Source organism: Azospirillaceae bacterium (assembly GCA_028283825.1).
Taxonomy (GTDB): domain Bacteria; phylum Pseudomonadota; class Alphaproteobacteria; order Azospirillales; family Azospirillaceae; genus Nitrospirillum.
This window is the reverse complement of record JAPWJW010000005.1, coordinates 57,672-173,014: the sequence shown is the minus strand read 5'-3', so window position 1 is coordinate 173,014 and position 115,343 is coordinate 57,672. Positions and strand designations below refer to the sequence as shown.

The 115,343-nt window shown below is 65.2% G+C and carries 79 protein-coding genes, 2 tRNA genes and 2 pseudogenes (1 of these 83 only partly in view); 37 read left to right on the top strand and 46 right to left on the bottom strand.

The window, feature by feature from the left end; genetic code table 11:
• Positions 1 to 26: 26 nt before the first annotated feature.
• The 5 genes from PW843_27540 to PW843_27520 form a co-directional block, all read right to left on the bottom strand.
• Entirely contained in the window at positions 27 to 764 is a 738-nt protein-coding gene (locus tag PW843_27540) for a hypothetical protein (GenBank protein ID MDE1150318.1), read from the bottom strand.
• Positions 761 to 1,291 (bottom strand): RNA polymerase sigma factor, encoded by a 531-nt coding sequence (locus PW843_27535; GenBank protein ID MDE1150317.1) that lies wholly within the window; start codon positions 1,289 to 1,291, stop codon positions 761 to 763. The genes PW843_27540 and PW843_27535 overlap by 4 nt, the downstream gene beginning before the upstream one ends.
• A gap of 207 nt (positions 1,292 to 1,498) precedes the next feature.
• Entirely contained in the window at positions 1,499 to 2,179 is a 681-nt protein-coding gene (locus PW843_27530; protein ID MDE1150316.1) for an exopolysaccharide biosynthesis polyprenyl glycosylphosphotransferase, read from the bottom strand.
• A complete protein-coding gene (locus PW843_27525) occupies positions 2,176 to 2,817 on the bottom strand; it encodes a TetR/AcrR family transcriptional regulator (GenBank protein MDE1150315.1) in 642 nt (213 codons plus the stop codon). The genes PW843_27530 and PW843_27525 overlap by 4 nt, the downstream gene beginning before the upstream one ends.
• A gap of 115 nt (positions 2,818 to 2,932) precedes the next feature.
• On the bottom strand, positions 2,933 to 4,345 hold the full coding sequence (locus PW843_27520) for a capsule assembly Wzi family protein (protein ID MDE1150314.1): 1,413 nt from the start codon (positions 4,343 to 4,345) through the stop codon (positions 2,933 to 2,935).
• Between the two features lie 651 nt (positions 4,346 to 4,996).
• On the opposite strand from PW843_27520, the gene PW843_27515 reads away from it, so the two are divergent.
• Genes PW843_27515 through PW843_27505 form a run of 3 tightly spaced genes read left to right on the top strand, consistent with a single transcriptional unit; the run spans position 4,997 to position 12,615 of the window.
• A complete protein-coding gene (locus PW843_27515) occupies positions 4,997 to 9,265 on the top strand; it encodes a molybdopterin-dependent oxidoreductase (GenBank protein ID MDE1150313.1) in 4,269 nt (1,422 codons plus the stop codon).
• A 47-nt stretch (positions 9,266 to 9,312) separates the two neighbouring features.
• Positions 9,313 to 10,692, top strand: coding sequence for a hypothetical protein (locus PW843_27510; protein ID MDE1150312.1), 1,380 nt, complete (start codon positions 9,313 to 9,315; stop codon positions 10,690 to 10,692).
• A 45-nt stretch (positions 10,693 to 10,737) separates the two neighbouring features.
• Positions 10,738 to 12,615: a hypothetical protein gene (locus tag PW843_27505; protein MDE1150311.1), complete on the top strand. Its 1,878-nt coding sequence runs from the start codon at positions 10,738 to 10,740 to the stop codon at positions 12,613 to 12,615.
• A gap of 732 nt (positions 12,616 to 13,347) precedes the next feature.
• Here PW843_27505 and PW843_27500 read toward each other — a convergent pair.
• Entirely contained in the window at positions 13,348 to 13,746 is a 399-nt protein-coding gene (locus tag PW843_27500; protein ID MDE1150310.1) for a response regulator, read from the bottom strand.
• 475 nt (positions 13,747 to 14,221) lie between these two features.
• Here PW843_27500 and PW843_27495 point away from each other — a divergent pair.
• The 3 genes and pseudogenes from PW843_27495 to PW843_27485 all read left to right on the top strand — a co-directional run bounded on the left by PW843_27495 (position 14,222) and on the right by PW843_27485 (position 19,007).
• Positions 14,222 to 16,570 (top strand): annotated as a pseudogene (locus PW843_27495) (chemotaxis protein CheB).
• A 463-nt stretch (positions 16,571 to 17,033) separates the two neighbouring features.
• Entirely contained in the window at positions 17,034 to 18,440 is a 1,407-nt protein-coding gene (locus tag PW843_27490; GenBank protein MDE1150309.1) for a response regulator, read from the top strand.
• A 165-nt stretch (positions 18,441 to 18,605) separates the two neighbouring features.
• A complete protein-coding gene (locus tag PW843_27485; protein MDE1150308.1) occupies positions 18,606 to 19,007 on the top strand; it encodes a hypothetical protein in 402 nt (133 codons plus the stop codon).
• On the opposite strand, the gene PW843_27480 is transcribed toward PW843_27485, so the two are convergent.
• Positions 19,002 to 27,620, bottom strand: a complete 8,619-nt coding sequence (locus PW843_27480; protein ID MDE1150307.1) for a glucoamylase family protein — start codon at positions 27,618 to 27,620, stop codon at positions 19,002 to 19,004. The two genes, PW843_27485 and PW843_27480, sit on opposite strands and share 6 nt — an antisense overlap.
• A gap of 782 nt (positions 27,621 to 28,402) precedes the next feature.
• Here PW843_27480 and PW843_27475 point away from each other — a divergent pair.
• The gene (locus PW843_27475; GenBank protein MDE1150306.1) at positions 28,403 to 29,482 is read left to right on the top strand and encodes a fatty acid desaturase; all 1,080 of its coding nucleotides are present in this window, start codon (positions 28,403 to 28,405) and stop codon (positions 29,480 to 29,482) included.
• 70 nt (positions 29,483 to 29,552) lie between these two features.
• On the top strand, positions 29,553 to 30,428 hold the full coding sequence (locus tag PW843_27470; GenBank protein MDE1150305.1) for a transglutaminase family protein: 876 nt from the start codon (positions 29,553 to 29,555) through the stop codon (positions 30,426 to 30,428).
• Between the two features lie 80 nt (positions 30,429 to 30,508).
• Here PW843_27470 and PW843_27465 read toward each other — a convergent pair whose 3' ends face one another.
• On the bottom strand, positions 30,509 to 30,895 hold the full coding sequence (locus PW843_27465; protein ID MDE1150304.1) for a hypothetical protein: 387 nt from the start codon (positions 30,893 to 30,895) through the stop codon (positions 30,509 to 30,511).
• 105 nt (positions 30,896 to 31,000) lie between these two features.
• Positions 31,001 to 31,071 (bottom strand) — tRNA-Glu (locus tag PW843_27460).
• Positions 31,072 to 31,839: 768 nt separating this feature from the next.
• On the opposite strand from PW843_27460, the gene PW843_27455 reads away from it, so the two are divergent.
• The gene (locus PW843_27455) at positions 31,840 to 35,904 is read left to right on the top strand and encodes a helix-turn-helix domain-containing protein (GenBank protein MDE1150303.1); all 4,065 of its coding nucleotides are present in this window, start codon (positions 31,840 to 31,842) and stop codon (positions 35,902 to 35,904) included.
• A 288-nt stretch (positions 35,905 to 36,192) separates the two neighbouring features.
• Positions 36,193 to 37,110, top strand: a complete 918-nt coding sequence (locus PW843_27450) for a restriction endonuclease (protein MDE1150302.1) — start codon at positions 36,193 to 36,195, stop codon at positions 37,108 to 37,110.
• 208 nt (positions 37,111 to 37,318) lie between these two features.
• Here PW843_27450 and PW843_27445 read toward each other — a convergent pair whose 3' ends face one another.
• Complete coding sequence (locus tag PW843_27445; GenBank protein ID MDE1150301.1) at positions 37,319 to 38,332, bottom strand: hypothetical protein; 1,014 nt, start codon at positions 38,330 to 38,332, stop codon at positions 37,319 to 37,321.
• Positions 38,333 to 39,537: 1,205 nt separating this feature from the next.
• Here PW843_27445 and PW843_27440 point away from each other — a divergent pair.
• Together PW843_27440 and PW843_27435 are read left to right on the top strand one after the other, a co-directional pair.
• On the top strand, positions 39,538 to 40,245 hold the full coding sequence (locus PW843_27440; protein ID MDE1150300.1) for a hypothetical protein: 708 nt from the start codon (positions 39,538 to 39,540) through the stop codon (positions 40,243 to 40,245).
• On the top strand, positions 40,242 to 40,511 hold the full coding sequence (locus PW843_27435) for a hypothetical protein (protein MDE1150299.1): 270 nt from the start codon (positions 40,242 to 40,244) through the stop codon (positions 40,509 to 40,511). The genes PW843_27440 and PW843_27435 overlap by 4 nt, the downstream gene beginning before the upstream one ends.
• A gap of 403 nt (positions 40,512 to 40,914) precedes the next feature.
• On the opposite strand, the gene PW843_27430 is transcribed toward PW843_27435, so the two are convergent.
• Together PW843_27430 and PW843_27425 are read right to left on the bottom strand one after the other, a co-directional pair.
• Positions 40,915 to 41,844 (bottom strand): thioredoxin fold domain-containing protein, encoded by a 930-nt coding sequence (locus tag PW843_27430; protein MDE1150298.1) that lies wholly within the window; start codon positions 41,842 to 41,844, stop codon positions 40,915 to 40,917.
• Between the two features lie 156 nt (positions 41,845 to 42,000).
• The gene (locus tag PW843_27425) at positions 42,001 to 42,405 is read right to left on the bottom strand and encodes a hypothetical protein (protein ID MDE1150297.1); all 405 of its coding nucleotides are present in this window, start codon (positions 42,403 to 42,405) and stop codon (positions 42,001 to 42,003) included.
• 463 nt (positions 42,406 to 42,868) lie between these two features.
• Between PW843_27425 and PW843_27420 the strand changes: the two genes are divergently transcribed.
• The gene (locus tag PW843_27420; GenBank protein ID MDE1150296.1) at positions 42,869 to 43,255 is read left to right on the top strand and encodes a helix-turn-helix transcriptional regulator; all 387 of its coding nucleotides are present in this window, start codon (positions 42,869 to 42,871) and stop codon (positions 43,253 to 43,255) included.
• On the opposite strand, the gene PW843_27415 is transcribed toward PW843_27420, so the two are convergent.
• Together PW843_27415 and PW843_27410 are read right to left on the bottom strand one after the other, a co-directional pair.
• Entirely contained in the window at positions 43,242 to 44,042 is an 801-nt protein-coding gene (locus PW843_27415; protein MDE1150295.1) for a hypothetical protein, read from the bottom strand. The two genes, PW843_27420 and PW843_27415, sit on opposite strands and share 14 nt — an antisense overlap.
• A 91-nt stretch (positions 44,043 to 44,133) precedes the next feature.
• Positions 44,134 to 46,218 carry an AAA family ATPase gene (locus PW843_27410; protein MDE1150294.1) on the bottom strand — a complete coding sequence of 695 codons (2,085 nt, stop codon included), beginning with the start codon at positions 46,216 to 46,218 and terminating at the stop codon, positions 44,134 to 44,136.
• Between the two features lie 161 nt (positions 46,219 to 46,379).
• Between PW843_27410 and PW843_27405 the strand changes: the two genes are divergently transcribed.
• A complete protein-coding gene (locus tag PW843_27405; protein ID MDE1150293.1) occupies positions 46,380 to 46,700 on the top strand; it encodes a hypothetical protein in 321 nt (106 codons plus the stop codon).
• Positions 46,701 to 46,936: 236 nt separating this feature from the next.
• Here PW843_27405 and PW843_27400 read toward each other — a convergent pair whose 3' ends face one another.
• From PW843_27400 to PW843_27375, 6 genes are all read right to left on the bottom strand, one after another.
• Positions 46,937 to 47,551, bottom strand: coding sequence for a helix-turn-helix domain containing protein (locus tag PW843_27400; GenBank protein ID MDE1150292.1), 615 nt, complete (start codon positions 47,549 to 47,551; stop codon positions 46,937 to 46,939).
• Between the two features lie 830 nt (positions 47,552 to 48,381).
• Entirely contained in the window at positions 48,382 to 49,953 is a 1,572-nt protein-coding gene (locus PW843_27395; GenBank protein ID MDE1150291.1) for an IS66 family transposase, read from the bottom strand.
• Between the two features lie 108 nt (positions 49,954 to 50,061).
• Positions 50,062 to 50,409 carry an IS66 family insertion sequence element accessory protein TnpB gene (gene tnpB / locus PW843_27390; protein ID MDE1150290.1) on the bottom strand — a complete coding sequence of 116 codons (348 nt, stop codon included), beginning with the start codon at positions 50,407 to 50,409 and terminating at the stop codon, positions 50,062 to 50,064.
• A complete protein-coding gene (locus PW843_27385) occupies positions 50,406 to 50,819 on the bottom strand; it encodes a transposase (protein MDE1150289.1) in 414 nt (137 codons plus the stop codon). Before PW843_27385 ends, tnpB begins: the two co-directional genes overlap by 4 nt.
• 333 nt (positions 50,820 to 51,152) lie before the next feature.
• Positions 51,153 to 53,609: an AAA family ATPase gene (locus tag PW843_27380; GenBank protein ID MDE1150288.1), complete on the bottom strand. Its 2,457-nt coding sequence runs from the start codon at positions 53,607 to 53,609 to the stop codon at positions 51,153 to 51,155.
• A complete protein-coding gene (locus PW843_27375; GenBank protein ID MDE1150287.1) occupies positions 53,606 to 53,815 on the bottom strand; it encodes a hypothetical protein in 210 nt (69 codons plus the stop codon). The genes PW843_27380 and PW843_27375 overlap by 4 nt, the downstream gene beginning before the upstream one ends.
• Positions 53,816 to 53,943: 128 nt before the next feature.
• On the opposite strand from PW843_27375, the pseudogene PW843_27370 reads away from it, so the two are divergent.
• Positions 53,944 to 54,144 (top strand): annotated as a pseudogene (locus PW843_27370) (helix-turn-helix domain-containing protein).
• Between the two features lie 306 nt (positions 54,145 to 54,450).
• Here PW843_27370 and PW843_27365 read toward each other — a convergent pair.
• On the bottom strand, positions 54,451 to 55,557 hold the full coding sequence (locus PW843_27365; GenBank protein MDE1150286.1) for a site-specific integrase: 1,107 nt from the start codon (positions 55,555 to 55,557) through the stop codon (positions 54,451 to 54,453).
• An 82-nt stretch (positions 55,558 to 55,639) separates the two neighbouring features.
• Positions 55,640 to 55,715, bottom strand: a tRNA-Glu gene (locus PW843_27360).
• Positions 55,716 to 56,262: 547 nt separating this feature from the next.
• Between PW843_27360 and PW843_27355 the strand changes: the two genes are divergently transcribed.
• From PW843_27355 to malQ, 6 genes are all read left to right on the top strand, one after another.
• Positions 56,263 to 58,677, top strand: coding sequence for a glycogen/starch/alpha-glucan phosphorylase (locus PW843_27355; protein MDE1150285.1), 2,415 nt, complete (start codon positions 56,263 to 56,265; stop codon positions 58,675 to 58,677).
• A gap of 5 nt (positions 58,678 to 58,682) precedes the next feature.
• Positions 58,683 to 60,899: a 1,4-alpha-glucan branching protein GlgB gene (gene glgB / locus PW843_27350; protein MDE1150284.1), complete on the top strand. Its 2,217-nt coding sequence runs from the start codon at positions 58,683 to 58,685 to the stop codon at positions 60,897 to 60,899.
• Between the two features lie 123 nt (positions 60,900 to 61,022).
• Positions 61,023 to 62,261 (top strand): glucose-1-phosphate adenylyltransferase, encoded by a 1,239-nt coding sequence (glgC, locus tag PW843_27345; GenBank protein ID MDE1150283.1) that lies wholly within the window; start codon positions 61,023 to 61,025, stop codon positions 62,259 to 62,261.
• 12 nt (positions 62,262 to 62,273) lie between these two features.
• Positions 62,274 to 63,710 carry a glycogen synthase GlgA gene (gene glgA, locus PW843_27340; protein ID MDE1150282.1) on the top strand — a complete coding sequence of 479 codons (1,437 nt, stop codon included), beginning with the start codon at positions 62,274 to 62,276 and terminating at the stop codon, positions 63,708 to 63,710.
• Complete coding sequence (gene glgX, locus PW843_27335; GenBank protein ID MDE1150281.1) at positions 63,707 to 66,082, top strand: glycogen debranching protein GlgX; 2,376 nt, start codon at positions 63,707 to 63,709, stop codon at positions 66,080 to 66,082. The genes glgA and glgX overlap by 4 nt, the downstream gene beginning before the upstream one ends.
• Complete coding sequence (malQ, locus tag PW843_27330) at positions 66,060 to 67,886, top strand: 4-alpha-glucanotransferase (GenBank protein MDE1150280.1); 1,827 nt, start codon at positions 66,060 to 66,062, stop codon at positions 67,884 to 67,886. Before glgX ends, malQ begins: the two co-directional genes overlap by 23 nt.
• 6 nt (positions 67,887 to 67,892) lie before the next feature.
• Here malQ and PW843_27325 read toward each other — a convergent pair whose 3' ends face one another.
• Both PW843_27325 and PW843_27320 read right to left on the bottom strand, forming a co-directional pair.
• The gene (locus PW843_27325; GenBank protein MDE1150279.1) at positions 67,893 to 68,594 is read right to left on the bottom strand and encodes a class I SAM-dependent methyltransferase; all 702 of its coding nucleotides are present in this window, start codon (positions 68,592 to 68,594) and stop codon (positions 67,893 to 67,895) included.
• A 24-nt stretch (positions 68,595 to 68,618) separates the two neighbouring features.
• The gene (locus tag PW843_27320; GenBank protein MDE1150278.1) at positions 68,619 to 69,536 is read right to left on the bottom strand and encodes a helix-turn-helix transcriptional regulator; all 918 of its coding nucleotides are present in this window, start codon (positions 69,534 to 69,536) and stop codon (positions 68,619 to 68,621) included.
• 518 nt (positions 69,537 to 70,054) lie between these two features.
• On the opposite strand from PW843_27320, the gene cysE reads away from it, so the two are divergent.
• The 5 genes from cysE to PW843_27295 all read left to right on the top strand — a co-directional run bounded on the left by cysE (position 70,055) and on the right by PW843_27295 (position 73,866).
• Positions 70,055 to 70,744, top strand: coding sequence for a serine O-acetyltransferase (gene cysE, locus PW843_27315; protein MDE1150277.1), 690 nt, complete (start codon positions 70,055 to 70,057; stop codon positions 70,742 to 70,744).
• A 102-nt stretch (positions 70,745 to 70,846) separates the two neighbouring features.
• Positions 70,847 to 71,167, top strand: a complete 321-nt coding sequence (locus PW843_27310; protein MDE1150276.1) for a BrnT family toxin — start codon at positions 70,847 to 70,849, stop codon at positions 71,165 to 71,167.
• Positions 71,127 to 71,450 carry a BrnA antitoxin family protein gene (locus PW843_27305; GenBank protein ID MDE1150275.1) on the top strand — a complete coding sequence of 108 codons (324 nt, stop codon included), beginning with the start codon at positions 71,127 to 71,129 and terminating at the stop codon, positions 71,448 to 71,450. Before PW843_27310 ends, PW843_27305 begins: the two co-directional genes overlap by 41 nt.
• A 295-nt stretch (positions 71,451 to 71,745) precedes the next feature.
• Positions 71,746 to 72,195, top strand: coding sequence for an Rrf2 family transcriptional regulator (locus PW843_27300; GenBank protein MDE1150274.1), 450 nt, complete (start codon positions 71,746 to 71,748; stop codon positions 72,193 to 72,195).
• A 399-nt stretch (positions 72,196 to 72,594) separates the two neighbouring features.
• Positions 72,595 to 73,866, top strand: a complete 1,272-nt coding sequence (locus PW843_27295; GenBank protein ID MDE1150273.1) for a rhodanese-like domain-containing protein — start codon at positions 72,595 to 72,597, stop codon at positions 73,864 to 73,866.
• Between the two features lie 44 nt (positions 73,867 to 73,910).
• Here the strand turns inward: PW843_27295 and PW843_27290 are convergent, their stop codons facing one another.
• The 4 genes from PW843_27290 to PW843_27275 form a co-directional block, all read right to left on the bottom strand.
• Positions 73,911 to 76,091 carry a TonB-dependent receptor gene (locus PW843_27290; protein ID MDE1150272.1) on the bottom strand — a complete coding sequence of 727 codons (2,181 nt, stop codon included), beginning with the start codon at positions 76,089 to 76,091 and terminating at the stop codon, positions 73,911 to 73,913.
• A 98-nt stretch (positions 76,092 to 76,189) separates the two neighbouring features.
• Entirely contained in the window at positions 76,190 to 76,735 is a 546-nt protein-coding gene (locus tag PW843_27285) for a flavin reductase family protein (GenBank protein MDE1150271.1), read from the bottom strand.
• 3 nt (positions 76,736 to 76,738) lie between these two features.
• Positions 76,739 to 77,824 (bottom strand): ABC transporter substrate-binding protein, encoded by a 1,086-nt coding sequence (locus PW843_27280; protein MDE1150270.1) that lies wholly within the window; start codon positions 77,822 to 77,824, stop codon positions 76,739 to 76,741.
• Positions 77,825 to 77,863: 39 nt separating this feature from the next.
• Positions 77,864 to 80,281 carry a TonB-dependent receptor gene (locus PW843_27275; GenBank protein ID MDE1150269.1) on the bottom strand — a complete coding sequence of 806 codons (2,418 nt, stop codon included), beginning with the start codon at positions 80,279 to 80,281 and terminating at the stop codon, positions 77,864 to 77,866.
• A gap of 463 nt (positions 80,282 to 80,744) precedes the next feature.
• Between PW843_27275 and PW843_27270 the strand changes: the two genes are divergently transcribed.
• Positions 80,745 to 81,902 (top strand): LLM class flavin-dependent oxidoreductase, encoded by a 1,158-nt coding sequence (locus PW843_27270; GenBank protein ID MDE1150268.1) that lies wholly within the window; start codon positions 80,745 to 80,747, stop codon positions 81,900 to 81,902.
• A 167-nt stretch (positions 81,903 to 82,069) separates the two neighbouring features.
• Positions 82,070 to 83,233 (top strand): LLM class flavin-dependent oxidoreductase, encoded by a 1,164-nt coding sequence (locus tag PW843_27265; protein ID MDE1150267.1) that lies wholly within the window; start codon positions 82,070 to 82,072, stop codon positions 83,231 to 83,233.
• A 201-nt stretch (positions 83,234 to 83,434) separates the two neighbouring features.
• On the opposite strand, the gene PW843_27260 is transcribed toward PW843_27265, so the two are convergent.
• The 9 genes from PW843_27260 to PW843_27220 form a co-directional block, all read right to left on the bottom strand.
• Positions 83,435 to 83,791, bottom strand: coding sequence for a hypothetical protein (locus PW843_27260; protein MDE1150266.1), 357 nt, complete (start codon positions 83,789 to 83,791; stop codon positions 83,435 to 83,437).
• A gap of 39 nt (positions 83,792 to 83,830) precedes the next feature.
• On the bottom strand, positions 83,831 to 84,196 hold the full coding sequence (locus tag PW843_27255) for a hypothetical protein (protein ID MDE1150265.1): 366 nt from the start codon (positions 84,194 to 84,196) through the stop codon (positions 83,831 to 83,833).
• A gap of 558 nt (positions 84,197 to 84,754) precedes the next feature.
• Positions 84,755 to 85,237 carry a hypothetical protein gene (locus tag PW843_27250; GenBank protein ID MDE1150264.1) on the bottom strand — a complete coding sequence of 161 codons (483 nt, stop codon included), beginning with the start codon at positions 85,235 to 85,237 and terminating at the stop codon, positions 84,755 to 84,757.
• Between the two features lie 118 nt (positions 85,238 to 85,355).
• Positions 85,356 to 85,958 carry a TetR/AcrR family transcriptional regulator gene (locus PW843_27245; GenBank protein MDE1150263.1) on the bottom strand — a complete coding sequence of 201 codons (603 nt, stop codon included), beginning with the start codon at positions 85,956 to 85,958 and terminating at the stop codon, positions 85,356 to 85,358.
• A gap of 132 nt (positions 85,959 to 86,090) precedes the next feature.
• Complete coding sequence (locus tag PW843_27240; protein MDE1150262.1) at positions 86,091 to 86,537, bottom strand: hypothetical protein; 447 nt, start codon at positions 86,535 to 86,537, stop codon at positions 86,091 to 86,093.
• Between the two features lie 395 nt (positions 86,538 to 86,932).
• Positions 86,933 to 88,138 (bottom strand): hypothetical protein, encoded by a 1,206-nt coding sequence (locus tag PW843_27235; GenBank protein ID MDE1150261.1) that lies wholly within the window; start codon positions 88,136 to 88,138, stop codon positions 86,933 to 86,935.
• Positions 88,139 to 88,289: 151 nt separating this feature from the next.
• The gene (locus PW843_27230; GenBank protein MDE1150260.1) at positions 88,290 to 89,123 is read right to left on the bottom strand and encodes an ABC transporter ATP-binding protein; all 834 of its coding nucleotides are present in this window, start codon (positions 89,121 to 89,123) and stop codon (positions 88,290 to 88,292) included.
• A gap of 27 nt (positions 89,124 to 89,150) precedes the next feature.
• The gene (locus PW843_27225; protein MDE1150259.1) at positions 89,151 to 89,909 is read right to left on the bottom strand and encodes an ABC transporter permease subunit; all 759 of its coding nucleotides are present in this window, start codon (positions 89,907 to 89,909) and stop codon (positions 89,151 to 89,153) included.
• Positions 89,910 to 89,919: 10 nt separating this feature from the next.
• Positions 89,920 to 90,714, bottom strand: a complete 795-nt coding sequence (locus PW843_27220) for an ABC transporter permease (protein MDE1150258.1) — start codon at positions 90,712 to 90,714, stop codon at positions 89,920 to 89,922.
• Between the two features lie 165 nt (positions 90,715 to 90,879).
• Here PW843_27220 and PW843_27215 point away from each other — a divergent pair, with 165 nt between their 5' ends.
• From PW843_27215 to PW843_27205, 3 genes are read left to right on the top strand one after another with little or no spacing between them, the layout of a single operon-like run.
• The gene (locus PW843_27215; GenBank protein MDE1150257.1) at positions 90,880 to 91,944 is read left to right on the top strand and encodes an ABC transporter substrate-binding protein; all 1,065 of its coding nucleotides are present in this window, start codon (positions 90,880 to 90,882) and stop codon (positions 91,942 to 91,944) included.
• A gap of 11 nt (positions 91,945 to 91,955) precedes the next feature.
• A complete protein-coding gene (locus tag PW843_27210) occupies positions 91,956 to 92,555 on the top strand; it encodes a nitroreductase family protein (GenBank protein MDE1150256.1) in 600 nt (199 codons plus the stop codon).
• Between the two features lie 14 nt (positions 92,556 to 92,569).
• Positions 92,570 to 93,646: an ABC transporter substrate-binding protein gene (locus PW843_27205; protein ID MDE1150255.1), complete on the top strand. Its 1,077-nt coding sequence runs from the start codon at positions 92,570 to 92,572 to the stop codon at positions 93,644 to 93,646.
• Between the two features lie 267 nt (positions 93,647 to 93,913).
• Here the strand turns inward: PW843_27205 and PW843_27200 are convergent, their stop codons facing one another.
• Positions 93,914 to 94,648 (bottom strand): class II aldolase/adducin family protein, encoded by a 735-nt coding sequence (locus tag PW843_27200; protein MDE1150254.1) that lies wholly within the window; start codon positions 94,646 to 94,648, stop codon positions 93,914 to 93,916.
• 147 nt (positions 94,649 to 94,795) lie between these two features.
• Positions 94,796 to 95,284: a hypothetical protein gene (locus PW843_27195; GenBank protein MDE1150253.1), complete on the bottom strand. Its 489-nt coding sequence runs from the start codon at positions 95,282 to 95,284 to the stop codon at positions 94,796 to 94,798.
• Between PW843_27195 and PW843_27190 the strand changes: the two genes are divergently transcribed.
• Positions 95,229 to 95,447, top strand: a complete 219-nt coding sequence (locus tag PW843_27190) for a hypothetical protein (protein ID MDE1150252.1) — start codon at positions 95,229 to 95,231, stop codon at positions 95,445 to 95,447. The genes PW843_27195 and PW843_27190 overlap by 56 nt on opposite strands.
• Positions 95,448 to 95,476: 29 nt before the next feature.
• Positions 95,477 to 96,271, top strand: coding sequence for an ABC transporter ATP-binding protein (locus tag PW843_27185; GenBank protein MDE1150251.1), 795 nt, complete (start codon positions 95,477 to 95,479; stop codon positions 96,269 to 96,271).
• A 51-nt stretch (positions 96,272 to 96,322) separates the two neighbouring features.
• Here the strand turns inward: PW843_27185 and PW843_27180 are convergent, their stop codons facing one another.
• From PW843_27180 to PW843_27170, 3 genes are all read right to left on the bottom strand, one after another.
• Positions 96,323 to 97,993 (bottom strand): hypothetical protein, encoded by a 1,671-nt coding sequence (locus tag PW843_27180; GenBank protein MDE1150250.1) that lies wholly within the window; start codon positions 97,991 to 97,993, stop codon positions 96,323 to 96,325.
• Positions 97,994 to 98,240: 247 nt separating this feature from the next.
• A complete protein-coding gene (locus PW843_27175) occupies positions 98,241 to 98,849 on the bottom strand; it encodes an XRE family transcriptional regulator (protein ID MDE1150249.1) in 609 nt (202 codons plus the stop codon).
• A 253-nt stretch (positions 98,850 to 99,102) separates the two neighbouring features.
• Entirely contained in the window at positions 99,103 to 100,425 is a 1,323-nt protein-coding gene (locus PW843_27170) for an amidohydrolase (GenBank protein MDE1150248.1), read from the bottom strand.
• Between the two features lie 143 nt (positions 100,426 to 100,568).
• Here PW843_27170 and PW843_27165 point away from each other — a divergent pair, with 143 nt between their 5' ends.
• Positions 100,569 to 102,647 (top strand): ATP-dependent helicase, encoded by a 2,079-nt coding sequence (locus tag PW843_27165; GenBank protein ID MDE1150247.1) that lies wholly within the window; start codon positions 100,569 to 100,571, stop codon positions 102,645 to 102,647.
• A gap of 10 nt (positions 102,648 to 102,657) precedes the next feature.
• Here PW843_27165 and PW843_27160 read toward each other — a convergent pair whose 3' ends face one another.
• Genes PW843_27160 through PW843_27150 form a run of 3 tightly spaced genes read right to left on the bottom strand, consistent with a single transcriptional unit; the run spans position 102,658 to position 106,894 of the window.
• Entirely contained in the window at positions 102,658 to 104,409 is a 1,752-nt protein-coding gene (locus tag PW843_27160) for a dynamin family protein (protein MDE1150246.1), read from the bottom strand.
• The gene (locus PW843_27155; protein MDE1150245.1) at positions 104,396 to 106,057 is read right to left on the bottom strand and encodes a hypothetical protein; all 1,662 of its coding nucleotides are present in this window, start codon (positions 106,055 to 106,057) and stop codon (positions 104,396 to 104,398) included. The genes PW843_27160 and PW843_27155 overlap by 14 nt, the downstream gene beginning before the upstream one ends.
• Positions 106,058 to 106,066: 9 nt before the next feature.
• Positions 106,067 to 106,894: a hypothetical protein gene (locus tag PW843_27150; protein MDE1150244.1), complete on the bottom strand. Its 828-nt coding sequence runs from the start codon at positions 106,892 to 106,894 to the stop codon at positions 106,067 to 106,069.
• Between the two features lie 216 nt (positions 106,895 to 107,110).
• On the opposite strand from PW843_27150, the gene PW843_27145 reads away from it, so the two are divergent.
• The 3 genes from PW843_27145 (at position 107,111) to PW843_27135 (ending at position 110,754) form a co-directional block, all read left to right on the top strand.
• The gene (locus PW843_27145; GenBank protein MDE1150243.1) at positions 107,111 to 107,992 is read left to right on the top strand and encodes an AraC family transcriptional regulator; all 882 of its coding nucleotides are present in this window, start codon (positions 107,111 to 107,113) and stop codon (positions 107,990 to 107,992) included.
• Between the two features lie 126 nt (positions 107,993 to 108,118).
• Positions 108,119 to 110,224 (top strand): TonB-dependent siderophore receptor, encoded by a 2,106-nt coding sequence (locus PW843_27140; protein MDE1150242.1) that lies wholly within the window; start codon positions 108,119 to 108,121, stop codon positions 110,222 to 110,224.
• Entirely contained in the window at positions 110,221 to 110,754 is a 534-nt protein-coding gene (locus PW843_27135; GenBank protein ID MDE1150241.1) for a hypothetical protein, read from the top strand. The genes PW843_27140 and PW843_27135 overlap by 4 nt, the downstream gene beginning before the upstream one ends.
• A 76-nt stretch (positions 110,755 to 110,830) precedes the next feature.
• On the opposite strand, the gene PW843_27130 is transcribed toward PW843_27135, so the two are convergent.
• Positions 110,831 to 115,343, bottom strand: the 3' portion of a protein-coding gene (locus PW843_27130) for a hypothetical protein (GenBank protein ID MDE1150240.1). Its footprint extends 1,670 nt past the window's final position; the window shows 4,513 of its 6,183 coding nt (coding positions 1,671–6,183); its start codon lies beyond the right edge, outside the window; the stop codon is at positions 110,831 to 110,833.

The following is a 115,343-nucleotide window of genomic DNA, read 5'->3' as shown; positions in this document are numbered from 1 at the left end:
GGCCGTTAGTCAGATCTGGACGCCCGTCAGGCCGGGGCGGTCAGGCCCAGATAGGCCATGCTGGCCAGCTTCTGCATCACGGCCGCCGACATCTCACCGGCCATCACCATGCTCAACTGGTCGTCCTGCCAGATGCAGACGCGCAGGTTCTGCCGCTTGAACTGGTCGAAGCGCACGGTGCCGTCCGACCGGCGGAGGTAAAGCGTGAACAGCCGGTCGTCGGCATCGCGATAGGCGACGGTGGCGGCGTCACCCTCCAGCTTCACCCCGGCCAGGCGATAACCGGCGCGGGCCAGGTCCGGCACCCGGATGTTCAGGGCGACGATGCGGCTGAGCGCCGCGTTGTAGGGCGCCAGGTCGGGGGGCACGGCAGCCGGCACCTCGCGCGCCGCCAGCGCCAGCTGCACCACATCGCCGGCCGGCCGCAGGGCCAGGTAACCGCCCCCGCCGACCAGCAGCAGCACGACGGCGGCCACCGCACCCAAGCGGCGCCAATCTGCCCAAGGCCGCGTGGCGGGCCGGCGGGCCGCCGATTGCGCCAGATCGATCAGGTGCTGCGGCACCGGCCGGTCGATCAGCGGGCCGTACAGCCGGTTCATCATGGCCTTGTCGGCCTCGTACCCCGCCAGACGTTCCGCCAGGGCGGGATCCGCCAGGAGGGCCGCCTCGACCAGGCGGGCGCGGTCTTCCGACAGTTCGCCATCCAGGAAGGCGTGCAGGTCGACCTCCGTGATGGAGGGATGGTTGGAGGTGTCGTCGCTCACTTTCGGTCTTTCGATCCCAGGGGCAGCTGGATCACCTCCGCGCCCCCGCCTTGCATCACGTTACGCAACCGCTCGCGTGCCCGCGCCAGGCGCGACATCACGGTACCCACCGGAATATCCAACTCTTCCGCGATTTCGCGGTAGTTCAATTCCTCGACACTGGACAACAGCAGGATTTCCCGGTGCTCAGGCGTCAACCGGCTGATGGCCTTGATGAAATCCCGGGCGGCCTCGACATCGACCGGCGGCGTGCTCAGTTCCACATGGTCAGCCAGTTCGGTGATGTCCTGCTCCTCCCCCCGGCTGTGGTTGCGGCGGATCTCATCGGTGTACAGGTTCCGCAGGATGCGCCTCAACCAGCCGGAGATGCGCGGCAGCTCCCGCAATTGCGCTGATTGGCTCAGCGCGCGTTCCACACAATCCTGGACCAGGTCATCCGCCAGCGCGGCATTGCCCACCAGCGCCAGGGCGTATCGCCTCAGTGCCGGCAGTTGCATCACCAGGGCGTTCGCGAACTGTTGGGTCACGGCCTAGGGTTCTCCGACACGGGGCATTCCAGACCACTGCGGAACCTCGCGCCGCGCCTTTGTCGCATCAGCTTACGTCCATCTTCCCCGGCGTCCCAGGGGCCAATTCCCCGGGGGAACATCGCCCTCTCATGCTTAAGACGTATCGCCTGGCCCGTTTATTCCCCCGGGTCCCCACCCGGGCCCTGGAAACGGTCTTGCGTCCCCTCAACAGGCCTTGCGCCGGGTGAAGGCCACCAGGGGCGTGCGCGCCAGGATTTTCAGATCCAGCGCCAGGCTGGCGTTGTCGACATACCAGGCGTCCAGGTCCACCCGCGCCTGCATGTCGGCCACCCGCGGCGTGGCCCCGCGGGCACCCTTCACCTGTGCCCAGCCGGTGATGCCCGGCCGGACGTTCTGGCGGTAGAGATAGTTGGGGATGCGGGCGCGGTAGTAATCATCGTGGGCGGCGGCGTGGGGGCGCGGGCCGACCAGCGACATCTCACCCGACAGCACGTTCAGCAGTTGCGGCAGTTCATCCAGGCTGGTCACCCGCAGGATGCCCCCCACCCGGGTGACACGGGGGTCGCCCTCCATGGCCTGCACCACGTCGGCGCCATCCTCCAGCACGTGCATGGTGCGGAACTTCACGATGTGGAATGGCTGGCCCGCCAAGCCGATGCGGCGCTGGCGGAACAGCACTGGTCCCCGGCTGTCCAGGCGGATCAGCAGGGCGACCAGGGCCAGCAGCGGCAGGCAGGCCAGCAGCAGCGCCAGGCTGAACGCCATGTCGAACGCGCGCTTTCGGGTCAGGCGGCGGCGGACGCGGGATGGCGGGAGTGCCTGGGCCGCCTCCGCCCGCGGGGCCGGCTCGGGCAGGTGCCGCGGCTCCGGCGCCGCCATGGTCATGCCGTGGCCCCCAGGGCGGCACCGGCCATGGCCAGCGCCCGCGCGGCCCGGCACAGGGCAACCGTCAGGTCGGCCTGCGGCAACTGGCCACCCAGATGCAGGATGGCCACGCCGTGCAGGGTGGACCACAGCAGGCGGCCCAAACCGGCGGGATCGGCACAGGGCAAGCCCGCCGCCGCCAAGCCGGCGGCATGGGCGGCGAAGGCGTCGTCCACCCGGCGTTCCTGGCGCCGCACCTCGGCCACGCCCGGCGCCCCACCCGCCCCCCCGCTCGACGCCCCATTGGGCGTCTGGGCCGGCGCCAGCGTGAACATCAGGCGATAGCGCGCGGGCTGCGCCATCGCGAAGGCGCCGTAGGCCGTCGCCAGGTCAAGCACCCTTTGCTCCAACGGGCCCGCCGCCCGCCCCCGGTCCAAGGCATCGGCCAGGCAGGCGAAACCATGGGCGCGGACGCAGGCCAGGATGGCCTCCTTATTCTCGAAATAGCGATAGGGCGTCATGACGCTGACGCCCAGCCGCTCCGCCAGGTCGCGCATCTTGAAGCCATCCAGCCCCCGGTCGGCGAACAGGCCGGCGGCGACGTCACGCACACGGTCGCGCGGGGGCGTGGTCTTGGCGCAGGGGACGATGGACGGCATGGAACCTCCGGCAGGCGACGGGGGAGGTGCCTCCCCTCATTCCCATGACGGATATGGGCGGCGGGTTTATTCCCATGTGACCGCCATTTTATGCCCCCCGATCACAGCGCCCCCATCACAGCGCGATGCGCAGCGCCGCCTCCACCGCCGGCAGGAAACCATGGTCCGGCCGGGCCTGGTCGTCCTGGACGCTGCCGCGCAGGTCCAGGGTGAAATGGCGGAACGGCAGGCTGAACCGTCCTTCCAGGATGTTCACCTTGATGGGCACGGGGCTGACGATGTTGGCGCCGGCCGATTGCGCCGTTCCGATGGCGGCATGGTGCAGGGTCACCTCATAGGTCCAGCCATCGGCGTCGCTCCAACTGCCTTGCAGGGACAGCAGGCGGGAATCGTCGTCCAGGCTGAAACCGATGGTGCGGCCGCGATAGCGCATGCCGTCGGGGTAACCGCCATTGGTGTAGGAAAAGCCGTAGATACGGCTGGCGAAACTGAAGATATCGGTGGTCGAGATGCTGTCGGCGTATTCCACCGTCAGCCGCAGAGGCCGGCCGGCCAGGGGCACGAAGGCGGCGGCACCGAACAGGTGGCTGGTGCCGGAATGGGTGATGGGGGAGCTGTCCTCGTTCATCAACTGCGCATAGGCCTGCGCCGGCACGCCCCACAAATCGTGGCTGTACTTGATGTCCACCACCCCCTCGTCATTGGTCTTGTTGACGTCGGTGGGGGAGTTGTTCAGCTGGAAATATTCCGCCGGGTCGCAATCATGCCCCTGGCCGCAGATCTCCCCGGTGCGGGCCAGGCCGATCTCCAGCCCCGGTGCCGGATTGACCGTGACCCGCAGGGCGTCGAACACCGTGTTCTTCTGCAGGCGCGGGCCGTCCATCAGCCCCAGGAAGGCTTCCACCTGCCAGGGGCCCAGCCATTCCAGCACCGGCCAGGTGGAGGGGGAGGTGTCCAGGCGCTGGATGCCCACCTGCGGCATGGGCCTGGCGTTGTTGGACAGGGACAGGGCGGAGATCCAGCCGGGTCCCCACCAATGGGTCAGCCAGCCGCCATAAACCAGGGCGTCGCCGGCCTTCACCGCCAAATAGCTGTCATCCAGCGCCAGCTTGGTGGCGCCGGTCTTGAGGTCCTGGGTGTAGCCCCCCACGGCCAGGCGGGCGGAGACGGTGCTGGAACTGTAGGACAGCGCCACCTGGGTCTGCCCCTCCCCCCGGCCCAGGCTGTCGAAGCCATGGACCAGGGCGGGCGCGTTGGTCAGGTCCAGGCTGGCGCTGGTGCTGAAGCCCGGCCGGTTCTCCCGCGTGGCCCGGCCCAGCACCCGCAGGGCCGCCGCCTGCACCGCCTCCGGCTGGGCATCCAGGTCGGCCGCTTTCAAGGCCGGCACGACGGCCGTCCACGGCAGGGGCCATTGGGTGGTGACGCCGTCGATCAGGCCAGCCGCGGCCAGAGTTTCAATATCGCCGCGCAGTTGGCCGTCCCCCACCTCGCCCCAAGGCGAGGCGCCGGCCATGCCAGTCGATCCCATCAGGAAAATCAGCGCGCCAGCCAACCGCCGGCCCCTCGCCCCGATTCGCATCCAGGGGTCCCTCATGGCCAAACCCGGCCCCGTCCTCGGGGCCGGCGCCACCTTAGAACCAAGGGAAATCGGCCGGATAGGACGTAACTTCGTATACGGGGTCAGGCGCGTGCGCCTCTCATCCTCGGCTGGAAGGTTCCAAGCCTTTACGTGCGCAACCCGAAGTGAGGCTTCGCGCCCGTGAGCCAGGCATCCGAGGTCAGGGCCGAAAGGTGCTGAGGGGGGGATCACCTAGTCTGAACATAACGGTACCGGTTCGGAACCCTATTGTCGGCGGGCCACAGCCGCCATGGACGGTTGCCGAATGACCCCGGTACACGCCGGCAAGGCTCCTGGCTGAATATCAATAACAATTATTGGGTGAATTTTATGATTTTCACACCTCGTTATTCCCACAAAAATATAACGGCGCGTCTTATTAATTGTATTAATTTTAATATTAATTTTTAAGGTTGAATCAGATTCCGATTTCCCCTTAAAGTTGCTTATTCTGGCAAATGATTTCGCGAAAGCGGCATTCCGTCGCTCACGGTGGGTTCAGTACGCCTCCAGCAGGTTCGGCACCAGGCGCTTCACGCGTCGCAAACCCGGGAGATTCCAATGGCTGCCTTGGGAACGTCGGCGACGGCCGCCTGCCCCGTGCCCCAGCCGGGCACGGTGATCCGCTTCTTCCTCAACGGCCAGGAATGGCTGCTGGAGAATCCCGATCCGACCTTGCTGCTGCTGGACTGGCTACGCTCCCCCGCCGTGGGTCTTACCGGATCCAAGAAGGGTTGCGGCCAGGGCGGCTGTGGCCTGTGCACCGTCATGCTGTCCCGATGGGACATTCAGGGGGTGGGGGTCCGTCACGAAGCCATCAACGCCTGCCTGCGGCCGGTCTGCTCGCTGGACGGCACGGCCATCACCACCATCGAGGGTGCCGGCAGCGTCGAGACGGCGCTGAATCCCGTCCAGTACGGCATCGCCAAGGAAAACGGATCGCAGTGCGGCTACTGCACGCCCGGTTGGACCATGGCGATGACAGCCTTCCTCGCCGCCCATGGCGACACCAAGCCGACCCAACTGGCGATCGAACGGATGTTCGATGGTAACCTCTGCCGCTGCACCGGCTATCGGCCCATCCTGTATGCGATGCGCCAGTTCGCCAGCGACTGGACGCCGGCCGACGAGATGGGTTGCATGACCTGCCTGGCCGATCCGAACGTCGCCCATACCAATGTCATCGACGCCCCGGTCCCACCGGAAGACCCCTATCAGCTGCCGTTGCGGATCATCAAGGATGGCCACACCTGGTATCGGCCCATCGACCTGAGCGATCTGTTCATCTTGTTGGAAACCCTGCCGGCCGACGACCTGAAGCTGGTCAACGGCAACACCTCCATCGGCATCTACGATCGCCACCAGGAAGATCCGCGCCACCTGGTCGATATCTCAAAGATACCCGAACTGAAGAATCAGGCCGTCGATTCGGACGGTTATACTCTGGGAGGTGGAGTCAGTTACGGGGAATTGCTGGATTTCCTGGATCGCGGCATCGCTCAGGGCATCAACGACGAAAGAACCCTGGCGATACGCTATATGGCCCAACGCACGGCCGGCACCATCGTCCGCAACGCCGCCAGCCTGGCCGGAAACACCATGCTGGTGGTACGCCACATCCGGCAGGGGGTGCCTTTCCCATCCGACATGTTCACGATCCTGGTGGCGCTGGACGCCGTGGTGGTGGTGGGCGATCGGCTTCCTGATAGCAAATGGCGCTTCATGCCCATCCTGGATTTCGCCCGGGACTGGCAGACCGACGACGCCCTGAAGCGCATGGTCATCGTCGCTTATCTCGTACCCCCGGCCGTGGCGCGGGAATACGTGCGGCCCTACAAGGTGGCCCTGCGGGAGGTGAACGCCCATTCCATCGTCAACGCCGGCTGCCGGGTCCGCTTCGACGATCAGGGGATGGTGACGGACGCCGCCATCGTTCTGGGTGGCATCGGGCCCGTCGCCTTCCATGCCACCGCGGCGGAGGCGGCCCTGAAGGGGCGGCGGTGGGAAGCGGCCACCTTGCAGGCGGCCCTGTCCGGCCTGCGCGACGATGTCGATGCCACGCTGGAGCAGTGGCAGGACCGGCGCGCCAGCTTGCCCGACGAAGGCTTCAGTGACGTCTATCGCCGCCATCTGGCGGAAAGTTTTCTCTACAAATTCTTCATCGAGGTGGCGACGGCGACCGGATCCGCGATCATTCCGCCGGCCGTCGCCTCGGCCGGAATCCCCTATCAACGACCGCTCAGCCGGGGAACCCAGACCATCCCGTTCAACCCGGACAAGGCGCCGGTGGGCCTGCCTTTCATCAAGCTGGACGCCTTCCTCCAGGCCACGGGCGAGGCCCGCTACATCCATGACCTTCCCCTGCCGCCGCGGGGGCTGAACGGCGCCTTCGTGCTGTCCAGCCGGGCCCTGGCGCGCTTCGTCTTCCGCATTCCGGACGCGCCGTTGACGCCGGTGGACCCACCCACGCTGACCGCCTGGCTGCGTGGCCGCTTTCCGGCGCTGGTGGCGCTGCTGACCGCCCAGGACGTGCCGACGGGCCAGAACAACCGCACCGGCGTCCTGGCCGGGCAGATCGGTGGGACGGATCCCTTGTTGGCCCAGGACCAAGTCGAGTGGTACGGGCAACCGATGGCGCTGGTGTTGGCGGAGGATGAGACCGACGCCATCGACATCGCGCACTACATCCGCCAGTCCTGCATCCTCTACAACGATGCCACCGGCGACCCCAACGCGCCCGCCCCCATCCTGACCATCCAGGATGCGAAGGACCGGAACTCGTTGCTGATCGACACCGTCCATCCGCCCTACAACCACATCCTGTACGTGATGCGACCCAACTCCCAACTTGGGTGGGTCGGGCAGACAGGTGCCGTGACCCTGGACGGCAGCACCTGCCTGATCGTGAACGGAACCCAGACCGTCGGTTCCCAGGCCCATTTCTATATGGAGACGCAGTCGGCATTGGTGGTGCCCGGGGAACGGGGCCAAATGACGGTCAACCCATCGTCGCAAAGCCCGGACAGCGTCCAGAGCACCATCGCCGGCGTGTTGGGACTGGCCATCAGCAGCGTCGCCCTGGTGATCAAGCGCATTGGCGGCGGCTATGGCGGCAAGACTACCCGTTCGCCCTTCGTCGCCGCGCCGGCAGCCATCGCGGCGGCCAAGTTGAGGCGGCCCGTCCGCATCGCCCTGCGCCGGGAAGAAGACATGGAGATGATCGGCCGGCGGCATCCGTATGAGGGCGGCTACAGCCTGGCAATCGCGACCGGTGAGGGAACGGCGCCCCGGGGGCGGATCCTGGGCCTTTTCCTGGATCTCTACTCCAATGGCGGCGCCACCTACGACTGTTCGTTCACGGTCATGGACTGTGTCCAGATGCGGATCGACAGCGCCTACATGGTGCCGAACTGGAAGACCCAGGGCCACGTGGCCCGCACCAATCTGGCCAGCAATACCGCCTTCCGGTCCATGGGACTGATCCAGGGCATCCTGATCCTGGAGGATGCCATCGCCCGGGCGGCCCATGAACTGGGCATGCCGGCGGAGGCGGTGCGCGAGGTGAACCTGTACCAGCCCGGCCAGCAGAGCGTCGTCGGCACCGTGCTCAAGGGCTGCTACATCGCCCAGGTCTGGCAATACCTGAAACAGCAGGCGGATTTCGACCGCCGTGTCGCCGCGGTCGAGGATTTCAATCGGCAGAACCGCTGGCGCAAGCGGGGCATCGCGATGATGCCGGTGCAGTACGGCGCCGGCTACAACGCCGCCTTCCTGGAACAGGCCGGCGCCCTGGTCGACATCGCGGATGAGGACGGGTCGGTGCTGGTGCACCAGGGCGGGGTGGAAATCGGCCAGGGCCTGGCCACCAAGATCACCCAGGTGGCGGCGGAAATCCTGAACCTGCCGATGGCTTTCATCACCATGGCGCCGACCGACCTGCAGGTGGTGCCCAACCCCGTATCGACCGGCGCGTCCACCGGCACCGGCTTCAACGCCGAGGCGGTGCGCGTCGCCTGCCTGGACCTGCGGACCCGGCTGGAGGCCTACTGCCAAAAGCTGCGCACCGATTTCGGCGACGCCTGGTGCACCCAGCAGCACATCGACTACTGGAACTATCCCGACGGCTGGCAGGCCGTGATCCCGAACAGCGGCGGCCGCCTGATCTGGCAGGCCATCATTGGTTCGGCCCATTTCGACCGGATCAACCTGTCAGCGCAGTCGCGGGTCGCCATCCCCGGCGGCGACAAGCCGGCCGAGAATCTCCACTACACCCCCAACGCCCCGGAACAAGGGGTCGATCAATTCACCGGCTACACCTATTCCGCCGCCTGCAGCGAGGTTGAAATCGACGTGCTGACGGGCGAGACCACGGTGCTGCGCACCGACCTGGTCTACGACATCGGCGACACCCTGAACGCCGCCATCGACATCGGCCAGGTGGAGGGCGCTTTCGTGCAGGGCGCCGGGTACGTGCTGACGGAAGACATCGTCATCCAGCCCGATGGTCCGGATGCGGGCCGGCTGAACTCCAACAACACCTGGGGCTACAAGCTGCCGGCCACCACGACCATCCCACTGCAATTCAATGTGGGATTCTATCCCCGCACCGGCCCGCTCGAAACCGCGAACCGCGACATGGTCCTGGGTTCCAAGGAGGTGGGTGAACCGCCCCTGGTGCTGGCGGCCTCGGTCTACCTGGCGCTCAAGAACGCGGTCCTCGCCGCCCGGCAGGACCGGGGCCACGCCGACTGGTTTGAATTGGCGGTGCCGGCCACGGTGCAGCGTGTGCGCGAGGCCTGCCTGGTCGATGCCGGGGACCTGCGGATCTGAGACGCGTCGGCACGTGCCGGAAACGCCTGGAACAAAGGGAGCGGGAAATGCGCAGCCTGATGCATGTCGCCTGCGGAATGTTGGGGCTGCTGCTGCTGGCCGGCGCCGCGCATGCGCGGGAACCGGCGGCCGGCAAATCGGCCGATCCGGCGCAGTTGGCGTTTCGCGACGCGGTGAACCGCCCGCCGGGGGACTGGGACGGGCATCGGTTCGCGCTCAGCCATCAGTACCCCGCCACCAAACCGACCTGCGACGCCCCTTGGCTGCGGCAGGAGGTGTCCTTCACCGACCCCAACCCGTCGTGGGACCAGTGGAAAGCCTATATCCAGGCCATCGTCGATTATGTCTGGGAGGATCAGGATCCCAACCTGCCCGACCGGCTGGGCTGGAAGGTCGCCGTCAAGGGCAAGGTGCGCTGGTTCCATGTGCCCTGGATGGCCTACGACGGCCAGCGCGGCCGGGAATACGTCCACGGCCTGACCAATGAGCTGTCGACCGCGGAGTCCACGTTCCGGGGCGGCGGCCGGGGCAGCGGCAGGCATCATCTGCCGGGTGCCGTCGCCGTCGATGGCGTGGATCCCCTGTTCGAGACCTGGTCGGTGGGGATGTACAACCCCTGCGGCGCCTGGTCCCTGGGACAGGCCGTCCCGCATACCGGCGTGCCGGCCACCACCGACGGCGGCGCCCTGGCCCGGGGGTTGCCGTTCCCCGAAGGCACGGTGGTCATAAAGATCCTGAACACCACCGCCGATGAGAAGGCGGTGCCCTACCTGAAAGGCTCCACCAACTGGAGCGCCGATGGCCACGTCCAGACCTCGCCCACCCAGTATGAGACCTGCCGGCGGGCGGTGACCAAGGTGCACATGGTGCAGATGGACATCGCCGTGGTCGATCCCCGCTCCCCCACCCGCTGGGTCTACAGCACCCTGGCTTACGACGGCCGCCTGCCGGGCCCCACCGTCCGGTCGCGTCTGGTGCCCCTGGGCGTGCAATGGGGCAGCGACGGGCTGACCTTCCCGGCGGTGCCCCAGGGGCAAAGCCGGCCGTTGCGGGAAACCATCCACGCGCCCATCGACCTGCCGCAGCACTATGGCTGCCAGGGGCGCCTGGCGGGGGTGGTCGACCAGGCCAACTCCAGTTGCGTGTCCTGCCACATGGGGGCGTACGCGGCCCCGGTGGGCGTCGTCGGCGTCCAGGGCAAGGATGTGCCGGCCATCTTCACCTTCGACGATATCTGCACCCGGAACACGCCGGACAACCAGGCCTATTTCTCCGACTACAAATACCCGGCGGGCTACCCGTCCGGGGCGTTCAAGACGGCCATTCCGCTGGACAGTTCATTGCAGCTGGCGGTCGCCTTCCAGCAATACGCCGTCGCCACCACCCGGCCCACCAACCCGCCGATATGCCCACCGGCCGGCCGCTAGGGCGCCTGGGGCCGGCCGAACCTTTCTGACCAGGGGAGTTTCAAGATGACAAGTGCGCATGGAGGACGATACCGCGCGGCGCCCTGGCTATGGGCGGCGCTGGCACTGGAACTGGCCGTGGGGACAGTCCCCGCCGCCGCCGTGGCCGACGAGGTGGACACCGCGGCAATCATCAAGCAGATCACCTCCCGCAAGGATGTGGTATCACCGCTGCCGCCGACCGACATTCCCGGCGGCGCGGCGAACACCGACCTGCAGGGTGCCGCCATTTTCGCCTGGCAGGAGTTCATCGCCCTGAACTGGCCGGCGGCGCAGTCGAACGGCACGGTGCAGCGCGACGTCCCCGACGAGAAGGCCGTGTTCGGCCAACCCGGCGCGGGGCCGCTGGTGTGGCAGACATACCGGCAAAAGGTGGAGATATTCCCCGGTGCCAACGCCCTGACCGCCCCGCCCCACGGTTACCAGGCCCGGGGCGTCGACTACGGCTACAACGATCCACCGCAGTACCAGTACAAGGGAACCATCGCCGCCTGTCCGGGGCAACCGCCGGTGGCGCAGGCCCCATGGATCAACCTGGACGAAACCAGCCAGATCGAACTGGCCACCATGTACGCCGGCATCCTGCGGGACGAGGCGCCGTCCATGAAGAACAACGCACCGCAACTGATCCGCTTCCTGGCCAAGGCCAACAAGACGGAATACGACTACGTGGCCGCGAACAAGTTTTGGTATTCCGGCACCGGCACACCCTTGCAGGCACAGATCGACACCTGGAAGACGGCCTTGGCGAATAAGAAGGTGCCGGCCCCGGGCACCGTCCCGGCCCTGCCGACCGGCACGTTCGAGGTCAAGTCCGCCTGGCGGCGCCTGGCCAAGGGCGAGGATCGCAGCCGTTTCCACATGGCCACCGTCCGTTATTACGAAAACATCCCCTATGCCGGAAAGGTTAGCTTCGACAAGGCTGCGGCTCAGGTGCCGTGCTATTGGCAGGACGAATGGGCCCTGGTGGCGCTGCACATCATCCAGAAAACCCCCTCCGCCCCCTACTTCGTCTTCGCCACCTTCGAGCAGGCCGACAACATCCTGACGGCCGACGGCAAGCCTCTGGAAAATGACGACGGCGCCATCGTCAGCCAGCCGATCCAGCCCCCGCAGCCGACCCAGCCCGCCTTGACCTACGCCGACAATCCCCTGACCCCGAAAGTCACGGCGGTGCCTGCGGAGTTCTGTGACGACACCGGCAGCCGGCTGTATTTCCGCGAACTGCCGCCGGCGCCGTCCCCCGGCGTCAACCCGCCGCCGTCCGTGCCCGCCCCCGGCACGCCCGTCGGCGGCAACATCTGTGTCAACCGCCGCTATGAGCGTATTCCGCCCATCATCTCGACCATCAACAACGCGGTGCACGCCAGCATAAAGTTTTACAACGATGAACATCAGCTGAAGGATTCACCCTGGCTGCACTATAAGCTGGTCAACGTGCAGGCCGTGCCTTTCAACAAGAAGGACATCGTGCCGACGTTTTCCTCCACACGGCAGGCGGGAAACTTCTTCCAGGCCAACATCGTGGTCGAAACCGACTACACGCTGCAGCAATTCGTGGCCCGGATCGCGGATAACCAGGCACCCACGGCCTATCCTCCCATCAATAGCGCCGCGCAACCCAGTAACGTCACGCAACTCAATGGCACCCCGCAACCCGATTTCCAGAACGTGTACGTGGCCGGTCCGCATGGTTTCACCACCTATCAGATGGGCGGGTGCATGGGCTGCCATGGTAACGCCCAGGTTGGCGGCACGGACTTCAGCTTCATCCTGGGGGGCAACCGCTTCAATTCCGAACCCGACACCCCGGATCCGGCGAATGCCGCGCTGAAACGGTCGTATTTCCACGAGCTGTTCGACCACGCGGCGCTAACCAAATAAAGCGGCGCCCCTGGCTGGACGGATGCGACAAAGCCCCGCTGGATCATTTCCAGCGGGGCTTCAAATTGCAGTCAGTCCCCATGCGGCTCGCTCCGCTTCCTCGATTGGGGCTCTTGTGGTCACCCCTGCTGTGGCGACCAAACTTCACCGGAGAGCTGCGATGACCGCTCAAGCCCACGAACCAGCGGAACAGCAGGTCGTATTCCAGCCGCATGGTGAGCCCGATAGGCCCGACTCATAAACGTTGGTGACCGTTTCTTAAATTGTCCTGAGCTTCGTCACCCCGTTGCGTGGACTTCATCGGTATTTTTCCGGCCGTGAACCGTTGTTCGCGGCTTGTTTATACCTCATGTGAAATATGAGATTTACTCGCAAGAATTGTGCAAAAAAAATCCATCCCATTGCAGATTTGCCCGCGTCCAATTTCCCTGTTACGGGGGGCGGAAGATTTTGGGGCGAGGGAATGGGCCGATTGGCCTAATCAGGATTAAAATCCAAAACACAACCAGGGATAAGTACGCCGCCGCTTGTCCGCTCACGCGACATAACGGCGGAAAGCCTGCCGTGAAAATAACCACCGCCGCCAGGAAATCTCCACCACGCCGTCCATTACCCGCGTTCTCCATCCGCGCAGGCACAGAAGCCTTGTCACTTCGGCCGCGGTTGGTGGAGGCCCAATCCAGCCGCGACTTGGGTTGCCGGCCCGCTTGCCCCTCTTCCTTCCGTGACCCGTCACGGCCATCCGCATAGACTGGGCATCGGCACGGAATGCCGGAGCGGTGCCAGAAGGGCTTGGGTGATGGCCTGAACGAGATCGGTTTCGGCGAAAGGTTTCTGGATGACCACCGCCCCCGGCCGCCGCGCGCTGATCTCATTGCCGTTGCCACTCATAAAGAAATGCGCGACGGCGGCGGTGCGGTTGATTTGGTCCATCGCCTCGATACCGTCGCCATCAGGCAATCGGGCATCGACGATCATCAGGTCCGGGCGGAAGTTGGCGGCGGCACTTATCGCGCCGGCCGCGGTCCGTTCCAGCGCGCAGACGTCGTGACCCATTTCGCCCAGGATTTCGGCCAGAAAATGGCCGATCAGGGCATCGTCCTCAACCACCACGATGCGGAGCGGTCTCATGATCATCCCCCTCAAGGTCAATCCCGCCCGTCATTGACTATAGGCGACCCTGATTGTCCGTAAGAGCAAATGGCCGTTTCCCCGCAATTGGAGGGTTCTGCGGTGGATTCTATGGTATCGGTCAAGTCCGGCAGGGGTGTTAACCATACCTGACGATGGCTGGAATACGGGGGGTTCGGAAAATACTGATGCACACATGGGGTAGGTAGGCTGGCAATTTCCGATCCGGCCGAAAGAATATAATTGCCAGCACAACGGAACAGTCGCCACGCTTAAAAGTTGTGCTTAACGGCGTGGCAGCAGTCAGGACACCGGAAAAATGGCAGGGACTCCCCCGGGTCGAACAGCCCGGCCGCGATCAAGCGCGCGTGTACAGTCGCAGCCAGCGCCGCGCGATGCCGTGCGTGCCACGCCGGATATTATCGTCGTCGGCATCGGCGCGTCGGCGGGGGGGCTTGAGGCCTGCCAGGCGCTGATGGGGGCGCTGCCGGCCCGCACCGGCCTGGCTTTCATCCTGGTACAGCACCTGGACCCCACTCACGACAGCATGATGGTCGATCTGCTGGCCCGCCATGCCGCCCTGACGGTAAGGCAGGCGGTCGATGGCATGCCGGTTGAGCGCGACCATCTGTACATCATTCCGCCCGCCGCCTATCTGGCCGTCCACGATGGCGCCCTCCGCCTTTCCCATCCTCAAGCGGGCCACGGCGCGCGCCTGCCGTTCGACTTCCTGCTGCACAGCATGGCCGAGACCTATGGGCCGCGCGCCGTTTGTGTCGTCCTGTCGGGAACCGGGTCCGACGGCAGCGCGGGACTGAGGGCCGTGCAGGAGAAGTGCGGCCTGGTCATCGCCCAGGAGCCGACCGAAGCCGGTTTCGACGGCATGCCGCGCAACGCCATCCTGACAGGGGCCGTCGATCTGGTCCTTCCGCTGGCGGCGATACCGGACGCGCTGATGACCTATGACCGGCGCATGGCCGGTCTGGCGCACACGCCGGCAGCCACCCCAACGGACTGGCTGCCAGAGGTGGTCGAACTGCTCCGCACCCGAACGGCGTACGATTTCACCTTGTATAAGGAGGGCACCTTGCGCCGGCGGACGGAGCGGCGCATGGCCGTGACGGCGGCGGAAAGCGACGGCATGGCCGGCTACCTCGATATCCTGCGCACCGATGCGGGTGAACTGGACCTGCTGGCCAAGGATCTGCTGATCAACGTCACCCAATTCTTCCGCGACCCGGCGGTGTTTGAGTTCCTGGCGGAGAAGGTCATTCCCGCCATGGTCGAAAACCATCCGCCAGGTTTGCCCTTGCGCATCTGGATCGCCGGATGCAGCACCGGGGAGGAAACCTATTCCCTGGCCATGGTCTTCCTGGAACGGATCATGGCGGCGAAGCGCCCCATCAAACTGCAGGTCTTCGCCTCCGACGTCGATCCGGACGCCGTGGCCATCGCGCGAACCGGCGTCTATCCCGAAACCATTGCGGACGTCGTGTCGCCTGAACGGCTTGGCCGCTTCTTCAACCGGGATGAGCAAGGTTATCGGGTGTCGCCGGAGATGCGGGCCACCGTGGTGTTCACGATCCAGGACCTGCTGGCCGATCCGCCCTTTTCCCGCCTGGACATGATCTCCTGCCGTAACCTGCTGATCTATCTGCAGCCGGAGGCCCAGGCCAAGGTCATCTCGATCTTCCATTTCGCCCTGCGTGAGGGGGGCGTCCTGCTGCTGGGTGGTGCGGAGACCATCGGCGACACCGGCGGCCGGTTCGCCGTCATCTCCAAGGCCCAACGCTTGTACCGCCATGTCGGCCGTGTGCGGCCGGGCGAATTATCCCTGCCGATCACGGCCAGCGACAGCGGGCGGAGTTTGGTCCGGGTTGGCCAAGGGGCGCCCCTTCCCCGGCAGGCGGTCCTGGCCGACCTGACCCGGCGGCTGGTGGCGGATGCCTATGCCCCGGCGGCGGTCCTGGTCAATCGCCGGCATGAAAGCCTTTATTCCCTGGGGCCGACGGACCGCTACCTGCGTGTGGCGCCGGGATATCCCACGCACGACCTGTTGACGCTGGTGCGCCCCGCCGTGCGGACCGCATTGCGGTCGGCACTGGAGCAGGCCAGCCTGGAGAGCACCCCCGCCGTCGTTTCCACCGGCCGGTTTGAAGGCCACGACGATGGCCCCCCATTCAGCATTGATGTCCAACGGATTCGCCACGATGGCGAGGACCTGCTTCTGGTCTGCTTCCTCGAAGCCCCAAGGTCGTCGCCATCGGGGGACCATCCCGAAAGCACGTCCAGTGTGGCCAGGACCCCGGACCTGGAGCGGGAGCTTGAGATCACGCGCATGGCGCTTCAGGACGCCATCCGCAACCTGGAGATATCCAGTGAGGAACAGCGCGCCATCAATGAGGAGGCGCTGTCGGTCAATGAGGAATACCAATCCGCCAATGAGGAACTGCTGACCTCCAAGGAGGAATTGCAGTCCCTTAACGAGGAACTGACCGCCCTCAACAGCCAGCTCCAGGAAACGCTGGAACGCCAGCGCGTCACGTCCGACGACCTGCAGAACGTGCTGTACAGCACGGATATCGCCACGCTGTTCCTCGACGCCGATCTCAAGATCCGTTTCTTCACCCCGGCCACGCGGGCGCTGTTCAGCATCATCCCCAGCGATGTCGGCCGGCCGCTGGCCGATCTGCGCGCGTCGGCGGCGGACGCCGGGCTTATCACCGACGCCCAGGCCGTGTTGAAGACCCTGGCGCCCACCGAGCAGGAGATCGAGCTGCCCGGCGGCACCTGGTTCGTCCGGCGCATCCTGCCCTATCGCACCCACGGCCGCGGGGTGGAAGGGGTGGTCATCACCTTCACCGACATCACCGAGCGCAAGCGCACGGCCCACGCGCTGGAAGACGCCAGGCGGCAGGCGGAACTGGCCACCGCCGCCAAGTCCAGCTTCCTGGCCGCCGCCAGCCACGATTTGCGCCAGCCGCTGCAAACCCTGGCCCTGCTGCAGGGAATTCTGGCCAAGACGGTGGAAGGCCCCCGGGCACAGACGCTGGTCGCCCGCCTGGACCAGACCCTGGGCGCCATGGCCGGCATGCTGAACGCCCTGCTGGACATCAACCAGATCGAGGCCGGCACCGTGGGGGCAGACACGCTGGACTTCACGGTCAACGACCTGTTCGACCGGCTGCGGGACGAATTCGACTATCACGCGCAGGCGCTGGGCCTGACGTTGCGGGTGGTACCGTGCGGCATGACCAATCCACAGCGACCCCCGCCTGCTGGAACAGATGGTGCGCAACCTGCTGTCCAACGCCCTGAAATACACCCGCCGGGGCCGGGTGCTGCTGGGCTGCCGCCGTCATGCGGATCGTTTGAGCATCGAGGTCTGGGATACCGGCATCGGCATTCCCGCGGACGCCCTGCAGACGATCTTCGAGGAATACCGCCAGTTGGACAACGCCGACCGGGTGCGCAGCCGCGGACTGGGGCTGGGGCTGTCCATCGTGCAGCGCCTGGGGGGCCTGCTGGGCCACGGCGTCAGCGTCCGGTCCCGTCCCGGCCGGGGATCCGTCTTCGCCATTGAGATCGCCCTGCCCTCCTTCTCTCTCGGCGTTGCCACGCCGCCCGCCGCCCAGTCCGCCCGGAAGGAAAACGCGGAACCGGTCAAACGCACGGGGACGATCCTGGTGGTGGAGGATGATCCCGAGGCCTGCGAATTGCTGGAAGTCCTGCTGAGGGATGAGGGGCATCACGTGGTGACCGCGCCGCACGCGGATGCCGCCCTGGAACTGGCGGCCCGCGGGGCGATCCGGCCGGACCTGGTGCTGTCGGATTACGACCTGCCGGGGGAACTGGACGGGCTGCAGATGACGGCGCGACTGCGCGAAATATTCGGGGGTGCACTTCCCGTCATCATCCTGACCGGCGATATTTCGACCCGCACCTTGCGTGACATCGCCCGCTTCAACTGTCTGCGTTTCAGCAAGCCGGTGAAGGTGGTGGACCTGGCACAGGCCATCCAGCGCCTTCTCACCGCGCCGCCGCGCGCCTTGCCGGCCAAGCCCTCGAACGAGCCCCCGACGGAGGCCGTGGTCTTCGTCGTCGATGACGACGCCCATGTCCGCGCCAGCCTGCGCGAGGTGCTGGAGGCCGACGGGCGGATCGTCCGGGACTACGCCTCGTGCGAGGCGTTTCTGGATGCGTATCGCCCAGGGGCCGAGGCGTGCCTGCTGGTCGATGCCAACTTGCCGGGAATGACGGGGCTGGAGCTGCTGGGGCACTTGAAAGCGGCCGGGCACACCTTGCCGGCCGTCATGATCACCGGCAACAGCGACGTGCCCCTGGCGGTGGACGCCATGAAGGCAGGTGTTTCCGACTTCATTGAAAAGCCTGCCAGCCGCGTTGACCTGCTGGCCAGTGTCGACCATGCCCTGGAACGGGCACGGGACGGCGACAAGATGCTGGCCTGGCACAGGGACGCCGCCGGCCACATGGCGGGTTTGACGGAGCGCCAACGGCAGATCATGGACATGGTCCTGGCGGGTCAGCCCAGCAAGAACATCGCCGCCGACCTGGACATCAGCCAGCGCACGGTGGAAAGCCACCGGGCGGAGATCATGCGGCGAACCGGCGCCAAGTCGCTGCCGGACCTGGCACGGCTGGCGCTGGCCGCCGCCTGGAACGGCGGAAACTGATCCGGCTCCTGCACCGATCTGTGGACCGACCGGTAGTTTCCGACCCTCGCCGGCCCTCAAGCTGAGGGATAGGATTGACCCGGTGCGCATGAATCCTTCAGCGTCGTCGTAAGCGGTGGTGTCGTGACGGCTTCAGATCCGTTGTCCGGAAACCCGTCGCTTGGCGTGGAATTCGATGCCTTCCTCTTTTCCCTCGTCGGTGTTGATCGAAACAGCATGCCGGTCAGCGTCCTTTCTGCCCTGGCGCGCCTGGATTTGGATCCATGGCAGGAGGCCGCGATGCTGTCGCGGCTACCCTGGGAGGCGGCTGCCACACGGCTGGCGTCCCTGATCATGCAGTCGCCGGACTGGTCGATCCCACCTCAAGAGGCAAAGCAATTGGCCTTTCGATTGGTCGTTCTTCTGCCCCGCGGGGGAAGTGAACTCCCCCACGCGGCCGGTGTTGATGTCAGGCGGGTGGTTGGCCTGATCAACAGGCTTCCTTTGAAGCCCATCAGCTGGAAATGGTTCCTTCTGTGTACGGCGCTGGCGCTCGCCGTTCTTCAGTTGTTGGGCCAGTTCCTATAGCTGGCCTGATGCCCCCAACCGGACATCCAGCTCGTGGGTTCTGCCGTCATCCAGCAGGGCCAGCCGCAGCGGCCGCGGCAAGAGCGTCTGGCCGTCCAGCGTCGCGGTCAGAACACCCCGTTCCACGCCATCCGCGTTATCGACGTGGATTTCATAACGCGTGGCGCCGTGGCGCACCAGAATATCGAACCCCGGCCAGTGGGAGGGAATGCACGGGTCGAGATGCAGGACGCCGTTCAGTACCCGCAGGCCCAGGATACCTTCCATGCCGGCCCGCTGCAGCCATCCGGCCGACCCGGTGTACCATGTCCAGCCGCCACGCCCCACATGCGCGGGGGCGGCGTAGACGTCCGCCGCCAGCACGTAGGGTTCCACCTTATAGCGTTCCGCCTCGGCCCGGGTCAGGGCATGGTTGATGGGGTTCAGCAGGGCGAACAGGCCGGCTGCCTTGCCACCCTGCCCCAGCGCCGCCAGCGCCAGGACCGACCAAGCCGCGGCGTGGGTATATTGCCCGCCGTTTTCCCTGATGCCGGGCGGATATCCCTTGATATACCCCGGATCCAGCGGCGTGGCGTCAAAGGGCGGGGCGAACAGCAACGCCAACCCGTCGTCCCGCCGCACCAGATCCCGGTCCACCGCCGCCATGGCCAGGGTCGCCCGGTTCACATCACCGGCGTGGGAAAGCACGGCCCAGGATTGCGCGATCGCGTCGATGCGGCATTCGTCGCTGACCGCCGATCCCAACGGCGCGCCATCGTCGAACCAGCCGCGCCTGTACCACCCGCCGTCCCAGGCCTCGCCCTCCAGCGCGTCCTTTATCGTGACAGCATGGGCCCGCCACCGGCCGGCACGGATGGTGTCGCCCCGGGCATCGGCCAGGGGAACGAAGGCCATCAGGGCGGCATGCAGCAACCAGCCCAGCCAGACGCTTTCGCCGCGCCCGGCCTCGCCGACGCGGTTCATGCCGTCGTTCCAGTCGCCGGTGCCGATCAGGGGCAGATTGTGGACACCCAGGGACAGGCTGTCGTCCAGCCCGCGCGCGCAATGTTCGAACAGCGTGCCGGTGCTGTCGGACACGGCGGGGCTGAAGAAATTGTCGTGTTCCCCCGGTGCCAGGCCGGGACCCTCGAGAAAGGGAATCCTCTCGTCCAGGATGGCGACGTCCCCCGTCGCTTCAAGATAATGGGCGGTGGCGTAGGCCAGCCAGGCCTTGTCGTCGGAAATCCGGGTCCGCACCCCCTGGCCGGAATGCGGCAACCACCAATGCTGCACGTCGCCTTCGACGAACTGACGGCCCGCCGCCCGCAGCAGATGCGCCCGCACCAGGGCTGGACGGACGTGGGCCAGCGCCATCCCGTCCTGAAGCTGGTCCCGGAAACCATAGGCGCCGCTGGATTGATAGAAGGCGGAGCGGGCCCAGACGCGGCAGGCCAGCGTCTGGTACAGCAGCCAGCCGTTCAGCATGAGGTCCATGGACCGGTCGGGGGTCTTCACCTGCACCGCGCCCAGCGTCGTTTCCCAGTGCAGATCGACCATGGCCAACACGTCTTCCGGGTCGGTCGCGCGGTAGCGGAGGATCAATTCCTGGGCGCTACGGGCATCGGCGGCGTCGCCGAGGAAAAGCACCATGTCCAGCCAGCCGTTAGCCGCCAGGGTCACAGGCGCCCGCAGCACGCCGCAGGGATCCAGCCCCGCGCCGACGGTGTTGGACAGCGGCTCCCCGCCGTGGAGCGCCATGGGATCGGACAACGACCCATTGCGGCCAATGAATTCCCGTCGGTCGCCGGTCCAGTCGCTCTGGCGTCCGCTGAAGTCGATGAAGGCGACCCGGTCGCCCATGGTCGTGTTCCAGGCGTTGCGGGCCAACAGGGCACCGGTGACGGGATCGATCTCGGTCATCACGAACGGCGCCGAGGCCGTTCGCGACGGGCCCAGCACCCATTCCACGTAGGCGAACAACGACAGGTGCCGTGTGCGGCCAGAGGTGTCGCGCAGGCGCAGGCGGCTGATCTTGATCGGGTCATCCAGGGGCACCTGCTGCAACAGCTCGACCGTCACCCCATGGGCCGTATGTTCGAAGCGGCTGTAGCCCCGGCCATGGCGGGCGACATAAGTGGCGGCGGGATCGCGGATGGGCTGTGCGGTGGGGCTCCATAGCGCGCCTGAATCGTCGTCGCGCAGGTAGAAGGCCTCCCCCGGCCGGTCGGTCACGGGATCGTTGGACCAGGGCGTGATCTGGTTTTCCCGACTGGACACCGACCAGGTATAGCCGCCGCCGTCCGCCGCGACCTGGAACCCGAAGCCGGGATTGCTGATGACATTGATCCAGGGCGCCGGGGTCGCCTGCCCCGGCCCAAGGACGACGACATACTCCCGCCCATCATCGGCGAACCCACCCAGACCGTTGAAGAATTCCAGCGGCGGCACGCGTCGCGACATGGCGCCCGGCACCGCCGAGGCCTGGCGGGCATCCGCGGTCCCGGACGCCCTTTCCGGGATCGCGGGTTCCGGGGCCCGGTCAAGCTGGTCGGAAAGGCGGCCGCGTTGGCCCACCAGGACCACCCGCGCCACGGACAGCAGCAGGGCGCGGGAGGCAGGGGGCAGCAAATCGGCCCGCAACAGGAAAACCTGGCCCTCCGGCCCCGCGACATCGATCTTCGGCCGCGCTTGGCTGGACCGCACCAGCGCCTCCAGCGCGACCTGAAGATCCTGAACGTAGGACGCGGCGCGGTCGTTCAGGATGACGATGTCGACCGCCAGCTTTTTCAGCCGCCAATATTCATGCGCCTTCAGCAATTGGCGGGCGATGTCCAGATGCTCGACCTCCGTGACGCGCAACAGGGCGATGGGTAGGTCGCCGGAAATGCCATGGGGCCAAAGCCCCGACTGGGCACCGACACCGCGCTGGATGGTATCGGAGGATGGGCGCAGGGTGGGGGTGGCGTACAGCAGATGGCCGGCGAGGCGTTGGAATGTGCCCGCTTCGCCCGGATCGATGCCCAGGTGATGCGATTGCACCTGCGCCTGGGTCCAGGCCAGCGTGGCGGCCCGCGCGAAGGCGCTGGCGGTGCGGTGCGCATCGGCAAGGCCCAGCACGGCCACCCGGCTGGGGCCAGCCATGGTCCAGAAATCGATGCGCGCCACGGTGCCGGGCGCGACACGGATGCGGTGCCGCAACGCGAAGATGGGGTCCAGCACCGTGCCGGTGGTATTGCTCAGGGGCCGGCCATCCATCACCGCGGCCGACGCCCGACAATCCCGGTTCCGGCCCAGAAAGCGGGCCCTGTCGGTCTCGACCTCGGGCCCGCCCACCACCTCGCCGTCGACGACGGCCAGATGGGCCGCCCAGATTTCAGGCTCGGCCGGCGCGCGGCGGCGGCGTGTCGCGAGCACGACCCCGACATCGGGCAGGTACTCGGTCTGGACGAACAGCTTGGAGAAGGCGGGATGGGCCAGGTCGGCGGCATGGGGGGCCAGAACCAGCTCCGCGTATGACGTCACCTCGATTTCGCACGGCCGGCCGCCGGTATTGTAAAGGGAAAGACGCCGAACCTCGGCCGCGTCCTCGCCGGATACCAGGACGTCCAGGGTGGTGGTCAAGGTGCCGTCACGCCGGATGAACTCGGCACGGTCCTCCTTGAAGGTGACGTCATAGGCGTCGGGCTGGACCCCGGTGGGCTGGAAGGTCGCCGACCATACGTCACCGCCGGCAACATCGCGCAGGAAGATGTAACTGCCCCAGTCGTCACGGGTGGCGTCCTCCCGCCAGCGGGTCACGGCCAGGTCGCGCCAGCGGCTGTAGCCGGAGCCGGCGGCGGTGATCATCACCCCATACTGTCCGTTGGACAGCAGATGGGTGGCGGGGGATGCCCCATATGGCGAGGTGTAGTGGCGGCCCCCCGCCAACCTGACATCCGATGCGGCAACGCTGGCGGGCGTTTCCGAAGCCATGGGGCGGGCCACGGCCACGTCGCGCGGCGTACGCTCCTGCAACAGCAACTCCGCCGCCCGGATGATGGGTTCCGCGTGGAACCGGTTGCGCATGACACCATCCAGAAGCGTGTCGGCGATGGCGACGATCGTCATGCCCTGGTGATGGGCCATGTAGGCGCGCACAACAGCGACGCCTTGCCCTTCCGGCAGCCGAAGGGCCGTGTAGTCCAACGCCTCGTAATATCCGTAACGGCCCCGGGCGCCGACGTCGGCCAGCAGCGTCAGGTTGCGGACCGCCGCCGTGGGATCGACCATGGCGGCCAGCGCCGTGGCATAGGGTGCCACGACCGTGCTGTCGCCCAGGCCTCGCTTCAGCCCCAGGCCGGGCACGCCGAAGTTGGAATATTGGTAGGTGAACTCAAGGTCGCGGGCGTTATAGGCGGATTCGGAAATGCCCCACGGGACATTCCGGGCCTGCGCAAAGTCCCGCTGCCGCCGCACGATCAGCCGGCTGGTCCGCTCGATCAAGCTGCCGGCCGGCGCCCGCATGACCAGGGAAGGCATGAGGTATTCGAACATCGATCCGGACCACGACACCAGCGCGGCCCCATAGGCGACCGGCGTGACGGTGCGGCCCAGGCGAAACCAATGGCGGGCGGGAACGTCGCCCTTGGCGATGGCCACGAAGCTGGCCAACCGCGCCTCGGACGCCAGCAGGTCGTAGCAACTTGAATCCAACACGCCTTCGGGCACCAGATAGCCGATGGACAGCAGCATGCGCTCCCGGTCCAGCAGGAACCTGAAATCCATGGCCAGGGCCATGGACCTGGCGGTTTCCTCCAGGATCGCGAGGCGCGCAAACAGTCCGCCAGCCTCATCGCTTTGGCCGGTGAGATCGCGAACGTGGCCGGCCGCGCAGCGCTGAACGGCCACCGCCCAGAACCGCAGGTCCACGTCGGCACCGCCAACGCTTTCCTTGCCCCAGGCGTGGGTGGCGGCGACCAGCATGTCGGCCTCGTCCGCCAGGGCCGTCAACCGCCCCGCCAGCGCCTCCCCGGGCTGCGGGTCCCGTCGTAGGCTTTCCTTCATCTGGATGAGCGTGTCGCCCAGGTGATGCCACGCCGCCGTGGGGTCCCGCTTGCCGGCGTCCAGCCGCTGGGCCTCTTCAGCCGCAACGTCCAGGGCGTCCGCGATGCCGGCCAGGCGCCGACAATCCTCCAGCGGCCGGCGCCGCCAATCCGCCAGGGCGTTGGCCAGCGCGATCAGGTGTCCCGCCAGGTTGCCGCTGTCGACCGAAGAGACATAGGGCGGATCCAACGGGCGCAGGTCCCGCGTGTCGTACCAATTGTAGAAATGCCCCCGGAAACGGGCCAGGTTGCCCATGCTGGCCAGCGTCGCTTCCAGGCGCTCGACCGCCTCCAGCGATCCCAGCCAGCCGAAATCGCGGGCGCTGGCCACCGACAGGAGATAAAGGCCGATGTTGGTGGGCGACGTCCGGTGGGCCAGGACCGGGGCCGGGTCTTCCTGGAAATTGTCCGGCGGCAACATGTGGTCGTCCGGCGTGACGTAACGCTCGAAATACCGCCAGGTGCGGCGGGCGATCCGCCGCAGGACGTCGGCATCCGTCACGGAAAAGGCCGTTTGCCGGCTGGCGTGGGAAGGCAGGCTGACCCAGCGGGCCACCACCGGCGACGCCAGCCAGAGTGCTGAGAACGCGGCCGCCAACGGCCAGTTCCCTGCACCGGACAGCCAGGCGACGGTCAGCGCGACGCCGGCAGCGACCGGCCCCGCCATCATGCGGTGGTAGAGCGCCGGCAGGCCCAGGCGCGGACCGACGGTGGCCTGCGCCGCCGTGACCCATTCCAGCAAATGCCGGCGGGTCACCGTCAACCGGACCAAGGTTCGCCCGATGGCGTCGGTCATCAGCCAGGCACGGTGCGCCAGGAAGGTGACCCGCAGTGCGGAAAGGGTGGCGGCCAGCCGCACATCCCCCGTCAGCGCCCGCAGATGGCTGCCCAGCATGATTTCGGCCCGGCGCGGCACGATCACGCCCATGAGCGGGATAAAGGCGGGCATAAGCAGGGTCACCACCACGAAGATGGTCCACAGCAGCGCATCGGCAAACGGCAATGCCCAGGCGCTCAAAAGGGTCAGAACGGCGAAGGGCGCCGACAATGTCCGCCGCAGGTTGTCGATCATCTTCCAGCGGCCCAGGGGCGGGATGCCGCCTGGGCCGGCACCGCCGGACGAAAGGCCCAGGATCCAGGGCAGCAATTGCCAATCGCCCCGCGCCCAACGATGGTCCCGCACGGCGGCCACGTCGTAACGGGCCGGGAATTCCTCGACCACCTCGATATCGGAGACGAGGCCGGCACGCGCGTACACACCTTCAAGCAGATCATGGCTGAGCAGGGTGGAGTCCGGCACCCGGCCGGCCAACGCCGCCTCGAAGGCATCGACATCGTAAATGCCCTTGCCCGCGTACGATCCTTCGCCGAACAGGTCCTGATAGACGTCGGACACGGCACCGGCATAGGGATCGATGCCACCGACGGCGGAATGGGTCCGCTGGAACAGCGAGCCCTCATGCCCAATGGGCAGGGAGGGCGTCACCCGCGGCTGCATCACCGCATGGCCTTCGACCACCCGGCCGGCGGCCGCATCGAACCGCGGATGGTTCAAGGGATGCGCCATCTTGCCGATCAGGCGGCGCACCGCGTCGCGGGGAAGCCGGGTATCCGCATCCAGGGTGACGACGTAGCGGACATCCGGGGGCACGGCAGGCGGCCCAGCGGGAATGGTCCCGGCGACCGCGATGAACGTCGTATCTGTGTCGCCCCGCAGCAGGCGATTAAGCTCATGCAGCTTTCCCCGCTTGCGCTCCCACCCCAGCCATCGCCCCTCCCCCTTGTTCCAGACACGACGGCGGTGCAGCAGCAGGAAACGCTCCCCCTGCCGGGACGCGGGGAAACCGTGACGGCGGTTGAGATGGGCGATGCCCTCGGCGGCGATGGCCAGAAGCGCCTGGTCGTCCGCGACCTGTTCGCTGCCGGCATCCGTCCAGTCGGTCAGCAGGGCGAAATAGAGGTCGCCTTCCGGGCTGGCGAGGTAGTGGACCTCCAACTGCTCCAGCAAGTCCGTGATCGCCTGGGGGGTGGTCAGCAGGCAGGGAACGACGACCAGCGTGCGCAGGGTGGCAGGAACACCCTGGCGAAGCGCCAGCGCCGGCAGCAAAGTCGCGCCGAAGCTCGCCAGGGCGGCGCGGTTCACCAGGGCCACCGCCACATCGATGGTGGGGATCAGTCCGAATGCCGCCAACAGCGCCAGCACCCCGCCGTTCAGCCCGATGGCGATCGAGCCCAGCACCGGCATGGCCAGCAGGATGGACGTCGCCAGCATGATCGCACCGCCATATCCCCCGATGCCAAGCCGGCGGTTCAGGCGGCCCGGCCAGGCGCGCAGGGGCGGCCGATAGCCGATTTCCGCTTCAAAAGACTTTCGCCCACCGGCGATCAGGTAATATCCGGGATCGTCCCGGCCAGTCCCCTGCCCCCACGAACCGGCTGAAACGGCGCGGCGCGCGATGTCGGTCTCGCTGTGCCCCGATCCTCGCGCCAGCGCCTCAATGGCGCTGCGATACAGATTGCGGGTGGGGAAATCCATCTCGCCGAAGGCGCTGCCCGCCTCCAGGATATCATCCACCAGGCTGATCCGCTCCACCAGTTGCATCCAATCGACGTCGGATATCAGCCGCATGCTGGTGACGATGTTGCGTACGGTGACGCTGGCGGCCCCCTGGCGCTGATGCTCGTCATGCACGACAGCGTCAGCCGTGGTTGCCTGTGTCGCCAGCCGCTGATCCAGCCACGTCAGCGCCGGGGTGACGCGGGGGTCCTGATCGCGCAGGCGGTAAATCAGCTGAACCGCCAAGGCGTGGGGCAATATCCCCTTCTCATAAGGCGCCAGCACGGCCGCCACCGGTTCCGCCTGGCGCTCGCTGGCACCCAGCAGGCGATCAGCCAGCAGGTCGGCCGTTTGCCGTTCGGCCCGGTTGCGGATGGTGGCCTCCGCCAGCCGCCGCAGGTTCTCGATCAGCACGATGCGCAGGGTGATGGGCAACGCCCACAATTCACCGATGGTCAGCGCCTGGACCTCTTGATAGGCGCGCACGTAACGGCACAGCATATTCGGTTCGAAACGGCTGTCCGTGTGGGCAACGAAAGCCCAGGCCAGACCCAGGATGCGCGGATACCCCGGGAATGGACCGTCCGACAGCTTGGGCAATTGCCGGTAATATTGGGGCGGCAGGTCCGTGATGACCTCGTGGATCTGCCGTTCCACCAGGTGATAGTTGTCGATCAGCCATTCGGCAGCCGGCGTGATCGCATCCCCCGCCCCCGCGGCTTTCACAAGCAGGCCGTGGGCCCGCAGCAGCAGGGCGGCATTGTCCGCCAACCGCGTCGCCAGCGGCCGCCCGGCCGTGGGACGGGGCGTCACCGGCTGGGCCAGGGCCAGGCTGCGCGCATGTTCCTCCAGCCGGTCGATGCTGAACAGTTCGGCGCGGATGGGGGAGTGGTCGTCCCAATCCCCCTTCCGACCGGTGCCATCGAACAGCCAGCGGGGTCGGCGGATGCGATCAGTGAAGGTGCTCAGGTGGAGGGCAATGGATGATGATGCCAAACTGCTTGATCTCCTGTTGGACCCGTGGGGCATGCATCCGATATCGCCGGTCTTAAGCGCCGGCCTCACAGTGCCTCTTGTGCGTATTGCCGTCCGAAACGCCGGCAGGCCGCCCCATTAGTGATGGCAGGCGGACAACGACCAGGGGGAAGCAGCGGTTCGAAGCCCAGCTAAGGATATCGGCCAGCATTTCTGCGGCTGTCCGGCCATCCGCCGTTGCCGCGTGGCCCGCCGCTTCACGCCCCACCAATCCGAAGACCGCCGGAGATGGGAGATGGGCCGGACAGGTGTTTGTCCACCCCCGACGAAAGGGCCTGCCCCCGCGAAGGCCGTGCGCCTCGGCCGGCCTAACAGTCGATCAGAGGAAGCTGGGTTGGGATTATTGAGATATTCTAAGTATACTGAGCGACAGGAGAATAGAGCCAGCCTCGGAAAATACGGATGGGCGTTGGAATTACACCGATCCAGTAGTTCCTGGGCCAGGACGGCAAAGGCTGAACCATCCCCCTCAACTCGCCACAATCCGGACCGGAGGGCCGTGCCTAGGTATTTTCCGATCCTACCGGCGGCGGGGGCCGCTCTCTATCCTGGCGCGTCTGGTTCAAAGTCCCCGCTCGGGGCGAAGGACGCGGTGCACCAAAGATCCCCTGTGCGCGGTTGAACCGCTGACGTGGGCGTGGCCGTAAGCCCCCCACCTGCCTTGAGCGCCCCTCCCACCGTCATCTGCCAGCGGAAAACCACATCGGCAAAATGATACGCAATCGGGAAATGATGCATTGAGCGTGAACAAGGTTGGGGCCGGCCCGCCGCACCACCCGCCATCGCCGCCCGGAGACGCAGGCGCCGCCCTTCGCCGGGAGACGCGGGCCTATGAGGAAGTCGATCCCCGGCGCAGCCTGTGGCAGCTGGTGACGACCATCCCGCCCTTCCTGACGCTGTGCGTCCTGATGTACCTCAGCGTCGCCGTCTCCCCCTTGCTGACTTTGGGATTGGCGCTGCCGGCGGCCGGGTTTTTCGTGCGCATCTTCATCATCCAGCACGATTGCGGCCACGGCTCCTTCTTTCGGGCGCGATGGGCCAACACCCTGGTCGGCGTCTTTTGCAGCCTGATCACGCTGACCCCTTATTTGATGTGGCGCCGGCAGCACGCCGGCCATCACAGCCATTGGAACAACCTGGACCGCCGTTTCTCAGGCAGCGACATCTACTCCGGCTGCCTGACGGTGGCTGAGTACCGCCGCCTGTCGCCGATGCGGCGGCGGATGCAACGGGTGATCCAGCATCCGTTGGTCGCGTGGTGCCTCGTGCCACCGCTTGTCTTCCTGCTGCTGTATCGCCTGCCCTTCGACACGCCCGCCGACTGGCTCAAGGAGCGGCGGGCCCTGCATCTGACCAACGTGGCCCTGCTGGCGGTTTATGGCGGGCTAGGGTGGCTGTTGGGCTTCGCCACCGTGGCGCTGGTCCAGGGGCCGATCATCATCGTCGCCGGGATGGTGGGCGTCTGGCTGTTTTCCGTCCAGCATCGCTTCGAACAGGCGTTGTGGGCGCGCCAAGAGACCTGGCATCCCGTGTCGGCCGCCCTGGAGGGCAGTTCCCATCTGAAACTGCCGCGCGTTTTCCAATGGTTCACCGGCAACATCGGCTTCCACCATGTCCACCATTTGAATCCCCGCATTCCCAACTACCGTCTGGAGGCATGCCATCGCGCCATTCCGGCATTCCAACGGGCTCATGTCATCACGCCTCGGGCGGGCCTGCGGGCCTGGCGGGCCGCCCTGTGGGATGAGGGGACGGGGCACATGGTCCCCTTCCCCAAGGAAGCGGTGATTGCGACCGTCGCCCGTGCCGGGCGGAAGGGATGAGCGGACCGGACTGGCCGCGCCCGCACCCCGACGGTACGCGACTTCCCCCATTCACCGGAAGGTCCCGGACATGCCGCTGAAGGTCTATCACCGAACCAGCTACCGCTATCACCAACCGGTCAGCCTGGGGCCGCACCACCTGATGTTGCGCCCCCGTGAGGGCCGTGACCTGCGCCTCATCAGCAACATGATCACCGTCACGCCAACGGCGACCCTGGGCTGGACGCAGGATGTCTTCGGCAATGCCGTCGCCAAGGCGACCTTCGAGGACATGACTGATACCCTGGTGATCGACAGCGTGGCGGAATTGCAATTGAATGCCGCGCCGTGGCCGGTTTTCGACATCGCCGCCAGCGCGATCCGCTATCCGTTCCGCTATTCCGACGGCGAATTGAGGGACCTCGGCACCTTGGCCGTGCGCCAATACCCCGATCCGGTCGGCCGGGTGCGGGAATGGGCCCAGGCGTTCGTCCGGTCCAACCCCACGGACACGCTGGCCCTGCTGAAGGATCTGTGCGCGGGCGTGTCCAGGTGGATCGCCTATCAGGAACGCCAGGAGGAAGGGACCCAGTCGCCGGTCGCGACCCTGGAACGCGGTTGGGGCGCCTGCCGCGACTTCGCCGTCCTGTTCATGGAAGCGGCGCGCAGCCTGGGGTTCGGCGCCCGGATCGTTTCAGGATACCATTATGATCCGGACGGCGTGGGCGCAGGCCCCCAAGACGCGCCTATGCGAGAAACGGGGACGACGCACGCCTGGGCGGAGGTCTATGTGCCCGGGGCGGGCTGGATCACCTTCGATCCCACCAACCAGACCGTCGGTGGCGCCAACCTGATCCCCGTGGCGGTGGCGCGGGACATCAGCCAGGTGATGCCGGTGACCGGCAGCTATTCCGGCCCCACCGAGGCCTTCGCCGACATGAAGGTCGAAGTCGTCGTCACGTCATGAGCGGTGCCTGCTCGGCACGTCCGCCCCGCAACCAGATTGTAAATCGGCGAGATCAAATGACCCCGTCGACTCCAATAAAATCAGAGGGATACCGCGCCGATCAGCGACCGATCTGCATGCCGATTTACAGCCTTCAGGACCTTCAGTCCCTCAAGGGTGCTGACTAGCTCGTCGCCAATCGCAAGGTCAGGCAACATTTCGCTGAGGGTTTGGCGGATGACGGGGCCGTGTGCTGCGAAGGCGGTTTGTGTGGCCAGCGCTTTGCGCGCGTCGCTGAATAGCTGCTCCGTCAGGGCGTCAAGCTCGCGCTTCTGCCGCAGCGCTTCTTTGCGGCTGTCGGTTCCGAGGCTTTTGCGCCACTTCGCCAGGCCACCAAAGGCGGCCCTCAAGTCGGTCGGAATAGAGCGCTCATAGCGCCACCAACCGCGCGTATTTTCGTGTAGAAAACGTTCAGGGCCCTTGGTCATGCGCTCCGGAATTCCCAGCAAAATCCCAACGAAATTCCCAGCGGTTTAACGCTGCGAAGTTCGACGGGGCAATAGCTTAGAGAATCCGCGACGATGCCAAAACGATGGCGTCCCCTAGGGGATTCGAACCCCTGTTACCGCCGTGAGAGGGCGGAATCGTGCCGCATGACGATCAAAGAAGTGGCGGATTTCCTGTATTCTGTTGTCGCTGGGAGATGGCGAACGTCGGTTCTCGGTGTGTGGCACTGTCCCGCATTTGTCCCTCAGATGGGGCCTTTGGAACCCGAGTGCAGGCTTCCCGAACACGAATGAAGCCGCATGAGGAGCCGGACAAGCGCGACTCATAAACGATGGAGGTCGCTTTTAAACTTGTCCTGGGCTTGGTCACCCAACTGCATGGTGCTCCAGCGGGGAGCATCTCGGGCCTTGAACGGAGGTTCAAGGCTTGTTTACACCTCATGTGAAACTCGAGATTTTCTTGTAAGAGTTGTATTAAAATCTCCGCTCCAATGCCGATTTGCTCGCGACCAATTTCCCTGTTACGGGGGGCGGAAGATTTCAGAGCGAGGAAATGCGCCGATTGGCCTGATCCAGATCAACCCCCGAAAATGCAACTGAGGGTAGGCATTCGAGGGCGTTTGTCCGATCGCGCGATATTACAGCAGAACGTCTGATGGGAAGATACATCTACCGTCTCGGGGCACCGCCGGCCATGCCGTCCATTACCTGCGTTCTCCGTCCATGGGCGGCCATCGAACTCGTCTCCCCACCGACGCCCGCCCGATGCGACCGCAACCCCGCAATGGCTTCAGTTCAACGCACTTGATCTGGCGTCAATATGATCACGGTGACGTGAGAAAATGATCGCGGGCATCAGCGAGCGGTAACACTGGAGGGACGCTGGAGGGCAGGTTCCGCGCGGCCAGAAGGAGCCAGCCTCCGGAGTGCACACCTTGGAGGTGTTGCGCCTTTCCCACCGCACAGCTAAAATGTGTGCCATGGTTGAGGCTCAAAAATACGCACAGCTTGCGAAGACCATAACCGACGGCCGTATTGCTGCGGGCATGACCCAAGCCGCCTTGGCGCGAGTGCTGGGGATCAAGCAGCAGTCCGTCAGTCGCTGGGAAAACGGAACACATCGCCCGTCCATTGACCAGATGGGCCCCCTGGCCGGAGCCCTCAAGCTTGAGGAAGCTTTGCTTGTTCGGTTAGGGCAGGCCGATGCCTTGCCAGCTCTGACTATCGCGCCTCATTTGCCGCTGAACACGCTTGCCCCTGAGATGTTCGAACGCTTTGTTGGCGATCTGGTGAGCTATCTCTACCCGACCCGCAATACACGCGTACAAGGCGGACGTGGCCATGACCAGAGCGGCTGGGACGTAATAACGACCGGCGACGGTGAGACTACCGGCATACAATGTAAGCAAGTCGAGCGCCTCGGGCCGGCGGAAGCTCGTCGTGTGATCGCGGCGGTCGATCGCCCCGTCGATCGCTCCATTCTTGCACTCAGCCGTGTCATCAGCCCGGCGACAGCCGGGGCCCTCGAGGAGGCAGGATGGGAAGTCTGGGATCAGGACGACATCTCGCGCAAGGTTCGTCAGCTGCCCGGCGAACTCCAAGACAATTTGATCGACAGCTTCTTTCGTGGGCAAAGGCTGACCCTGCTCGGCCGAGATAATCCCGGTCCCTGGGTCAAGATCGATCGGTTCTTCGCGCCGTTCACAAAAAATGCAGGAGCCTTCACGCACGACTGGGAATTGGTCGGCCGCGAGACTGATCTCGCGACACTCAATGCCGCGCTTGATGGCGATCAACCCGTCGTCGTCGTCTCGGGGCCTGGTGGCATGGGGAAGTCTCGGCTGATCAAGACAGGCGTCGAGCGCTATGCCGCTGACCACCCGGCCACCCTTGTGCGCTTTCTATCGTCGGTAAGCGATCCAGATCACAAGTCGCTCGAGGCGCTCGGTACGGGCCCGAAGTTGCTGGTCGTGGACGATGCCCATGACCGGGAAGGCCTGCCGCTGTTGATCGACTTTGTCACTGATCCGGCGAATAAGGCGCGTCTTTTACTGGCGACCCGTCCCTATGCTGAACAGCGCATACGAAACGACCTCGCCCGGTTCGCGATCTTAAAGCCAATGGAGATCAGCCTCGCGGTCCTGTCGAAATCAGCGATGAAGGAACTCGTTGCTCGTGCTCTCAAGAGGTTCGGGGGCGACGAGGCCTGGGTCGATGTCGTCCGTCGCATAGCGGCCGACAACCCGTTGGTCGGTGTTATGGCCGCACGGGTCATTGCCGAGCAGGAACTGTCGCCCGAGATGGTGGGCAGCGCGGATGAGATGCGCGCGGTCGTGATCCAACGGTTCACCCAGGTGCTAACCGGGAAAATCGGTTCGCCGGACGACAACCGCCTTCTTCGCGATATGCTCGGTCTGATCGCGCTCCTTCAACCGGTACGCATCGATGATCGCGAAATCGGCCAATTGCTGGAATCAGTGAGCATCCATTCCGCCGCCGACGCGACCCAGGCGCTCAAGCTGCTGATTGATGGCGGCGTGCTCTACAGACGTGGCCGCTATTATCGGCTGATGCCCGACCTACTAGGCGACTATCTGATTGATGATATTTGCGTGCAACAGGATGGTCGTTTGAGCCTCTTTGCCGAGCGAGTCATCAATTCCGTTAATGACCGCCTGCTTGCGCAAGTGATGGTCAATCTCGGTCGGCTGGATTGGCGACGCAATGACGGTGATCCTACCGACAGCAGGCTGCTCGACGCGGCCTGGGCACGTCTCCACGATATCGATCACGATTGGGATCCCCGGATCGAAGCAGCGCGCGCCGCAGCGATCTATCAACCCGCGCAAGCGCTCCGGTTTGTCAGTGATCGCCTGCGTAAGGGTAAAGGCCTCCGCGATGCAGCCCAGATCCTGTCGAACATTGCCTACACCGAACGTTATCGTGTCGAGGCACTCCAACTCCTCTGGGGTATCGGACGAAACGATAAGCGAGAGACTGGGGCAAATCCCAACCACCCGATCCGGGCGCTTGCTGAACTCTGCGAATTCGGAGAGCACAAGCCGCGCCAGTTCAACGAAGAAATCGCCGCTTTCGCTTTCGAACTTATGGATGACGATCGAGCGTGGGAGAGCGCGCATACCCCGTTCGAAATCGTTGCTCCGCTCCTCAAGGGGACAATCGACAAATCCCAGGCGCGCGCGCGCGGTATCACGCTGTCGAGCGCTTTCGTCATCTATGAATATGCGCGACCACTGCGCGCGGACATTATCAATCGCATCATCGCGCTTCTGGAGCACACCAACCCCCGGATCGCGGGCAATGCCGGCCGGTATCTGCATAACACATTGCTGATGCCCTACGGCTTCGGTGGCATGTCGCCACCTGAAGAGCTGCGGAACCAGTATCAGCAAGAATTTGTGGCGACGATCGATCGCGTGGCCACCCTGATTGAACACAAGCGCCTGTCGACGACGACGATGCTTGCCGTCGCAGACTCCGTTGACTGGCACGCCCAATATGGCGGCGGGCCACCAGGCGAGGCAGCCGAACGTCTTCTCAGACTTCTTCCGGGGAGCCTCGAATTTCGTCTACGTGCGGCCCTAGTTGATCAGGCTCGCTTCGCCTTTCACGGTCAGACCAACCACGAAGCCGAAGAGGATGATGTTGAAAAGTGGCTTCCGGCGCTGACGAGCGAGTTGCGGGCGGAATGGCGGGAACCCGAGCATCTGCTTGATCAAATCGAAAATGCTCTAACCGACCTTGCGCAAGCCGGGATCGGCGACGGTTCAGCCTATATGCTGGTCAATACGCTTGTGCAGGGCGATTTACCGCTCGCACGCGCCCTGCTCCGTCGAGCCAGCGCCGATCCCCGGTCGGCTTTGCGCAACTTTGTTCGGGCATCCATGGCTGAGATGCTGAACCGTGAGTCTGGCGAGGGGCGTACTCAGCTGGAAGGTTTCCTATTACGTGATACCGATATGGCAGCGCGCGTGGTTGATGCGCTCGGCAGTTTGAAACGGCAGCTTGCTGCACCTGACCTGGTTCTTCTGCGCCGCGCCATTTCCAGCACTGACGTGACGATATCTCATTCTGCCCTAACGGCGCTTCGCTGGATGACTGACCTTCCTGATCGTCAGGCCGTAGATTTGGCTCTGCTTGCGCCTTTCGAACTGACACATGAGCTTCTCAATGATGTAGCCTCGTTGCTGCTCGACCGGCACCGCAAGCTCGTAACGCTACTTGATACTGATGACGTCGAGAATCTGTTGGCGCGCATGCGCAACATCAAGAATTTCGAAGGATATTGGGTGGAGGCGCTGCTTGGCGAATTTGCGGAGCATTTCCCTGAACTCTTCGCGGATTTTCTCTTCGAACGAACCGATCGTGCCCTGGGTGATAGCGAAGGCGCCGTAGAACTGCTGGGTTATCGCTTTTATGAGGGAAAGCTCGGCTTCCACAAATCGGCCGAGGCCGCGCGCGTGCTAGACCGAACCTGGACCTGGCTGCGTCGCCACGATAATGACGACGGGTATCATGTTTACCGCGCGGCCGAGCTCGTCGCGCGCATGTTCAACATCGACGACGACATCGTCGTTGAATTCCTCGATGCGAAACTCGACGCTGCAGGCGCGATCGAACTGAAGTGGATCGCCAAGCTCGTTCGGCACACGCACCATCTCTTCCCCTTCAAGCAACAGCGCTTTGTCGAGCGCTACCTTGATCGCTGTGCAGTAGTTGACATCGATATGCTGCAACGGGGAACAGATGCGCTCGCCACAGCCGCTGTATCGGGAATGAAGTCAGGCACGCACGGCGAGCCGATGCCGCGCGATCTCCAAGCTCGGGACGATGCCCGTAAGGTCCTTCGGTCAATGCCACGACTGGCACCGGCCTACGCGCTCTATGAGGTGATATTAAAGAATGCCGAGCGCGACATCGCGCAATCGATCCGCGAAGGACAAATACTCGACGCAGAGGAAGAGGAATGATGGGCTGGTGGGCGCGGAAGAAACTACGCCAGGAACGCGGAATCTTCGACCAACTGAAGGCTAACGGGGTTCTGTGGTTTAAACGTAGGTTGACGACAGGCCGTTTCTCGACCATTATGTTTTTGATCTCCCTCTTTGTGACCGCACATGTAGTTCATTGTCCGTTCGAATACTCGAACTCCGCAGTCGTGATACTTGCCAACCTCTCAGGTCTTGCGAGCACGGTTTTTTGCCTACTCGTCGCAACGGCAGCGCGCAACTGCCCCCAATCGCGAGTGACGGCGACAAATGAGCGCTGAATGGAAAGAATTCGAGCTCGCCGTAACCGAACTCTGCAAAGCCATAGCGCCGGATGCCAAGGTCACGCATGACGCGATGATACCCGACATCGATACTGGATCACCTCGGCAACGAGATGTTTGGATCGAAACACGGATTGGTGGACATTTTTCAGTAAAAATTCTGGTTAGCTGCAAGAATTATACTCGGAAAGTCAATGTACAACAAGTAGACGCTTTTATCGGCGAGTTGGCTTCATCCGGAGCTAATGTTGGCGTAATCTACAGTGCATCTGGCTTTACAAAAGACGCGCTAGCCAAAACGAAGAGGCGAGGAATATCGGCGTGCATCCTCCTGGCTAACCAGCCGCCACCGGTCCCCAATGTCATTACTGTCGAAGTCTATTTTCTGGACGAGCGTATTCATCTGGTTGCACAAGGAGTGACGGGCCCGGTCAATTGGCCGGATCTACTTAATGCCGATGGCGAGATTGATGGCAAGACGATGCCTGCGCACCAGGCAATTGCGACATTGTTTTCGCGCGACTCGCCTGCCTTGTGGCCCGCGCTTAGCGGCAAGGTAATGCCAGTGCGGCTGAGCCTCATCACTCTGCAAGCGGCGGCTTCAGCTGAAGCTATTAGCGTCGGCGTCGAAAGCCAGTGGGTGGTGTATCGGGCGCGGGCCGAGGCGTGGCTCGTCAACGGGTCATACAATTTCACCGGCGGAGACTTTAAGGGCAGCTTCTCAACACCTTCTATCGATACGTGGAGCTCTGACCCAGGCCCAGGCTGGGAGCCGATCGGCGCAGATGAGATTGGCGGCGGCAGCGCAATCAAGCTCTACCGTGCTGTTCGGGATATCGCCCCACTACTTGCGGCAATGGCATCTGGTGCGCCTTCTGTGCCTGATCGAACGCCGATGGCCTGAGACCAACGATATGCGATTGCGCTGGAACCACGGCAGCAACTTGGCCGTCATCTTCGACAGCAAGGAACCCGTTGATATAGGTAGGTGTCCGGCGCAAATTGACTGTCTGGGATCGATTTATCGGCCCACCAAAAATGGCCGCGGTCTTCAAAAATCGGCATGCCATCTCCTATCTCGGAACATGTGCATGTGCGTGTTGCCCAACCTGTCAACCAAGCGACCCGCTGCCGAATGCCTTGGCTTCGACATTAGGCCAATTCGGGGGCAATTCGAAGATTTCGGCAAGCGTGCTGCCGGCCTCGTTGAGCGCGATGGAATCACCTTTCGGTTCGATAGAAGGCACCTTAAAGCCGAACCCCACGGGACGGCTCGCCCAAAAGTTCTTGATGAACACAGCGTCGCGCTGAGGCACCGACCACGGATCCAAACAATTGACGGCCAGTACTGCGCTCAACCTGGTGCATTGCGGTCCCTTCGGGCCGTTCCATACCCCATCCGGCCTGTAATGCACCTCAGGTTGGCCGCTGCCGGCCCTGGGGACGCGCATCACCTCGGTGCCGTACAGCGCCTCAACAGCGTGTTCCAGCCTAAACGACTGTTCCATTGCATTGATTGCGACAACCAGCGGCAAATCAGGGGTCCCATATCGCCCTGCCTTGCGAAAGAGGGGTTCCCGGATGGTATCCCAAGGCTCCGTGGCCTTAAGCCCCTGCACCACGAGGCCGGTGGCCCGCCCCGTTTCGGTGCCCCTGGTGTTCCGTCGGGGAATGGGCCGTAGGTATAAGACCATGTCGTTAAGGTCCTCCTTCCTCAGCGGGACATCCTCGGGTTCTGCCGCTTCGACCTGCGCGTGGTCCAAGGAAGCAAGCCAGTCTGTGACCCGCTTGACCAGGGCAGTGAGTCTGACGGGCCGAGACGGCGCTCCGATTGGCTCGACCGCGAGCATAAAGTCGGCGGACCGGATATTGTCGAGTGCCCTGAGCACCTGATCGCGAAGGGATTGCGGCCCCACCTCCTTATCTGAAATGCCCCGAGAAACGACACATTCGAGATAGAAGCGCTCCGCCCCCGCCTCCACTAGGAAATCGGGCCTCTTCTGAGTGCCGTTGATCTTTGGCTCGATCTCCAGAACCCGCATTCCCACGCGGATGCACCAGTCGTGGACCAGCAGTTCAAATACCGCATCGGAATAGGAGCGTTCCGTGCGGAGACGATCGACCAAAGGCTTCCTACTCGCCGGCGGATATCGGCTCATCGCGTCATTTAGGAAGGCTCGCACATTCGCCGCCTCCGGTCGCGCTGAGCTGTTCAGATAAGTGAACGCCGGCTCTCCCGGCAGCGATAGACCTTCATAGGTCCTTAGTTCATCTCCAAAGATCACTCCAGTGCCTCATGTGAGATCATATTAGTTAGGAGAATGATCATGTTCTATTTCCCCACCCGACAAGGGGTGGTTTCCATAGTACCGGCTCCTGGTGGCCGGTTTCAGGTGATGTTCCAAGGTGAATCCCTAGGCTCGTATCATCATCCTGCTGCGGCGGCCGATGACGTAGCTGGCGGGCACACTTTTACGCCATCCAGTGGAATCGACCTTGGGCGACTGGGTATTCCGCAGGATTTAAGCGAATGGTCCCGCAGCTCACCTCGGTGATGATGGTACTGCAGAAGGGCCGCCCACTGCCCGCCACCGAACGGATCCTGCCCCACGATGCGGATTGGGTAGAGAAAGCGTTCAGGATATAGTCGATGAAGAAGGCTGGCGCCTGACCAAGTGTCACCAGCGCCAAGCCGAATTAGGTGACGACATCTTCAGGCCGGACTCATACTCCAGCCCCTGGAAACTGTGAAGACCAGTCTCCTGCATCCAACTGGCCATGGCACTGCGCGGCAATTCAAAACTGGAAATGGACGATGCGACAGATGCAGGGGCGCGCGCGTCGCGGAAGGAACCTCGGGGCACCAATCGCGGCATACGGCAGCCCCCTGCTCCATGAGGCAAGGGCTGTTGGCCACGAGTAGAAGCCCACCACGCAGGCGTCTGCCCCACCGAAGTTCATCTCCACCTCGGGCTGAGCACCGCAGACGGTAAAGCAGATGCTGAACCGCTCGTCTTCCTCCGCCAACAAAGGGTGGAGAACAATCGCCAAGATGAAGTTTGCCTCCGCCTATCGTTTTGGCAAATGGCTCAGGATCGCTTGCCGAGTGGTAACACGGCTGTTAATCGGCGCGATAAAATGACCCCATCGACTTCAATAGAATCAAATGGATACGGTGCCGATCGGCGCTCAAGCGGTGTGCCGATTAACACCATAGACGATCTCGGTGACGTGAACGCGCCACCACCTCCGCCGAGGGCATATCCACTTGCCAGCTCTCTCTCGGCGCCTATTTCCCTTCCATCACCACAGGGAGAAGGCCGGCTCCACCATGGACACGACGGCGGACACGCAGGCGATGGAGGCTCGGCTCGACCGGCAACTCGTGGAGGGCGCCCAGCGCATCGTCACGGACGCCACCGGCCATCGCGTCGATCAGCGGACGATGCCCATCGGCCGCGTCCCCGCCGGTCAAAGCCTGGTGCAGTTCTGGCGCCTGGACACCCCGATGGAGGGCGTCTCTGCCAGCTACAACGAGCCCGTGGTCCAGCACCTCCTCCAGGACATGCTGTCGGTGCGGCGCCTTGATCCCGGGGCGCTCTACGCCATGCTGACCAGGATCAAGACCCAATTGGTGGTGGCGTACGGCCCGGCCCAGGGCGGGTGGATGGCCGCCATGCTGATGTCCCGGTGCCGCCAGGCCATCGAGAGCCCCGAGGACTTCCCGCCGCTGCTCACCGACGACGAACTGCGGGAGGCGTTCAAAACGTATGGGCGGTTGGCCAAGGTGTTCCACTACGGCGATTTCCTCAGGCAGGGCGCCCTTGGGGAAAGCACGCGCAAGAAGGTCCTGCAATACGGCCGGAGCCCGGAACTCCTGAAGAACGTATACAAGGAGTTGACCACGGGGCCGGCGATACCGGTCGCCGCGATGTACATCTTCATCGGCTATATCCTGGGCACGGGCGAGAGCTATAATGCGGCCCGGAACCTCGGCTACCGAGACGAGTTGAACCGGCGGAACCTGGCGATCCCATGACCTCCACGACCGAACCCCGGCGGCGCGATCCAAAGGTCCGCCGCGTCTACCTGGCGCTCTGGGCGCTGGGCATGGCCATCTATCTCTCCAGCCTGTTCGTCGACCAACCCGCGCCGTCGTCCACGGGCGCCCGGATCCTCAGCAGCGCGATATTGCCGGTCGGGTTCCTGCTGTCCTTGGCCACCGCGGGCAAGCCCTTCCTGAGTGGCGGGCTGTGGGTGGCGTCCGCCATCGCCCAACTGGCGTTCGCCTTGCTCTACCGTTGAGCCGATAGCTTTGTTCCTCAACGGGACGGCCTACCTATCCAAGGCGGAGAACCAATGGCGGCCCTTTTCCTGCAGCGGCGACGCCTGCGCGTGGGGGCGGACCGAGTCCGGCTATACTGCGCTGGTGTGGCTGGCGATGGTCCAGGCGTTGGACTTTGTGTGGCCCTTGGGGCTGGTGCTGCCGGCCACAGCGGGGATGTTGTTCCGGTGTAAGGTGCAACCCGCAGCGAGGGGCTTGATGGAGCCTGTGGCATGACGTCGTGATGTGTGAGGGCACCAGCGCGACCTTACGGCAGTGCTGGTGTTCTTTTCCCTGAGAGCTCGGGTTCCGGCTGCACACTATTTCAACAAATCGGACGGCTGGCCTCCACGCCCCCCGGCACAGTTCGTGCCGAACGTTCACTCAAAACGTGACGGGAGTTTTGTTGCCGTCGTTCACGTAGACCTGATCAGCGGCACACCAGCCACCGCGCTCCAAGAAGCCGGTTCCAGAAAGCGACAGATACACCCATTTCTCACCATTCGCCGTAATGGCAGCGCCTTTGACATCCAGCGCCTTGTCGGATGGGAGGTTGAAAAATACAGGTGCATCAAGGGTGGGGGCGACCCGCACGGGAAGCGGCACCGTGTCGGACACGGGCGTCAAGCTAAGGCTTCGACTGATTTCCCAGCTTTTTGAAATCGTTCCAGCGACCGCGCTTGCTTTGGGAGTGATCGACATCGAGGCCGGCCTCCGGGCAATGCTGGAGGCGAGCTTCATGAAATTGGCCGCAGTCTCCTCACCGGTCATTCGGCGCAACTCGGAGCCGAGCGGTATGTAGATAACAGGCGTCGCGCCCGCGCCAGGCTGGCCCAATTCGACAAGATCGACAACATCCTCATTCCACTTGAGTGCCCAGTTCGCGCCCTGGGGGATCAAGTCGGCTGGTCGTATCTTATTGTAAATTTGATCCAACACATTGGCATCGCGGGTGCCCGCGGTCAGCAAGTTGACCTGCTGCGCCCATGTGCTGTTCGTAAAGCCCGGCACCCACCTGAATTGGACAGCCTTTTCTATCTTCTTCGCTTCGAAATAAAGATTCTTACAATGAGGGCACCACGGTGCGCCCAATACGTAAATATGCTTTTCATTATCGGGACCGATTGGCACCCAGGCTGTGTCGTCCAGCAACGCCAGCAATGCCTCGCGGGTCCTGGGCTTCTCAGGAGCGATTATCGTATCCGCCTTGGCTGGCATCGCATGTGAAATCGCCGCCAACCCAACGGCAGCCGCAGATGCCGTTATGAACTGGCGTCGATCGATGCCCAGATGCAGTTGCTTGAAATCATTCATGATATTTAAGGTGCGCCCAGCGCACCGCCTCCGTCTGGGAAAAGAGCCACATGTGAGGGGCTAGGAGCCAAATGCCTAGGCGAGCTGGGTAAATTGGGGGGCTCGGACGTTCCGTAACGCCGTCCTGGGACAACCCTTCCTATAGGCAGACAGCCGTCACTTGATGGGTTCGAAGCCCTGGTCCCGCAGCTTGGCAGCGGCGCTATCCACGATCAGGCTGCCAACCGCCGTTGGCAGGAATAGCAGCCCGAAGCCCAACAACGGGATAAGGACAATGCTGCACAGCAGGAGCATGACCGAGGTAAAAAAACCGGGACCCATGCAATATTTCTCACCGGACGGGAGTCCGATTCCGACAATTACCTTCCTGAATAAAAATGGGTCCACGTAATATATGGTGGTCTCGCCGTCATTATGGACACCCAGGAAATTATTTATGCCAGATGGAACGACAACAGATTGCAGAATATTGTTCCCAATCTTAATCAAACTGTAGTCGCATTGATTGGTCTTTACTATTGAATCACCAAGCATGGTGAGCCGGCCGGAAATCTGCTTCATATCGTATCTCTAAGTCAAAGGGGAGAGAACTGCAGCACAGGCGGCAGTGCGGGAAAGTGGCGAGGGATCGACATATTGAATGGGCAGCCATCGGCGGCGCCCACTGTTTACCTCATCCAGCGGCAAAGAGCTTTTCCGGCCAACTTACATTGATGGTGAACTCATCGCAGACGAAGCCATCTAGCGTTTTTATATGGGTGGGTGACTCGCGATACGCTGCCGCCGAGGGGATGACGGTGGTGACGGTGGGCCCGACTTCATCCGCGAGTGCATCGTAGTGATTCCCTTACTCTTCGTGGCATGACCGGCAATACCGGCGAAACTCTCAGGGCCTAGTCTCGGCTGTCGAAGGCCGGTTCTTGGTGACCTGCCCCTGGGTAGTGGGCAGAAGCGATCCGTCGATCGGCCCACGTTAGGGATGTTTATTTCCGGACTCCTGATCGGTACATTCGATAAATACCGTATGGTGGTCGGTTCCGACAAGACGGAAATCTGCTCATCATGCGACATGGACTTCAAAACTCGCGTGGCAATGCGGATACGAGCCATCCGCAAAAGACGGGGCCTCAGCCAAGAGGCTCTGGCCGGACTTATTGACCGGTCGCCGGACGCAATCTCAAACGTCGAGCGCGGTATCTCCATCCCGGCCTATGACACGCTGGAGGTCCTGGCGAAGGGGCTGGGCGTACCGCTCAGCGAGTTATTCGCAGAGGACAACGAGAACGACCCTCAACGGGCTGCGGCACTGGCCCGGCTGAACGATGCAGCACGGAGTTTGGACAACAGGATGCTGGCCACAGCCGCCGCGATCGTGGAACTGTTGGCCACAGGGCCCACTAAGCAGGCGTAATGGTGTCCCCCATCCCCGGCTCTTGCTCGGCAAAGCCGATCAATGGCGACACCGGCGCCCCTTCTTGAAGTCTTTCAGGATAGAGGCTCTCAATCTCCTCATCGAGCGCCTGCTGGAACAGCAGTTCGTCCAGTTGCCGCCCAAATTCAGTATACGTCGCGCTGATGACGGCTCGCAGACTCAGTCCGTAGCGGACTTCCAGATCCTCGACAGCGACCTGCAAATCAGCAGGTACGGCGGTGGCGCCGTGAATAGCGCAGACCGCAGCAGTCGCGGTGTCGACCTCGGCGTTGAGTTGCCTCAGCGCATAGCTTTTGCCGACCAACTGCAGACAGCGCAGGTCCCTGATTGTCTGCCGGGTCTTCCCAGCGTCCGTACGCGCCAAACCGCGTTTGACCTCCAGGAAGTCGATGGCTTTGCGATTCGCATCGATAAGCACTAGGTCAGGGGCAACCTTTCGCCCTTGATCCCCCTCGTAATGTAGATGAGAGCTTCGGAGTGTTTCGGCGCTGGCGACGCCACCGACGATTTGATCGACCAGAGGGGGGATGAATATGGGCGGGGTACGGACAAGCCGGAGGTGGGGAAGCGCCTTCAGCGCCTCGCTGATGGCCATCTCCAAAATTTGACCGTCGGCGCGAACGGCGGAAGTCAATATTCCATACCGCTGGCGATGTTGTGCGGGAACGATTGGGTCAGGCTGTACCTGCAAGTGCCGGAGCCGGTCGATGGTTCTGCTGATCAGAGCGGTTACGGCCGGCGGGATCGGCAACGCCTCGGTGTGCATCTTACGTCTCGTCTTGGTTTAAGGGGAGCAACTTGCCCACCGCGTTCTGGCAAAAGCCGCATGGTGGGCGGGGGCCGTCTTCGTGCCGGTCTCACTGCATCTCCCGCCCCTCGGCTTTGGGCCAAAGCGCACTTCCAGCGGCGACGATTTCCTCAGCCGAAATCGTCTCCTTGGCGAGCAGAAGCTCGGCGACATATTCCACCGCCTGCCGTCGGGCACGGACGAGGGCGAGCACTTCCCCATATTGGGCGTCCAGCAGCGCATCGACTTTCGCCGCGAGCTTGGGATTGCCACTGAGGAGATGGGGTACCGTGTGCGCCGTAACGGGCCCTACCCAGATCAGCTGATCTCCTAGCCCGTGGGCGATGAGCTGTGTGGTAAGCAAGGTGGCGGTCGCCAAATCGCTTTCGGCGTTACCGCCGGCGGCTGTACTCGCTTCCCCGAGGACTGCCTCTTCGGCAGCCCGTCCAGCCAGTGACACCTTCACCAACGCGAGAAGGTCACCGGCGTGCATGATTTCATCGTCTGGGCGGCACCGCACGCTTCCCAGCGCCGCTGAAGAGGCGCGGATTGAAGCCGACAGCAGCGTTCCGGGCCTCAGGATTGCCGAAACCACAGCATGACCAGCCTCATGAACGGCGACAAGGCGCCGGACTTCCAACGGCTGTTGACGTTCCGCAGGGTGTAGTTCCGCCGCCAGATCTTCCGGTCGCATGGGCCTGCCGGCCAGCCTGGCGCGACGTTTCCCGCCACGGACGACCTGCTCGCAGTCTGCTCCCGTCGCGCCTTCCAGCGCCGCCGCAAAGCATGCCAGGTCCAGGCCTTGCAGATGATCTGGGCCAAGATGGAAGCGGAGAATACCTTGGAGCGCCATCTTGTCGGGGAACGGAACGTGTATGACGCGTTCAAAGCGGCCAGGTCGGATTAACGCGGGATCCAGCAATTCAGGAAAGTTGCAGGTACCCACTAGAACAACCCCCTCCCGCCCTTGGACATCCGAGTTTTCCAGGAAGGAATTCATGATCTGGTGGTGGTAGGCACGGTTCTGCCCGGCTTCTAGGGCCCTGCTGGAAAAGCTATCCAGCTCGTCAATCGCCAGTAGGCACGGTGCAACCCGCCTTGCCTCCGCGAAGGTGGCTGCCATCGCCCTCAACATGTTCCCCTGGTGCCCCGCAGCTTGCCACTGCCCATGGGACGCGACGATCAGGGGTACTTCACAGGTCCTGGCCAGGGCGCGCATGAATGCGCTTTTGCCCACACCCGGCGGCCCCGCGACGACACAGCCCTTGTCCATGTCAGCCCAGGATATATTCCCGGCTCGGAAATCGATGATGTCGCGATGTAGCTTGTGGCCCCACTGCACCGCCTCATCCATGCCATGCAGGTCGGCCAACTTTGGGCCTGGGTCCGGCCGCCGAACCCGCGCCTTGACCATCTGTTCCAACCGATCCACCCAGTCGTCGGAGGATGCGGCTGGGCGTGCCACCAGCCGCAAATCGCCGGCCGTCAACGACCGGCACAGCGCGTCCGGCAGTGTTCGCGCGGCTGGCTTGGAAGCGACCATCGCAATCGACCGGGCCAGCGCGTCACCAGTCAACGGTGGAAGAACGAGGTGGAAGTCCGCCGCCGCGGTGAAACGTGGCGGCAGGTCCATCCTGCTCGCGGCGATGATGATAACCCCTCCCCCCTGCGCGATCTGAGTAGCGGCGGCTTCCTCCATGCTTTCGATACTAGGGCTGCGCGACGTCCCATCCCGGCCAACCACCAACCAGGCCCCGGTATTGGAACTCGCCGGCGCATCAAAATCGGTTAGGCCCAGGCCCTCGTCGGCGTCTTCGATGGCGTCGGCGGGGAAGTCCTCGTCGTCCTCAACCATCGCATCCATGCAAGGTGCGTCTTCGTCCTCAGACGGGGCTTGGACGATGGAGTGGTCACCCCGCGCCAGAGCTGCCATTGCAGCCTCGATCGCCCCATCCACGGCCTGAACCCAACTGACGTCATGCACAAGAATTGTAAGCGTGGCGTCGCCCCGCCGCGCTGACGCGACAAGGCCGGGCGTTGCTGCGAACACCTCTTGGAGAAGAACGCGCGCGGCTGCCCCGTCCAGCCCAAGCGCTGGCTTGGGAATGCTCGGTGAAAACTTCTGACGTAATCGCTCTAATCCGTGCGCCGGCATGGCTTCTCCTTGGGCGAAATGACTTCCTCGCCATTGTTCAAGAGCGCAATCACATGCCATCATGTGATTAATGTGCGCACATTATGCACATTGTTTGGTTTGAGCTGTCAATCGAAATGTGCGCACATGCGCCACACGCGTCACAAAAGGCGGGACGCGAAATGGAAAGCCAGATTGTGGTCATGAAGAAGACTGAAAATTTCAATATGCGGGTGTCGCCCGACTTCACTGAGATAATCGACGGTTGGCGCCGCCGTCAGCGGGACATTCCTGCCCGAGCCGAAGCTATTCGCCGCCTGGTCGAAGCGGCCTTGGTGGCGGGGGAGTATGAGCAGGTTGCCGCGCAGGCGTTCGATCTACTGGAGCGAATCGCGGACGCTGGCTCGCTTGACGACCGCATGAAGGCTGAAGCCCTAGAGGTCCTCGGTGCCGTTAAGCGCTTCGATCAAGAGAAATTGGCTCGGGAAGCGCATGGAGGCTGACGACATAATAGGCAGCGGGAGCCTCTTTGAGCGGGGGGGCGGAGGGCTTTGAGGGCGAGCAAAACGACGCCCTACCTCAATGTGATCGTCGATATCGGGCAGGTGAACGGCACCGGCGCCGGGGAGGGGCTCTCAGGCCGTCATGAAGGGGGCGTGCCGCGCTTAAACCATATCTGTCGGCGCCTTGCTGCCACTCTGCCTCCGACGGTGCGGTTGCATTAGTCTGATATTTACTATTATCGCTGAATTTTTCTTTCTTCTTCGAGGTTAAGTGCAACTCGTATCCAATAATTAATTAAGTACATTATAGATTTTCCATCTAGGCGCGGATTAATTTTGGGGATTAGCCTTGCTGCTTCGACGGAGCATACTAAAGCAGATGCTCTTCTTGATACATCAATGTGTTTATCTATTTCGCCGCGACTCTGACCTAGCATAATTATGATAGATGCTCTGCCGTGAAGCTCTTCTTTCTTTCTGTTCATGTATTTTGATATGGCGTCATTCCTAGAGGCTAATGACAATAGCTCGGTATATAATGAAAAATTGACTCCAGTGTGCAAATCAATCACTCTTCTTATTTCTTTATTAATATATATGGCAACGCCACCAAAGTTCTCTTTATCTGTATCTGATATATTGAAAATATCACTATCAAGATCTGTGGATTCAAGTATTATTTCTTCTTTGCTTTTAAAAATATTATATATACTGCCGACGCTCAATCCAGAATATTCTCCTATATCACATACGCGAGTACCCATAATTCCCTTTTCAAGGAAGCATGAGCGGGCGGCTTTGATTATTAGGTCTCGCTTTAGCATATCCTTTTTAATTCTATCTTCGCGCATTTCGGCCTCTTGATTGGCAAGGCGGTGAACAATCTAAAATAGCTTATTTCTCCTGTTTGGCGCTTTTGCGGGGCCGGCCTCGCCCTCGGGGTCGAGGAGGGGAGGGAGCTGGAGACGGATGGTTATTAGCATTGGGGGCCATGCACGCGGCGCTTGCTTCTTCCTGTCGCTGGACCCACCGTTCTAATTCTCCAACAGAATACATGCGGCGGCGCCCTATTTTAATAGATCTTATATCGAGTCTGGGCAGCATTGACCGATGGATGCCAAGTATATCTGCGATCTCAGCTACGGATAGGAGTCGCAGTGTTTGGATGTCTCGCATATTAGATTGCCAATGCTCAGGTTCGTATGGAGTGCTGACATCACCGAGGTTGGCTTCTGGCAGCGCTATGATATTTCGACGTTTCGGAGATCCGGCAAGGGCCTAAATTTCTGAGCGATGGCTCGTGGCCAACTTAGGTTGCGGCAGTAGGCGCTGCCCTGGGGAAAAGGGCGCTCCACCGGCGCAGGCAAATCTCGCCATTGAAGGCGATAATCAAATGGCCGACCTTCTGCATCCTCTCCTGCTTGGTCGGTGACCTCCTCGCGGTAGCGGTGGAGCAGGCCAGGACTGCTTGAGGGGGATGCTGGGCACGGGGAAGGGGATGGGCAACAGGCGTACCCCTGGCCTTAGCACCAGACACTCACCGCCATGGGTCCGGCGATCACCAGATGCTTTGGGGGGAGGGACATCGAAGGGCGCTCATGAAATGCGGGGTATGGGTGTGATCCGGCGGTAAGCGTCGTCTGAAGGCTGCGGTGCGAGCGGATTGATCCCCGAACTCGGATCAGGATGCCTGGGCGATGTTCCAAGGCAGCAGGTCGGTGATGCGGTTGATTGGATGGTCTGCGATGCGGCCGAGGACATCGCGCAGATAGGCCTGGGGATCGAGGCCGTTGAGCTTGGCGGTTTGGGTGATGGTGTAGATCGCGGCGGCTCGTTCTCCGCCGGCGTCGGAACCGGCGAACATCCAGTTGCGTCTTCCGATGGCCAAGGGCCTGATGGCCCGCTCGGCGGCGTTGTTGGAGAGTTCCAGCCGGCCGTCGTCCACGTAGCGCGTCAGCGCCGTCCACCGCGAGCGCGCATAGCGAATGGCCTTGGCCAGGTCGCCCTTGCCGGGGATGCGCAGCAGCGTGGCATCGAGGAAGGCGGCCAACTCATCCAAGGCGGGTCGGGCCTTGGTTTGGCGGACCAGACGGCGCTCCTCGGCCGACAGGCCGACCAGGGGACGTTCCATGTCGAACAGCATCCCGATGCGCTTCAGCGCCTCCGCCGCCAGGGGTGAGCCGGTTTCGACGTGTTCGTCGAAGAACTTGCGGCGCACATGCGCCATGCAGGCCACTTCGGCGATCCGGCCGCCGTCGTACAGGGCATCGAACCCGCCATAGCCATCGGCATGCAGGTGCCCACGGAAGCCGGCCAGTTCCCGTTGCGGATGCTCGCCCTTGCGGTCGGGCGTGTAGCGGTACAGCACCGCCGGCGGGCCTTGTCCGGCATGGGGGCGCTCGTCACGCAGGTAGACCCACAACCGTCCCGTCTTGGTCTTGCCTCGCCCGGGCTCAAGCACGGGAACCGGCGTGTCGTCGGCGTGCAGCACTGATCCGGCCAGCACGTGCTGGGCAATCGCATTGGCCAAGGGGGCCATCAGGGCTGCCGCCTTGCCCACCCAGTCGGCCAGCAGCGAGCGTTCCAGTTCCACCCCCTCGCGGGCGTAGATGGCGGACTGCCGGTACAGCGGCAGGTGATCGCAGTATTTGGCGATCAGCACATGCGCCAGCAGCCCGGCGGACGGCAGGCCGCGTTCGATGGGCAGCGACGGCATCGGCGCCTGCACCATACCCTCGCAGCACCGGCACGACAGCGCCGGGCGGACGTGGCGGATCACGGTGAAGCGCGCCGGGATGTAGTCGAGCACCTCGGTGACGTCCTCGCCCACCTTGCGCAAGGTGCCGCCGCACGAGGGACAAGCGTCGTGCGGCGCATGCACGATCTCGGTACGCGGCAAGTGTTCCGGCAGCTTGCGCCGGCCAGCCCTGGCGCGGGCCTCGGGCGCCTCCGGCAGTGCCGTCGGCGACAGCTCGGCACCGGCCGTGGCCTCCAGGTCCTCCAGCGACAGCTCAAGCTGCTCGATCTCGCGGGCGATCTTCTCGGAAGACGAACCGAACTGCATCCGCCGCAGACGGGCCAGTTGGATCTTGAGCTTCTCCATCTCCAGCGCCTTGGCCACCAGGCCCGCCTTGGCGGCCGCCAGTTCGGTCTCGCTGGCCTCGCGGCATCGACGCTCGGCCGCCAACTCCGCAGCCTGCGCGGCGATGATCGCGCGCAGCGCCTCGACGTCATTGGGCAACGGGGCGGGCAGTGGATCGGCGATGGAAGACATGGGGCCGATTCTACCCGACCGGCGGCCTCCAGAGGAGGAGCGATCATCGTCACGGCGCTGATCCTCAACCAGCGTGGCAGCCCGGACTCACCCCGCCGTTTCCGGGCGCCAAGTCCGTCTTGGGGCACGCCAGTCCATGCCTTCAAGCAGCATCCCCAGTTGGGCCGGAGTAAGGGCCGCCACCCCCTCGCGGCTGATCGGCCACACGAAGCGGCCCTTCTCCAGGCGCTTGGCGAACAGGCAATAGCCCTGACCATCCCAATACAGGACCTTTACCAGGTGACCTTGCCGGCCGCGGAAGACGAACAAGTGACCGGCAAACGGGTCCTGCTTCAGAACCTCCTGGGCGAGCATGGCCAAGCCATCCATGCCCTTGCGCATGTCGGTGGCGCCCATCGCCAGGTAAATCCGCACGCCGGCGGGAACCGTGATCACGCGCCGTCCAGCGCATCGACCAGCCGGCGCAGCGTGGCGGGGGCGATATCCTCATCGACGCGCAGCACGCGACCATTGCCCAACACCACCTCGATCAGGGCGGATCGGCGTTCGACCGGGGGCGCCACCGGCAGGATGGGCGTCGCGCCGGGCGCTCCGACACCGGGAGAGGGAGAAGCCTCAACCACGTGCACCGGCACGAAGGGCGACGCCACCAGGGAGAGTTCGCCGTTCTTGATCTGCCGGCGCCACCGGTAGATCAGGCTGCTGCACACCCCATGGCGGCGGGCCGCAGCTGCCACGGCACCACGACCGCCACGGGCCTCGCCGACCAGGCGGATCTTCTCCTCGGCCGAATAGGCGCGCCGCCCACCGGCACCGGTGATGACTTCGATACGCTGGACTGCCACGGTGCAAACCACACTGCTTGCCACGATGCTACGCCGGCCACACCCGGGGGCGCCGCCGACACATAGCTTTCAACACGCAACCAACTTTCCTACAAGGCAGCCATCGGACGACGCTTACATCCGGCGTGACCATGACGCCCATAGGCCGGGCGGGGAGCCGGAATAGATGGCCGGCTTGGTTGTCTTCCTCTGTACGCCCGCCGCGTCCTACATTACGGGGCAAGCCATTCCCATCGACGGCGCGGCGTTGGCCGTTTGATCATTATGCGCAAATCAGGGAAGGGAGGCCCTTTGTCCATTTCCCCCTATGCGTGAATCAGCACCCAAATGGGCCTACCCGCCTTTTTGCAGGAGGTTGAGGTTCAGAGTGCCGCATCCGCATCGTAGCGCTTCTTTTTTCCCGCGGTCTGGGGCAACGAAATACATTTCGTTGCAGGTGTCGCAGGCAAAGGCCTTGGTGAACGCCCGGAACGCGGCGACCACCGGGCCGAAGTCTTCTTTCGTGAAGTCGGCCCATTCGTTGAAATGGACGGCCGTGTTGATCTGCCACGTCTCATGACCGGTCTTGGCCTTGGCTTCTCCGAAGGCAACCTCAATGGCGCTTATGTGCTCGACGACGTCCTTTTGGTTCCAGGAATTCGCGGCCCCCTTTGCCTTTTTCAGCAGGTCGCCCAATGCGCTTGTCGCGTTTGGAAGAAGGTCGCCGAGCACGAACTGGGCGTCGCCTCGGAACTCGACAGTAGCGCGGAGGCGATCGCAGGCCTCCTTTGCGAAATGCTCGAGGTAGTGGCGCAGCAGAGCGGCAGCGGCGCGCACGTCGCTTTTGGCGAGGTGGCCTTCGACCTCGGCCCAGATGTCACGGTTGTCCCACTCGGTCGGTCCAAAATCTACGCTCCAGGTCCGGAAGTGGGCGAAGTTGCGACCCTTGATAAGACCCTCGGACTTCATGTGGCGCAGCCAGATCTCGTCATGCGTCGTGAAGATGAACTGCGTGTCCGGGAACATCTCTTTGAGTAGGGTACAGACTTGACGTCGGTGGCCAGAGTCGACTGACATCAATACGTCGTCGAGGACCGCGAACGTGAAATTTCCGCCGAGCAGATGGTTCATCAGCGCCAGATACAGGCAAAGTCCCATTCCGTCCTGGTGGCCCTCGCTGTGGTACGCGCCGGGCGGGAAATGGCCGCGGCCATAGAAGTCCACATCGAAGCCGAGTTTGCCGATGGAAGGCATAAGCTTCGCTGTGAACGCTTTCTCGTCATCCTCGTTGATCTTGCTGTAGTAGCTCGCGAAAGCGGTCTCGACGTTCTTGTAAATCTTTTCGAGAGCGGTCGTCGTCACGGTACCATAGCCGGTGAAGACCTTTGTGGCGCGATCTGCGCGGACCTTGCCGGCAGCGGACTTCAGCCGCGCGGTCCGGTAGGTCTCCAGCCGTTCTTGCGCGAGGACGAGGAAATCGCGCGCCGCATCCTGCTTGGTGGGCTCCGGTATCGCGGCAATCGCGGCGGCGAGCGTGGCCAGCGAGAGTTCCATGTCGGGAACGCGGTGTGTAGCGGATAGGACCGCGCGCGTATCGTCGAGCGGCAAGAGCTTTTGAAGCTGCTGGTATCGCCCTCGAAGAACGGTCCTGAACTCCGTGAACGCGGTGACGTCGATCTTCGGCGAGAACATGCCAGCATGGTCGATCATGGTGTTCAATGCCGTACCGGTGGCATGGAGAGCGTCGAGGATCGGCTTCAGCTCTGCTTCGAGTGCGGCGCGTCGTTTACTCACGTCTTCGAGGTGAGTCAGTTTTTCGGCAAGGTGGCCTGAGAAGACGTCCGGCTCGAACGGCGTGTCACATACTGGACATACTGTCCCATCATATAGCGCCAGAGCCGACTTCAGCAGAGATTCGCGGGAGAGGCCGTTGAGGCTCTCGGCATCTTTGCCCAGTTCGGCAGCGTTCGCGTCAGCGCTTGAGCATGCTTGCTGAAACGGGGCGCTCTGGAGCGCTTGGACCGCTTCGCGCAATGTCATCAGGTCGGTGGCAGCCTGCACTTTCGGCACGCGGCCAGGTGCGCTGGCGGTGGTGGTCGTCAAGCCATCTTTGACCGAGGTGTTAGTCTCGAGGTCGGCCAGGGGTGGCAGACCGAGCAACTCACGGCGCGGATTGACTGCATCGAGGACGGATTTCTTGGTGAGCTGCGTAGTGTCGAGGGCGGCGAGGAGGTTGGCGACGGCGTCCTTTTCCGCGCGCTCCAGCCCTGGGAGCTCCTTGGTGCAGGCATTTGCGATCTTCTGCAGCACACCTCGCAATTTCTCGATGTCGTCGAGGCGCAGCAGTGATTGGACCTCCTTCGAGCGTTGGCCCGGCTCGGAGAGGACGTATCGGATCAGCTCGCGGCGCGAGAGGACAAACTCTGGATGAAGGTTGACGCTCTCGAAGGCGGCGATAACGTCCTTGTCGGTGGGTTTGATCTCCGGCGCGCTTGCCGACTTCACGGTGCGGTGGATCTGGGCCTTCTTGTTGTGGAGGGAGGGGATGGTGACGTCGAGCGTGACCGAGGCCGCCTCAGGCTTGTTGCGGCTGTCGACATGGGGACCGTGCGCTTTGACCGAGAGCCCCCCGGTTCCGGTGCCGGCCAGTCGGGAGATGTTGCCTGTCAAAGCGAACTCGATCGCATCTACGATGCCGCTCTTGCCGGTCCCATTAGGTCCGCAGGCCGCGAAGTTTTGGCCTTTGAGCTCGAGGGTCAACTCCCGGATACCGCGAAATTCCCTGATATGTATTTTGTCGATCCGGATCATGAGGCGTCCGGAAACAGTGCGGTACGGATCGAGGGTTCAGCGAAGACGCCGTCCTCGAGAACAACTTTCCGGAGCCTCGGCGCTATTTCGCTGAAGCCTTCTTCTTTTTTCAGGACGTCGAAGAACTCGCCAAGGATAGTGGCAGCGACGGACTTCACCTTGCCGGGCGGGTCGGCCGCTTCATCTTTTCCGTCTGTGGCGTCCAAGTTATTCCCCCCCCAACACGTGCAAAATAGCAGCAAATTTTGCTTGCGTCAGGGTGAATTGGCGCGTCATGCAACGCGAGGGAAGAATGCGATCGTGGATATCCTCGCAGGAGCGAGGGAGGGGACTGGTGGTCACTCTTGGGGAATTCGTCATGATCCTGGAACTCGCCCGTGAAGGGCTGACCGTCTCCGCCATTGCCCGGTGGACCGGCCTGGACCGCAAGACCGTCCGTCGCTACATCGCCCAGGGGCTGGAGCCGCTCCGCTATACTCCCCGGCCGCCCAAGCCCACGGTGGTTGGGCTCTATGAAGCCTACCAGCGCCAACGCGTCGTCGTTGATGTGGGACAAACTGGGAGTCAAGGGCCCGGCTATCAGGGGGCGGAAAAGGGATTCCAGTACCCTGGTTAGATGCATCATTCCAAATAATTGGTTTGTGCAGACATAAAATACCCATTCATAGCCTCCGGGAGACTGGTAATTACCAGCCTCGCCTTTGGGCTGGAGTTTTTCCGCAGCCTGCTCGCCTGATCCGCAATCAGATGGACAGTTGAGGCGTCTGCGACGCCGGGCAGATTGATCGTGAACGATGGTTCGCTGCCCCCTATGGCGCAAACGACGCTATGCGCGTTTGCCTCAGGCCAGCCGTTGCGCCAGTTCCTCGGCGTCCGCGTGGTAATACCTGGCCAGCATCGATAGCGTCTTGTGGCCGGTCACCCGCATTAGCTCCAGGGGATTGGCGTAAATTTTGGCCAGCCGGCTGGTGGCCTCATGCCGCAGATCGTGGAACGTCAGATCCACGATGCCGACACGCTTCGCGATACGCCCGAAGGTCACCTTCAGCAGTGTCTGATCCTGGTCCACCACCCGTCCATTCTTTTGACCATGGGTGGGAAGAGAGCGGAGGGCCTCCACCGCCGCGGTGGACAGTGGTACCCTCCGGATTTCACCGTTCTTGGACCCATCGCCGGACAAGCCACGGACGGTCATGACGCGCTTCGCCAGATCGACGTCGCCCCAATCCAGCGCACAGATCTCACCCTGCCGTGCGGCCGTTTCCAGCGCCAGTTTGGCCATGGGCACCAGCCAGATGCCGTGCTTGCTGGCCGCCAGTCCCGCCATCAGGCGCTCCTCTTCGGAGGGGACGCGATGGGGTAGCTCAACCTCAGTGCCGGCATCCGGATCAAGCTGACGCTCAATCTCGACCTTCGCGGGCTGCAGGCGCCGTTCGCGCTTCCGGTCGGCGCCCTTGGGGCGGGCGGTCAGCTTCGCTTCGGCGGGATTGGACGGCAGGTGCATGCCCCATTCCCGCCGGCCATGGGCGATCGCCGTGGCGATCAGGTTGATGCGGCGCACGACGGTGGCGGGCGCGTAGTCGCAGGCCAGCATCCGGTCGCGATAGCTGGCGATGTCCTGGGGGGAAAGGCCGCTCAGGCGGCGCAGGCAGATTTCGTCATCCTCGACGACGATCAGATGGCCGGCTTCCTGCACGGCGCCGCGCTTGGCCGGCGTGACCTCTTCGCGGTAGCGGCGGAGCAGGGCCCCCAGGGTGGTGCTGTCGGCTTGGCTGTGGTCTACGAAGACCCTACGGTCCATGTCGGTCTCGACGGACTTTGCCCAGCGTTCGGCGTCCTTCTTCTTCTCGAAGGTCTTGGAGACGGGCTTGTGACCGACGCGTCGGACCTTGGCCTGGTAGCCGATGACCTGGCCTTCGCGATTCTCTCTGGGGGTGATGGTGGCCATGGCGGGCGGTCTCCTCGCAGTGTTCCGCGAGGTCAACTGTCCCGAAACTGTCCCGCAAAATCCAGCCAAATCGCTGGAAATGTGGCGTCCCCTAGGGGATTCGAACCCCTGTTACCGCCGTGAGAGGGCGGTGTCCTAGGCCTCTAGACGAAGGGGACGAGGCCGTGTCGTGGGGCGCTTATGTATGCGACCGGGGCGGGGTGGTCAAGCACTTATTTTGCAAAAATTTGAACCGCCCCGGGGCCGCCCTCTCGCGGCCCCGGAACCACCGGCCGGGCTTCACGGTTGCCTGATCGCCCCCCGTGAACCGGATGCCGCTCTGAAGCCCAAGGCAGGCGCGTGCCCGTCCTAAGCCACAGGCCCGATCCCTCGGCGGGCCCCTACTTTGGTTGTGTCGCGAAAGTTTGACATCCTAACCGTCACCCCTTGCAAAAGTTCGCCTTATCAAGGGGGTGACGCCGTGGGGCGGCGCGCTATCTGACTGGCACCAGTCATGGTTGTCGCGGCGCAACAGACATGCAAAGCTGGCGACAATCATCTAGTTTCGAAAGGATAGACAGCGTGAGTGATACCCCTGTCCCGGCCGTTCCTTCCGAAGCCCCTGGGGCACAAGCCCCCAAGCCCGCAGATGAAACCAAGGTGCTGCCGTCGGAAGTGGGCGCCGAACTGGCGCCGCCGGCGCTGGACGAACTGGACGGCGAGGCCATGCGGGCCGCCATCCTGGCCAAGCTGCGTTACGCCGTGGGCAAGAACCCCGAGGTGGCCAGCAAGCGCGACTGGTTCATCGCCACCACCCTGGCCGTCCGCGACCGTATTGTCGACCGCTGGATGGCGGCCACCCGCGCGACCTATGAGTCCAAGCGCAAGCGCGTCTACTACCTGTCGCTGGAATTCCTGATCGGCCGGCTGCTGGCCGACGCGCTGATGGAAACCGGCCTGACGGAACCGGTGCGCGAGGCGCTGGCCAGCCTGGGCGTGGACCTTGAGGATCTGCGGCAGATCGAGCCGGACGCGGCCTTGGGCAACGGCGGCCTGGGCCGCCTGGCCGCCTGCTTCATGGAAAGCATGGCGACGCTGCAGATCGCCGCCCACGGCTATGGCATCCGCTACGATCACGGCCTGTTCCGCCAAGGCATCAAGGACGGCTGGCAGCGCGAGTACCCGGAAAACTGGCTGACCTTCGGCAACCCATGGGAGTTCGAACGGCCGGAGGTGGACTATTCCATCGGCTTCGGCGGCCGGGTCGACACGGTGGACGTCAGCGAGGAGGTCACCCGCCACTTCTGGCGGCCGGAGGAGACGGTGGACGCCATCGCCTTCGACACCCCCGTCACCGGCTGGCGCGCCCGCCACGTCAACACCCTGCGCCTGTGGTCGGCCCGGGCGCCCGACGCCCTGCGCCTGGACGCCTTCAACCAGGGCGACCATGTCGGCGCGCTCGCCGCCCGCGTGCGGCTGGAGGCCATCTCCAAGGTGCTGTACCCCAGCGACGCCACCCCGGCCGGCCTGGAACTGCGCCTGCGCCAGGAATATTTCTTCGTCTCCGCCTCCCTCCAGGACATCATCCGCCGGCACAAGCAGCACCATGGCGACCTGCGCCTGCTGCCCGACAAGGTCGCCATCCAGCTGAACGACACGCACCCGGCCATCGCCATCGCCGAGCTGATGCGGGTGCTGATCGACCTGAACGATTTCGGCTGGGACGAGGCGTGGGAGATCACCACGGCCGTCTTCTCCTACACCAACCACACCCTGCTGCCGGAGGCGCTGGAAACCTGGCCGGTGCCCCTGATGGAGCGCCTGCTGCCCCGGCACATGCAGATCATCTACATCATCAACGCCCTGCACCTGGACCTGGTGCGGTCGCGCGGCGAGCATGACGGCGGCGTGCTGTCGGAACTGTCGCTGATCGAGGAGGGCCAGGGCCGCAAGGTGCGCATGGGCAACCTGGCCTTCATCGGGTCGCACAAGATCAACGGCGTCTCCGCCCTGCATTCCGACCTGGTGCAGCGCACGCTGTTCTATCAGCTGAACCGCTTCTATCCCGACCGCATCGTCAACAAGACCAACGGCATCACCTTCCGCCGCTGGCTGTTCGAGGCCAACCCCGGCCTGACCCAGCTGCTGGTGGAATGCTGTGGGCCGAAGGTGATGGACGACCCCATGGCCCTGGCGGAGTTCGAGAAGTTCGCCGGTGACGCCGGCGTGGTCGAGCGCTTCCAGGCCATCCGCCGCGCCAAGAAGGTGGAGCTGGCCGACCTGATCCGCAAGCGGCTGGACGTGTCGGTCAGCCCCGACGCCCTGTTCGACGTGCAGATCAAGCGCATCCATGAATACAAGCGCCAGCTGCTGAACATCCTGGAGATCGTGGCGCTGTACGACGCCATCCGCGCCAACCCCGGCGGCAACTGGGTGCCGCGCGTCAAGATCTTCGCCGGCAAGGCGGCCGCCAGCTATCACCAGGCCAAGCTGATCATCAAGCTGGCCAACGACGTGGCCCGCCTGGTCAACCGCGACCCGGCCGTGCGCCGCCTGCTGAAGGTGGTGTTCCTGCCCAACTACAACGTCAGCCTGGCGGAGGCCATCATCCCGGCGGCCGACCTGTCGGAACAGATCTCCACCGCCGGCATGGAGGCGTCGGGCACCGGCAACATGAAGCTGGCGCTGAACGGCGCGCTGACCATCGGCACGCTGGACGGCGCCAATGTCGAGATCAAGGAGCATGTCGGCGACGACAACATCTTCATCTTCGGCCTGACCACCGAACAGGTGGAGGAGCGGCGGCGCCAGGGCATCGACATGACCGACATCATCGCCGCCTCCCCCATGCTGGAGGAGGTGCTGGACGCCATCGGTTCCGGCGTGTTCTCCCCCGGCGAGACCGGCCGCTTCGGCGATCTGGTGAACGCCGTGCGCCATCACGACTACTTCCTGGTGGCGCCCGATTTCGACGCCTATTACGCCACCCAGCGCGCCATCGACGCCCGCTGGCGCGACACCGCCGGCTGGTGGCGGTCCGCCATCACCAACACCGCGCGCATGGGTTTCTTCTCCTCCGACCGGGCCATCGCCGAGTACGCGACCGACATCTGGGGCCTGCCGGCCCCGAAGGTCGGTTGATCTTAATGGCCAAGAAAAGCGCATCCGCCTGGACCGCCAGACCTGAGGACATCGACGCCCTGCTGGGCGCCCGGCATGATGATCCCTTCGGCGTGCTGGGCCTGCACGCCCAGGGGGAGCGGGGCAGCGTCATCCGCGCCTTCGTCCCGGGTGCCGAAACGGTGGAGGCGGTCGAGACGGACGGCACCGTCATCGCCGCCCTCACCCGCGTGCACGACGGCGGCCTGTTCGAGGGCAAGACCCGGCGCGGCCGGCGTTTCCGCTATCGCCTGCGCGCCGCCAATTCCGGCGGGGTGTGGGAGTTCGACGACCCCTACGGCTTCGGCCCCATCCTGGGTCCCACGGACGACTACCTGTTCGCCGAGGGCACCCACAAACAGCTGTATGAGAAGCTGGGCGCCCACCCGAAAAGCCACGAGGGTGCGGCCGGCGTGCACTTCGCCGTCTGGGCGCCCAACGCCCGCCGGGTGTCGGTGGTGGGCGATTTCAACCGCTGGGACGGCCGCCGCCACCAGATGCGCCGGCGCGCCGACAGCGGGGTGTGGGAGATTTTCGCCCCGGCCCTAAGCGAAGGGGCGATCTACAAGTATGAGATCGTGGGGCCGGACGACACCGTGCTGCCGCTGAAGGCCGACCCCTTCGGCTTCGCCAGTGAACTGCGCCCGTCCACCGCCAGCGTGGTGGCCCGCACAGACAATTTCCCCTGGGCCGACGACGCCCACATGGCGCACCTGAAGACCATGGACGCGCGCCGGTCGCCCATCAGCATCTATGAGGTGCACTTGGGCTCGTGGCGGCGGGGCGACGGCGGCCGTTACCTGACCTGGGACGAGCTGGCGGACCAGCTGGTGCCCTATGCCGCCGACATGGGTTTCACCCATTTGGAATTCCTGCCGGTTTCGGAATTCCCCTTCGACCCGTCGTGGGGTTACCAGCCCATCGGCCTGTTCGCGCCCACCGCGCGCTTCGGGTCGCCCGACGGTTTCGCCCGGCTGGTGGACCGCGCCCACCGCGCCGGCCTGGGCGTTCTGTTGGACTGGGTCCCGGCGCATTTCCCCACCGACGTGCACGGCCTGGCGCATTTCGACGGCACGGCCCTGTACGAACACCAGGACCCGCGCCAGGGCTTCCACCCCGACTGGAAGACCGCCATCTATAATTTCGGCCGGCGCGAGGTGGTGAACTACCTGGCGGCCAACGCCCTCTACTGGATCGACCGCTACCACATCGACGGGCTGCGCGTGGATGCCGTCGCCTCCATGCTCTACCTCGATTATTCGCGCAAAGATGGGGAGTGGATCCCCAACCGGGAGGGCGGCAACCAGAATTTGGAGGCCGTTTCCTTCCTGCAGACCATCAACAAACTGGTCTACGGCGAACATCCCGGATCGATGACGGTGGCGGAGGAGTCGACGTCCTGGCCCGGCGTGTCGCAGCCGACCTATAGCGGCGGCCTGGGTTTCGGCTTCAAATGGAACATGGGCTGGATGCACGACACCCTGGAATACATTTCCAAGGAGCCGGTGCACCGCAAATGGCACCACGACAAGCTGACCTTCGGCCTGCTGTACGCCTTCTCGGAAAACTTCGTCCTGCCGCTCAGCCATGACGAGGTGGTCTACGGCAAGCGGTCCATCATCGAGAAGATACCGGGCGACGACTGGCAGAAGTTCGCCACCGCGCGGGCCTACTACGCCTTCATGTGGGCGCACCCGGGCAAGAAGCTGCTGTTCATGGGGCAGGAGTTCGGCCAGCGCGCCGAGTGGAATTTCGAACAGAGCCTGGACTGGCACCTGCTGGGCTATCCCCTGCACGAGGGCCTACGCCACCTGGTCCGCGACCTGAATTTCGGCTACCGCCGGGAACGCGCGCTGTATGAAGCGGATTGTAGTCCCGAGGGTTTCCGCTGGATCGTCGCCGACGACCGCGAGCAGTCGGTGTTCGCCTTCCTGCGCTTCGGCGGCGATGGTGCCCGGCCGGTGGCGGTGCTGTGCAACTTCACGCCCGTGCCGCGCGCCGACTACCGCATCGGCCTGCCGGCGGCGGGCCGCTGGGTCGAGATACTGAACACGGACGCGGCCGGTTATGGCGGGTCCGGCACGGGCAACCTGGGTGCGGTGACCGCCCACGGGCAGCCCCTGCACGGCCTGCCGGCATCCGCCGCGGTCACCCTGCCGCCCTTGGCCGCCGTCTGGCTGGCCCTTGATACACATCAGGATTGAAGGCCTGGAATGACGATACAAATACAGGGCGGCACCGTGTCCGCCCTCAGGGAGGTAGCGACCGTGACCAGATCCGTCAGCCGGACCCCCCGGGCCCGTGAAGCGTTCACCGGCAAGGGCCCGCTGGCCCGCCACGCCATGGCCTATGTCCTGGCCGGCGGGCGCGGCTCACGCCTGATGGAACTGACCGACCGGCGGGCCAAGCCCGCCGTCTATTTCGGCGGCAAGACCCGCATCATCGACTTCGCCCTGTCCAACGCGCTGAATTCCGGCATCCGCCGCATCGGTGTCGCGACGCAATACAAGGCGCACAGCCTGATCCGCCATCTGCAGCACGGCTGGAACTTCTTCCGCCCCGAACGCAATGAAAGCTTCGACATCCTGCCCGCCTCGCAACGGGTATCGGAGGACCATTGGTATGAGGGCACGGCCGACGCTGTCTACCAGAACATCGATATCATCCAGGATTACGAGCCGCGCTACATGGTCATCCTGGCCGGCGACCACATCTACAAGATGGACTACGAGTTGATGTTGCAGCAGCACGTCGACAGTGGCGCCGACGTCACCATTGGCTGTCTTGAGGTCAGTAAGGATGAGGCCAAAAGTTTCGGCGTGATGCATGTGGATGAGCAGGACCGCATCATCTCCTTCGTTGAGAAGCCCAAGGACCCACCCACCATGCCGGGGTCGGCCGACCGCTGCCTGGCCTCCATGGGCATCTACGTCTTCAGCACCGAGTTCCTGTTCGACCAGTTGCGGCGCGACGCGGCGGAGCCGGACAGCTCCCGCGATTTCGGCAAGGACATCATCCCCTACATCGTGCGCAACGGGAAGGCGGTGGCCCACCACTTCTCCCGCTCCTGCGTGCGCTCCACCCTGGAGACGCAGCCCTATTGGCGCGACGTCGGCACGGTGGACGCCTATGCCGAGGCCAACCTGGACCTGACCGACCTGGTGCCGGACCTGGACCTCTACGACAACAACTGGCCGATCTGGACCTACAGCGAGATCACGCCGCCCGCCAAGTTCGTGCATGACGAGGAAGGGCGGCGCGGCCAGGCCATCTCTTCCCTGGTGTCGGGCGGCTGCATCGTGTCGGGCGCCAGCCTGAAGCGATCACTGCTGTTCACCGGCGTGCGCGTCAATTCCTTCTCCTCGCTGGAGAACGCGGTGCTGCTGCCCTATGTCGACATCGCCCGGTCGGCCCGGCTGACCAACGTGGTGGTCGATCGCGGCGTGCAGATCCCCACCGGCCTGGTGGTGGGCGAGGATCCGGAGGACGACGCCCGCCGCTTCCGCCGCAGCGCCAACGGCGTCTGCCTGATCACCCAAGCCATGATCGACCGCCTGAAGGATTGATGCCTCATGCCTATCTCCGTGCTCTCGGTCGCGTCGGAAGTGTTTCCCCTGATCAAGACCGGGGGCTTGGCGGATGTGGTGGGGGCCCTGCCGGGGGCGTTGGCGGCCGAGGACGTGGCCGTCACCACCATGGTGCCGGGATATCCCGCCGTGATGTCCGCCTTGGAGAATGGGCGCGAGGTCCACGCCTTTGGCGAGCTGTTCGGCGGCCCGGCGCGGCTGATCGCCGGCACGGCCCAGGGGCTGGACCTGATCGTGGTGGACGCACCCCACCTCTACGCCCGGGCGGGCAACCCCTATCTGGGGCCGGACGGGCGCGACTGGTCGGACAACGCCCTGCGCTTCGCCGCCTTGTCGCGCGCGGCGGCGGAGGTCGGCCTGGGCCGGGGCGGCGTGCCCCGCCCCGACATCGTCCACGCCCACGACTGGCAGACCGGCCTGGCGCCGGCCTACATGGTGTATGACCAGTGGGTGCAGACACCGTCCGTCATGACAGTGCACAACCTGGCCTTCCAGGGCCAGTTCGAGGCCACGCTGCTGCACCGCCTGGGCCTGCCGCCGCATTCCTTCGGCATGGACGGCGTCGAGTATTACGGCGGCATCGGTTACCTGAAGGCCGGCCTGCAACTGGCCAACCGCATCACCACCGTCTCCCCCACCTACGCGCAGGAGATCCGGGGGCCGGAGGCCGGCATGGGCCTGGACGGCCTGCTGCGCGCCCGCGCCGCCGACGTGTCGGGCATCATCAACGGTGTCGACACCACCATCTGGGATCCGGCCAACGACCCCTTCCTGCCCGCCCCCTTCTCTTCCCGGCACCTCAAGGGCCGGGCGGCGGCCAAGGCGACGCTGCAGCAACGTTTCGGCCTGGCCGAGGATCCGGACGCCCTGGTGTTCGGCGTGGTCAGCCGCCTGTCCTGGCAGAAGGGCCTGGATCTGCTGCTGGAGGCCATCCCCACCCTGATCGCCGCCGGCGGCCAGCTGGTGCTGCTGGGGGCCGGCGACCAGGTGCTGGAGCGCGGCTACCGCAACGCCGCCGCCGCCCATCCCGGCCGCATCGGCTGTGTCATCGGCTATGACGAACCGCTGGCCCATCTGATCCAGGCGGGGGCGGAAGCCCTGATCGTGCCCTCGCGGTTCGAACCCTGTGGCCTGACCCAGCTGTACGCCCTGCGCTACGGCGCCATCCCCGTCGTCTCCAGCGTCGGCGGCCTGGCCGACACGGTGATCGACGCCAATGAGATGGCGATCGCAGCCGGCGTGGGTACCGGCGTGCGCTTCCAGCCCACCAGCACCCTGGCGCTGGAGGGGGCGATCCAGCGCACGTCGGCCCTGTACGCCGACCATGCCGCCTGGAAGCGCCTGCGCCGCAACGCCATGGCGACCGACGTGTCCTGGACCATCCCGGCGCGCCGCTACGCCGCCCTGTACCGCGACCTGTTGTCGTGAGTGATCTGCCCGGCAGCCCCGAACCCCTGGGCGTCACACTGACGGCCGATGGCGTCAACGTGGCGGTCCATTCCGCCCATGCGACAGCCATCGAGTTCTGCCTGTTCGATGGCGAGACCGAGGTGGCGCGCCTGCCGTTGGTGGAGCGGACGGGCGACGTCTTCCATGGTTTCATCAGGGGCATCAAGGCGGGGCAGCGCTACGGCCTGCGGGCCCATGGGCCGTTCGATCCCGGCGCCGGCCATCGCTTCAACCCGGCCAAGCTGCTGCTGGACCCGTACGCCACCAAATTGGACGCCGCGTTCACCCTGCACGCCAGCCAGTTCAGCCACCGCCTGGGCGACCCGGACGCGGACCTGACGGCCGACCAGGTGGACAGCGCCCCCTTCGTGCCCAAGGCGGTGGTGGAGCCCCATTTCGATCCCGGCCCGGTGGCGCGGCCCCGCGTGCCCTGGGACCAGACCGTCATCTATGAATGCCACCCCAAGGGTTTCACCGCCCTGCATCCGGACGTGCCGGAGGATATCCGCGGCACCTTCGCGGGGCTCGCCCACCCGGCGGCGGTGGATTACCTGAAACGCCTGGGCGTCACCACGCTGGAGATCCTGCCGGCCATGGCCTGGGTGGATGAGCGCCATCTGGGCCCCCTGAACCTCAGCAACGCCTGGGGCTACAACCCCATCGCCTTCTGCGCGCCCGACCCGCGCCTGGCCCCCGGCGGCTGGGCGGAGGTGCGCGGCGCCGTAGCCGCCCTGCACGCCGCCGGCATCGAGGTGATCCTGGACGTGGTGCTGAACCATTCCGGCGAGTCCGACGAGCTGGGCCCCACCCTCAGCCTGCGCGGCCTGGACAATGAGCGTTACTACCGCCTGCGGCCCGACAACCGGCGCTACAACGTCAACGACACCGGCTGCGGCAACACCCTGCCGGTGGACCGGCCGGCCATGATGCGCCTGGCGCTGGACGCCCTGCGCCTCTGGGCCACCCGCGCCGGGCTGGACGGCTTCCGCTTCGACCTGGCGGCCACCCTGGGCCGGACCGACAGCGGCTTCGACCCGGCCAGCCCCTTCCTGTCGGCGCTGCGCCAGGATCCGCTGTTGCGCGACCTGAAACTGATCGCGGAGCCGTGGGACATCGGCCCCGGCGGCTACCACCCCGGCGATTTCCCCGCCGGCTGGGGTGAATGGAACGACCGCTTCCGCGATGACATCCGCCATTTCTGGCGCGGTGATGGCGGCAAGCTGGGCGCGCTGGCCACGCGGCTGGCGGGGTCCGCCGATCTGTTCCATGCCAAGCGCCGGCCATCGCGCAGCGTCAACTTCATCGTCGCCCATGACGGCTTCAGCCTGGCGGACCTGGTCACCTATCAGGCCAAGCATAATGAGGCCAACGGCGAGGACAACCGCGACGGCACCAACGACAACGCCAGCTGGAACCACGGGGTGGAGGGGCCGAGCGATGACCCGGGCGTCATCAATGCCCGCCGCCACGACCAGCGCGCCCTGATCGCCACGCTGCTGGTGGCGCGCGGCACGCCCATGCTGGGCATGGGGGCAGAGGCGGGACGCAGCCAGGACGGCAACAACAACGCCTACGCCCAGGACAACCGCCTGAACTGGCTGGACCACGGCGCCATCGATACCGGCCTGTACGACTTCACCCGCAGCACCATCGCCCTGCGCCAAGCCCACCCCGCCCTGCGCGGTGATCGTTTCCTGACCGGCGATGTCGATGCTGACGGCGTGCCCGACGTGGAATGGCTCCGCGCCGACGGCCAGGTCCTGACCGGCGACGACTGGAGCCAGGACGGCCCCCTGGTCGCGGTGTTCGCCAGCCCTGCCGGCGAGGGCGCCACCGACCGCGTGGCCGTCATCCTGAACCGGGGATGGCAGGAACAGCGTATCACCCCACCCTGGAACCGCGCCGGCCATAGCTGGCAGGTGGCGTTGGACAGCGGCGGGGAGGACGAAAAGGAACCGGCACCCGTCGGCGACGCCCTGACCATCGGACCGCGCAGCGTGGTCGTGCTGGCGGAACGGGCGGATGACGAAGGCCGGCGGCAGGCGCCGCCCACGGCCGACCTGCTGGACCGCTATGCCCGCGCCGCCGGCATCGCACCCGACTGGTGGGATGAGATGGGCGGGCATCACCCCGTACCGGACGACAGCAAGCGCGCCCTGCTGGGCGCCATGGGCCTGGACGCGGGCACCCTGGGCGCCGTGCGCGACGGGCTGGAGCGGCTGTCGCGGGAGGGCCCCTTCCGCCCCCTGCCCCGCACGGTGGTGGGAACGGCGGTAACAGCCCCTCCGCCTGGCCGTGCCGGCGGCGGGCGGCAACGCCTTGGACCTGGTGCTGCACCTGGAGAGTGGTGAGACGACGGAGTTCAAGGCGGCGCTGGACGGCCGCCGCCTGCCCTTCACCGCGCCGGACGGGCGGCGCGGTGCATCGGTCGAGATCGTCATCGCCGGCCTGCCAGCCGGTATTCACCGCCTGAGCCTGGCCGGCAGGCCGGAGATGGCCACGACCCTGGTGGTGGCGCCTTCCCGTGCCTTCCAACCCCCAGCCTTGGCGGACAGACGGCGTTTCGGCATCGGCGCCCATCTCTATGCCGTGCGCCGGGACGGCGACCAGGGAACGGGCGACTTCACTACCCTGGCACAACTGGGCGCCGGGGCCGGCGCCTTGGGCGCGGTGACCGTCGGCATCAACCCGCTGCACGCCCTGTTCGGCAATGATCGGGAGCGCGCCAGCCCCTATCACCCCTCCGACCGGCGGTTCCTGGACCCGATCTATATCGACGCCACCGCCTTGGGCGATGCCGATCCGGCAGGCGCCGCCGCCGGCCTGCTGGCCCAGGAGGCGGCGGCGATGGCGCGGCTGTCGGCCTTGCGCGCCATCGACTACCCGGCAGTGTGGGCCCTGAAGCGGCAGGCTTTGGCCGCCGCCTTCGCCGGTTTCCAGGACCTGGCCCGGCGCCAACCCGACCACGCGGCCGTGCGGGATCTGGCCACCTTCCGCCAGGCGGGCGGCGCCAGCCTGGAACGCTTCGCCCGGTTCGAAGTGCTGGCCGACACCCACGCCGGGCCGTGGAGCGCCTGGCCGGAAGCGGCGCGCACGCCAGACGCCGCCGTCGCGGCACCAGAGGCCGACTTCCACATCTGGCTGCAATGGACGGCCGACCGGCAGTTGGCCGCCGCCGACCGGGCCGCGCGCGAGGGTGGCCTGGGCCTGGGTTTCTACCGCGACCTGGCGGTGGGGGCGGCCCCCGACGGGGCGGAAACCTGGGGGGCGCCGGGCGCCTTCGCCCTGGGCGCCTCCATCGGCGCGCCGCCGGACCTGTTCTCGGCGCAAGGCCAGGTGTGGAACCTGCCGCCCCCCAACCCCTTGGTGCAGGAGGCCAGCGCCGGCGCCGATTTCGCTGAGTTGCTGGCGGCCAACATGCGCCATGCCGGCATGATCCGCATCGACCATGTCATGGGCTTGCGGCGCCTGTTCTGGGTGCCCAACGGCGCCTCGGGCCGCGACGGCGCCTATGTCCAGGCGCCGTTCGAGCTGCTGCTGGCCCGCACGCTGCTGGAAAGCCACCGCGCCGGCGTGGCCGTGGTGGGGGAGGATCTGGGCACCGTGCCCGAAGGTTTCCGCGAGCGGCTGGCCGACGCCGGCATGCTGTCCTATCGCGTGCTGTGGTTCGAGCGTGAGGGCGAACGCGTCCGCGACCCGGCACGCTGGCCCGCCAACGCCGCGGCCTGCGTCTCCACCCACGACCTGCCCACCCTGGCCGGCTGGTGGACCGGCGCCGACATCGCGGAAAAACGCAGCCTGGGCCTGCTGGATGAGGTGGCGGAAACCGCCGCCCGCACCAATCGGCAGGAGGAGAAGCGCGGCCTGCTGGACCAGCTGGTCGGTGCCGGCCTGCTGAGCGAGATCGGCCCGCTGGATGGCGAGATGGATGATTCCGTCGCCGCCGCCATCCACGCCTTCGTGGCGGCCGCCCCATCGACCCTGATGCTGGCCCAGGCCGACGACCTGGCCGGCGAGGCCGAGGCCGTGAACCTGCCCGGCACGGACCGGGAGCGGCCCAACTGGCGCCGCCGCCTGATCCCGGATGTGGCGGCGATGCTGGCCACGGAGCGCAGCCGCGCCATCCTCAACGCCGTAGCCCGGGACCGGGCGTAAGACCCCTTACCCCGTCTTCAGCGTGAACTCGTTGCCGCGCCAGTTATCAAAGGGCAGCGGCAGGGAGAGATAGCCGTTGCGGGGATCGCGCACATGATCGATGTAGCCGGGCGCCTGCGCGAAGGCGTTCTCACCGATGATCAGCGCGCCGGGCTTCAGGTGCGGTTCCAGCAGTTTCAGGATGGGCAGGTACAGGGTGAAGGCCCCATCCAGCATCACCATGTCGATGTCGCCGCCGATGCCGTCCTTCAGGGTTTCGCGCGCGTCGCCCACCCGGATTTCCACCAGGTCGGCCAGGCCGGCGGCGGCCAGGTTCGCCCGCGCCCGCACCGCCTTGGTCGGCTCCAGATCCGTGCCGATCAGTTGGCCGCCGCCCATGTCGCGCAGCGCCGCCGCCAGGTAGATGGCGGAGATGCCCATGGAGGATCCGAACTCCACAATGCGCGTGGCCTTGCAGGCACGGGCGCACATGTAGAGGAAACGCCCGAATTCCGGCGAGACGGTCAGGAAATTGCCGGCCAGGCCATGGTATAGCCCGGCCAGGTCCCGGGTTTCGGCCTCGATGAACTGGCTGATCATGCGGTCCGGATCGTCCATGACATCGCCATGGGCCTGCGCCAGGGCGGCGTCGGTCGCCTCCGCCTCTTCATGCAGCCGTTTCAGGGTGTCCGCCACCAGGCCGCTGCTGAGTGTATCCACGTTTCCCATTCCTTGCCAAAACCCGCCGGCGCATCAGGCGCGGCGTCGGGGGCAGGATAGGGAACGCGGCACCTGACCACATTCCGCAAGCGGGACAATATATTGCCATATCCGGTCAATCGATCGGACTTTAGGCCGCGACGCGGCGTTCCGCCAGATAGCGGGCGGGCGGTTTGCCCAGGGCCTTGCGGAACATGGTGACGAAGGCGCTGGCGCCCTCATACCCCAGCTCAAACGCCACCGCCTGGACCGACGCCCCTGGGCTAGGCGCTGCAGGGCGATCAGGATGTGCAGTTGCTGGCGCCAGCGGCCGAAACTCATGCCCGTTTCGCGCTGCAGGATGCGGGTCAGGGTGCGCGGCGCCACGGCCAGGCGCCGGGCCCAGTCCTCAATGGTGGCGCGGTCGGCGGGATCGGCCATCAGGGCGGCCGCGACCTTGCGCAGCTTGAGGTCCGCCGGCATGGGGAAGTTCAGCTTTTCCACCGGTGCTGCCGACAGCTGGTCCAGCAGCACGGTGGCGATGCGGCCGTCGGCGCCGTCGACGTCGTACAGCACCGGCATGCGTGCCACGTGCAGCAGCAGATGTTCCAGCAGGGGGGAGATCGACAGGGTGCAGCATTGCCTGGGCAGCGTGGGTGCAGCGTCCGGTTCCACGAACAGGCAATAGACCTCGACATCGCCGGCCATGGTCACGCTGTGGGCCACGCCGCCGGGTATCCACACGGCACAGCGCGGCGGCACGATCCAGACGCTCTGTGCCGCCTCGCACCGGACGATGCCACGCAGGGTCAGGACCAGTTGGGCCTTGCCGTGCACATGCACCGGCATCTCCAGCCCCTTGGTGACCATGTGGCCGCCGAAGACGGCGACGGCGCGGGCCACGGTCTCAGGATCGAAATCGCCATCCTCTTGGAGATCGGGATCGTCTTCATCGGGCTGGTAGAAGGGCATGGGGCGGGCCGACCGATCCGGAACAACTGACCGGATCTGACAATATCAGGCCATGATTGCGATTTCCAACACCCCGATGTCGGACGCACCCCGGCCCTGCACGGACCGAATTGGAAACATTTGAGAAGCTATGGGCAATATTTCGGCGATATGAGAGGGTGGCATCGGCCCGTGCGGCCACCCACATATGTCCGCGGGGGAACCTTGAGCACCGCTCAAGCGTTCGGCCCCGGATTGGGCCAAGTCGTTGAGCATTGCATGATTGCCGATGCCCGGCGGGTGGATTTATAGCTTCCAGGCAACAGCGCGTCGCTGTCGCGTGAGGTAGGGGACGGCGATGGTGGTGCTGGGCGGACGGCTGGCTTTGGTGCGTCGTGAGACAGCGGGGGCGCAGTTGACGGGTGACACGCTGTGGGACCGCATCCGGCAAGAGGCCGAGGACGGGCTGGCCGGGGCGCCCATGCTGGCGACCGCTGTTCCTTGATTCCATCATCAACCAGTCCTCCTTCGAATCCGCGGTGTTCCACCGCATCGCCTCGCGCCTGAAGAACGACGTGGTGTCCCAGGCGCTGATCGTGGACACCTTCAACCAGGCCTCGGCCGACGATCCGTCCATCGCCGCCGCCGTGCGCGCCGACATCGCCGCCGTGTCCGACCGCGACCCGGCGTGCGAACGGCTGATCGAGCCGGTGTTGTATTTCAAGGGCTTCCATTCCATCCAGACCCACCGGCTGGCCCACTGGCTGTGGCTGAACGGTGCCCGCGACTTCGCGCTGTACCTGCAAAGCCGCTCGTCAGAGGTGTTCCAGACCGACATCCATCCGGCCGCCACCTTCGGCCAGGGCGTCTTCCTGGACCACGCTACCGGCCTGGTGGTGGGTGAGACGGCGGTGGTGGGCGACGACGTGACCATGCTGCAGGACGTCACCCTGGGCGGCACCGGCAAAGAGGTGTGCGACCGCCACCCCAAGGTGCGCAAAGGAGCCCTGATCGGCGCCGGCGCCAAGATCCTGGGCAATATCGAGATCGGCGAATACACCCGCGTCGCCTCCGGCTCCGTCGTGCTGCGCTCGACCGAGCCCTATTCCACCGTGGCCGGCATCCCGGCCAAGGTGGTGAAGGTGGATGACGGCAACCGGGCGCCGACCAAGCAGCTGGACCAGACGCTGAGCGACCTGTCCTACAACTCCTTCAACTACTCGATCTGACGGGGCGGTGGGCGCACACTGGCCTTCCAGCAAACCTGTCAAGTCGCCCCTCCCGGCAGGGCTTGAATTTTGCCTCATTTGTAGTTACATATTGGTCACTACATGGAGAGTTGGGTGGACTGGACGTGGGATCCTAAGAAAGCAGCCACGAACCTCAAGAAGCATCGCGTCAGCTTCAATACGGCAGCCCGCGCTCTTGAAGATCCTGACGCTTTAACGGACCCGGACGATCACCCGGATGGGGATCGCTTCGATACGATATGCAGTCTGGCCCAGGTGGCAGGGGTGACCTTATTCGTGGTCCACACATTGCCCAGCGACAGTAATGAACCTGGACGAATAATCAGCGCCCGCAAAGCCACGCCACGCGAGAGAGCACAATATGAGCGACAAGCGCAAATCAGCGGCCCCCATCAACACTAAAGCCCGCTTGGTGGTGCCCGGCAACAAGGCCGAGTTGGATCATGATGAAATCGCGGCCCTGGCGGCGATGCCGGACGATCAAATCGACCTGACGGACATGCCCGAGAAAACTGATTGGAGCCATGCCAAGCGTGGCATGATGTTTCGACCGATCAAGACGCAGTTGACCCTACGTCTTGATGCGGATCTGATTGCCTGGTTTCGCGCCCATCCCAGAGGGAGAGGCTATCAGACCCGCATTAATCAGGCGCTGAGAGAATACATGAATGCTCACGATAAATAACGTCCCAGCGTGGGGGGCGATGGTCTTGTTTCATCCCGCGTGACGATACGAAGCCTTAGTACATGCCCCATGCGTTATTCGAATATAAATGACAATATATCCACTGATCGACGCCGTCCCCCGGCCATGGGCGCGGCCTATCCCGGCTTTCCGCTGTCGGCGCATCCCCCAAAACTCTTTTACGCCGATTGAAAATTAGTCTATTTAGCCTACTTTCTAAATCGCCTGCCCTGGCCGGGCCCTTGGCCTCACGCTTGCCAAGCCGGCGTCCGCCTTGAAGACTTAGAAGACCTATATGTTATCCAATAAAGCGAAATACGGTCTTAAAGCCTTAATTTACTTGGCGGAAAACGCGGACGGCCCCGCCTCCCTCATTTCGGACATCGCCGAAAAGAACCAGCTGCCCAAGAAATTCCTGGACGCCATCCTGCTGGAATTGCGCAAGCACGGCATCCTGAATTCCAAGAAGGGCCCCGGCGGCGGTTATTCCCTGGCGCGGCCGGCCAACACCATCATGGTCGGCCAGGTCATCCGCATCCTGGACGGCCCCATCGCCCCCATCGCCTGCGCCAGCCGGGGGTCGTTCAAGCCCTGCGAGGATTGTACGGATGTGCGAAACTGCGCCATCCGGGCCGTGATGCTGGACGTGCGCGACGCCATGGCGGACATCCTGGACCAAACAAGCATCGCTGATATGCAGCGCAAGTCGGACGATCGCGAATTCGTGCTGATGTACGACATCTAGGCCGCCACCGCCGCCCGGCCGCCCCTTGCTAGCCGTCTGTTATTCCAGGGAATCCTTTTAGATAAGATTCATTCGCGCGAATTGCAACACTCGCGAAGGTTTAACGCGTTTATATTTAACATTATAATATAGTTATTAATTCAAAATTGACTCTCAATCTGTGGATTGTGAATATTTATCCATAATTTCACGTGTTGAATTGGGGGAAAGGTTGAACGGCTACATCCTTGCGGGCATCCCCGCCCCCTGCCCCGATCCATATCCGGTCCCCCGATGGGAAGGCCTGGACGGCACCGGCCACCGATGTCGGGCCCGCCGGACCGCGCGACGTGCGGCCCACTTCTCCCGCCCAGCCGACCGACAGCGCCGTTTGAGCGCCCCTTTCCCGCGGTGACCGTTATGACTGCCTCCCCCCCTTTCCGAACCACCTCACCCGGCATCCGCACCGCCAAGGCCGCGACGGTGCGCCAGCATCTGCGCCAGGGACGGGAGACCGCCTTCCTGGATGTCCGCGACGCCATCGAGTACGCCGAGGGCCACGCCTTCGGCAGCGTCTCCGTCCCCCTGCCGGCGCTTGAGCGCAAGATCGCGGCGCTGGTTCCCCGGCTTGACGCCCCCATCGTGCTGCTGGGCGACACGGCCGGCCGCGACAAGCGCGCGGCCCAGGCCTTGGCCCAACTGGGGTATCGCGACATCACCATCCTGTCCGGCGGCCTGACGGCCTGGAGTGCGGCCGGCGGCGAGGTGTTCTGGGGCACCAACGTGGCGTGCAAGGCCTTCGGCGCCTGGGTGGCGGATGTGCGCAGCACCCCCCTGATCACCGCCCCGGACCTGAAGGCCCGCATCGACGCCGGCGACGATTTGGTCGTCATCGACGTAGGACCGGCGACCGAGGCCGGCCCCTTGAGCATACCCGGTGCCGTCAAGGTGGCGGCGGCGGAGATCCTGTACCGGCTGGCCGACCTGGCGCCGTCGCCGCGCACCACCATCGTCACCGCCAGCGGCGGCCACGCGCGCAGCATCATCATGGCGCAGTTGCTGATCGACGCCGGCGTGCCCAACCCGGTGGCGGCCCTGCAGCACGGCATCATCGGCTGGAGCCTGGCGGGCCACCCGCTGGCCGAGGCGCGGACCCAGCCGCCCGTGTCATCCGCCGCCGTGGCGGCCGCGCAAACCCAGGCGCGGCGGCTGGCGGACAAGGCCGGCGTCGTCACCATCGACCGGACGACGCTGGAACAATGGCGCCGGGACGATGGCCGCACCCTGTATGAATTCGACGTGCGCGGCGGGGAAGAACACCGCGCCGGCCTGATCCCCGGTTTCCGCCCCCTGCCCAGCGACCGGCTGTTGCCCCTGGTGGACCAGCAGGTGGGCGTGGCCGGCGCCCGGCTGGTGCTGGCCGACCTGGACGGCGTCCGCGCCCTGGTCACCGCCGCCGGCTTGCGGCAGATGGGATGGCAGGACGTGGTCGTGCTGGGCACCGAGCACGCCCACGCCCTGGGTCCCTTGCAGGCGGGCACGCCGGACGGCGCCGCGAACGGCACGCCGGCCCCCGCCAAGGGCCCCACCGCGCCACCGCCGGCCGAAGCCGTCGCCGCCTACAGCGCCTGGGAACAGCAGGTGATCGCCCAGCTGCGGCGGGACGGGCTGACGCGCTACCGGGCCCTGTGAGGGGAAGCCGGAGCCCGGCACCTGCCGGGTCCCGGCCTGCTGGATCAGAACGACTTGGTGAGGTTGGCGCCGATGGTGCGCGGCGGCAGCGTGACCTCGGTTTCCAGCGAACCGCCCAGCACGTTGCCGGCGGACACGCGGGCCACACGGTTCAGCAGGTTGTTGGCGAACAGGAAGAAGCCCCAGCCCTGGTGCTCCACGCCCACGCGGGCGTTGAACACGGTGTAATCGCCGATCTCGTGGTACTGGCTGGACTGGTGGAAGTCGGAATATGACGGCCCGACGTAGGAACCGTCGCCCCGCACCAGGGCCTTCCAGTCCGGCACCAAGGTCCATTCGTACTGGGCGGACAGGGTGGCGGTCAGCTCCGGGATGTTGGGGATGCGGTCGCCGGCGCGGCCGGTGGTGGCGGATGCCACAGCACCGGTGGCGATCTGGTCCGCCGTCAGGTTGGCGCCCAGCACCGTGCCGTTGGCCGTGATTTGCAGGCCGGGGATGGGGGTCGCCGTTACCTCCGCCTCCAGCCCCTGCACGCGGGCGGAACCGGCGTTACCGAGGTAGGAGAAGGTGCCGCTGTTCAGGCTGACCTGCATGTTGTCCCAGTCGGTGCGGTAACCGGTCAGGTTCACCGACAGGTGGTCGTCCAGGAAGCTGGTCTTCACCCCGACCTCATAGGTCCACAGGCTGTCGGGCTGGTAGGGGGCCGCCGTCGCCAGGCCGATGGCCTGGTTGATGCCGCCGGGGCGGAAGCCGGACGCCGCCTGGAAATAGACGAAGACCTGGTCGGAGAACTTGTAGCTGAGGTTGCTCTTGTACAGCAGGCCCTGGTTGTTGGTGGACCATTCCTTGTAGGGGCTGACGGCCGTGCCCAGGGCGGCCAGGCCCACCGTCGTGGCGCCGGAAACCGTCTTGTCGTAGTTGTAGAAACGCAGGCCCTGGGTGAAGGTCAGGTTGTCGATCAGCTCATACGACACCTCGCCGAACGCCGCCTCCTGGTCCAGCTTGTCGCCGATATAGCGTTGCAGGCTGAGCTTCACGGGATCGACGTCGAAGCCGTCCTTGTCGATGACGTGGCCTTCGGACAGGACGTTGGCGTTGCGGTGCTCGAAGTATCCACCCACCGTCCATTGCAGGCGGCCGGGCTCACTGGATTGCAACCGCACCTCATTGGTCCAGTCGGTGACCGACTGCGGCTGGTAATACAGCCCCGGCATGGCCGAGGTGGCCTTGAGGATGGAGAACAGGTAGTTCGGGTCCCGGGTCATCAGGAAGTTGCGGCTCTGGTACGAACTGGTGACCGTCAGCTTGGCCACGTCCAGGTCCGCGTTGGCCGTCAGGCTGCCCAGGCGGGTGCGGTCGTCGAACGGCAGGTAGGCCTTGTCGATGGAATTGTACTGGCCGGCGCTGGGCGACCAGCCGGTGGGGCCGCCCTGGTCGTCCTGGTAATAGAACAGGGCGTCCAGGGTCAGCCATTCCGTGGGCAGCAAGCGGGCCAGGAAGCGCCCGCCCTCAGACTGGTCGTCATTGACGTTCTTCAGGCCCAGGCCGGGGTTGTTGATCCAGCCCGGGCTGTACTGCTTGAAGCCCGCCGCGCGCACCGCCAGCTTGTTGTCGATCAGGGGCACGTTGATGGCGGCGTTGACCTGATAGCCCTCGCCGCCGCCATCCACCGTGGTGCCGGTGACGTCCACCGTGCCCTCATAATCGAAGGTCGGCTTCTTGAAGATGACGCGGATGGCGCCGCCCATGGCGCCGGCGCCGTAGAGCGTGCCCTGGGGACCGCGCAAAGCCTCCACCCGTTCCACGTCGAACAGGCGGAAATCGCTGGTGTTGGCGCCGGGATCGCTGGTGGTGCCCGGCGGGTTCACCAGCGGGGATTCGTCGTAATAGATGCCGACCTGGCTGTCGCCGGCGCTGCGGATGCCGCGGATGGCGACGCGGCGCTGGCCGGGGCCGGCGTCGGTGATCTCCAGCCCGGGGATTTCCCGCGCCAGGTCGTCGAACTCACGGATGTTGGCGTTGCGCAGGGCGTCATCCGACACCACCGAGACGGCGGCCGGGGTTTCCTGGATGCGGGTTTCGCGTTTCAGCGCCGTGACCACGATCTCCGACAGGTCATTGCCGGCATCCGTCGCGGGGGCCGTGTCCGCCAGGGCGGCGGAGGCCAGCAGGGTTCCCGCCAGCAGTCCACCCATCGTGACGTTGATTTTTTGCTTGAATGACATCCTTTTTGCTCCCCTGATGTCTGTTATATTATTTAAAATTTCTTATATAACGGACGCCGCGCGCATGGCTCGGCGCCCGCCCCCCAAGACGGGTCCGATCAGCCCAAAACGCGGTAGGCGCCGTCGGCGTACAGCAGCGGGTCGGTCTGTTCGCGCACCCGCGTCCACAGCACCTTGCCGACGATGATGCGGTGGGTGCCGAAGGGCAGGTCCACCGCCAGCCGGCAGACCAGGTTGGCCTGCGCGCCCTTCAGGCACGGGGCACCCCGCACCGTCTCCCACGCCCCAGGCGTGAAGCGGTCGGGGCCGGCGGCGGCGAAACGCTGCGACACCTCCTCCTGCCCCGCCGACAGCAGGTTGACGGCGTAGGTGTCGGCGCGCAGCAGCCGGTCGTGCAGGCTGGCCCCCTGGTTCAGGCAGAACAGCACGGCCGGCGGGTCCAGGCAGAGGGAGGTGAGCGAGCTGACCGTGGTGCCGGCCAGCCCCTCCCCATCCGCCAGGGTGATGACCGCGACCCCGGCCGCCAGCCGGCGCATGGCCGCCTTCAGCCCATCGGCCACATTCTTCTGCACCAGCTCCTCACCCTCCACTGGCGGCAGGACCTGCAGCGCCGCGCGGAGGACGTCGTTGATCGCCTTACCCATGGCTCAGCCCCGGTCGTCCAGCAGCCGGCGGGCGTCGGCCAGCGGCCGGTGGTCGGCCCAGGCGCGCAGGTCGAAGTCATGGTCCAGGAAGCCGTGCAGCCACAGGAACTTCTTCTGCTGTTCGAACAGCGTCAGGCGCTCCTCCGACAAATCGGGGTGCAGCAGCCGGTTGAAGTCGGCGCCGTAGGCCTCCGTCACCGCCTGGCGGCTGCCCCGTGTCTCACCCTGGAGGATGTCCTGCACGCCCTCGGCGTTGTCGCGGGCCCAGTCGGCGGCGCGCAGGGTCTGGGCCAGGAAGCGCACCACCACGTCATAGTGGCGGCCCAGCAGTTCCTCATTCACCGTGATGGGACGCGGCGTGCCGTTGTTGACGCGGAAGCGCCGTTCCGGCAGCCGGTCCAGATCGATGCCCACCACCACGCCGTACTCCCGCGCGGCGTCAACGGCCGAGGCACCCTTGACGTAGATGGCATCGACCTTGCCCTCGGCCAGCTCATCCAGCGCCCACAGGCGCCAGATGTTGCCGCGCTGCCCCTCCGGCGCCCGCGCACCCCGCCCGGCCTCGCCCCCGGCGTGAACCTCAACGAACTCGACATCGTCGAAGGTCAGCCCGGCATTGGTCAGCACGCCCTTGTAGCCGTGCAGCGACATGCCGCGGGCGATGCTGGTGCCCCGCACGTGCGAGGGGATGGGGTTCTTGGCGTAGGACGGCAGCGCCAGCCGCTTGCCCTTCAAATGATGCGGCTCGGTGATGCCGCTGTCGGCCCGCACCAGGATGGACTGCCACTCGTCGATCCAGGTCAGGCCGATCAGGCGGGTGGGCGCCCCCTGGGCCCGGGCGCCGAGCGCCAGCATGTTGCCGCCCTCACGGATCAGGGTGGGCAGCTCATGGTCGTAATGGTGGCGGCGCAGCTCCAGCTGCCCCCCCTCCTGCAAGGTTTCCACCGCGATGCCGTCGGCGGCGAATTCCTGCCCCAGCCAGCCCAGCTTGTAGGCCAGGCCGGTGGCCGTCGGCACCGGGCAGCGGGTGAAATAGACCTTGTCCAGCGCGGATGCGGCCGCCGGCTTCGCCAATGATATTGTCGACATGTCGCGTACCCTTTACATTCACGAGGAAGGGGCGGCCGGTCAGAACCGGTCGGTGACGGAGAAGAAGAAGCTGCGCGGCTGGCCGAAACGCTGGTCGACCGAGCCGTTGGCCACGGGCAGGCCCAGCTCCACGTACTTGGTGTCGGTCAGGTTCTGGACGGAGAATTCGAACGACAGCTTGCCGTCGTCGCGCGGCTGCCAGGCGATGCTGGCGTTGACGATGCCGTAGGCGTCGGCCTTCAGCAGCGGATCGGGGCTGCTGATCTGCGAGGCGATGGTGGGGTAGAAGTACTGCTGCGACCGCCAGCTGCCATCCACGCTGTAGATCACGTCGCCGCCCCAGGGCAGGTGCTGGTCATAATTGGCGTAGGCCGTCAGGCTGACATGGGGGGAGCGCGGCGCCTGCGCCCCCAGGATGGTGGCGGTGCTGCCGGTGTCGCCCGTGTACTTGGTGTTCAGCAGCCCCAGGGTGCCGCCGACATGCAGGCCGTGGATGGGGGCCGCATCGGCCCGCAGCTCGCCACCCCACACCTCTTCCGCACCGGCGTTGCGGAACAGCACGGTGACGCTGGACGGGTTGGTGGGGTCGACGATGGTCGGCACGTTGACCACCGCGTTGGTGTAGTCGTAGTGGAAGCCGGTCAGGTCCACTTCCAGCTTGTTGTTGAACCAGTTGGTCTTGAGGCCGACCTCATAGGAGTCCAGCTCCTCCGGGTTCAAACGGTACAGCTGCACCGCCTTGACCGTAGTTCCCGGCACGGCGACGTAACCGGTGACGGTGTAGCCGCCGGGCAGCACGCCATGGGCGTAGCGGAAGTAGGAGAGGACGTTCTCGTTGATCTTGTATTCCGGCGTGATGTCGTAGGTCCACGACCGGGTGACCTGCGCCTGGCTGTCGGAGAACAGCTTGGGCGCGGAATACAGCCAGTACTGCGTCTGCGGCAGGTTGGAAATGAAGGTGCTGGCGGTGGAACCGGTGTTGGCGGCGTAGTACGCCTCCTGGATCGAAGTGCGTTCGCGCGACCAGCGCAGGCCGCCGCTGATCTTGAAGTCGTCGGTGATCTTGTAGCCGACGTTGCCGAAGGCGGAATAGCTCAGCCAATCCTGGTTGTAGGGGTTCTTGGTGAACTGCGGGCCGGTGCCCCAGGCGTTGGCGGTTGCCACCGTGCCGCGGATGTAGTTGGCGCTGGCCGCCTGGGTCGACAGGTTCTCATCAAAGAAATACAAGCCCCCCAGCCAGGTGAAGCGGTCCTCCGACGGGGAGGCGATGCGTAGTTCCTGGCTGGCCTGCCAGTAGTCGGCCTCGGAATAGCTTTGTGAGAACGGCGTGCCGGCATAGGCGCTGTTGCTGGGCACGGAACCATAGGCCGTGGTCTGGGTACGCTTGTTGGTCTCAAACCCGCTGATGGAGGTGACGGTCAGGTAGCCGGGATCCCACACCACCTTGCCCTGCGCCCCCTTCTCATCCAGCTTTTCGATGCCGGGGTTGGTCAGGTTGACCTCACCGTAGCCGCTGGTGTGCGGCAGGCCATCGGGGAAGACGGACAGGAAGGACTTCTGCGCCGCGGTGCCCGCCGTCAGGGGGGCGACGCTGTCCGCGATGTAGTCGCTGGGCCGGGTGGTGCCGTCGAAACGGCGGATGTGCAGGTTGACGCTGGCGGTCAGGGTGTCGGACGCGTGCAGCAGCAGTTGCGCGCGCGCCGCCACGTCATCGCCGCCGCCCAGGGTGCGTCCGTCGTACAGGTTCTTCTGCCAGCCGTCGCTGCCATCGTAATAGAAGGATAGGCGCCCGGCCAGCTTGTCGGTCAGGGCGTCGCTGACCGCCCCCTGCACCTGGCGCTCATTGAAGCTGCCGTAGCCGACCTTGGCGTAGCCGTCGGGATCGAAGGTCGGCGCCTTGGAAACGAAGCTGATGGCGCCGCCGTTGGAATTCTTGCCCCACAGCGTGCCCTGCGGACCGTTCAGCGCCTCGACATGGTCGACGTCGTACAGCGGCAGGCCCTGGTTATAGACGTTGGCGATGTAGACATCGTCGTAATAGATGCCAATCGGGTTCACCGTGTTGGCGCCGGTGTTGTTGGTGCCGATGCCCCGGATGAACCAGCGCGGCCGTTCCGGCCCCTCGGTGGAGGCGGCGGACGCGTTGGGGATCAGCTTGACGATGTCGCTGGTCCGCTTGATGCCGTCGTTGCTGAGGATGGTGTCGCCCGTCACCACCGACAGGGCCAAGGGCACGTCGCGCGCACTTTCCGTGCGGCGCTGCGCCTGTACCAGGATGGTGGTGATGCCGTCGGCGTCCGCCGCATCGGTGGCGGAGGCGTCGGCGGCATCGGCGGGCGCCGCCGGGGTGGCCGCGTTGGCCGGGGCGGGAGCATCGGCGGCGAAGGCGGACGACGCGAACGAGACGGTGATGGCGAAGGCGCTGGCGGTGTGCCGCAGCCGGGCGGGGCATTTCATCTTATAAGGCTCCGGAAGGTCTGTTTTTTCACCAGCGGCGGCGGTCGCCGGCACGCCTGGTGTTGAGTTCGATGCGGTGAGTCGGGTCCGGGGGCACCGCCTTACGGGGCGCCCGCCGTACACGACAGACGGCACGCCGCCGTCATTCCCCCAGGCCCAGGCACCTTCGATCCATGCGCCACGATGCTTCCCCTTCTTCGGACGGGCCAGGCTTCCACCCATCCCGCCAACTGCGATTTCTATTTGATTCCAGGGCCTTATTTGATGGGACGGCACTGCCTTCCCCGAACCCGGCCCCTGGTTTTCCGCTTGGTTCGGGCAGCTCATGCGTGGCTTCACGAACCTTGTGTTAAGGGAGGTAACCCATAATCTCGCTATTGTCTATGGTTTTAATAGTTTTCTGTGTATGATCGCAAAATCGGCCTGTGAAATAGGCTTGCTGAGACGGAGGCGATGTACAGCTATGACCGTGGAATTCTATTGGCGCCTGCCCCTGCACGGCTGCCACGGCAACCTGGCCAAGACGGCCAACCGGGGTGACTGGACGCCCTTGCGCGCCGGTAACATCGCGCCCGGCCTGCGCGATGGCGAACCGGACGGCATCCCCTTCATCAACCACGCGGCGGAAATCGCCAAGGCGGCGGAAATCTCCGGCTTCTCCGGCGCGCTGGTCATCTCCTTCCCCCAGACGGAGGAGGCGTGGGCGGTGTCCGCCGCCCTGGCGCGCGAGACCAAGACGCTGAATTTCCTGATCGCCTTCCAGCCCAACTTCATCCACCCGGTGCACGCCGCACAGAAGGCGGCCTCGCTACAGCGCGCCACCGGCGGGCGGGTGGAATGGAACATCATCACCGGCGGCGGCGGCCCGTCGCAGCGCTGGTACGGCGACTACCTGCCCCACGCCGACCGCTATAACCGCACGCGGGAATTCCTTGAGGTGGTGAAGGCCGAGTTCAAGGGAGAGCCCTACGACTTTAACGGCAAGATCTTCCAGGTGGAGGGCGGCGGATTGCAGGCCCCCCACTCGCTGGAAAAGCTGCCCAAGCTGTTCTTGTCGGGCTCATCCGACAACGCCACCGCCGTGGCCGCCGACCATGCCGACCTGCAACTGAACTGGCTGGAGCCGATCGAGCAGGTGCGGGAGAACATCCTGAAGATCCAGGAGCGGTCGGCCGCCGCCGGCCGCAAGGCCGGCTACGCCCTGCGCATCGAGATCCTGGCCCGCCGGACGGAGGAACAGGCCTGGCGCGAGGTCGCCCGCGCCTGGGAACGCCTGACCCCGGAGGACATCGAGGCGCGCTTCGCCGCCGGTCCCGCCGAATCCGTGGGTGCCGCCCGCCAGCGGTCCTTTCGCCCCGATGGTGCACGCCATTGGCAGGATCTGAAGGTGGGTCCAGCCCGCTGGGGCGGTTTCAACCTGCTGCGCGGCGGCCCGGGCGTGGGCCTGGTCGGCAGCTATCAGCAGGTGGCCGAGCAGTTGAACGAACTGATCGATCTGGGCGTCACCTCCTTCATCCTGGCCGGCAGCCCGCACCTGGAGGAATCCTACCGCGTGGGTGAGGAAATCCTGCCCCTACTGCGCCAGCGCCCCGCCGCCGCCAACCGCCACGCCGCCGAATAACGCCACCCTGCCCCCGACGCCTCCCGCCGCACCTGTGCTCCCACGCTTTTTCCAGGCCGGCGACCGCCGGCCCCGCAGCGAGCACCGCAGGGCGCAGCGAGGATAGTCCCAAGCCGCCGGATGGCGGCGCCCGGCGCCTGAGGGCACACGAAAAGGACTCTCATCCCATGACCCTGAACTTCCATTGGCGCCTGCCCACGGATGGCGACAGCCGGCTTAAGAACCTGGATCTGTGGAACCTGCACACGGGTGCGGAGACGACGCCGGGCTATTTCCCCGGCGCCACCAGCCACCGCCAGCAGGACCGCAGCCGCTTCACCTATTTCGACCATCTGGCCCGCGTGGCCCAGGCGGCGGAGGCCACGGGCTTCGACGGCGTGCTGGTGCCCGCCACGCCGACGGGGGAGGAGCCGTTCGTGGTGGCCGGCGCCCTGATCCGCGAGACGCGCTATCTGCGCTTCCTGCCGTCCTTCCACACCGCGACCACCAAGCCGGTGCACGCGGCGCGCACCACCGCCACCGCCCAGCGCCATTCCGGCAACCGCCTGGACTGGAACATCGTGGCGGGGGAGAACGACAAGGTGCAGCGCCGCTGGGGCGACTTCGCCCCGGTGGAGGACCGCTACCGCCGCACCGGCGATTTCCTGGACATCGCGCGCGGCGTGCTGACCCATAAGGACTTCAGCCATGAGGGCGCCTTCTACCAGGTGGACCATGGCGGGCTTCAGCATCCGGTCAGCGCCGTGACCCCGCCCACCGTCTACCTGTCCGGCACCTCCGATGTCGCCCTGGACATCGCCGCCCGCCATGCCGACGTCTACACCACCTGGGCGGAACCCCTGTCGGACCTGGCGGCCAAGCTGGCCCGCCTGAACGAGGCCGCCACCGGCCACGGCCGCCGCCTGCGCCACGCCGTCCGCGTGGACGTCATCGCCCGCGCCAGCCATGAGGAGGCGTGGGAGGATGCGCGCCATTTGTGGGAGACCGCCGACCGCACGGCCGTGCGCCAGCGCCAGGAACTGACCGGCGACGACATCGACGCAGCAGCGGCCGAGCGCGCCTGGGCAGCACGCTACGCCAACGCCAGCCATTTCGAGGACAGCAAGATCAGCCCCAGCCTGTGGGTGGGCGAAGGCGTGGTGCGGCCGGGCCCGGCCGTCACCATTGTCGGCGACTACGCCCAGGTGGCGGAAACCCTGAACGCCTACGCCGCCATCGGTGTCGACACCTTCATCCTGGCCTCACCCCCGCACCTGGAGGAAGCCTATCGGGTGGGTGAGGAACTGCTGCCCCTGTTCCGCCCCACACCGGCATCGCTGGCCGCAGAATAAACCCCCGCGACCAGCGATGTGGCGGAGGGCCGGCAGCGATGCCGGCCCTTTGTCGTTTGGCCGACAGGTCAAACGACGAAACGATTGCCCTGAATATAGAGCACATGCTCAATCCAGAATAAAAATTGAGAAGCGCAACAAAATTACTGCACTCTTGCAGCAATGCACAGGGAAGTATCTACCAGATCGATGAAAACTGAATCAGTTTATGTATACAACATAAGCAATATCTTCAGAATCTGATATTATGGTGCAATTTCCGGTTCCCACCACCTGGACATTTTGCTTTATATTATATGCCGTTATCAACGCAGACAAAGTCGATTGCCCACCTGTAGTGCTGGCATTTAATGAGAAACGATTGGCTGTGGCGCAAGAAGGCGCGGACGTCAGGCCGGTACTGGTGTATATGGTAATCACCCCGTCAGCGCCGGCAATTAACCCACTGATAAGTCCGACCTGGGAATATCCGGCCAAAGCATGTACTGAAAAAGAACAGAAAACAAGCGCCGACACCATTTTTAGTATATTCTTTGCCATTTTCACGTTGATATTCATTTCATTATCTCCGCCAGACAGAATAACTGCTGAAATTCATTAATTAGAGTAAATTACCATGCTCACACTTTCGGAATCACCCCAAATTGCGCATGCCCCTGTCCCGATGACAGAGACCTTTTGATGGGTCACATATGCTGCCAATATTGTGGACATAATAGATTGCCCCCCCAAGGTACTGGCATTCAATACATAACGGCCGCCGAGTGTTGCACAAGCCGCTTGCTGCTCCCTAACTCCGGTCGAATAAAAATATAACATGCCGCCGTTTCCCACAACAATTCCTGTTATATAGCCGGGATCGGATGATCCCGCATATGCAACATTTTCCGAGAATAATATAATAATAGAGAGAACAAAATGAATAAGAACGACTTTAAATATTTTTGGCACGAATACCTCCATTTCACATTACCAATATTTACCCTGGAAGCCACAGCATTCTGGCCGCAATTCAGATTGCGCCTAAAATATGGAGATATGGCAATCAAATCAATATAAAATTGAGATTTCACCTGATAGAGGATAGCAAATGAGGTGCCGGATGCAAACGAAAGGGTCTGCATAACCAGTTCGAGCGGACTTTAGAAAAATCGCCTGCTGCCATGAAGGGTACATGACCCTCATTTCGGAAACGTTCCAAATTACCAATAGCGCGGCCGCGCCCCACATCCGCTATCCCGACCGGGTGCCTGAGCATCAACGACGCCCCAGCGATATCGAATGAAGCAGAGCCCGCGCGGAAAGCGCTGGCCGGACCCCGCACAGCAGGCGAGATCTAATACCAGCGGCACGGGGCTTCTTCAACAGCCCCATGCCGCGCGTATAATTTAGCGAACGTTTTGAACGGGCCAAGGCTGGCCTCAACCACAACATGCTGAAGGTGATAGCGGAACCGACACTTTCAATGGGCCGGCCGGCCGTTGAAGCAAAACGGCCCGCGCGGCGGCACGGGCCGCGACCTTACGCCACCCGCCCCTGCCGGCGCAGATAAATGACCTGGGCGATCACGCCGACGATCAGCAGGACCAGCAGGCCGCCTTGGACACCCAGCAGCAGGGGCGCGTCCAGGCGGGTGACGAACGGATGGCCGTCCGGAACGCGGCGCAGGGTTTCGCTGACGGTCGGCACCATCAACAGGAACGCCGTCATGCTGAGGAAGACCGTCTCAAGATAGCGGCCGGCGCGCCCCAGGATGGTGACGCGGCCGACGCCGTAGCCGGCCAGCAGCAGCAGGATGGTCGCGGCACCGATGCCGTAACTGACGGGCTGGTGCGCCACCAGGAACACGGTGATGGCGCCGATCAGCATGGAGATGAAATAGACAGCACCCGGAGCGGAGCGGGGCACGATGCGGCCGTGGCGGGCGAACATGTAGAGGGCCAGCGGGATGGCGGGCAGGCTGCCCAGCGTGTGCACCCAGCCGAGGGGGGAGATTCCAAACATCGTGGGTTTCCTTATGCGTTGATCGGTTGTGGATGCCCATTGGCACTACCGACTAGTTGGTAGGTATTGCGGGCGAACGAGCGCATGCGGGGCACGGCGCCCTTGCCCCGCAGGTGGTTCACTGTCGAGGGGTGGCCGGCCTTTCGACGACCAGCCGGTCGATCAGGGGCTGGGTGATGACACCGAAGATGGCGGGGTCGCCATAGGCGCGGGCGGAGAGCATGGCGCCATGGACGGTGGCCAGGAACGCTTCGGCCTCCGCCTCGGCGGTGCCGGACAGCATGAGGACGCCCTGTTCCGCCCCCCGCCGCAATGCGTCGGCCAGCCAGGCCGACAGCATGCGGAAATGGGCGCGGACCTCCGCCGCGACCTCGACCGGCAGCACGGGCATCTCGGTCGCCAGCAGGGCGCAGACGCAAAAGGGGATGGTGCCGTCGCCGATGCATTGCGCCCAGAACCCGGTGTAGGCGCGCAACTGGTCCACCGGATCCCAGTGATAGTCCGCCGCCTGCGCCAGGCCAACCCGCGCCTCTTCCCGGTAACGGGCCACCAGGGTACGGACCAGATCGGCCTTGGTGGGGAAATGATGGTGGATGCTGGGCTTGCGGATGCCGACGACGCCTGAGATGTCGGCATAACTGAAGCCGTTGTACCCGCCGGCGATGATCAGCGCGCGGGCACAATGGAGGATGTCGTCGGCGGTGGTCGAAACGGTGCTCATGACGACAACCTACCTTCTAGTAGGAAGGCACGTCAAGTGGCATCCGCAATGGCATCGTCAATCGGCATCCCTGGTGCGGCCGGCGCTTAAGGGCGGCATTTGAGCGGTCACGTTCAAATGCCGCGCACACTACTAATTGTCATAAACCTGGAAGAAAATATTCGAGACGTTCTCACTATATCCGCCGGCATCCACCGTCACGCGGTAACGGCCGTTATTGGCCGCATTAAAATTGTCCCTGTCAGACGTAATATGAAACCCATTATCTGGAAGTATATTGATATACTGGTTGAGACCACCAGACCAGAATCGAAAATTGACGACCGAACCCCTAATGTCCAGAGTTGGATAAGATCCTTTTTCGAATGTCTTTCCAGGAAGCGTCAAAACGTGGACGGAACTACTTCCCTTGGGTGAGGTTATTCCATCAAGGCCCGTGACCGCCAAGCTTGGTATGGAAAGAATGCCTGATGTCTGAATGAAATTCAGATTATATTTTACATTAGAATCATTGGTATGGTTGATGATTTTGAATGCAAACTCAGCACCAGGCGTAAATGTTGCCAACTTTTCCTCCATTGATAATGGTTCTTGGGATTTTACGATGCTCTATCGCGTTGTTATTTTTGCTTTTCATAGCCGGAGATCGGCCTGGCCAATTAAGTTGTATATCTTGAACACAAAGCACGCAACGACATAGTTAGTCGATATTTCAATATAATTCAGAGAAAAACAACTAATGACAGTCAGATTATAACGATAATTACGGCATTTCATCAGAAATGTTGTTTTTTCGCCTCCGATGACTTTCAAAATATCCGAAATCATCACGACCTGGAGCCGACGGTGTTTAGAGCAAGATGCGATCACGCGTGATCGCATCTTGCTCTAATCGAAACCACCGCCGGCTCTATTTAGGTCTGTCCGCAAGCGGATTCACGCCTCAAGGTGCTTCCGCCTTTACGCGACCCGCTCTAGGCCGGCCCGGCCTCGGCCGTCGGTGTCTGGGCGGCCGTCCCGCCGAAGCACCAGCGCAGGGCCAGCACCCCATAGACGGCGGCGCTGAGAAAGAACAGGCCGCGCAGGCCGGTGACGGTGCTGAGCGCCCCGCCCACCACGCCGCCCAGACAACTGCCGGACATGGACGACATCAGCTGGAGGGAGGCGGTGCGGCTCTTGTTGTGCTCCAGCGCGCTCAGCTGCCGCACGTTGACGATGTTGGTGACACCGACACCGGTGCCCAGCAGCAGGGTGGCCACGGACAGGCTCCAGTACCCCTGCGCCAGGCCGACCAGCACCAGGCCGACCACGACCAGGACCAGGCTGACGCGATAGAGCGTCACCGCCGCCAGGGCGCGCAGGGCATGGCTGCCCAGGAACAGGGTGCAGACGGCGACCCCGCCCTCCACGAACCGCACGGAAACGGCCAGGGTTTCCGGCAGGTGCAGCATGGTGACGCCGATCAGCACGACGAAGGCGGTGAAACAGGCGACGACGGCGGAGGACGACAGCTCCACCGTGCACACACCCAGCACCGCCGGGTCGCGCAACAGGCCGGCCATGCCCGCCACATTCTCGCGCAAGGTGGGCCGGGCGCCGGCCTTGGGGTGGGCGGGCAGGATGCCAAGGCCGGCGAAGGCCATGACGCTGAACATGGCGGCCACCGTCCAATAACCGGCGAACACCCCCAGGCGTTGCAGGATGAGGGTGCCCAGCAGGGGCCCCGCCACGATCATGCCCACCACTTGTGAGCCCCGGTACCACCCGGCCTTGGAGGCACCGAAGGTCTTCAGCCGCTCCATGAACGTGCCGGTGATGGCGACGATGCGGAAGGGGATGCCCAGATTGCCCAGGGCGCCGGCGATCAGCACCCCCACCCAGCTGGTGGAAAAGGGGGCGACCAGATAGACCGCCATGACGAACAGGCTGGCGGTGAGATAGATGGCGCGCGGGCCGAAGCGGGCGGCGGCCAGGCCGGCCGGCAGGGTCATGAAGGCCATGCAGAAGCTTTGCGCCCCGCTGATCAGGCCCATCTGGAACCCGCTGGCGCCCAGGCGGATGGCGAACAGGGTGGACAGCACCTGCAACATGCCGATGGTCAGGCCGGCGAAGCCCGACAGCATCAGCAAGGTGCCCAGGGTGGAATGGCGGCGCCAGGCCGCGTGAACGGTGGAAATCATGGGTAGGCATTCCCCATACGGGGCGCATCGCCCCGCCTGTGTTTTTATAGCCCGCGACCGCGGGCGCCGGAGCTTGTCCGGGGAGCGTAGCGGACTGGAAGGCGAGGAAGGCCAAGCGGCCGGACGGCCGCGCCCGCCGTTTGAGGGAACCCTAATCACTGCCCAGGTCGGCCAGGATTTCCTTCTTGAGGCGCGCCAGGGTGCGGTCCTCGCGGTCGCGGGGATGGGGCAACGTCACGTCGATGGTGCGGCGGATGCGGCCGGGACGGGGCTGAAGGACCACCACCTGGTCACCCAGCAGCAGCGCCTCCTCGATGTCGTGGGTCACCATGATCATGGTGATGCCCTTTTCCAGCCAGATGCGTTGCAGTTCGTTCTGCAGATGGATGCGGGTCAGCGCGTCCACCGCGCCCAGCGGTTCGTCCAGCAGCAGGATTTCCGGCTCGTTCACCAGGGCGCGGGCGATGGCGGCGCGCTGCGCCATGCCGCCCGACAGCTGGTGGGGGTAGGCCTTCTCGAACCCGCTCAGGCCCACCAGCTTCAGGTGTTCCTGCACCAGGCGGCGCTTGTCGACATGGTCCAGGTCGCGCATCTCGAACGCCATGGCGACGTTTTCGGCCACGGTCAGCCAGGGGAACAGGCGGTGGTCCTGGAAGATCAGGCCGCGGTTCAGGCTCGGGCCGGTGACGCTGCGCCCGCCCACGCGGATTTCGCCCTGGTAGTCGCGGTCCAGGCCGGCGATCAGGCGCAGCAGGGTGGACTTGCCGCAGCCGCTGGCGCCCACCAGGGTGACGAACTGCCCCGGTTCCACCGTCAGGCTGATGTCCTCCAGCACCGGCAGATCACGGCCGTCGATCCTGAAGGCCTTGGAGACGCCCCGCACCACCAGGTCGCTGGCGTGCGACCGGGCGCGCGGCGCAGGGTGGCTGGCGGCCGGGGGCACGGCGTGGTGCGGGTTCAGGCTGATGACCTTGGGCGGCTGCATGGTTCTGGTTCCGATCCGGATAAAGGGTCAGGCGAAGGTGGTGCGCCAGCGCAGCAGGCGGCGTTCCAGCAGCGTGACCAGGATGTTCATGAGGGCGCCGGTGGCGCCGATCAGCGCCATGCCCAGCAGGATGGTGTTCATCTGGAACAGGTTGCGCCCGGCCTCCAGGATGTTGCCGACGCCGGGTGCGGTCGCCAGGAACAGTTCCGCCGCCACGACGGCGATCCAGGCGAAGGCCAGCCCCTGCTTCAGGCCGGTCATCACCGCCGGCATGGCCCAGGGCAGCAGCACGCGGCGCAGCAGGCGCCAGCGGCTGAAGGTCATCACCCGCGCCACGTCGCGATAGCTGGCGGGCACGCCGCGCAGGCCCTCATGCGTGTTCAGCGCCACGGGGTAGAAGGCCGCCATGGCGACCAGCACGATCTTGGCCGTCTCGCCAATGCCGAACCACAGGCCCAGCATGGGGATCAGCCCCAGGATGGGCACTTGGCGCAGCAGGGTGATGGGCGGCCCCACCAATCGCTCCGCCCAACGGGAGATGCCCAGCAGGGCGCCGACCGCGACGCCGGCCCCCGCACCGGTGGCGAAACCCACGGCCACGCGCATCAGGCTGGCCAGGTAATTCTCCTGCAAGCCGCCGTTGGCAAGGGCGGCTCGCGCTGTCACCAGCATGCCGCCGATGGACGGCACGTTGGCCGCCCCGCTGAAGCGCACACCGATCTCCCAGGCCAGGGCCAGGGCGATCACCACGGCCAGGCCGCGCAGCTCGATACGGAAAGTTTTCATTTTTTGTGCCTCAAGCGCCGGCGGGTTGGCGCCAGGGGGACAGGCGGCGTTCGATACCGCGCAGGACCTGGTCCAGGGCGAAGCCGATCAGGCCGGTCAGGACGATGCCGACCATGACCACGTCCAGCTGAAACATCTCGCGCGCCCAGTTCATCATGTGGCCGATGCCGCTGTCGGCGCCGAACAGCTCCGCCGCCACCACCATCATCCATGACCGGCTGAGCGCCAGGCGCAGGCCGGTGAGGATGGCGGGCATCGAGGCCGGCAGCACGATGCGGCGCAGGGTGCGCCAGGTGCTGAACTGGTACAGCGCCGCCACGTCGCGGTAGGCCCCCGAGACGTTGCGCACGCCGTCGCAGGCGTTCAGCGCCACCGGGAAGAAGGCGGCGTTGGCGATGATGGCGATCTTGAACGGCTCCCCTATCCCCAGCAGCAGGATCAGCATGGGCCCCCAGGCGATGAAAGGCACCTGGCGCACGATATCCAGCGGCAGGCCGATGTAGCGTTCCAGCCGGGGGCTGAGGCCCAGGGCCACGCCCACCACCAGGCCGGTGGATCCGCCAAGGACGAAGCCGGTCATGACGCGGCTGGCGCTGGCCCACAGATTGTCCTGAAGCTCGCCCGTGGCGCTGAGATCCAGGAAGGCCTGCCACACCTGTTCCAACGGCACCAGGATGGTGGGCGGGAACAGGCCCGTGCGGGTCACCGCCTCCCACGCCGCCAGGAACAGCGCAATCGCCAGCAGCGGCCATCCCGCCGCCGCGGCCCGCCTGCGCAGGGAAGCACCCACCGCCAACGCCATCATCACCCCCTGCCCGCAAAACCCCGAATAGGCGGAAAACGCCGCCCGGAACATAATTCTCTATAAAATCTATAGACCAATAAGTCAATCAATTGACACTCAATGAAACGCCATGTTAGAATTTTAACAATAAATAGATGTTATTTTCCCCAAACCGTGAGCCCCGCCATGCCCGATACGCTCGCCCCCACCAGCGCCCCCACTGGCGACACCACCGAACTGTGGTACACGCGCTGCCCCGTCCCCACCGCCACCGGCATCGCCCTGGACCAGGGTTGGCTGGGCGGGGAGTTCGGCCGGACCGGCATCGATCTCAAGTCGCTGGCCGATGCGCCCGACCCGGCGGTGCGCCTGTCGCACTTCCACCACCGCCTGCCCGGCCTGTTCCGCGAGGGTGGGAACATCCCGGCCATCTGGGCGAAGTCGCTGGGCCAGGACACGGCGGTGGTGGCGCTGACCTGGGTGGATGAGACGCAGGTGCTGCTGACCCGGCCGGACGGCGGCATCCGGGGCCCCGCCGACCTGAAGGGCCGCCGCCTGGGCCTGCCCAAGCGCGGGGGCGAGGCCATCGACTTCGCCCGCGCCATGGCGCTGCACGGCTACGTCTCCGCCCTGCGCCTGGCCGGCCTGACCACCGGCGACGTCACCCTGGTGGACGTGCCCGCCCCGCCGACGGAGTTCCGCCGGGGCGACAGCCGGGGCCCCTGGCGCGACCCGACCTTCGACGCCCTGCTGGCCGGGACCATCGACGCCGTCTACATCAAGGGCGCCGCCGCCGTGTCGCTGCGCCGCCAGCACGGGCTGCAGGTGGTGGTGGACCTGAACGCGGTGGACGACCCGGCCGCCCGCATCAACAACGGCACGCCCCGCCCCGTCACCGTCAACCGCAACCTGGCGGAGAACCGGCCGGACCTGGTGGCGCGCTACCTGGCCGTGCTGTCGGCCACCGCCGACTGGGCGACGGATCATGCCGAGGACGTGCGCCGCATCGTGGCGGCCGAGACGTCTACCGACGTGGCCAGCGTGCTGGACGCCTACGGCCCCGAGCTGCACCTGCGCCTGAAGCCGCGCCTGCCGCCCGACTGGATCGCGGCGTTCGAGACCCAGAAGAACTTCCTGCGCGACCGGGGCTTCCTGGCCGGCGACGTGGACGTGGCCGCCTGGATCAACCCTGAGCCCCTGGCGGAAGCCGAGCGCCTGCTGGCCCAGGGCGCCGTCACCCTGCCCGTCTGACCGGAGCCCCCATGTCCACCTTGCCCCCGTCACCCCGCCGTGCCGCGCACGATATCGCCCCCGTCTTCACCAGCCGCTGGTCGCCCCGGTCCTTCACCGGGGAGGATATCCCCGACGCCGTGCTGCTGACGGCGTTCGAGGCGGCGCGCTGGGCCCCCTCCGGCTTCAACCTGCAACCCTGGCGCTTTGTCTATTCCAAGCGCGGGTCGGCCAGCTGGGCCACCTTCGTCAACCTGCTGTCCAGCAGCAACCGGGCCTGGGCTGAGAAGGCGTCGGCCCTGATCCTGGTGGCCTCACAAACCCACCTGGTGTGGAATGGTGAGCGGGCGCCCGCCCGGTCCCATTCCTTCGACAGCGGGGCGGCCTGGTCCAACTTCGCCCACCAGGCCAGCGTGCTGGGCTGGCACACCCACGGCATCGGCGGTTTCGACCATGCCGCGGCGCGCGAGGCCCTGCGCATCCCCGACGATTTCGCGACCGAGGCCATCATCGCCATCGGCAAGCTGGCCCCCGCCGACGCCCTGCCCGAGGCGCTGCGCCAGCGTGAATTCCCCAGCGACCGCCTGCCGCTCAGCCAACTGGTCGGCGCCGACGTCTTCCCCGCCGCCTGAAGGACACCACGCTTATGAGATCGCCCCTTCACCGGCGCGCGGCCATCGCCGCCCTGGCCTTGCTAACCTTGCTGCCGGGCCTGAACACCGCCCGGGCCGAAACCCCGCCGGCCGTCATCCGCATCGGCACGCCGGGCGCGCTGGGCCCCGACGGCCAGCCGGTGCGCGGCTCCGCCTACGGCCAAGCCACCATCGACGCGCTGGAGCAGGAATTCGCCGGCACCGGCACCAAGATCGAGTGGAAGTACTTCGTCAATGTCGGCCCCGGCATCAATGAGGCCTTCGCCGGCCACCAGATCGATTTCGCCAACTATGGCGACTTCCCCGCCATCATCGCGCGGTCCAGCGGCATCCCCATCAAGCTGCTGTCGCCGGTGACGCGCGGTTCGCTGGAGGCCTATCTGGTGGTGCCCAACGGGTCCACCGCCAAGACCATCCAGGACCTGAAAGGCAAGCGGGTGGCGGTGAACATGGGCCGGCCGTGGATGCTGGCCTTTTCCCACCTGCTGGCGGCCAACAACCTGAAAATGAGCGATTTCCAGATTTATAATCTGGTGATGCCCGACGGCGACGCCGCCGTGGCGGCCGGCACGGTGGACGCCCAGTTCACCCTGAACGGCCTGCAATTGCAGTCGCGCGGCCTGGCCAAGCCCATCTGGTCCACCCTGGACGCGCCCCTGGAATGGAAGTTCGTCGCCGATCTGTTCGGCAGTGAGGACTTCATCAACAAGTATCCGGAAACCACCCAGCGCCTGGTCCGCGCCTATGTGCGCGGCGCCCTCTACTACTCCCAGCCTGAGCATCGGGAGGAGTATCTGCAGAACCTGGCCAAGTTCCAGGCCACCCCCTACGACCTGATCGCCAAGGAGTGGGCGCACAAGGACGCCGCCATGGTCCTGTCCCCCCGCTTCGACAGCTTCGTGAGCCAGCATTACCAGCAGGCCATCGACTACGCGTTCGACAACAAGCTGATCCGCCGCAAATTCCAGGCGACGGATTTGTTCGAGCCGCGTTTCGCCGAGGCGGCCCTGAAGGAACTGGAACCGGCTCAAGGGGCGGCTTCCGGGGCGGCCAAGGGCGCCACCCGCTAAGTCTTATCCCTTCAAGCGCCGGGCGGGCGCATCCGCGCCCTTGGCCTGTCCTCGACTTCCAGTCCGCTGACGTTTGTCACGATGAGGGGGCCGCGTCTCAAGGGCGCGGCCCCAGCCATGTCCGGACATATCGCCCGTGCCCGGTCAGCCAAAAAGAAACCCCGGAGACCATGGCCTCCAGGGCAGTAGCGGCGACCTTGACCTGTCTGGCCAGGGCCGGGCGGTGGGGGAAGGCCCTGAGAGGATGCCTTCCCGCCGAACCTGATCTCACTCGGCGGCGGCCAGGTGGATGGTGCCGTCGTCGTCCACGGTGGCGTCGGGGGGCACCAGGCCGCCCATGCGCCACTGCTGCTGCAGCACGCCGGGGCCGAAGGCCTTGGACCCGCCCAAGGCGGCACCCAGCACCTGGAACTGGGCGCCTTCCTCCAGCAGGATGATGTCGTTGGCCAGGGCGATGATGCCCTTACGGCTCCACACCGTGGCGCCGCCGTTGGCCTCGACGATGCCGGGGACCTCATTGTCCACCTTCAGGGCATCCAGGATGAAGTCCACCTCCTGCTGGCGGCGATTGATGTAGACCGGCAGTTCGGCCGTGAAGCGGAAGCGGCGGTTGGGCACGTACAGCAGGGGCAGCACGCTGTGCGCCTGGGAATAGGCACCGAGATAGGGCGTGTGGACGTGGCTGATGGCCTGCACGTCGGCATGCTCCCTGAACAGCTTGGTGTAGCGCCCCTCACCCCGGCCGCCCTTGCCCAAATAGGCGGTGCCGTCGAAGCCGACGACGGAGGTGTTGACCGCGTCCAGATCATCACCCCACGGGCCGGTGTAGCCCAGGTTCACCAGCTTTTCCTCACCCGGCACGCGCACCGTGAAGCTGAGGGTGCCGCTGGCGGAAATGGTGCGGGTTTCGCGCAGCACGCGGAACGCCTTGCGCGCGTCCTTTTGCGCCTGAAGCACGAATTCAAGGGCGGACGGGCTGAGGCCCTGGGAAGGGGAGGACATGCGTTTTCTCCGGTCGTTTGGCGGATGAGAGGGGGAGCGGACGGCGATGGCGAACACCCGTCAGGCATTCAACACATGCGGACTGTTATTCATTCGTGATTTGCACAAGAAGGTTCACACGGGCGCCAAACTGTGTCAACATAATATCTATCGATAAACTAGACTATTGATCTGGCGCAGTCGTGCCGCACGACCTTCAGGAGATGCCGCCTCATGACCCTGTGGAAATCCATCCAGCGGTTCGCCGGTACAGCGGCGCTGCTGCTCGCGGCCACCGCCGGCGCGCATGCCGATGACGGCAAGGTCGTGCGCATCGCGGTGATCAACGCCTATGCGGTGGGCCAGCTGCATCTGACCAAGGCCGACTACGCGCTGGAAAAGCAGGGCTGGCTGAAGGCCGAACTGGCCAAGCGCGGCTACACCTTCGAATGGTACCCGGTGGCCAACGCCGCCGTCGGCCCGCTGGTGAACGAGGCCTTCGCCGCCCATACCATCCAGTTCGCCGGCTACAGCGACCTGCCCTCCATTGTTGCGCCATGTGCGCTTGCCGGCCGCCCTGCCCTTTTTCTTCACAGGATTGATGCAGGCGACGGCCTTCGCCTGGGTGACCTCCGTCGCGGCGGAGTTCTTCTTCAACCCCGGGCCCGGCCTGGGCAATTTGATGCTGAACGCCCAGGCGGCCTTCCGCATGGACATCGTGCTGCTGTCCGTCCTGCTGATCACCCTGACGGGCTTCGCCACCAACTGGGTCCTGGCTCGTCTCGCCCGTCGCACCCTGCGCTGGCGCGAAACCCGCTGAACGCTTATCCGGATATCGCTGGCGCCGCCATGAACCACACCGCCCCCCTCCGCCCCGAGACCACCGCCGCCCAGGACACCGGCGCCCTGTCCATCCGCGGCGTCGCCAAGCAGTACACGCTGGACGGCAAGCCCCTGGCTGTGCTGGACGGCATCGACCTGGACATCCAACCCGGCCAGTTCATCAGCATCGTGGGCCGCAGCGGCTGCGGCAAGTCCACCCTGCTGCGCCTGATCGCGGGATTGGATGACCAGTATGAGGGCGACATCCTGCTGGACGGCCAGCGCATCCAGTCCACCAGCCTGGACCGGGGCATCGTCTTCCAGGACCATTCCCTGTTCCCCTGGATGAATGTGGAGGAGAACGTCGCCTTCGCCCTGCTGAACCACGACCTGCCAGCGGCGGAGAAGCGCCGCCTGGTGCGCGAACACATCCAGCTGGTGGGCCTGTCGGGTTTTGAGCGCGCCTACCCCAAGGCCCTGTCCGGCGGCATGGCCCAGCGCGCCGCCATCGCCCGCGCCCTGGTCAACCGCCCCAAAATCCTGCTGCTGGACGAGCCCCTGGGCGCCCTGGACGCCCTGACCCGCATCCATCTGCAAAAGGAACTGCAGCGCATCTGGATCGAGCACCGCACCACCATGATCATGGTGACCCACGACGTGGAGGAAGCGGTCTATTTGGGCGACCAGGTGGTGGTGATGGACGCCCGCCCCGGCCGCATCCGCCGCGTGGTGCCGGTGCCGCTGGACCATCCGCGCGACCGCAAGGCGCCGGGGTTCCATGCGCTGACGGAGGAGATCATTGGGGATTTGACGGAGGGGTGAGGGGCATCGGGCAGCCTCAGCATTGCCCTATACCCCCTCACATCTGCGTCCTCAGTTGCCCGTAGAGCTGTTATTGGCGTCCGTGACGGCTTGCTTGTACGTCGCCTGGGCCGTCAGCAAGTTCGCCTTGGCGTTGATCAGGTCGGTTTCAGCCGTGACCGAGTCCTTCTGGCCCGTGATCCCGCCAACAATCCCGCCGAGGAAGCCGCCGACGATGTTCGACGGCAGCGACACGGCAGCGACCACCGGGCTGGGCCGCACATATTGCGCGTTGGTGACCCGGCCATTGGTGAAATCGATGTGCGTCGTCTGCTTAACCAGGCTCGTCCGTTCGACGGGCACGACGTACAGTGAACGACTGTCGAGAGCCAGCACCGACGCATGTGCCAGGGACTGCTTCCCCATGGTCACATCAATCGTGCACGGCCGCGGCAATGACACGACGACGCCCGAATACGACGTGTTGTCGGATCTAAAAAGTTCCTGCCCGCACGTTGCACTTATGGCGATATTTTCCGTAATATTGTTATCTTTTCCCAGCTTAAGGATCTCATAGTTCTGCGGTGCGGGCGGAATCTTGGGGTCGATTGGTTGGGGAGTATTTGGCAGTGCCAGTATAATATATTCTGCAATGGCTAAAAGCAGAGGCAAACGCTGATCTGGCTTCGCCTTTTCAAGTTGTGATGTCAAATCACTGACCGACTTTTTGTCAAAAACCGACAGAAAAATCTGAAGATCTTTATGTGATTGGAAGCTAAAATGCTTCCATCCAGGACTGCCAACATCCAATGGCTGACCGGCCGGCGCTTTCACGGCACCAACGACGGTTCCGATCGACGTCGCCAGCCCCGTCAGGACTGCACCGGTTTGATCGTCTGCCGAAGTCTCAACCAGTAAAGGCAACCCCACCTCGTCGGTCTTGAATGTGAAGCTATCGGTTGAGGAATTGTCAACATCCGGCTTGAGCTGAAACAGCTGATCAGGATCCGCATCCACAGTATACTTGAGGTTGACGGCGACTGGAGTTGGGCACTCATCCTGAATGAGGGCATAGGTCTTGTTTGCCACATGCGCTACCTGGATGGCTGCCGGCGAATCCTTCAGATATTGCTGCAATCCGGTAACAACCGCCTTGATCTCCGCATCAGTCGCTGGATTTTTTTCGCGTTCAGGATCGGTAAGGCCATCGATCTGTGTAAGAAGGCCATCCGTGGTTGCCTTGAAGCGCATATAGGTGATCCGGCTCTTCCGATACTCGGTGCGCAAATCCTTGCAACTGGCCGGTTGGGCGACCGTCGCCTGTCCGTCCTGGGCGTCGCCAGCCTTCGGCGTCGCGCTGGCGTTTGCCGCCTGTGACTTGTCGACGGCCGCAGGAGCGTCTGCGGTGGCCACAGCCGCCTTCTTAGGGGCGGCGCCGGCCGACTTCTTATCGCCAGCCGCGTCCTTCGCCGTGCCCTCATCCGCCTTCTTGTCGGCATCAGCCGATACCGCATCGTCAGGAAGCGACAGTGTCACTTGTACCCAGGACCGACCGACACCGTAGATGCCGACCGCACCTGGGGATAGGCCCCCTTGGTCGATTTTGGCGGAGGTCACCACCGGGGTGCTCGAACATCCCGCCAATGCGAGCGATGTGCTCACCATCAGGATTCGGCTGAGGCCATAACGATCCCTGTTCCGCCCATCCGTGCGCCGCACGGTTCCGCTGCCCTGTTTCCTCATGAGTGATAGTCCCCCATTCAGGATTGAGATCACGAAACTCACGCCACCTTTGGAGGATTAGATTAAGACGATGCTCACCTAAAGATAGAGTGCATTCGTATATATTGCCTCCTTTGGTCGATCGCCTCATCATCACACACCAAAAAGAACAATGCGCGGCGGGCGCCAGGCCGAGGGCGGCTGGCGGGGGAATCGGGCTTTTGGCGATATGGGCGAAACCTGCCGCACCCTGCGGCGGCGCGTGGCCTTATCCCGCCGCCACCGGATACGTCACCACCAGGTACATCACCGCCGGCTTGTCGCCCAGATTGCGGTAGCTGTGGCGGACGTCGGGGTGGAAGTGCACCGCGTCGGCCGTCTCCAGCAGCACGCGGGCGGCACCGGCGGTGAGTTCCACCAGGCCGTGGGTGATCACCAGGTTGGCGAGCGTGCCGGGGGCGTGGGCCTCCACCACCTCCACCGCGCCGGGGCGCAGGACCTTTTCATAGAATTCGGTGCGCCGGGCGCGATCGGCGGGGAACAGGGCGCGGGTGCGCGCGGTGCCGTCCAGGGAGGACAGCACCTTGGTCTCGGCCACCCGCAGGACGGTCATGTCGACCGGTGTGCCGCCCTCCATCAGAACCTCGAACGGTTCGCCCAGGGCGCGGCTGAGTTTCCACAGCACGCCGATGGTGGGCATGGAGCGGCCGGCCTCGATCTGGCCGATCATGGCGCGGCTGACACCGGATAGACGTGACAGGGCATCCAGGGTCAGGCCGTGGCCGGTGCGCAGCCGGCGCAGGTTGGCGCCGATGGCCGCCCCCAAATCGTCGATCTCGGCATCGACCTCCGCCGCCCGCCCCGTCTTCGTCGCCATGCCCGCCCCGCCCGTCGCCACAGGGGCAGACTGTAGGCGCGGGCGGACGGGGCGGCCAAGGCAAAATGCCGGGCCACCCCACGACGGCGGCGGCATGAGGTGCCCCTCATGCCGCCGTAGGCCCCGACCGGGGCCGCCGGAGGTTTCCGGGGAGCCGCAGGCGGACTGGAAACCGAGGATGAGGCCAAGCCGGCGGATGCCGGCGCCCGCCGCCTGAGGGGGTGTTTGATCGGTCCCGATCAAACACCACGCATCACGGCGAAGCCGGTGCCAAGGTCTTGACCGCCAGCACCAGGGCGTCCGCCCCGGCCTTGATGCTGGGCTCGGGCAGCACCTGGAAATAGGGCGAGTGGTTGGCCGGCAGGGGCACGCCGGTGGCCTGGCTTTCCGCCACCTTGGCGGGGTCGGCACCGCCCAGGCCGAACATCAGCGAGGGCACGCCGGCGGCGGCGAATTCGGAGAAATCGTCGCTGGGCGGGTGCGGCGGCGCGGTGATGGGCAGCAGGGTGACGGTGGCACCGAAGGCCGCCTTCTCCGCATCACCCACCCGCTGCGTCACCGCCGGGTCGTTGAAGCCGGCACCCGTGCCCATCAGGTGGGTGATGCCGGGGTCGGGCGCGCCGGCGATGGCGGCGTCGCCCCGGGCGGTACGCTCCACCCCCTTCAGCAGCAAGTCGCGCACGGCCGGGTCCTGCGAGCGCAAGGTCAGCTTCAGCACCGCCTTGTCGGGGATGATGTTGCTGACGCTGCCGGCCTGGAAGGCGCCGACGGTGACGACGCCGAAGGCGGCCGGATCCTTTTCCCGGCTGATCACCGTCTGCACGTCGCTGACGAAATGGCTGCCGATGACGATGGGGTCGATGGACCGGTTGGGGGTGGAGCCGTGGGCGCCCCGGCCGTTGAAGGTGATCTGCACCTCATCCACCGCCGAGGTGGTGGTGCCGGGCTTGAACGACAGCGCCCCGGCGACACCGGACCCGACGTGCAGCGCCAGGGCGTAGTCGGGCTTGCCGAAACGCTCAAACAGCCCGTCCTTCAGCATGGCGCGGGCCCCGGCCCCCTTTTCCTCCGCCGGCTGGCCGATGAACAGCAGGGTGCCGCGCCATTCCGCCTTCTGCGCCACCAGGGTGCGGGCCACCCCCAGCCAGATGGCCATGTGGATGTCGTGGCCGCAGGCGTGGGCCACCGGTGTCGGCTGGCCGTCCACATCGGCCACCACATGGCTGGCGTAGGGCAGACCGGTCTTTTCCTCCATGGGCAGGGCGTCCAGTTCGGTGCGGACCAGCACGGTCGGCCCCGGGCCGTTGCGGTAGACACCGACGATGCCGGTGCCGCCCACCTTCTCCGTCACCTGGAAACCGGCGGCGCGCAGTTCCTTGGCCAACAGGGCGGCCGTGCGCGTCTCATGGAAGCCCAGTTCCGGATGGCTATGGATGTCGCGGAACAGCGCCTCCAGGCTGGGATAGGCCTGGTTGAGATAGGCGGCGGTGTCGGCGGCGTGTGCCGTGGCCGACAGGCACAGGGCGGTGACGGCCGCGGTGATGAGGCGCTTTTTATTCGGTCGCTTGGTCAGCATGCGATCCCCCAATCAACAGTATGGTTTTGTGGTTAAATATTTTATCTATAGATTTAGTATATTATTGAACGACGGGCTGCAAGCCCCGCCCTTGACCAACAGGCCGGCTTGCGAACGAAACAGGAATATGCCACCAAATCCGGGTGACCCAGTTATCCCCCTCTCCCGCCGCCCCCCCGCCGGATGCCGGCCACCTGGATGAGCTGAACGCCGACCAGCGGCGGGCGGCGACGCATGGCGACGGCCCGCTGCTGGTGATCGCCGGCGCGGGATCGGGCAAGACCAAGACCATCGTGCACCGCGTCGTGCGCCTGATTGAGACGGGGGTGGACCCACGCCGCATCCTGCTGCTGACCTTCTCGCGCCGCGCGGCGGCGGAGATCGCGCGACGGGTGGAGCGGATGGCGGAACGGCTGATGGCCAAACAGTCCATCGTCATCAATGACGCCCTGGCGGGATCGGGCACCTTCCACGCCGTGGGCGCCCGGCTGCTGCGCGAGTTCGCGGAGGAGATCGGGCTGGACCCCGCCTTCACCATCCACGACCGCGAGGATTCCGCCGACCTGATGAACATGGTCCGGCACGAACTGGGCTACGACAGGACGGAGAGCCGCTTCCCCGCCAAGGGGTCGTGCCTGGCCATATATTCCCGGGTGGTGAACGCGGAAGGCGCCTTGGCGGACGTGCTGACGCGCGCCTTCCCGCAGTACCTGGGCTGGGTGGATGAGTTCCCGAAGCTGTTCGCCGCCTATGTCGAGGCCAAGCAGGCCCAGGGTGTGCTGGATTACGACGATCTGCTGCTCTACTGGGCCCGCATGGTGGAGGAACCGTCCTTCGCCGCCGCCATTTCCGACCGTTATGACCACATCCTGGTGGATGAGTACCAGGACACCAACCGCTTGCAGGCCAGCATCCTGCGGGCGCTTCGGCCCGACGGGCGCGGCCTGGTGGTGGTGGGCGACGACGCCCAGTCCATCTATGGCTTCCGCGCCGCAACGGTGCGCAACATCCTGGACTTCCCCCACCAGTTCCAGCCGCCGGCCACGGTGGTGACCCTGGCGCGCAACTACCGCTCCACCCAGCCCATCCTCAGTGCGGCCAACGCCGTCATCGGCCTGGCGCCGGAGCGGTTCACCAAGGATTTGTGGACGGAGCGCCAGGCCGGCGACCTGCCCCGCCTGGTCACCGTCCCGGATGAGGGGGCACAGGCCCATTACGTCGCCGAAAAGATCCTGGAGGCGCGGGAGGAAGGCCTGGCCCTGATCAGCCAGGCCGTGCTGTTCCGCACCGCCCACCACAGCGGCCCGCTGGAGGTGGAGCTGACCCGCCGCAACATCCCCTTCCGCAAGTTCGGCGGGCTGAAGTTCCTGGACGCCTCGCACGTGCGCGACGTGATGGCGGTGCTGCGCTGGGCCCAGAACCCGCGCGACCGCCTGGCCGGCTTCCGCACCCTGCAACTGATGCGCGGCGTGGGGCCGAAGGCGGCGGCGGCGGCCCTGGACCTCACCAGCGGCTTCACCGGGCTGGAGGGGCTGGACGGGTTCAGCCCGCCCGCCCGTGCCGCCGGTGACTGGGCGCCTTTCCTGGATCTGGTGGGCCGCCTGTCGGGGGCCGGCACCGGCTGGCCCACCGACATGGAACTGGTGCGCCATTGGTATGAGCCGCACCTGGAACGCCTGCACGAGGATGCCGGCCCCCGCCTGGCCGATCTGCGCCAGTTGGAGCAGATCGCCGCCGGCTTCCCCTCACGCGAACAGTTCCTGACCGACCTGACCCTGGACCCGCCCGGCGCCACCAGCGATGAGGCCGGCATCCCCAGCCGCGACGACGATTACGTTACCCTGTCCACCATCCATTCCGCCAAAGGCCAGGAATACAAACGCGTGTTCGTGCTGAACGCCGTCGACGGCTGCATCCCGTCCGACCTGGGCGTGGGCTGCAGCGACGATGTGGAGGAGGAACGGCGCCTGCTGTACGTCGCCATGACGCGGGCCCGGGACGCCCTGCACCTGGTGATGCCGCACCGTTTCTATGTGACGCAACAGGCCAAGGCCGGCGACCGCCACGTCTTCGCCGCCCGCACCCGCTTCATCCCCAAGGCCATCCTGCCCCTGTTCGAGGCCCGCGCCTGGGCCCCCGCCCCGCCGCCCGGCACGACGCCCAAGCCCCGCCCCGCCGGCAAGCTGGATCTGGGCGCCCGGATGCGGGGCATGTGGCGCTGACGGCGGCGCCTCAGGTGCCGGTGGCCGACCATTCCCCATCCAGCACCGGGGCCGGGCGCAATGCCGCCGCCAGTTCTCGCCGGATCGCCGCCAATTTCTCCTGCCGGTCGACGATGGCCTTCAGGCTGTCCTGCTGCGTCGCCAGGACAGTTTCGAACACCTTGATTTGTGGCGCGAAGGTCTCAATGGTCAGTTGCTCGTTGCCAAGGACGTCGTAAATGGCCTTGAAGTGCTCCTTGATCATTTCAATCAATTCATCCTTTAGCTTGGCCAATTCCTTCTGATCGGCGACGTTCTTGTAAACGTCGAACGCCTCCCCCAGCACCTGGACGGCGGCGCCGGCGATCCCCGCCCACTTGGCGACATTGCCCGCGACCTTGACCGCCCCCCAGGGCTTGAACTTGATGGCGACGCCGGTGACGCTTTTCAGCGCGTCGCGCGCGGCGAAGACGCCGGTCTTTATCGTGTCCACCGGCATTCCGGCCAGGCCATCCAGCGCCTGCTTGGTGATGGTCATCGCGGAATCGGCCAAGGCGGCGGCGAAACTGGCCGACGCGTCCAGTTGGGTCTCGATGCGTTTGGCGATCTGGCCCAGCACATCGGTGGACTGCTCGAACGCCCAATACAGGGCGATGTCGATTTTCAGCCGAAGTTTATAACCCGTATCGTCCTCGCTGTAGCCGATCTCGTCTTCCAGGAAAGCGACAATGCCTTCGCGCCCCAACGCGCGGATTATCTCCTGCAGTCGCTTTTCCTCCTGCTGCAGTTCTTCCGACAAATCCCCGCGGGCCGACATGACGGTCCGTTTCGCCTGTTTCACTTCCTCCGAAACGCGTTGGGAGTCCTGGATCAACGCAGTGGCGGCCAGCGAGGCCCGGCCGATTTCCTCATCCGCCGCGGCCAGCTTGCGGCCCAGGACATCGCCAACCACGTCCAGGCCGGTCTTGCGGATCAACACATCGCGGGTGCTGTGATCCAGGACGGTGTTGGCCACATGCCGCAGCACGCCGATCCGCGACCGTTCCTCATAGACCTGCTTCTTCTCGAACCAGAAGTCCAAGCCGCGCCCATTGGGGTTCGAGGCGACGCAGACGATGTTCAGGGCCGCCCGTTCCACATCCGTCAGGGCGACGAAGCGTTGCAGCTTTCCGGCCAGATTGTCCTTCTTGATCCTGGCCTGGGCGGCGAAATCGTCCGCATCGCGCAGGTCCGCCACCTCATCCATCTTGTTGATGACGAAAATGGTGGCGGCCAGCTTGTTCAGATCCCGCAACACCCACCGGACCACGTCCTTGTGGCTGTCCTTCAGGGGGTTCGTGGCGTCGACCACATAGAAGATCAGGTGGGCTTCCGACAGGTATTCCCGGGTGATGTCGCCATACTGGATGTCGACGCCATCCTCATCCTGCCGCCGCTTGTCGCCGAACAGGCCGGGGGTGTCGACGATCTCACATCGGGCGGGCAGATTGTCCGGGCGATAGAAGGCCAGGCGGTCGGACGATTCATCGGAATCGATCTTCATGTCGGGCATCACCTGCCCCAGCCAGCCGGCCACGACGCTGGTCTTGCCGTCGGAAAACGCGCCCAGCAGCGCAATGCGCAGCACGTCGTCCTGGACGTCCCGCACCGCCTGCTCGATCTTGCCGATGTCCGCCGCGACGTCCAGGCCCAGATCCCCCAGCTTGGCGACAACCGCCCGCAGGCGGGTCATGGACGCCAGGACGTCCGCCTTGCCCATCTCAAAACGCTCAAAACTTTCCATCAGCCATGGCCTCCAACGTCGCCCTGTACGTTTTCAGGGATTGAATTTGCCCTTGGACCAGATCGCCGACCTGACCTATCCCGGCCATGTCGGCATCCAGGCCCGCCATGATGGGATCCAACAGTTCCCGGCGCACATCCGCGCAGGCGCCGGTCCGCCAAGCGCCCAGGCTGACCCGGAAGTCGACTTCCGCCTCTTCAAGTTGCTTCAGAATTTTTGCCTGCACCTCACGGGCCCGTCCGACCGCATCAAGCAGAAACCATTTGAACAGGTTGATGACCGCCCCCACGACAGCGCCCGCAATCACGCCCACCAGGTTGCCCAGGCCAGGTATGACCGACCCCACAGACATGCCCGACAGGGCATAACTCCCAACGTCCCACAGCAGGTTTTTGAAAGCGCTGAAGCTGAAAGACAGGCCCTCCAAGGCGGCAATCATCGCCAGGGACCCGCCATCCATTTTCGAGACCTCGTGGCGGAACTGGATGCGGGCGAGATCCAGTTGCAGCCCGTTCAGCGCCGCTTCCACATCGTCCTTCAACGACGCGAGACTGGTGCGGTGCGCGGTCTCCAGTCCGCTTACAAGCGCCGCCTCCGCTTCCTTTTGCACGGCGTCCATCGCCATCTTGATCGCGGCCTTAGCCTGGGTCCTCTCGATGGCATCCTGGATGGCGGCGCGCAGGGTGTTGAAGAACATGCGACCCGCATTGTCGCATTTCCGTTCGAAGGCTTTGCGGAAGCTGGTGAAGGCATTCTCGATGGCTTGCTCGGCCTGTTGATAGCTCACCGTCATTTCGCCGGCGACCACCCGCTGCGCCGCGGCGCTGTCCTCCAGCGCCGTCACCGTCTGGTCGATCAGGCGGATGATCTTGCGGAAATTGCCGGCGACGATATCGGCCTGGAAGGTGCCTGCCTTCCCGCGGATGATGTCGGCGAGTTGGTCCACCCGGCTGAACTGGCGCAGGGCGTCAGGACTGGGAAAATCCTTGGCCAGGCTGGCTTGCCACTTGGCCAGGTCCCCCCGTTCCGGGGCGATGGTCGACAGGCCCCGGTGATCATGCGCCAGCGCGCAGAACCCCAACATGCCCTGCACACTGACACAGCCCCGCAACAACTCCGGCCCCAGGATTTCCAGCAGGGTCGCGCTGGTCTGTTCCCGCACCGCCTGGGCATCCTTGTGGGCCAGTTCCAGGTCGATCCGGTCCTCGGGATATTCATAAGAGTCCGCCTTGCCCCGGATGTTGCAGATGGCCTGCACCACGGCGTAACGGTTGAGGTAGGCCCGGATCTTCCGGGCCGTCTCCGCCTCGGGCTTCTTGTTGCCGCTGACATAGAAAACCAGATGAGCCTTGGCGATGGCCGCCCGCACCTTGTCGGCGTACTTGGACTCATCACCCTCGATACCGGGCACATCAACCAGTTGGAAGGTCTGGCCGGCATAATCGAACAGGTAGCTGACGTTGTCCTGGGTGAAATCGGGCTCCCCTGTCCCGATGATGCGCCCATCCACCTTGCTGGCGTCGCGTTGCGCCACCTCCAGCCGCGCCTGTAGGTCCAGCAGGGGTGGCAACAGGGCGGCGACCGGTTCGCCACCAACCCTTTCCGACCCCGGCGCCCCCGTCCCGGGGTACGGGTTCCGTCCGTCCATTTCCCGACCTCAGCCCGGCCGATGCAGCAGAAGGAACCCCAGGGCGCCGCCAAGGACGCCGAGGACCACGCCCCCCACCGCCCATATCAGGTTCCGCAACAGCGTGCGACGCCGCCGCTCTTCCCGGGCGATCGCCTCCGCCCCCGCCACGGCCGCGCCCAGGGCCGCCATGTCCCGGGAAAACGCGGCCGCGCGGTCCGCCAGGGCGGCCACGATGCCGGCCGCATTCTGGGCGGTCGCCCGGCGCGTCGCCTCAGCCTCCCGCCTTTGGCCGTCCTGGAGGGCGGCGATGTCCCGCCCCAGCGCGCCGACCTGTTGGCGGGCCGCGTCCTGCCGTTCCGCCAAACCATCAATGACGTCGCGCACGACCGCCCCCTCCTGCCGCACGGTGGCGGCAAGGTCGGTGATGCCCTGGCCGATCACAGCGACATCCGCGTCAAAGGCGAGATAGCGGCGGTTGAGATCGTCGATCAGCCGGGCGCTGTCCTGCGAGAATACCGCCGCGATGTCGTCGGCCGTCGCCTGGTTTTGCCGGATGCGTTCCTGGCGCTGCTGTTCATTGAAAATGATCCGCAGGCTTTCAATAAGGGTGCTTTTCCCTGCATTCGTTTCGCCGAAGAATGCGACAGTGAACCGTTCCCATTCAGAATTACTTTCCAGGAAAGAAAATTCTGAATTAAAATTCTCACGAATCTCGATCAGTTTTCCGCGGATGGCCTCAAGATTCTGGCTACCCTGGGGATTTGATATTTTGATTTCCGCCAGATTATTCAGGGCCGTCGTGACGTGGCCCTCAATATCCCGATAAAGGTAGGAAATATCCCGCGTTTCACCCATAGCCGCCCCGTCAATTTTCAGATCTTAGAATAGGCAACACCGCCCGCACTTCTCTTTATGCGTGTATGAGCCTACCCAAGAGAACGGGGGTACACAAGCCTTCGGGCGATCCCCCAGCGCCGCTATGACCGCCCGTGGGGCCGAGTTCTTACGGTAATAATATTGAGAATCATTCTTATATTGGCATAAGATTTCCCCCGCCAAAAAGGGAACGCAATGCCGCTTGATCATTATCCAGCCCTGGGCTCTGCCCCCGATCCCGCCCCCGCATGGTCCTTCGCCACCGCCGCCTCCCTGGCGGTATCGGGCGGCACCCTGGCCCGACCGCCGGCAGGCCGGACGGAAGAGGCGCTGCACCAGGGGCTGAAGTTCGTGCTGGTGCTGGAGGGGGCGCTGGACTGCGCCCTGCCCGGCCGGCCGCAGGCGCGCATCGGCGGCCCCACCCTGTGCGTCATCGCCGATGAAGGCGGGCACACGGCCAGCCAGGCCTTCGACGCCGCCCACCCGCTGCGCTACGTCATGGTCACCATCGATGCCGCTGCCGCCGGACCGCTGCTGGGGACGGAGGCCGGCGAGGTGGCGTGGCGGCATGGCGACGGCCCCCGGCTGCTCTGCCGGCCGGCGCCGCGCGTGCTGGCGGGATTGGCGCGGCAGATGCTGGCCTGCCCACGCCATCGCCCCGGCGCCCGCCTGTATATCACCGGCAAGGGGCTGGAACTGGCCGGCCTGGCGACGGATTTGCTGATGGCGGCGCCGGGGCGGACCGCACCCACCCCCCTGCCGGCGGCGGAGGTGGAGCGGCTGCACGCCGCCCGCGACCTGCTGCTGGCATCGCTGGCCGACCCGCCCGACCTGGCCCACCTGGCGCGGGCCGTGGGGCTGAACATGCGCAAGCTGGCCCAGGGTTTCCGCGCCCATTTCGGCACCACGCCCGCCACCTTCGTCCAGCGCCAGCGGATGGAGGCGGCCTATCACCTGATCGCCAGCGGCGGCGCCACCGTGGCCCAGGCCGCCTGGCAGGTGGGCTATTCCCCGGCCGCCTTCGCCACCGCCTTCCGCCGCCATTTCGGCGTGGCGCCCAGCAGCCTGCGCCCCTGAAGACGGTGGTGGTTTCGCGAAAGCCTTAGTCGGGATCGCGAAAGCCGTCGCCGTTCCGCAGCGGACGGTATTGCGACTAAATCGCAAAACCTGTTTTGGAACTCGAGAACGACGATGGCATCAAGAATGAAGACGCGCGGCCCCGGCGGCCGGGGCGCGCTGGCGGTTTCAACCTGTCTGCTGGCGCTGGTCGCCGGGGCCCCGGCCCGGGCCGACGAGCCCGCCACCACCACCACCCTGTCGGAGATCATCGTGACGGCCACCCAGCCGTCGACCACCGGCACCAAGAGCGACACGCCGGCGGCGGAGGTGCCGCAGTCCCTGTCCATCGTCGGCCAGGATCTGATGCAGGCCCAGGATGTGCAGACGGTGGCGCAGGCCATCAGCTATCTGGCCGGCGTCTTCAACGGGTCCACCGCCGCCAACGGCCGCTACGACCGCATCTCCCTGCGTGGCTTCGACGTCACCAACACCGGCGTGCTGCAGGACGGCCTGCGCGCCACCACGGCGCAGACCTACACCAAGGCCGAACCCTATGGCCTGGAACGGGTGGAGGTGCTGCGCGGGCCCGCTTCCGTCCTTTACGGCCAGAACGCGCCGGGCGGCGTGGTCAACATGATCAGCAAGCGCCCCACCGACACAGCCCTGTATGAGGTGGAGCTTCAGGGCGGCAGCTTCGACCGCAAGCAGGGGCAGTTCGACATCAGCGGTCCCATCGCCGATGGCGTCGCCTTCCGCCTGACCGGTCTGGCGCGGGATTCCGCCACGCAGATCAGCGTGGTGCCGGACGACAAGATCTACATCGCCCCGGCGCTCAGCTGGCATGGCGGCGACAAGACGACGCTGACCCTGCTGACCAGTTATTCGCATGAGAAGTACGGGCCCCCGGCCTTCGGCATACCGCTTCAGGGGTCCATCCTGTCCAACCCCAACGGCCGGATCGCCCACAACCTTTATACTGATGAGCCCGGCGTCGATAACCACCGCGACCAGTACGCCGCCGGCCTGCTGCTGGACCAGGGCCTGTGGGAGGGGTGGACCCTGCAATCGGCGGTGCGCTACACCGACACCGACTTCGTCACCAACACGGTCAGCGCGCGGGGCAGCCCGGTCAACGGCCGCCTGCTCAGCCGCGCCTTCTACCATTTCGGCATCGATGGCGGCGTGGCCGCGACCGACCACCATGTCCAGGGCGACTGGCGCCTGGGCGGGCTGGAGATGAAGTCCATGGCCGGCGCCGACTATCGCCACACGCGCGAGGACTACTCCCTGGACGGCGGCAGCGCCAGCGCACTGGACGTGTTCGCCCCCGTCTATGGCCAGCCCTACGGCCCCGCCACCACCCACATGAGCAGCACGCTGCAATCCTCCGACCAGACGGGCGTGTACGGCGAGCAGCAGGTGCATCTGCTGGAGAACCTGATCCTGTCGGCGGACATCCGCCACGACTGGTCCGACACCGGCACCCGCAACCGCCTGACCAAGGTCACCACCACCCAGGACGACCAGGCCACCACCTGGCGCACCGGCCTGGTCTATCGCGGCCCCTGGGGCCTGACGCCCTATGTCAGCTACGCCACATCCTTCAACCCCATCCTGGGCACCAATCTGTATGGCGAGCCTTACCGGCCCAGCAGGGGTGAACAGGTGGAGGGCGGCCTGAGGGTCGAGCCGGCAGGCTGGCGCACCTACCTGACCCTGACGGGCTACAGCCTGACCCAGACCAACGTCCAGACCACCGACCCCACCAATTCCCTGAACCAGATCCAGACGGGGGAAGTGCGCTCGCAAGGCTTCGAGGCGGAGGTGGTGTCCAGCCCGATGGAGGGCCTAAACATCACCGGGTCCGTCACCATCGCCGACCTGACGGTGACCAAGACCACCGTGGCCAGCCAGTTGGGCCGCCGCCCGACGGCGCAGCCCGACCGCATGGCGGCGCTGTGGGCCGACTACACCATCCCCAGCGGCCCCTTGGCCGGCCTGGGCTGGGGTGGCGGCGTGCGTTACGTCGGCAGCACCTTCGCCGACGCCGCCAACACCATCCGCGTGCCCGACTACGCCGTGGTGGACGCCATGGTGCATTACGACCGCGACCGCTGGCGCCTGGCCCTGAACGCCACCAACCTGGCGGACAAGCGCTATTACGTCAGCTGTTCCACCACCGGCTGCGGCGAGGGCACGGACCGCACCTTCATCGCCTCGCTGCGCTATCGCTGGGGGGCCGGCAAATGAGGCGCCTGACGCTTGCGGCCTTCGCCCTGCTGGTGGCGACGGCGGCCTGTACCCCCTCACCCGCCCCGCTGGCCCAGCGGATTTCCGCCGCGGCCCCCTTCCCCGACCGGGCCCTGGCCTGGCGGGGGGAGGAACGCTGGCGCCTGGCGGTGGACGGCGAGGCCGGGACCCTGCGCCTGGGCTTCACCCAGACGCCGGCGGGCGACTACCTGTTGAGCGGCGCCCTGCAACTGGACGACGCCGAACTGGGTGTGACCGGCACCGGGCGCTGGCGGGCGGGACGGCTGATCCTGGACCTGGCCTTCGTCGGCGGCGTGCGCGACGTGGCGCCCGATCCGGGCAAGCAGCGCCTGTACGCCCCGGGCGCGGCACCGGCCACGGTCAATGCCGTGGGTTTCGCCATGATGCGGGCGGAACTGGACGGGACCACCCTGGCCGGCCGCACCGCCCAGTACCAGACCAACGTGGTGACGGGCGACAAACTGCAGGGCCCCATCCTGCGCCTGGGCGCGCTGGAGCATTTGCCCTGATGGGCTGAGGGCGAAACCCCTAAGAAAAAACCCCGCCGGTGGTTGCCGGCGGGGTTTTTTGTGAGCGTCAACCGGATCAGAAGTTCCAGCTGGCCCGCAGGACGCCGGCGTGGCTCTGGTAGTCGCTGCGCAGTTCGCCGGTGTACTCCAGCCGCAGGCTGAGACCGTCGCCCTTGGCCAGGGTGGCGCCCAGGCCGATGGCGACACCGTCGGGGTTCACCCGGCCCGTCGTGCTGGCGAAGCTGACCCCACCCAGCACGCTGGTGGTCGACACCGGGCCGTTCAGATAGTCGTGCACCCACGCCAGCTTCAGGTCCGGCAGCAGGCGGCCGAAGGCGGTGTTGAAGACCGTGTCCAGCTTGAAGCCCAGTTCCTGGGTCAGGCTGTTGGTCGCCATGGCATCGACGGCCAGGTCGGCCACACCGGCGTCATGCTCGCTATACGCATGGTTGGTCAGGCGGGCGGCCTGCAGGCTCCACTGCGGCGTCAGGGTGAAGCCGTTGTGGTCCGGCATGGCATAACCCACCGTGATCTTGCCCACGTACTGCTCGCCACCGTAGTTGGCGTTGGCGCGGGTGCCCAGGAAGTCGATGTCACGGCGCTGGTCATAGTGGTTGTAGCCGAACGCCACCTGGCCCTGGACCGACAGCCGCTGTTCCGCGAAGTCCGGACGCCAGACGCTGTAGGCGGTCAGCTGATAGCTGCCCACCCGCGTCAGGCTGCCGGCGCTGTCGCCCTGGCCCACCGCCGCGCTGTTCAGCCAACTGAACGCCAGGCCGGCCATGATCTCGCGGTTGATGTACCAGTCGCCGCCCAGGACGATGCCGCCGCTGCTGGCGCGGTAGCCGGCCGCGTCGGTGGCGTTGGCGCGCAAGGCGCCACCGCCCAGGACTTCGCCCCACAGCACGCCGTTCATGGTACCGTCGCCGGCCGAGGCACCACCCTTGCCGTAGCTGTCCATCAGGCCGGCCACCGTCTGTTGGTGCTGACCGATGGCCGTGGTGGTCGGCGTGAACAGGTTGGCGGTCAGCTGCGGCGTCAGCTGGTTGGGGGCCAGCTGCGCCACCGCCACCTGCTGGGCCTTGCCCGTCAGGGTGGACAGGGGCGTCAGGATGGCGCTCTGCACCGCCTGGGCAGCATTGCCGCCGCTGGCCGCGACGACGTCCAGGGCGGCACCGGTGCCCACCGCCGCGCCACCCTGGGCCTTGCCCACGGCGGTGTAGTTGGTCTTGGCCGGCGTCGTCGTGCCACCGCCGGTATCACCACCCGTGGTTCCGGTGCTGGCCGTGTTCAGGGTCAGCACCAGGTCGGTCTTGCCATCGCTGGTGATGGTGCTGCTGGTCACCGTGTAGCCGGCGGCCGTCAGCACCAGGTTGCTGGTGGCAAGGCCGCCACTGGCCGCGACGATGGTGTAGCTGCCGGCCGACAGCGACCCGCTGGTGGCCTTCAGCGTGACACTGCCGCCGGTCAGGCTGGCCGAACCGCTGATCGCCAGGCTGCCGTAGCTGCCGGTGGACGACACGCCGATCACCAGGTTGCCCGCCGTCTGGCTGTAGCTGCCGGTGATGTTGATGGCGCTGTTCACCAGCAGCGTGGCACCGCTGTTGATGACGCTGTGCGTCCCGACATTGAGGTTGTCGTTCAGCAGCAGCGTGCCGGAGACGAAGCGCAGGTTGGCCAGGGTGTTGGTGATCTGGCCGACACCACCGTTCGCCCCCGTCAGCGTGCCCGGCGCCGCGTCCGTGCCACCACTGATGGACAGATCGTTGCTGGAATAGTTGGCGATGTCGCCGACGATGGCGCCGGTGACCGACAGGGCGCCCAGGGTACCGGTGCTGGCGATGTACAGCGCCGTGGCGCCGCCGGCGGTGTTGGTCAGTGTGCCGGTGACGTTCAGCGTATCCAACGTGCCGCCGATATAATCGTTGGCGGCGCTGGCCAGCAGGGTGTTGCCGCTGACCGAACCGGTGGCATCCAGGCCGGTGATGCCGCTGGTGACGGTGGCCCCTGAGTAGCTGGAGCCCGCCCCACCCTGCACCAGGGCGACGCTATCGCCCACGAAGTAGTTGGCGACGCCCGACAGGCCGGCATTGACCGTGCCGCCGGTGATGTTGGCCGCCCCGCTGACGCTCAGCACGTGGCCGTTGGCGGCCAAGGTGCCGCCGGTCTGGCTGTAGTTGCCCGTCACCGTCCCGTCGCCCGCCAGGGCCAGGCTGGCCCCGGTGTTGGTGACCGTGTGGCTGCCGACGTTGATGGCATCGCCCAGGCTGAGGTCGCCCGAGGCGAACACCAGGTTGGCCTGCGTGTTGCTGATGGTGCCGCCGGTGAAGACACCCACCGTGCCGTTGGACCCGCCGGTGATCACCAAATCATTGGCGCTGCTGTTCACCACGTTGCCGATGATGGTGCCGGTGTTGGCCAAGGTGCCCAGGCTGCCGCCCACGGCGACGTTGACCGCGGTGGCGGCGTTCAGCGTGCCGCTGTTGGTCAGCGTGCCCAGGGTGCCGCCGATATAGTCGCTGACCAGGGTCAGCAGCAGGTCGGTGGCGCCGCCATTGGCCGAGGTGCCCAGGGTGGCGGTGAAGCCGTCGGCCAAGGCCGTCAGGCCGGTCGCCGACAGGCTGCCGCCCGCCTCCACGATGGTGTAGCTGTCGCCCGCCAGCAGGTTGCTGCCGGTCATGGCCGTCACCGCCACGGTGCCGCCGGTCAGGCTGGCGTTGCCGCTGACCACCAGCTCACCGGCCGTGCCGCTGCCGATGCCCATCGCCAGGGTGCCGGCCGACTGGCCGTAGTTGCCGGTGACGCTGACCACGCTGGTCAGCAGGACACTGGCGCCGCTGTTGACCAGCGTGCCCGACCCCACGTTCACCGCGTCGTTCAGCAGGACGCTGCCCGAGGACAGCACCACATTGGCGCCGGTGCTGGTGATGGTGCCGCCGGTGAAGGTGCCGGTGACACCGCCGGTGCCGCCGGCGATGTTCAGCGCGCCCGTGCCGTTGTTGACCACGTTGCCGCTGACGGTGCCGCTGTTGGCCAGGGTGCCCAGGCTGCCGGTGGCGGCGATGTAGACCGCCGTGGCGCCGCCCGCCTGGTTGGCCAGGCTGCCGGTGACGCCCAGGCTGGCAAGCGTGCCGCCGATGTAGTCGTTGGCGGCGACGGCGGCCAGGCTGGTGCCGCTGACGCCGGCGGTGGCGTCCAGTCCGGTGACGCCGCTGCTGACCACGGCGCCGACATAGCTGGAGCCGGTGCCACCGGCGATCAGCGTCGTGCTGTCGCCCACCAGGTAGTTGCCCGTGCCCGACAGGCCGGCATTGACCGTGCCGCCGCCGACGCTGGCCGCACCGCTGACCGTCAGCACATGCCCGTCCACGCTCAACGTGCCGGCCGACTGGCTGTAGTTGCCCGTCACGCTGACGTCGCCGGCCAGGCTGACGTCGGCGCCGGTGTTGGCCACGGTGTGGCCACCGACATTGATGGCGTCACCCAGGCTGAGGGCCCCCGACGCGAAGGTCAGGTTGGACAGGGTGTTGGTGATGGTGCCGCCGGTGAAGCCGCCCACCGTGCCGTTGGATCCGCCGGTGATCACCAGGTCGTTGGCGCTGTGGTTCACCACGTTGCCGATGATGCTGCCGGTGTTGGCCAAGGTGCCCAGGCTGCCGGACACGGCGATGTTCACCGCCGTGGCGGCGTTCAGCGTGCCGCTGTTGGTCAGCGTGCCCAGGGTGCCGCTGATGTAGTCGCTGACCAGGGTCAGCAGCAGGTCGGTGGCGCTGCCGTTGGTGGCCGTGCCCAGCGTGGCGGTGAAGCCGCCGGCCGAGGCCACCAGGCCGCTGGCGGCCAGGGTGCCCGCCTCGACGATGGTGTAGGTGTCACCGGCGATCAGGTTACTGCCCGCCTGCACGCCTACGCCCACGGTGCCACCGGTCAGGGTGGCGCCGCCGCTGACCACCAGCAGGCCGGTGGTGGTGGTGCCCACGGTCACCCGCAGGGTGCCGTCGGTCTGGCTGTAGTTGCCGGTGACGCCGACCACGCTGTTAAGCCACACCGACGCCCCGCTGTTCACCAGCGTGCCCGTGCCGACATTCACCGCGTCGCTGAACAGGAAGCTGCCCGAGGCCAGCACCACGTTGGCGTTCGTGCCGGTGATGGTGCCGCCGGCCATGATGGCCAGGGCGTTGCCGGCGGCGCCGGTGATCACCAGGGCGTTGGCGCTGGTGTTCACCACGTTGCCGTAGATGGCGCCAGTGTTGGCGATCGTGCCCAGGCTGCCGCTGTTGTACAGGGCGGTGGCGGCGCCGCCGGACAGCAGGCCGCTGTTGGACAGCGTGCCGATGGTGCCGGTGTTGTACAGGCCGTAGGAGACGCCGTAGATGGTCCCCCGGTTGTCCAGCAGGCCGATGGTACCGGTGTTGTACAGGCCCGACGCCCGGACCGACGGCGCGTCGATCAGGTTGCCGGTGTTCAGCACCGTGCCGATGACACCCTGGTTGTACAGGCCGACGTAGCCCGACACCGTGCCGCTGTTGGACAGCAGGCCGATGGTGCCCTGGTTGCGCAGGCCGAACTCATTGCCGTTCAGCACGCCGCTG

Bases quoted from the DNA above. Each gene is read 5' to 3' on its own strand.
- PW843_27530 (MDE1150316.1), bottom strand. From the start codon at position 2,179: ATGACCATGGCGGCGCCGGAGCCGCGGCACCTGCCCGAGCCGGCCCCG.
- PW843_27525 (MDE1150315.1), bottom strand. From the start codon at position 2,817: ATGCCGTCCATCGTCCCCTGCGCCAAGACCACGCCCCCGCGCGACCGT.
- PW843_27520 (MDE1150314.1), bottom strand. From the start codon at position 4,345: ATGGGATCGACTGGCATGGCCGGCGCCTCGCCTTGGGGCGAGGTGGGG.
- PW843_27515 (MDE1150313.1), top strand. From the start codon at position 4,997: ATGGCTGCCTTGGGAACGTCGGCGACGGCCGCCTGCCCCGTGCCCCAG.
- PW843_27510 (MDE1150312.1), top strand. From the start codon at position 9,313: ATGCGCAGCCTGATGCATGTCGCCTGCGGAATGTTGGGGCTGCTGCTG.
- PW843_27505 (MDE1150311.1), top strand. From the start codon at position 10,738: ATGACAAGTGCGCATGGAGGACGATACCGCGCGGCGCCCTGGCTATGG.
- PW843_27500 (MDE1150310.1), bottom strand. From the start codon at position 13,746: ATGAGACCGCTCCGCATCGTGGTGGTTGAGGACGATGCCCTGATCGGC.
- PW843_27490 (MDE1150309.1), top strand. From the start codon at position 17,034: ATGGTGCGCAACCTGCTGTCCAACGCCCTGAAATACACCCGCCGGGGC.
- PW843_27470 (MDE1150305.1), top strand. From the start codon at position 29,553: ATGCCGCTGAAGGTCTATCACCGAACCAGCTACCGCTATCACCAACCG.
- PW843_27465 (MDE1150304.1), bottom strand. From the start codon at position 30,895: ATGACCAAGGGCCCTGAACGTTTTCTACACGAAAATACGCGCGGTTGG.
- PW843_27450 (MDE1150302.1), top strand. From the start codon at position 36,193: ATGAGCGCTGAATGGAAAGAATTCGAGCTCGCCGTAACCGAACTCTGC.
- PW843_27440 (MDE1150300.1), top strand. From the start codon at position 39,538: ATGGACACGACGGCGGACACGCAGGCGATGGAGGCTCGGCTCGACCGG.
- PW843_27435 (MDE1150299.1), top strand. From the start codon at position 40,242: ATGACCTCCACGACCGAACCCCGGCGGCGCGATCCAAAGGTCCGCCGC.
- PW843_27430 (MDE1150298.1), bottom strand. From the start codon at position 41,844: ATGAATGATTTCAAGCAACTGCATCTGGGCATCGATCGACGCCAGTTC.
- PW843_27425 (MDE1150297.1), bottom strand. From the start codon at position 42,405: ATGAAGCAGATTTCCGGCCGGCTCACCATGCTTGGTGATTCAATAGTA.
- PW843_27420 (MDE1150296.1), top strand. From the start codon at position 42,869: ATGGTGGTCGGTTCCGACAAGACGGAAATCTGCTCATCATGCGACATG.
- PW843_27415 (MDE1150295.1), bottom strand. From the start codon at position 44,042: ATGCACACCGAGGCGTTGCCGATCCCGCCGGCCGTAACCGCTCTGATC.
- PW843_27410 (MDE1150294.1), bottom strand. From the start codon at position 46,218: ATGCCGGCGCACGGATTAGAGCGATTACGTCAGAAGTTTTCACCGAGC.
- PW843_27405 (MDE1150293.1), top strand. From the start codon at position 46,380: ATGGAAAGCCAGATTGTGGTCATGAAGAAGACTGAAAATTTCAATATG.
- PW843_27400 (MDE1150292.1), bottom strand. From the start codon at position 47,551: ATGCGCGAAGATAGAATTAAAAAGGATATGCTAAAGCGAGACCTAATA.
- PW843_27380 (MDE1150288.1), bottom strand. From the start codon at position 53,609: ATGATCCGGATCGACAAAATACATATCAGGGAATTTCGCGGTATCCGG.
- PW843_27365 (MDE1150286.1), bottom strand. From the start codon at position 55,557: ATGGCCACCATCACCCCCAGAGAGAATCGCGAAGGCCAGGTCATCGGC.
- PW843_27355 (MDE1150285.1), top strand. From the start codon at position 56,263: ATGCGGGCCGCCATCCTGGCCAAGCTGCGTTACGCCGTGGGCAAGAAC.
- glgB (MDE1150284.1), top strand. From the start codon at position 58,683: ATGGCCAAGAAAAGCGCATCCGCCTGGACCGCCAGACCTGAGGACATC.
- PW843_27325 (MDE1150279.1), bottom strand. From the start codon at position 68,594: ATGGGAAACGTGGATACACTCAGCAGCGGCCTGGTGGCGGACACCCTG.
- PW843_27320 (MDE1150278.1), bottom strand. From the start codon at position 69,536: ATGCCCTTCTACCAGCCCGATGAAGACGATCCCGATCTCCAAGAGGAT.
- PW843_27310 (MDE1150276.1), top strand. From the start codon at position 70,847: ATGGAGAGTTGGGTGGACTGGACGTGGGATCCTAAGAAAGCAGCCACG.
- PW843_27305 (MDE1150275.1), top strand. From the start codon at position 71,127: ATGAGCGACAAGCGCAAATCAGCGGCCCCCATCAACACTAAAGCCCGC.
- PW843_27300 (MDE1150274.1), top strand. From the start codon at position 71,746: ATGTTATCCAATAAAGCGAAATACGGTCTTAAAGCCTTAATTTACTTG.
- PW843_27295 (MDE1150273.1), top strand. From the start codon at position 72,595: ATGACTGCCTCCCCCCCTTTCCGAACCACCTCACCCGGCATCCGCACC.
- PW843_27290 (MDE1150272.1), bottom strand. From the start codon at position 76,091: ATGTCATTCAAGCAAAAAATCAACGTCACGATGGGTGGACTGCTGGCG.
- PW843_27285 (MDE1150271.1), bottom strand. From the start codon at position 76,735: ATGGGTAAGGCGATCAACGACGTCCTCCGCGCGGCGCTGCAGGTCCTG.
- PW843_27280 (MDE1150270.1), bottom strand. From the start codon at position 77,824: ATGTCGACAATATCATTGGCGAAGCCGGCGGCCGCATCCGCGCTGGAC.
- PW843_27275 (MDE1150269.1), bottom strand. From the start codon at position 80,281: ATGAAATGCCCCGCCCGGCTGCGGCACACCGCCAGCGCCTTCGCCATC.
- PW843_27270 (MDE1150268.1), top strand. From the start codon at position 80,745: ATGACCGTGGAATTCTATTGGCGCCTGCCCCTGCACGGCTGCCACGGC.
- PW843_27265 (MDE1150267.1), top strand. From the start codon at position 82,070: ATGACCCTGAACTTCCATTGGCGCCTGCCCACGGATGGCGACAGCCGG.
- PW843_27260 (MDE1150266.1), bottom strand. From the start codon at position 83,791: ATGAATATCAACGTGAAAATGGCAAAGAATATACTAAAAATGGTGTCG.
- PW843_27255 (MDE1150265.1), bottom strand. From the start codon at position 84,196: ATGGAGGTATTCGTGCCAAAAATATTTAAAGTCGTTCTTATTCATTTT.
- PW843_27250 (MDE1150264.1), bottom strand. From the start codon at position 85,237: ATGTTTGGAATCTCCCCCCTCGGCTGGGTGCACACGCTGGGCAGCCTG.
- PW843_27245 (MDE1150263.1), bottom strand. From the start codon at position 85,958: ATGAGCACCGTTTCGACCACCGCCGACGACATCCTCCATTGTGCCCGC.
- PW843_27240 (MDE1150262.1), bottom strand. From the start codon at position 86,537: ATGGAGGAAAAGTTGGCAACATTTACGCCTGGTGCTGAGTTTGCATTC.
- PW843_27235 (MDE1150261.1), bottom strand. From the start codon at position 88,138: ATGATTTCCACCGTTCACGCGGCCTGGCGCCGCCATTCCACCCTGGGC.
- PW843_27230 (MDE1150260.1), bottom strand. From the start codon at position 89,123: ATGCAGCCGCCCAAGGTCATCAGCCTGAACCCGCACCACGCCGTGCCC.
- PW843_27225 (MDE1150259.1), bottom strand. From the start codon at position 89,909: ATGAAAACTTTCCGTATCGAGCTGCGCGGCCTGGCCGTGGTGATCGCC.
- PW843_27220 (MDE1150258.1), bottom strand. From the start codon at position 90,714: ATGATGGCGTTGGCGGTGGGTGCTTCCCTGCGCAGGCGGGCCGCGGCG.
- PW843_27215 (MDE1150257.1), top strand. From the start codon at position 90,880: ATGCCCGATACGCTCGCCCCCACCAGCGCCCCCACTGGCGACACCACC.
- PW843_27210 (MDE1150256.1), top strand. From the start codon at position 91,956: ATGTCCACCTTGCCCCCGTCACCCCGCCGTGCCGCGCACGATATCGCC.
- PW843_27205 (MDE1150255.1), top strand. From the start codon at position 92,570: ATGAGATCGCCCCTTCACCGGCGCGCGGCCATCGCCGCCCTGGCCTTG.
- PW843_27200 (MDE1150254.1), bottom strand. From the start codon at position 94,648: ATGTCCTCCCCTTCCCAGGGCCTCAGCCCGTCCGCCCTTGAATTCGTG.
- PW843_27190 (MDE1150252.1), top strand. From the start codon at position 95,229: ATGCAGGCGACGGCCTTCGCCTGGGTGACCTCCGTCGCGGCGGAGTTC.
- PW843_27185 (MDE1150251.1), top strand. From the start codon at position 95,477: ATGAACCACACCGCCCCCCTCCGCCCCGAGACCACCGCCGCCCAGGAC.
- PW843_27180 (MDE1150250.1), bottom strand. From the start codon at position 97,993: ATGAGGAAACAGGGCAGCGGAACCGTGCGGCGCACGGATGGGCGGAAC.
- PW843_27175 (MDE1150249.1), bottom strand. From the start codon at position 98,849: ATGGCGACGAAGACGGGGCGGGCGGCGGAGGTCGATGCCGAGATCGAC.
- PW843_27170 (MDE1150248.1), bottom strand. From the start codon at position 100,425: ATGCTGACCAAGCGACCGAATAAAAAGCGCCTCATCACCGCGGCCGTC.
- PW843_27160 (MDE1150246.1), bottom strand. From the start codon at position 104,409: ATGGAAAGTTTTGAGCGTTTTGAGATGGGCAAGGCGGACGTCCTGGCG.
- PW843_27155 (MDE1150245.1), bottom strand. From the start codon at position 106,057: ATGGACGGACGGAACCCGTACCCCGGGACGGGGGCGCCGGGGTCGGAA.
- PW843_27150 (MDE1150244.1), bottom strand. From the start codon at position 106,894: ATGGGTGAAACGCGGGATATTTCCTACCTTTATCGGGATATTGAGGGC.
- PW843_27145 (MDE1150243.1), top strand. From the start codon at position 107,111: ATGCCGCTTGATCATTATCCAGCCCTGGGCTCTGCCCCCGATCCCGCC.
- PW843_27140 (MDE1150242.1), top strand. From the start codon at position 108,119: ATGAAGACGCGCGGCCCCGGCGGCCGGGGCGCGCTGGCGGTTTCAACC.
- PW843_27135 (MDE1150241.1), top strand. From the start codon at position 110,221: ATGAGGCGCCTGACGCTTGCGGCCTTCGCCCTGCTGGTGGCGACGGCG.